The following is a 115,343-nucleotide window of genomic DNA, read 5'->3' as shown; positions in this document are numbered from 1 at the left end:
CTTTATGGATTAAGCCAGTTAGTTTCAGATAGTATGGGTATTTACACGCAACCTAACAAAGCTATTGTTGGTGCCAACGCCTTTGCACATAGTTCTGGAATTCATCAAGATGGGGTTATTAAAAACCGTGAAACTTACGAAATCATAGATCCTAAAGATGTAGGTGTAACCGAATCGGCCATTGTTTTAACAGCAAGAAGCGGACGTGCAGCCTTAGCTTACCGTGCTAAAAATGTAGGTTACGAATTAACAAAACTTCAGTTAGACGAGATTTATGCTAGCTTTTTAGAATTTGCCGATAAGAAAAAAGAAATCGACGACAACGATATTCATAAAATTATTGAAAGCAGCAAATTGTACAAAGAAATTATCTCGGCATAGTAATAGTTTAATTTAAAAAACTTAAATTTAAAGTAACTTTACTTTTATAAGTTTCTAAATTCTAACATATGAAGTTAAATATAGCCGTTTTACCAGGTGATGGCATTGGTCCAGAAGTTACAGCGCAAGCCGTTAAGGTTTTAAAGGCTATAGCCATAAACTTTAATCATGTTTTTACATTTTCTAACGCTGAAGTTGGTGCCGGCGCCATTGAAAAATTTGGCGATCCGTTGCCAGAATCAACAGTTGAAACTTGTAAAAATGCCGACGCTATTCTTTTTGGTGCTATTGGTAAAACCTCTTACGATTTAGATCCATATGCAAAAGTGAGACCCGAACAAGGTTTACTTCGCTTACGCAAAACGTTAGATTTACACACCAACATTCGTCCTGTTATTGCTTACGATGATTTATTAATTAAATCGTCGCTAAAAAAAACACAAATAAAAGATACCAATCTTGTTATTTACAGAGAACTTACAAGCGGTATTTACTTTGGCGATAAATTTTTAAGTGAAGACAATAACACAGCAAGTGATGTTTGTAAATACACTAGAAACGAAGTTGAACGTGTCGCGCACATGGCTTTTAAGGCTGCTCAAAGCAGAAAAAGAAAACTTACTTTAGTAGACAAAGCCAATGTTTTAGAAAGCTCAAGACTTTGGCGTCGTGTTGTGCAAGAACTTGCATCGCAATACCCAAATGTAGAAGTTACTTATACTTACGTAGATAATGCAGCCATGGAGCTTATTATAAACCCAAAACAATTTGATGTTATTTTAACCGAAAATATGTTTGGCGATATCCTATCGGAAGAAGCTAGCGTAATTGTTGGTTCTATTGGGTTATTAGCTTCTGCTTCGATTGGCGATAAACACGTTATGTTCGAGCCAATTCATGGTGCTTACACAAAAGCAACAAACAAAGGTATTGCGAACCCGATTGCCTCTATATTATCGGCCGCTATGTTATTAGAGCATTTTGGTTTAGATGATGAAGCAGCATTAGTAAGGGAAGCCGTAGATAAATCGTTAACGCTTCATATTACAACCCCAGATTTGAATAACAAGTACGATAACATTACCACCACCAAAGTTGGAGATTTTATTGAAGATTTTATCAATAATCCAGATGAAACCAACTTGAATTTTACCAACATTCATTTGGGGCAATCTACAATTATATAATTTTGTGTAGATAAAATTACGTAGGAAGCCTAAAAGACAAAAAAAGCACATTTTTTAATTAAAAATGTGCTTTTTTATTTCATGTACAATTTAAATAAATTACCAAATACCATTCCTAAATCAAGCACACTTTCTTATTAAAGTTTGTTATTTTTGAAGCTACACCTAAAAATTAAACATGGAAATACTCAGTATTGATATTGACAATTTGGAGACAACAGCTACTCTAATAAACGTTGACTTCAGCGGTTGTGCTGTACTTTACCAACAACATAGCGTTAAATTAATTGGTCGCTTCTAGCTCATTTAAATCTGCTCGTTTCCAAATCTCGTCATAGTTATTGTCGATGCCTTTAAGAAACAATAAATCTCCTTTTATCTCAAATTCAAAATTCCCTACACCCCTATAAGTCTGAAGATTAGGATGAGTATACAAAACATGTTCTGTATATATACTATCGTTTACTTCATAGGTTCCAACAAAATCTGTAATAGCTAACTTTTTATCTACCTCTAATTCCATGACGGTAAATACGCTATTGGTAATAATCTTGATTCGACTTTTATTTACCCCATAAACATTAGTAGACACTAAACTATCTCTACCGCATAAAAGCCATGCTCCTTCTAACTCAGATTTAGAAATGGTTGATTGCGCGCTAGAGTTAAGACCAAAAATAAGTGCAAATAATAGAACAGGAATGGAAAGAATGGTAAGTTTTTTCATTGCATTAGTTTTTAAATTGAACAAATCTTTAAAACACCATAATATTGAATAGTTTGATTGATTTAAACTTTGATTCTCTTCATAATCCTCAGATTCATCAAAATAATCAAACTCTAAAATTTTAGAAATTTTTTTAATTGTATATGCTCGTGGCTCAACCATTCCAGCCTCAATTCTCTGAATAGTTCGGACTGAAATGTTACATAGTTGGGCTACTTCCTGTTGCGTTAAACCTTTGGAAGTTCTAACTTCAATTAATTTCTTTCTAAAATTTTTATTCATATAGGAATTTTCATCTAATTTCAAATTTATCTAAAATACAACAAAAGAAAACACCTGTATTATGCACGACATTAACACGACATTTCAAATAAAAACCTATAAATCAATTGCTTACAAAAAAACTATTTAGGAAATTTAGCCGCAATTTTATCTAAACATAAATTGTGTATACTACCTACATGGGTATGTTTTTTAGAGGTATCTGGTGTGTAAGTACCGTCTTGAACTTCACCTCCAATTTTTTGGTAAGCCTCTCTAAAACTCATACCGCCAACAACTAAAGTATTGATATTATCTACCGTGAACAGGTATTTGTATTTATCGTCGTTTAAGTCGATATCTTTTACAATGATTTGCTGAATGGAATAATTAAAAATATCTAAAATACCTTTCAACTCTTCAAAAGCCGCAATCATATTTTCTTTTATCAATTGAAAATCTCTATGATAACCACTTGGTAAATTATTGGTAATTAAAACCATTTCACTTTGAAGCGCTTGTATTTTATTACACTTACCGCGAATCAACTCAAAAACATCCGGATTCTTTTTATGTGGCATTATACTACTTCCGGTAGTTAATTCATCAGGGAAAGAAATAAAGTTGAAATTCTGACTCATATACAAACACACATCCATAGCAAAACGCGCCAAGGTATTAGCCAAACTTCCCAAGGCCGTCGCAATGGTGCGTTCATTTTTTCCACGTCCCATTTGTGCAGCAACCACATTGTATTTTAAGGTTGAAAACTGCATTTCTTTCGTGGTTAATTCTCTATCAATAGGAAACGAGCTTCCGTAACCTGCCGCCGATCCTAACGGATTTTGATCCACGGTTTTTATCGCTGCATTTAGCAAGTACACGTCGTCAATCATTAATTCTGCATATGCCGAAAACCATAACCCGAATGACGATGGCATTGCCACTTGCAAGTGCGTGTAACCTGGTAGTAATTTTTCTTTGTAGTTCTCTGCCTGCGTTAAAAGTGTATCGAAAAGTGTTTTTGCTTTCGCCTTAATTTCAGCCAAATTATCTTTGTAATACAAATGGCAAGCCACTAAAACCTGATCGTTTCTAGAACGCGCCGTATGTATCTTTTTCCCAACTTCACCAAGCGTTTTAGTTAATTCGAATTCTATTTTTGAATGCACATCTTCAAACTGCTCATCAATTACAAAAGTCCCGTTTTCAATTTGCTTTTCAAGGGCTTTTAATCCGCCTAACAAATCAATTAATTCTGCGGCCGAAATAATGCCAATTTTTTGGAGCATCTTAGCATGCGCACGCGATGCAATAACATCGTATTTTGCAATGTGAATATCAATTTCGCGATCGTTACCAACCGTAAATTGTTCTATTTTTTTATCTATCGATATACCTTTATCCCACAACTTCATGTTCTTATTGTTTATTTGTTGATGCGCTGATTTGTTTAAACGATTACTCGATTCAACAAATCAACATATATTTTAATTCCTTCTTCAATTTCATTTAAATATATAAATTCATCGGCAGAATGCGAGCGTGTACTATCGCCAGGACCTAATTTTAAGCTCGAACAACTCAACACCGCTTGATCTGATAATGTTGGCGACCCATAGGTTTCTCTCCCCATAGCAATGCCTGCTTTTACCAAATCGTGATCTACTGGAATAGAGGACGAATTTAACCTTAAACTACGCGGTGTAATACTCGTTACGGGCGCTTCGTTTTGTAAAATTTCAGCAATTTCGGCATTGCTGTAAGCATCGTTTACGCGAACATCAATCACCAAATTTAAATCGGCTGGAACTGCGTTATGTTGCTTTCCTGCATTTATTTGACTCACCGTTAGTTTCACATCTCCTAAAGCTTCAGAGCCTTTTTCAAATTTATAATCTTTAAACCATTGTAAGGCTTCAATCGATTTATAAATAACATTATCGTCGTTTGGATGCGCCGCATGACTTGGTGTTCCTGTTAAAACCGCATCAAAAACTACGAGGCCTTTTTCAGCAACAGCTAAATTCATAAGAGTTGGTTCGCCCACAATAGCTACATCTACTTTAGGAATGACACTCAACATGCTATTAAGTCCATTTGGGCCGCTGCTTTCTTCTTCCGCGGAAGCGACAATAACCAAGTTATATTTTAAATGTTCTTGATTGTAAAAATAAGCAAAGGTTGCCAATAACGACACCAAACAACCTCCGGCATCGTTACTTCCCAAACCGTAAAGTTTCCCATCTTCTACAATGGCTTTAAATGGATCTTTGGTGTAGGCAGAATTTGGTTTAACCGTGTCGTGATGCGAATTAAGCAACAATGTTGGTTTACCTTCAGCAAAGTGTTTATTAACCGCCCAAACATTATTTTTGGTGCGTTTATAATCTATATTTTGATGTTTAAACCAAGCTTCAATATGTAACGCGGTTTCGTTTTCTTCGGAAGAAAATGATGGCGTTTCAATCAAGTTTTTTAGTAACTCGATAGCGTCTTTGGTTAACTGCTCAATCATATATATAGGGTTGAAAATTTTTGATTTGTGTTGGTAATAACCGAAGGATTACCAATAATAACTTTTGATACACCTTCTTGCAAGGCGTAATAACAATTCTCTAGTTTTGGTAACATACCACCCGCGAATTTACCTTGAATTTTTAGTGTTTCGTAAGTTCCTGAATCCATAAAATCGATCACAGAATTATCGTCATCAACATCTAAAAGCACCCCGTTTTTCTCGAAACAATAAACCAATTCGGTTTTGTAATGTTTTGATAGTGCAATGGCTAATTCTGATGCAATCGTATCGGCATTGGTGTTTAATAATTGTCCGTTTTGGTCATGCGAAATGGCGCAAAACACTGGTGTAATATCGTTATTGATTAGCACACGCATGGCTTTCGTGTTCACTTTTTTTACATCGCCCACAAAACCATAATCTATTTTTTTAACAGGGCGCTTTACTGAAACAATAGCGTTACCATCGGCTCCAGAAAAACCAACGGAATTACATTGATTGGCCTGCAATTTAGCGATGATATTTTTATTGATTTTACCTGCGTAAACCATAGAAATAATATCTAAAGTAGCTGCATCGGTAATACGGCGACCGTCTACCATATTTACGGGAATCTGCATATCTTGCGCTAATTTTGTCGCTATTTTTCCGCCACCATGAACCAATACTTTTGGACCTTTTAGCGCTGCAAATTGCGATAAAAATTTCTCTAATGCCGCATCATTATCTATTACGTTACCGCCTACTTTTACTATTTTAAGTGTTTCCATTTAAGCTGAACTTCTTTCAGTTTCTTCTATTTTGATTCTTATAATTCTATTGATCCTAAATCGACGTTTCGACTGCGCTCAACGTGACAATTCACGATAACAAAAACTATAAATTTTCTAATAATTTCTTAAGTGCTAATTGCGCTGCATAGGTTCTGTTATTAGCTTGCTGAATCACGATTGAGCTATCGCTATCTAAAACCGCATCTTCAACAATTACATTACGACGCACTGGTAAACAATGCATAAATTTAGCATCGCCTAATTTTTCTTTGGTAATCATCCAATTTGGGTCTTTATTTACCACTTTACCGTAGTCCTCATAAGAGCTCCAGTTTTTCACATACACAAAATCGGCGTCTTTAAAGGCTTCCTCTTGGTTGTGAATTATAGGCGTGTCTTTTGTAATTTCTGGACTTAAATTATAACCTTCTGGATTTGTAATTACAAAATCGACATCCATTTTTTGCATTGCTTGCGTAAAACTATTTGCTACCGCATGTGGCAATGCTTTTATGTGTGGCGCCCAACTTAATACCACTTTTGGTTTCTTCTTTTTAGAAAACTCAGAAATGGTTATCGCATCGGTTAAAGCTTGTAACGGATGCCCTGTGGCGCTTTCCATGTTTACAATGGGCACAGACGCGTATTTTTTAAAAGCTTCTAATACCTGTTCGCTTTCGTCTTTAGCTTTATCGGTTAAGGTCGGGAATGCTCTTACCGCAATAATGTCGCAGTATTGCGAGACTACTGCCGCGGCTTCTTTAATATGTTCGGCGGTGTTGCCGTTCATAACCGTACCATCTTCAAACTCTAAACCCCAAGCGTCACCAGAAACATTCATCACAATAGGATTCATTCCTAAATTTAAAGCGGCTTTTTGCGTACTCAAGCGCGTGCGCAAACTAGAATTAAAAAACAACAACCCTAAGGTTTTGTTTTTTCCTAAATCTATATGTTTTAACGGCATTAGCTTTAGTGCTTTGGCTTCTTCAATCCAAGAATCGATATTATCGATATCGTTTATTGATGTGTAATGTTTCATTTCTTTATTTTAAAACTAATTATCATTCGAGAAACGACTTCTTCTTTTAAATTAAAAGATTACTTCGCCATGACTCGTAATGACAGTATTATTTAAATTCTTCTATTTTACTTTGGTAAACGCCACCTTATTTTCAATAGCATTTTTTATAAAATTATCTTCTAAACCATTAACAATCCAGGTTTCAATTTTGGCACTTTTGGCAACCGAAGCAGCTTCTATTTTTGATTGCATACCACCGCTACCGTGTGACGATTTAGAATTAACAACTTCGTTTTTTAAAGCTTCAAAATCTTCAACCAAAGCAATGGTTTCTGGCGTTCCGTTTTCAATTGAAGCTTTGGTATAAATACCATTTGTATTTGTAGCAATTATAAACAAATCAGCTTCAATTAACGATGCTGTTAAAGCACCTAATTTATCGTTGTCGCCAAATTTAATTTCATCGGTTGCAACGGTATCATTCTCGTTAATTATAGGAATGTAATTATTGTTTACCAATACATTTATGGTGTTAACAATATTGACTTTGCTTTCTTCCTTTTCGAAATCGGAATAGGACAATAAACACTGCGACGTTAACAAACCATATTCTCTAAATATTTCTTGATAAATACGAATTAAATGCGGCTGCCCAATAGATGCCAAAGCTTGTTTTACAAAAACGTCTTCTTGTTTACTTTCTAATTTCACAAACTGTTTCGCGACAGCAATAGCGCCCGAACTCACAATTACAAACTCGTAATCGTTTTGAAGTTTCGCAATTTGATTCGCCAAATCTTCAATTTTACCTCGCGATAAATTATCGGTTTCTTTAGTAAGCGTGTTAGACCCTATTTTTAGTAAAATGCGTTTCTTTTTTCCCATTTTTAACTTCAACTGCGCTCAGTTTGACATACTTCGTGTTACAGTTACTTCTTTAATTTAACGTGTTTGTCCTGTGCCGTGTACGTACCATTTATTGGTTACTAAATGCTGTAACCCTATTGGTCCGCGTTGGTGTAATTTATCTGTACTAATCGCCAATTCGCCACCCAAACCTAATTGTCCGCCATCGGTAAAACGCGTCGAGGCGTTGTGATACACCGCGGCAGTATCAACGTTTTCCATAAAGGTTTTAGCTTCAGTTTCGTTTTTAGTAATGATAGATGAAGAATGCCCGCCAGAATATTTATTTATCATAGCAATGGTTGCTTCGTTGTTTGCAATTTCGCCAATTAAAATTTTATAATCTAGAAATTCCTCGTACCAAACAGCATCAGAAGTTATACTTTCTAAACCGTATGCTTTTGCCACTTCAGCATCTCCTAAAACCTCGATATTTGAATCTTTTAATTTTGAAATTAATTGAGATACAAATTCAGATTTATTCGGAAGATTTTTATCAATCAACACCTTATCAACCGCGTTACATGCCGAAATTTTAGATTTTCCGTTAAGGATCACATCAACCGCAATATCTAAATCGGCTTCCTTGTGCACATACACAAAATTATTACCACGACCACTAACAATAACAGGACAACGCGCGTGTTCTTTTGTAAATGCGATTAAGCGCTCGCCACCACGAGGTACAATTAAATCGAGTTGCTGAGTTGGATTTTCTAAAAACGCTTGGGTTTCGGTTCTGTTAAACTGAAGATACTCCACCCAATCGGTTGACGCTCCATTTTCCTTTAAAGCTTGATGCCATAATTCTACAATTTTCAGGTTGGAGCGTAACGATTCTTTACCGCCTTTTAGTAAAATTTTGTTCCCCGATTTAAATGCAATTCCAGCAGCTTCAACCGTTACATCCGGACGTGATTCGTAAATAATTAAAACCGTTCCAAACGATGCGGTTTTGTTATACACTTGCATGCCATTATCGTGCTTAAAGCTAAAACGCTCCACACCAACTGGGTCGTCTTGCGACGCTAAATGTGTCGCAGATTTAATCATTTCATCAACCTTAGCATCATTCACTTTTAAGCGATCGAACATCGAAATATCGTCGCCTTTATAAGCATCACAATCGGTTTTATTAATGTTAATAATTTCTTGCCTTTCTTCTTCTAAAAGTTCTGCCATTCTCAATAAAACAGCGTTTCTTTTTTCAATAGATAGTAAGGTATTCATTTGTTTTTTTCTTTTTATAGTTCGCCTTAGTGTACAATTTTTAAAACGGAATGACAATTAGGCATGTATAATGTTTTGTTAAACTTTAAAATATAGATTTAATTAAGATTACAATCTTTATTGTACATAATTACAATTTCTGATATAGCATTTTTTTCAATTTCACCATTCTTTAATTTTTCAATTAAACGTGGACATTCTTCAAATAAATGCCATTCATTCCCCCTAATCTTTCCTCCAATATTGTATGTAATATTATTCTTTTCTATGTAAAACACTTTACTTGCTCCGTAATGCGTATTGTACATTGGTGTACTGGTTGGGGTTGCATGCATATGCTGCATTGTTACAGCACCGGATTTTTCAACACAGAATAAATTAATTTCACCCAATTCTTCAATCCGCATCAACATAGAAATATCATTGACTGTTCTATATAAAAACTTTTCTTTTGTTTCTAAATTATCGTAACCAATAATATCTTTAGATTCGTAGGTTATTGCCTTATCATCAATAGTTTGCTTAAACTTTATACCTCCAAGAGTCTTAACTTTAATTAAACCTTCATGAGTAGTACTATCTTTCAAGCGAACCACTCCTTTTTCGTAAAGCGACCCTTTTTTCCAATTAGTCTGTGCGTAGTTTTGTGTAAAAAATAAACTTGTTATAATATAAAATAGTACTCTCATTTTTAAACTTTTAATTCAACACTGCTTTTAACGCTTTAAAAAAGACATCAATTTGCGCTTTGGATATGTTTAATGGTGGTAAAATTCTGAGTAATTTTTTATTTGAAGCACCTCCTGTAAATATATGATGTTCGTAAATTAATTTTTTTCTTAATTCACCTACTTCAAAATCGAATTCTAACCCCAACATTAAACCGCGACCTTTTATATTTTTTATCTGTGGAATGGTTTTAGCTTCCGAAATAAAATACTCAGAAACTTCATTTACATTATCGATTAACGCTTCGTCTTCAATGGTATTTAAAACAGATAAACCCGCAGCACATGCTAAATGATTTCCGCCAAAAGTTGTCCCGAGCATGCCATATTTGGCTTCGATATCTGGATGAATTAAAACACCCCCAATTGGAAAACCATTACCCATACCTTTAGCTATCGAGATGATATCTGGCGTCACATTATAATACTGAAACGCAAAGAATTTACCAGAACGCCCGTAACCAGATTGCACCTCATCGGCAATAAACATAGTATTATTGGCTTTACAAAGCGCGAATACTTGTTCGTAAAAATCTGCAGTGGCTTGATCCAAACCACCAACACCTTGAATAAACTCAATAATTACAGCACAAACATCGCCTTTTTCAAGTTCTGTTTTTACACCTAAAATATCGTTCAGTTCAAGAATAGTTACTTTTTGCTGCGCATTAATAGGCGCAATAATATTTTTATTATCGGTAGCTGCAACAGCCGCCGATGTACGTCCGTGAAATCCGTTTTTAAAGGCCACAACACGCTCTTTACCAGTTTTAAACGAAGCTAATTTTAAAGCGTTTTCGTTAGCTTCGGCACCAGAATTACATAAAAATAAGTTATAACCCTCACAGCCAGATAAGGCTTCAATTTTGTTAGCCAATTCAACTTGTAACGGATTTTGAATCGCGTTAGAGTAAAACCCAAGTTTATTAACCTGTTCTGTAATGGCTTTTGTATAATTTGGGTGTGCATGACCAATAGAAATTACTGCATGACCACCGTATAAATCTAAATATTCTGTTCCGTTATCGTCGTAAACATAAGCGCCTTTCCCAGACACTGGAGTAACATTGTATAGCGGATACACATCAAATAATGGCATTTTCTTGTTATTTTAGTTGATTGTTTTTTGTTGTTGGTTATCGGTTATAAACCAAAACCAATTAACTGTTTTTTAGATGATTAATTTTTTCGAAAGAGGCTACAATACCTTGTATTAAAGCCGAACTTAAACCTTGGTGTTCCATAGCATTTAAACCTTCGATTGTACAACCGCTTGGTGTGGTTACTCGGTCTATTTCTTGTTCTGGATGTTTCCCCGATTCCAACAATAAACTCGCCGAACCAAAACAAGTTTGCACTGCTAGTTCATGAGCTTCGTGAGCCTCAAAACCTAATTGAATAGCGCCTTGAGTAGTCGCGCGAATTAAACGCATCCAAAACGCAATACCACTCGCACAAATTACCGTTGCTGCTTGTATTTGCTCTTCTGGAATAACCATAGTGGCTCCTAATTGGTTAAAAATGGTTTTTGCTAAATCCATTTTACTTTCCCCTTTTTCGTTGGCCGCCAAACAGGTCATAGATTTTCCAATTGAAATCGCCGTATTTGGCATTACGCGAATAATGTTTTTATCTGCGCCAATTATATTTTCAATTCTAGCAATTTCAACTCCTGCCGCTACTGACATGATTACGTGATGCTTTTTTATTCCCGCTGCAACGCTATTTAAAACACCATCGATATGGCGTGGTTGCAACGCAAAAATTACAACATCGGAGTTTTTAACAGCTTCGGCATTATCGTTTGTGATTTTCACATATTCTTCGTTGCTAAAATCCTTTACCGCTGTCGTACTTCTATCACTTAAATACAACGACGTAAACGATTTATTCTTAATAAGTCCTTTTGCAATCGAACTCCCTAAATTTCCTGTTCCTATTATGGCTATTTTCATAATTCTATTATTTCATTTTATGGCGTTACCCACAAGGGGTCGCGCTTTTCGCTATATCTTTTTTATTGGTTCTCGATACATTTTGCTCATACTTCACAAAACACTCGAACTGACATAAAAAAGGATGCCGCTGCAATCGCTAACGCACTACTGTTATGAGATGCTGAAATACTGAAACAAGTTCAGCGCAAGCAAGTTCGGCATAACGTTACATCTAAAAATAAGTTCCTTTCAATCCTAATCCTGTAGTTTCCTCTAAACCGAACATTAAATTCATGTTTTGAATAGCTTGCCCTGAGGCTCCTTTCAATAAATTATCAATTATACTTGTGATAAGTAATTTACCTTCGTGTTTATGCAAATGAACTAAACATTTGTTGGTATTAACCACTTGTTTTAAATGCAAGAAGTCATCACTTACAAAAGTAAATTCTGCGCTGTCATAAAAATTGCTATACAAGCTTTTAGCATCTTCTACAGTACCTTCAAATTTGGTATATAGGGTTGCAAAAATACCTCTTGAAAAATTACCACGATTTGGCATAAAATTAATTTCGGAAGTAAAACTACTTTGCAATTGCTTCACCGATTGATTAATCTCACCTAAATGTTGATGTGTAAACGGTTTGTAATACGAAAAATTATTATCACGCCATGTATAATGTGTGGTTGCAGACAATGATGTTCCTGCGCCAGTAGCACCTGTTACAGCATTAATATGAATATCATCTTGTAGCAAATTAGTATCTGCAAGCGGCAATAACCCTAACTGAATCGCGGTAGCAAAACATCCTGGATTTGCAATATAATTGGCCGATTGAATATCGGTTTTATTCAATTCTGGCAAACCGTAAACAAAGTTTTTACCATCAAAAACCTTATCAGCTTCCAATCTAAAATCATTACCTAAATCGATAATTTTAGTGCCTTCAGAAAAGGTATGATTGGATAAAAACTTAACCGAATTACCATGGCCTAAACATAAAAATAACACATCTACATTTGGGTTAACTGTATCTGTAAACACACGATTTAAACTACCCACCAAATCTTGATGCACTTTGCTAATTTGATTACCAGCATTACTGGTACTGTAAACAAAATCTATCTCGGCTTCTGGGTGGTTTACCAATAATCGGATTAATTCTCCAGCAGTATAACCCGCACCACCTATAATTCCTACTTGTATTTTTTTCATTTTATTTCGATTATCAGCCCTGTCAGGTTTTAAATACCCGACAGGGCTCGTAAATACTACGAGTTTACCTGTTGGTATATTTTATTTTGATTGCCTACTATTTTTATGAACCCTTTAGCTTCATCTGCAGTCCACCCTGTGTTTTCTTCGCCGTAGCTACCAAATTTCGCACTCATTAAATCATGTTGTGATTTTATTCCATCTAGCGTAAAATGGTAAGGCTTTAATGTTACAGTAACATCTCCCGAAACTTTATCTTGACTACTTTGTAAAAAAGCTTCCATATCTCGCATTACAGGATCTAAATATTGGCCTTCGTGTAAATGCATACCATAAAAATTAGATAAGTAATCTTTGTGCTGTAATTGCCATTTTGTTAGTGTGTGCTTTTCTAATAAATGGTGTGCTTTTACAGTAATTAAAGCCGCAGCAGCTTCAAAACCAACACGTCCTTTTATACCAACAATAGTGTCGCCCACGTGAATATCTCTACCAATGGCGTATGCCGAAGCCATATCATTTAACTTTTCAATATTTACTTCAGGCGCGTTTGCTTCACCATTTAAGGCTATAAATTCACCTTTTTTAAATGTTAAAGTTACTTTTTCTTCTCCGTCTTTTTGTAGTTGCGACGGATATGCTTCACTAGGCAAAGGTTTTTCCGAAGTTAACGTTTCGGCACCACCAACACTAGTTCCCCAAAGTCCTTTATTAACCGAGTATTGTGCTTTTTCCCAAGACATATCAATACCATTGGCTTTTAAATATTCAATTTCTTCTTGTCTTGATAATTTTTTATCACGAATTGGTGTAATAATTTTAATACCTGGTGCTAAAGTTTGAAAAATCATATCGAAACGCACTTGGTCGTTTCCTGCGCCAGTACTACCATGCGCGATATATTCGGCATCGATACTTTTGGCATATTCTATAATTTCGATAGCTTGAACAATACGCTCTGCACTTACCGATAACGGATAAGTGTTATTTTTTAACACATTTCCAAATATTAAATACTTAACCACTTTATTATAAAAAGTTGGTACTGCATCGATATTTTTATACGTTGTAACTCCCATTTTATAGGCGTTAGCTTCAATATTTGAAACTTCTTCTTTTGTAAAACCTCCGGTATTTACACTTACCGCGTGCACTTCGTATTCTTTTGAAAGACTTACGGCACAATACGATGTATCTAAACCACCGCTATAGGCTATTACTAATTTTTTCATGTGTATATATTTATTGTGTTTTATTTGATATTTTAATAACGGAATGATTTTATGGTACTAAAAACTAATCTAGTAAAATTAAAAAGTTATTATTCGGGTAGTTTACTTTTTAAAATCTTGTTAAACTGACCAATTTTAGATTCGAAATAGGTATTTACATAATATTTATACTTTACCTCATCACGTAATTTACCTAGCTTTTCTAATACTTCAATAAGTACTGGCGATAACGCTTTTAATGTGATATATTTCATTCCTAAAAGCTCATTATTGTAGTGTACAGTAGCACCTTGAGCAATTGAAATAAGAAAGTTTTTATTGTAGTGCTTGGTTAATAAGTCCATTAACATTAAGCCTAAATTATGGCTACGGTATTGTTCGTGCACCCAAAGTGAAGATCTTTCGTAAACCGAAAATTTCCCCACAATATGCTTATGCGCAAAAATATGCCCATAAATTTCGCCATCTTTAACAATAAGATAGCAGCCGTTTTTTAAACGGTCGAGTAACATACCAACGTTTGCATGATACATTGCAGATTGACTTTTAGTTCGCTCTGAAATAACTTGCAATTGCCCATGCGTAAGCTCGTGCGTAAACACAACCTCTAAGCCTTGTAACATACAATAAGCTTGAGCTTGCTCGATAATTATATTCTTTTCAACGTCCAATACGGTTTCCATTTTCAACAATAATTAAACCTAGTGCAAAACATGCACATTAATGAAAATTAAAGCTTTTGACTTTTAAATTTTTACTCTAAATAATAACGAAAATTGAAAGCAACGGATGCTTTCTTAAACAGAATAGCCCACTAGGGGCGTGGTTGAGGAAAACGCACAACAGTTGCCCTAGTAATTTCTACTAGAACAGAAGAGATAAGAGATATGTTGTTTCCTGTTTTCACTGAATAACTATCTTTACTATTAACTCTAAATCGTCGGCGTGAGCCCCTTTCGTTAATATGAGTGGCAAATGTACGATTAATTATGAATTACACAACTTTCTAACTAATAATTACATACATTTATTTAAAACTTAAACCAGAATTAACAAATTAGTGGGTTTTGTTAATTCTGGTTGTGTATTCTACTATTTTAATCAAGCTGAAATTGCATTACAAAATATAATCTGTACTAATAAAGTTAGATGCTTTGGTATCTAACAATTCATTTAAAATAGCTTTATTATAAGCGTTGTCTTTTGAAGCTACAAAAGTTCTAATAGAAAACGAACGTAATGCATCATGCACACTTAAAGTTCCATAAGCTGAATCTTTACGACCTGTAAACGGATACACATCTGGACCACGTTGGCACGAACTGTTTAAATTCACACGACATACCAAATTAACCAAAGTATCAATTAACGGCGCTAAGGTATTTACATTTTTACCAAACAAACTTACCTGTTGCCCGTAATCGGATTCTGCCATATCATCTAAAGGTTCTTGTATATCTTTAAACGACATTACAGGAACTACAGGACCGAATTGCTCTTCTTTATATACACGCATGTCTTTGTTTACAGGATATAAAACAGCTGGAAAAATAAAATTATCGGTAGTTTCGCCGCCTTTTTCATTTAAAATAGAAGCGCCTTTTTCTTGCGCATCATCAATAAGCTCTTGAATATAGGCCGGCTTATCGCTTTCTGGTAACGGTGTGAGTTTTGCACCAGCTTCCCAAGGGTTTCCAAATTTTAATTGATCCACGGCATAAGAAAAACGCCTGTTAAACTCTTCAGCAACCGACTCATGAACATAAACCACTTTTAAAGCTGTACAACGTTGTCCGTTAAACGACAAAGTCCCTGCAATACACTCGTTAACCGCTAAATCTAAATCGGCATCGGGTAAAACTATAGCAGGATTTTTAGCTTCTAAACCTAAAACCATACGCAATCTGTTGCCTTTTGGGTGCGCCGACTGCAATGCATTGGCTGATTTGCTATTACCAATTAAAGCCAAAACATCAACTTTACCAGATTCCATAATTGGTGTTGCTAAAACGCGACCACGGCCATAAATGATGTTTACAACGCCTTTTGGAAAACTATTTTGAAAAGCTTCCAATAAAGGTGAAATAAGTAAAACACCGTGTTTTGCAGGCTTAAAAACCACTGTGTTCCCCATAATTAATGCAGGAATAAGTAGTGTAAAGGTTTCATTTAAAGGATAGTTATAAGGCCCTAAACACAACACAGTACCTAATGGTCCACGACGAATATGCGCATAAACACCACCATGCTTTTCAAATTTTGCTGAATCGCGGTCTAGTTGTTTATAATCTTCAATGGTATCGTAAATATAATCAACCGTTCTATCGAATTCTTTCTCTGAATCGGGCAAGGTTTTACCAATTTCCCACATAATGAGTTTAACCACCTCATCGCGCTTGGTTTTCATTTGTTCAACAAACTTTTCCATGCATTTTATACGGGCTTCAACTTTCATGGTTGGCCATAAACCTTGACCTTTATCAAACGCTCCTAAGGCAGAATCTAGCGCTTCTAAGGCTTCTGTTTTACCTAAGGTTGGAATACTTCCTAGAAGTGTTGGTTTATAATCTTCGGTAGACGAAATGGTTGAATACACCTCGCTAGTTTCACCATTCCAAGTTTTTAATTCGCCATTAACCAAATAACTTTTTTGATGTAATAAGGTTTTTATTTTATATGTTTCAGGTATTTCTACTGCTGTTAAATTCATATTTATTTTTTTAAATTTTGTAAACTAAGATACGCATTAAACAAAAATAACCCTCTTAAAACTAAAGGGTTATTTTGATTTATTCGATAAATTTAACAGAACAAAAACATTTGCTTAAAATTAAAAAAACGCAAACGTTTTCGGCTGAAACATTGTTACAATCTAATACTTAGTTTAAACCAAGAATTGAAACAAATCGGGTTTATTATTTAAATAATCGCCGTAAAAATTGCGCGCTTTCATTTTGGATATAAGTGGTTGCAAATCTTTAGATGATTTTAGCTGCACACCAACTACTGCCGAACCATTTTCGCGGTTTGTTTTTTTAGCATATTCAAAAAACGTAATATCATCATCTGGTCCTAAAATATCTACTACAAACTCACGTAAAGCACCAGCACGTTGTGGGAACTTTACAATAAAATAGTGCTTTAAATTTGCATAAAGCAATGCCCGTTCTTTAATTTCGGGTGTTCTCGTGATGTCGTTATTGCTTCCGCTAACAATGCAAACTACATTTTTCCCTTTAATATCCTCGTCGTAAAAATCGAGTGCTGCAATACTTAATGCTCCTGCTGGTTCAACCACAATAGCATCTTTATTATAAAGCTCTAAAATAGTTTCGCACACTTTGCCTTCAGGTACCGTAATCATGTCATGCAAATTTTCTTTACAAATTGCAAAGGTTAAATCGCCAACACGTTTTACTGCTGCGCCATCAATAAATTTATCGATGTGTTCTAACTCTGTATTTTTATTGTTTTTAATTGAAGTTAGCATTGATGGTGCACCTTCTGGCTCTACCCCAATAATTTTAGTATTTGGCGACAACGTTTTAAAAACAGAAGATAACCCTGAAGCCAAACCACCGCCTCCAACAGCAAGAAAAACATAATCGATAGGATCGCTAACTTGCTCTAAAATTTCTAAACCAATAGTGCCTTGTCCTTCTATTACTTTTGGATCGTTAAACGGATGTATAAACGTTTTATTTTTTTCTTTGCAATCTTTAACCGCTGCTGTATTGGCATCATCAAAAGTATCGCCTATAAGTTTTATTTCTATAAAATCTTCGCCAAACATTTTTACCTGCTCCACTTTTTGGTTTGGTGTTGGCGCTGGCATATAAATGGTTCCTTTTATTTTCAGCAATTTACATGATAAAGCTACACCTTGCGCATGGTTACCAGCACTGGCACAAACTACACCATTTTTAGATTCTTCACTGGTTAACGAACTTATTTTATTATAAGCCCCACGAATTTTATACGAGCGAACTTGTTGCAAATCTTCCCGCTTTAAAAGAATATTGGACTGGAATTCTTTAGAGTACCTTAAACTGGAATTTAAGGGCGTAATAGCTGCTACCTTTTTTATATTTTGAGCAGCTAATTTTATATTCTCTATACTCGGAATGTATGGGATTTCCTTACTCATACCTGTTTTTAATTTTGGATAAATCTAAACAATAATGATTTAAAAAAAGAAACCTCAAGAAGCATCTTGAGGTTTCAACAAATTATAATGTGTTTTTTAATTACACTATAGGTTTCATAGCCGTCATAGATGCTCTTAAGAATTCACCAATTTTTTCAACTGGATGCTCTCTTAACGCTTTGTTTACAGCAATTAACTTCGCGTTGTCCACACCTTTACCGTTATCTTTAGCATAAGCTTTACCAATAACATCGGTGTCGATTTTAGTCATGAAATCTGCTAATAATGGCTTACATGCATGATCGAATAAATAACATCCGTATTCTGCAGTATCAGAAATTACACTGTTCATTTCGTATAATTTACGTCTTGCAATTGTATTTGCAATAAGTGGTGTTTCGTGTAACGACTCGTAGTAAGCAGACTCGTCGATAATTCCTGAATCTGTCATCGCTTCAAAAGCTAACTCCACACCTGCTTTTACCATAGCTACCATTAACACACCATTATCGTAGTACTCTTGCTCTGTAATTTCAACATCTCCAGCTGGTGTTTTTTCGAAAGCTGTTTCGGCAGTTGCAGCACGCCATCCTAGTAATTTTTCATCACCATTAGCCCAATCTTCCATCATACCGCTAGAAAAACGTCCTTCCATAATATCATCCATATGCTTTTGGAATAACGGACGCATGATATCTTTTAACTCTTCAGCCAATTCAAAAGCTTTAATTTTTGCTGGGTTAGATAATCTATCCATCATGTTAGTAATACCACCGTATTTTAATCCTTCAGTAATAGTTTCCCAACCGTATTGGATTAGTTTTGAAGCATAACCCGCATCAATTCCTTTTTCAATCATTTTATCGAAACAAAGAATAGATCCTGTTTGTAATAAACCACATAAAATAGTTTGCTCACCCATTAAATCTGATTTCACCTCGGCAACAAAAGAAGATGCTAAAACACCTGCTCTATCTCCACCAGTTGCAGCTGCATACGCCTTAGCTTGAGCCCAACCTTTTCCTTCTGGATCGTTTTCTTCGTGTACCGCAATTAATGTTGGTACACCAAAGCCTCTTTTGTACTCCTCGCGAACCTCGGTACCAGGACATTTTGGTGCCACCATAATTACTGTTAAATCTTCACGTACTTGAGTACCTTCTTCAACTATATTAAAACCATGAGAATAGCTTAAAGTTGCACCTTTTTTCATTAAAGGCATAACCGCATTAACAACGCTAGTATGTTGTTTATCTGGTGTCAAGTTTAAAACTAAATCGGCAGTAGGGATTAACTCCTCGTAAGTACCCACGTTAAATCCGTTTTCTGTTGCATTTACATAAGACTGACGCTTTTCTGCAATAGCTTGAGGTCTTAAAGCATAAGAAATATCTAATCCAGAATCTCTCATGTTTAATCCTTGGTTAAGCCCTTGAGCACCACAACCTACAATTACTATTTTTTTTCCTTTTAATGCTTCTACACCATCAGAGAACTCCGAAGTTTCCATAAATCTACACTTCGATAATTGATCGATTTTATCTCTTAATGACAGTGTGTTAAAATAATTTCCCATTTTATTTTTCTAGTTGTTGTTTATTTATTAATTATTAAATGCTGCTAGCATTTCGGTTATTTTCATTTCATCTTTAGTTACTGCAATACGGCCAGAACGGACAAACTGCATAATACCAAATACATTTAAATCGCGACGTAAAGCTTCAATTTCATGACGTCTTCCAGATTTTTCCAAAACAAAAAATTCTTTGTTTACCGTTACAATTCTGGTATTGCTTTCTTTAATTATATTTTGAATTTGAGGTTCTTCAAATAATAATTCCGACTTAATTTTAAACATACAAGACTCGGTAAAAATGGTTTCATCTTCGGTATGATAGTATGCTTTAATAACCTCAATTTGCTTTTCGAATTGTCCAACAATTTTCTTTGCTTGAGATTCTGATATATTTACAACAATTACAAATCGGTTTACACCTTCAATTTCTGATTGCGATGTTGTTAAACTTTCAATATTTATGTGTCTGCGCTGAAAAATGGCAGAAACACGATTTAATAAACCGATGTTGTTTTCGGTATATATTGAAATAGTATATGATTTTTTTTCTTCACTCATTGTATAAAGATTTTTAGAAAAAAGATGTTAGAAAAGAGATAAATATGTTTCATATAACTCAAAGCTAACACTTCTTGGTTCTTTGTTCTATATAGTCTTTGTTCCTATTTTATTTAGCTTAAACGAACATCTGAAACTGATGCACCCGTTGGAATCATTGGGAATACGTTATCTTCTTTCTCCACACAAACCTCTAAGAAATATGAATTTTTAGAAGCAATCATTTCTTTAACCGCATCGGCCAATTCCTCGCGTTTTACTACTTTTTTAGCTTCAATATGATAACCTTTTGCTATGGTCACAAAATCTGGGTTTACCATTTCGGTTGAAGCATAACGTTTATCGAAAAACAATTGTTGCCACTGGCGTACCATTCCTAAAAACTCGTTGTTTAGTACCACTATTTTCACAGGTACTTGTTGCTGAAAAATGGTTCCTAATTCTTGAATATTCATTTGGTAACCACCGTCGCCAATTATAGCTACTACTTCGCGTTCTGGCGCAGCCATTTTAGCTCCAATAGCCGCTGGAAGTGCAAATCCCATAGTTCCTAATCCGCCGGAAGTAATATTACTTTTAGTCACATTAAAATCGGCATAACGACAAGCAATCATTTGGTGTTGTCCCACATCCGATACGATGGCCGCTTTACCTTCGGTTTCTATATTAATTTGCTTTAATACCTCGCCCATGGTTAAGCCTTCTTTTTCTGGATGAATATCGTGCTTTATTACTTGTTCAAATTCAACTTGGTACAAATCTTTAAATTCTTGTAACCAAGCTTCGTGTTTATTTTCGTTTAAAAGCGGTAATAATTGCGCTAAGCTATCTTTAGCATCACCAATTACAGCTATATCTGTTTTTACGTTTTTATCAATTTCGGCAGGATCGATATCGAAATGAACAATTTTAGCTTGTTTTGCATAAGTTGCTAAATTACCTGTTACACGATCGTCGAAACGCATACCAATTGCAATTAACACATCGCACTCGTTGGTTAATTTATTTGGCGCATAATTACCGTGCATACCAACCATACCAATATTTAAAGGATGTGATGTTGAGATTGCTGAAGCTCCTAAAATAGTCCAAGCCGCAGGTATTCCAGCTTTTTCCATAACTGCTTTTAACTCGTTTTCGGCTTCTCCCAAAATAACACCTTGCCCCCAAACAATCATTGGTTTTTTAGCACTGTTAATTAAATTGGCAGCCGCTGTTACAGCTTCCGGTTTTGTTTTTGGCACCGCATTATAACTACGAATACCTGTGCATTTTTTATATTGAAAATCAAGTTCTGATACTTGAGCATCTTTAGTAATATCGATTAAAACGGGCCCTGGACGTCCGCTTTTAGCAATATAGAATGCTTTCGCTAAAATTTCTGGTATTTCTGAAGCTTTAGTAATTTGGCAATTCCACTTTGTAACTGGTGTAGAAATACCAACAATATCGGTTTCTTGAAAAGCATCGCTACCTAATAAATGCGAAAACACTTGCCCAGTTATACAAACTAAAGGCGTAGAATCTATTTGCGCATCGGCAATACCTGTAATTAGGTTGGTTGCACCTGGACCTGATGTTGCCATAGCCACACCAACTTTACCAGAAATACGCGCATAACCTTGTGCTGCATGTGCTGCACCTTGTTCGTGGCGCGTTAATACGTGATGAATTTTCCCTTGATATTTATAAATTTCGTCGTAAACTGGCATAATTGCACCTCCAGGATATCCGTAAAGTACATCTACACCTTCTTCTATTAAGCATCGTATTACGGCTTCGCTTCCGGTGATGCGTTCTGTTGTTGCTGCCACTTTTTTATGTTGTTTAATTGTTTGTGTATCATCCATAACCTCAAATTTTTAATGAGACCCTTCGATTGCGCTTAGGGTGACACGAAATGACTTTTATGCATCTGTAACACAGCCTTTAGAAGCCGATGCTACCGATTTTGCGTATTTATATAAAATTCCTTTTTTATGTTTTAATTCTGGAGCTTGCCATTGTGCTTTTCTTTCAGCTAATTCTTCATCAGAAATTAGTAAGTTGATAGAATTATCTTCTGCACTAATTCTAATTTTATCTCCAGTTTTTACTAAACCTATTGTTCCGCCTGTTTGCGCTTCGGGTGTAATATGCCCAACTACAAAACCGTGCGTTCCGCCTGAGAATCGTCCGTCGGTAATTAACGCTACAGATTTTCCTAAACCAGCTCCCATAATTAACGATGTTGGCTTAAGCATTTCTGGCATACCCGGACCTCCTTTTGGCCCCACATAGCGGATAACGACGACGTCGCCTCGCTCTACTTCGCCATTAGAAATACCTGTATTTGCCGCTTGCTCACCATCGTAAACCACAGCTTTACCTTCAAATACTAAACCTTCTTTACCCGAAATTTTAGCCACAGCTCCTTCTCTTGCTAAGTTTCCGTAAAGTATCTGTAAGTTTCCAGATGATTTTAATGCCTTATCCGTTGGAAAAACCACGTCTTGTTCTTCAAATTCAATCGCTTCAACATCCGCTAAATTTTCAGCTAAAGTTTTTCCTGTTACCGTCATACAATCACCATGTAAATACCCTTTTTCTAAAAGATATTTCATAATTGCAGGTGTACCACCAACGCCATGAACATCTTCCATAAGGTATTTTCCACTCGGTTTTAAATCGGCGATTAACGGCGTTCTGTCGCTAACACGTTGAAAATCTTCTAAAGTAAAATCGATATCTGCTGCGTGTGCAATTGCTAAAAAGTGCAATACCGCATTGGTAGAACCACCTAAAGCATTTACTAATGCAATAGCATTTTCAATAGACTTTTTTGAAATAATATCTAACGGTTTTAAATCCAGCTCCAGTAAATTTTTGATTGCTCTAGCATGACGCTCGCTTTCAGATAATTTATTAGGGTTTTCGGCAGGAATTGATGAATTAAATGGTAGTGCAAACCCCATACACTCTATTGCAGAAGCCATAGTATTTGCGGTATACATACCACCACAAGCTCCTGCACCAGGAATTGCACGACGGATAATTTCTTTATACTCATCTTCATCTATCTCACCTGCTACTTTTTGCCCTAAAGCTTCAAAAGCCGATACAATGTTAAGTTTTCTGCCTTTATAATTTCCAGAAGCAATAGTACCACCGTACATCATTATAGATGGGCGATTTAATCGTAACATCGCAATTACCGCTCCAGGCATATTTTTATCACAACCAACAATAGAAATTAACCCATCGTAACTTTGCGCATTCATAACGGTTTCAATAGAATCGGCAATAATATCGCGAGAAGCTAATGAGTAATTCATACCCGAAGTTCCCATAGAAATACCATCGCTAACTCCAATAGTATTAAAACCTAAACCAACAAGGTTTGCTATTTTACATTCAATTTTAACCTCATCTTTTAATCGGTTTAAATGCATGTTACAAGGGTTACCATCGTAACCAGTACTCGCAATACCAACTTGAGCTTTACTCATGTCTTCATCGGTTAAACCAACGGCATATAACATAGCCTGCGATGCTGGTTGCGATACATCTTGCGTTAATCGTTTACTGTGCTTATTTAATTCTTTCATTATTGTTTACAGAAAATTTTATCTTTTATCTTAATTTCTTTGTAAATATTTAATTTTTAACTTCCTAATTTAAATTTTACTTAAAAAAAGACATAATAAGATTCGAAATTAGTTTTTTAAGCTGTTCTTACTATTTTTCTATCTTTTCTTAGTTTAAATCCACAACCCCAAATAATCATCTAAACAATTGTTTTACAGGTGTTTAAATGATTTTTTTTATGATGTTCAAAAACTTAAAAAAAACGCATAAAAAAACCTTCCGTTTCGGGAAGGCTTCATAAAAGTTTTATATTTAAAAATACCATTCCCTATCCTTGTGAAAAAATCACAACGACAATAATTGAAACGATATTTAAAATGTTATTTCTCATTTTTGATGTAACAAATATTTTTAAATTATTTTAAAGTTCCAATTTTTTCATAAAAAAAAGAAAAATGGTTTTGGTTCTCTTTTATTTTTATAATTTTGCGCCACAAATAACAGAGGAAAGATTTGACTGATTGCAACCTCTATTCTATTTGAACTTTTCAGAAAAAACAAAATGATACTGAAACAAGTTCTACACGAATAAAAAAATGCTAAAGGCAGTGTTAACTACCTTGACGTTTTCCGTCAAATCGATTTCTATTAAAATATATTTTATGGCTTATTTATTTACTTCGGAAAGTGTTTCTGAAGGCCACCCAGATAAGGTAGCAGACCAAATTAGTGATGCTTTAATTGATAATTTTTTAGCTTTTGATGTAGATTCGAAAGTAGCCTGTGAAACGTTAGTAACTACAGGGCAGGTAGTTCTTGCAGGCGAAGTACGCTCGAAAACCTATTTAGATGTTCAACAAATTGCCCGAGACACCATTAATAAGATTGGCTATACCAAAGGCGAGTATATGTTTGATGGTAATTCTTGTGGTGTTTTATCTGCCATTCACGAGCAATCTGATGAAATTAATCAAGGTGTAGATCGTGGTAGCAAAGAATTACAAGGTGCTGGCGACCAAGGTATGATGTTTGGTTATGCCACTAACGAAACCGAAAATTTCATGCCACTGGCTCTAGATTTATCGCACCGCATTTTAACCGAGCTTGCCGAATTACGAAGAGAAAACAAAGACATTACTTATTTAAGACCAGATAGTAAAAGTCAAGTAACTATTGAGTATAGCGACGATAACATTCCGCAACGTATTGATGCTATTGTAGTTTCTACGCAACACGACGAGTTTGATGAAGATGATGCAATGCTTGCAAAAATCAGAAGAGATATTATTGAAATTTTAATACCTCGTGTGGTTGCAAAACTACCAGAAGCCACTCAAGCTTTATTCAACAATGACATTACATATCATATTAATCCAACAGGGAAGTTTGTTATTGGTGGACCGCATGGCGATACTGGTTTAACTGGGCGTAAAATTATTGTTGACACTTATGGTGGTAAAGGCGCTCATGGTGGTGGTGCTTTTTCTGGAAAAGACCCAAGTAAAGTAGATCGCAGTGCAGCATACGCAACTCGCCATATTGCTAAAAATCTAGTTGCTGCTGGCGTAGCCGATGAAATTTTAGTACAAGTAAGTTATGCTATTGGCGTAGTTGAGCCTATGGGTATTTTTATTGATACTTACGGAACTTGCCCGTTTAACATGACCGATGGAGAAATCGCTAAAAAAGTTAGCGAAATTTTCGATATGCGCCCATTTGCAATTGAAGAGCGCTTAAAACTACGCTCACCAATGTATAGCGAAACCGCAGCATATGGCCACATGGGGCGCAAAAACGAAACAATAAGCAAGACTTTTTCGCAACCTAACGGTGAAAGCATTACGCTAGATGTAGAATTGTTTACTTGGGAAAAATTAGATTATGTAGACAAAGTAAAAGAAGCCTTCCAGCTTTAAGACACTAATTAAAAACAAAAAAAAAGCCGTTTATAATAAATTTTTAAACGGCTTTTTTTGTAATATTTTATTTATATTTAGAAAACCGAAACCAAGCTAAATATAAATGCAAAATAAAACATTACCAACAGAGCAACCGCCCGTTTTTGCTCTAGACAATTACCGAATATTATACGAGAATTCCCCCGATATGTTAGTATCGGTATGCGCATCAACAACAAAAATTTTAGAATGTAACAACACATTAGTTAAAACATTAAACACCACTAAAAATAATCTTATTGGAAAATCGATTTTTTCAATTTACCACCACGATTGTATTGAAACAGTTGAAGATGCCTTTAAAAATTTTATTGAAGATGGCTGCGTTAACAATTTAGAATTATTACTTAAAAATGAAACATCAATTTTACTAAAAGTTGAAGCCGTAAGAAACGTATACGGCGAAATAATTTATAGTAATTCGTGTTTAAGAGACATTTCGAATATTAAAGAACAGTTTACCACAACAAATCACACTAATAATCTCTTAGATGTCGACACTACAGACGACACTTTTAATAATACCACAAAGCGAATAGCGAACTCTTTAAAACTAATAAAAGACAGTGCAAGGACTTTAGGTAAGCACTCAAAAAGTAATAGTGAATACACCAAAACAATGCAAGATATTGAACACCGTATGGACACTATTTTAAAAAGTTTAAATGAGGGTTAATAAAGTTTTAATTCATTAAAATCTATTATAAAACAAAAAAGCCGAAACATATGTTTCGGCTTTTGTTGTACTGAAGGCGGGACTTGAACCCGCACGAACTAATGTTCATTGGATTTTAAGTCCAACGTGTCTACCAATTCCACCACTTCAGCATCGTGTATTATAATTACAAAAAGTAATCAAGAGCGAAAGACGGGATTTGAACCCGCGACCCTCACCTTGGCAAGGTGATGCTCTACCCCTGAGCTACTTTCGCAGTATTTTTATGAACGAGCAACCTCTCGGTTGCGGATGCAAATTTAAACCTTTTCTTTTAATTACAAAGCCTTTTTAAAAAAATTAATAAAAATAATTTTAAGCTTGTTTTTTCTTCACTAACATACGCTTAATTTCATTTAATTTCATAAGTGCTTCTACTGGTGTAAGCGTATCAATATCAGTACTTAAAATTTCTTCCTTTATATTTTCAAGTAATGGATCGTCTAAATTAAAAAAACTTAACTGCATATCGTTTTCTAAAGTTTTTACCTTATCGGTTAACTCATCACTAGAATGCGATTGCTCTAAACGGTTTAAAATTTTGTTAGCACGTTGTAAAACTAATTGAGGCATACCTGCCATTTTTGCCACGTGAATTCCAAAACTATGCGCACTTCCTCCTTTTACCAGTTTTCTTAAAAAAAGTACATTATCTTCAAGCTCTTTTACAGATACATTAAAGTTTTTAATACGCTCGAAAGTCTCGGTCATTTCATTTAACTCGTGGTAATGAGTTGCGAACAAAGTTTTTGGCTTAGCAGGATGCTGGTGCAAATATTCACTAATCGCCCAAGCAATTGAAATACCATCATAAGTACTGGTGCCACGACCTATTTCATCGAGCAACACCAAGCTTCTATCGCTTATATTGTTAAGTATAGATGCTGTTTCATTCATCTCGACCATAAAGGTAGATTCACCCATCGAAATATTATCGCTAGCTCCTACTCTCGTAAAAATTTTATCAACTAAACCTATTTTAGCTTCTTTTGCTGGCACAAAACTTCCTATTTGCGCTAATAAAACAATTAAAGCTGTTTGTCGCAGAATTGCCGATTTACCAGACATATTTGGTCCCGTAATCATTATAATTTGCTGCTCGGCTCTATCTAAATAAATATCATTTGCTATATAAGCTTCACCAAGCGGTAATTGTTTTTCAATAACAGGGTGACGGCCTTCTTTTATTACTAAATCGTAAGAATCATCAATATTTGGATACACATAGTTATTATCGCTCGCTAATTGTGCAAAACCACATAAGCAGTCTAACTGGCCAATTAAAAATGCATTTTGTTGCACCGATTTAATGTACAAATTCATCCAACTTACTAAATCGGCAAATAATTTTTGCTCGATGGCTAAAATTCGTTCTTCGGCACCTAAAATTTTGGTTTCGTATTCTTTTAACTCTTCCGTTATGTAACGCTCTGCACTTACCAAAGTTTGTTTGCGAATCCATTCGGCAGGCACTTTATCTTTATGCGTGTTTCTAACCTCAATATAATACCCAAACACATTGTTTGATGCTATTTTTAACGATGGAATACCTGTGCGTTCACTTTCACGCTCCAACATATTATCGAGATAGTCTTTACCCGATTTCGATAAGCCGCGAAGTTCATCTAACTCTTTCGAAAATCCTTCAGCAATGGTATTTCCTTTTAACACATTAACTGGCGCATCTTCATTTAAAGTTTGTTTTATTTTTTCGCGAAGCACATCGCAACCTTGCAACCTATCGCCAATAACTTGTAACGATTCGTTATTGCAATTTGTAGCAATCGATTTTATAGGAACAATCGATTCTAATGAATTTTTAAGCTGAATAACCTCTCGCGGATTAACCTTTCCTGTAGCGGTTTTCGAAATTAAGCGCTCCAAATCGCCAATGTGTTTTATGTGATTTTGTATTTTTTGAAGCGTGCCATTTTCAGTTTTTAAAAAATGAACCACTTCATGGCGTTGCTTAATTTTATCGCTACTTTTTAATGGCAAAGCCAACCAACGTTTTAGCATGCGCCCGCCCATAGGCGAAATCGTTTTATCTATAATGTTTAAAAGCGTTACCGCATTGTTGTTGGTAGAATGGTATAACTCTAAATTACGAATGGTAAACTTATCCATCCACACATAATCATCTTCGGCAATTCTAGCAATTGCAGTAATGTGTTTGAGTTTGTTATGTTGCGTTTCACCTAAATAATGTAAAATAGAACCCGATGCAATAATGCCTTCATGCAAATCTTCAACCCCAAAACCTTTTAATGTTTTTGTATTAAAATGCTTTATTAATGTTTCGTTAGCATAATCGGTTTGGTATACCCAATCTTCAAGATAAAACGTATGTAGATCGTCGCCAAAAGTGTCTTTAAAAGCTAATTTTTTTTGCTTAGATACGAGGACTTCACTCGGGTTGAAATTCTGAATTAGCTTATCGATATATTCGGCGTTTCCTTGCGAGGTTAAAAACTCACCCGTAGAAATATCTAAAAAAGCAATACCAATCGTTTTTTTATCGAAATAAACCGAACATAAAAAGTTATTACTTTTTGATGTTAACACCTCATCATTTAAAGCCACACCGGGAGTAACCAATTCGGTAACACCACGTTTTACAATGGTTTTTGTTTGTTTTGGATCTTCAAGTTGATCGCAAATTGCAACGCGCTCTCCGGCCTTTACCAACTTAGGCAAATAAGTGTTTAATGAATGATGCGGAAAGCCGGCCAATGCGGTTTCGTTTTCGCTACCAGCACCACGTTTGGTTAAAATAATACCTAAAATTCCTGCCGCTTTAACAGCATCGTCTCCAAAAGTTTCATAAAAATCGCCCACACGAAACAACAATAAAGCATCAGGATATTTTGCTTTAATAGCATTGTATTGTTTCATTAACGGTGTTTCTTTTTTTGCTTTTTTAGCCAATGGTAAGTGATTTTTAAATGTTATTTTTGCCCCGAAACACATCGAGATTGTAAGATTGCTAAAGTAGTGTATTTTCAGCGTTTTTTTTAAACTGAAAAACTATAATTATCTACAATTAAAAGAAGATTTCAACAACATAAAGTCAAGCGGATCACAGTCGAAGTGTTTTTTTAAAAATGACAGCAACCTTCGTTCTAGCACCGACAAAACAAAATTAAAATGCGTAAATTAAAAAATAGCGAATTAGATAGATTGAGTATTGAAGCTTTTAAAGAAGCTGAAAAAACACCACTAATTATTGTACTTGATAATATAAGAAGCTTGAATAATATTGGTTCGGTGTTTAGAACTAGTGATGCTTTTTTAGTTGAGAAAATTTATTTGTGCGGTATTACAGCCACTCCACCTCACAAAGATATTCATAAAACCGCTTTAGGTAGCACCGATACTGTAGATTGGGAATATGCTGAAAACACGCTAGACATTATAGAAAAACTTAAATCTGAAAATGTAAAGGTTTGTGCCATCGAACAAGCTGAAAACGCAACAATGTTAAACGATTTTGAGGTTGAAGCTGAAACTAAATATGCTCTAGTTTTTGGTAACGAAGTAAAAGGTGTGGCGCAAAATATTGTAAGCGAAAGTGATTTTGTTATAGAAATACCTCAATACGGCACCAAGCATTCTTTAAACATCTCAGTAAGTTGTGGTGTTGTGGTCTGGGATGTTTTTAGCAAACTCAATAGCATCAAATGAAAAAAATAAGCGCATTTTTAATTTCATTGCTATGCTTAACATCTTTTGGCCAACAAGATGAAACAAATAAAAATTTTAAGAAAGTTACTGAAACTGAAACTTATTCTACATTATATTCCGATGGAAAAAGGCGCATCTCAACTTCTGAAATAAACGAATACTACTATAACAAGCAAGGTAAAATAACGCAAAATATTCGTAAAACATTTTACAAAAACGAACCTTATGCAGCAACTAGAACCACTTACTTTTATAACGACAAAAACAAAATTGATTTTACGGAAACAACACTGCTAAAAGATTCGTTGAAATACAGAACAATATACACTTACCTAAATGGTGCAATTCAAAAAAAATCTACTACATACACCTCCAACAACAACCTTACTAATTATAGCGAGTCTTTTTATTACAACCAACAAAACGAACTCATAACATGTGATTTTTTATATTCAGTAATGGATTTATACACAGAAAACCGGAGTCGTAATTTAAAAGCCACTTATACTTACAACAAGAAAGGACAAATTATTGAATCGGACTGGACAAAATCGGACAGCACCTACAAATACAATAGAATTGTTCATTTTAGAAATCGTAAAGGATATAGAACAAAGGCCAAAGTTTTCAATAAAAACAATAAGCATTTAAAAACGGTAACTTTTAAATATGTTTTTGATGATAAAAACAATTGGATTATCATGAAACATTATGAGAAAAAACAGTTAACAAAAGCTATTTATCGTGAAATTGAATACTATGAGTAAATCCAAAAAACCATGGCCAACAAAAGAGGCCATGACTCAAATTTACGACTTGCACCTTTGGGGTGGCAACAACCATGATTTTTATTCGGGTGAAGGTTCTCACGATCCTGAAATTGTGAATCCTTATTTAGAAAAAATCATTGAGTTTTTAAAATCGTTTCAAGAACCATTAACGGTTTGCGATTTAGGTTGTGGCGATTTTAATATTGGTAAACATCTTTTCAAATACACTAAAAATTATACAGCTGTAGATATTGTGGAGACACTAATTACCCGCAACGCATCTACTTTTAAAGCTGAAAACCTAATTTTTTTATGTTTAGATATTGCGAAAGACAAACTTCCTCTTGCCGATTGTATAATTTTAAGACAAGTACTTCAACATCTATCTAACGCCGAAATAGCTGCTATTGTAAATAAATTACAACACTATAAATACGTTTTACTAACCGAACATATTCCTAACGGAGACTTTACCCCAAACATCGATATTATATCTGGTCAAGGAAACCGAACCAAAAAGCAAAGCGGTGTTAATCTTTTAAAAGCGCCCTTCAACTTAAAAGTAAAGCACACAACGCTTTTACATACTCATCAACTTCCAAATAATAAAGGACTAATTACGACTACACTATTTCAGGTATTTTAAAAGTCTGTTGTTTTCAAAATAAAACAGCGAACAAAACCATTGGTTTCGCTAAGGTAAAAGCCATATTTTTACAAGATAACAACCACACTAAACACATGAGATTTACCCTAATTACTTTGTTTCTAATCGTATTTTTTAGTTGCAAACAATCACCAAATATTGGCGCAAACCAGCAATTACTTAGCGATATACCCAAAAAAGAAGATGTTGGTCATTTAAATTTACCCGATTCTATTGCTGTTATAAATGCGCCTTTTAACATGCCTGTTTTTAAAAAGCCCGTATTTCCAGATGCAACAACGCACTTAAAAAAGCTGTTTAATGATAGTAAAAATGAACTAAAAACTAACATCATTCAACATGCTATCGATTCGCTTTCTGAAGCACACGGTGGCACCGTAATTATTCCAAAAGGTGAATGGCTTACAGGCAGAATCTCCTTAAAAAGCAATACTAATTTACATTTTGAAGATGGTGCTATTTTAAAATTTAGCACCGATGTAAAAGATTACCAACCTGCCGTTTTTAATCGCGTAGAAAGTCTGGAAGTCATGTCGTTAGGCGCCTGTATTTACGCCTTCAATCAAGAGAACATTGCCATTACAGGTAACGGAAAACTTATTGGACCGTACAACGGCGAAATAAAAGCACGTTCGTACATGCAACCTATCGAAACGCTTGTAGACCTAACCAAACCTCCGCACGAACGCATTCATAATGGATTGGAAGAAGATTGGATTTTCCCTCCTAAATTTATTGCGCCTACAAACTGCAAGAACGTCTATATTGAGGGTATTCAACTTGAAAACACAGCCTTTTGGAATATTGTTCCTACCTACTGCGACAACGTTATTATTCGTGGTGTTTATGTAAACTCGTATGGCATTCCGCGTGGTGACGGTATAGATGTGGAATCTTCAAAAAACGTACTCATAGAATATTGTACTTTGAATACAGGCGACGATTGTTTTACAATGAAATCCGGTCGTGGTGAAGACGGACTAAAAGTAAATAAAGCAACCGAAAACGTGATTGTTCGTTATTGCTTAGCACAAAAAGGTCATGGCGGCATTACTTGCGGAAGCGAAACGGCTGGTACGATTAAAAACCTCTATGTTCACGATTGCGTTTTTGAAGGCACTGTAGTTGGTATTCGATTTAAAACACGCAGACCACGAGGCGGTGGTGGCGAGCATTTATATTACAATCGCTTAAGAATGAATTTAGAAGCCACTTGCATAAAATGGGATATGTTAGGAACACCTGCCTACGTTGGCGAACTTGCCGAACGTTTACCAAAACGCGAGGTTAATAACTTAACACCATTTTACAGAGATATTTCTATCAGCAATATTATTATTGAAAACGGCACACATTTCTTGAAAGTTTACGGCATTCCAGAATCGCCACTAACCAATTTAAATATTAAAAACGTAGATGCCAATTGTAAAAATCTCGTGATTTTAAACGATGCAAAGCATGTTGATATTTCTAACGTGAGTATAAAAACATCCGATTCTGTAATTTCAGTTTTGGGTAGTAACCATATTGCTTTTAAGGACTCACATTTTAATCTGAATGGTGCTACTTTAAAAAAACCTGAAAGTGTTTTGTTTGAAAATTGTAAGGTTGAATAAAATATTTCCCGCTTACAGTCAGGTAGAACACAGTCGAAACCTCATTCAAATAATGATTAATCAAAAGAATGTTTAGTAGTTAAAAACAACTTCTGAAGCATCTCAAATTCTTAAACAACCGCAGCCGTATTCAATTCTTGCATAACCTCAGCGAATAATTGATACGATTTTATGCGCGCCTTACCGTCGTAAATATTAGTTACAGCAATTAACTCATCAACATTCGTTTCTTCTAAAAATGATTCAACTTTCTTTTTAACCGTAGCTTTACTGCCTACAAAAGTATATTTAAGCATTTTTTGAACTGCAGGATGCTGACATAGTTCTTTAAACTCATCTGTTATTTCAAAAGGCGGTTGCATATAGTCTCGTTTTCCGCTTAGCAAATTAATGATCATTTGATACAACGAGGTTGCAATAAATTCTGCTTCGGCATCGGTATCTGCGATAACCACATTAACACCAGCGAAAGTATATGGTTTTTCAAGTACTTCTGATGGACGAAATTCGCTACGGTAAATATCCAACGCTGTAAATAATTGCGGTGTTGCAAAATGACTTGCAAAAGCATAAGGCAATCCTTTTTTTGCTGCAAGATGCGCACTTTCTACGCTCGAGCCTAAAATATAAAGCGGCACATTGACACCTTCGGCAACTGTGGCTCTCACCTTTTCTGAAGCATTTTCTTCTGAAAAATAATTTTGTATCTCTTGTACATCGTTTGGAAAAGACATCGCCGCTTGATAAAAATCGGAACGGATGGCACTTGCCGTGTCTCTATCGGTTCCAGGTGCTCTTCCCAACCCTAAATCAATACGATTTGGGTGCAAAACTCCCAAAGTTCCAAATTGCTCTGCTACAATTAATGGCGAATGGTTTGGTAACATTATGCCGCCAGAACCAACTCGAATGCGCTCGGTACCTTCGGCTATTTTACCAATTAATATTGAAGTCGCGCTGCTACCAATAGCATCGGAATTATGATGTTCGGTGAGCCAAAACCGCTTATAACCAGACTTTTCGGCTGCTTGAGCCAACTTAAGTGAATGGTTAAACGTTTCTAACAAGCTTTGACCTTTCGATACAATAGCAAGCTCTAATATGGAATAAGCAACATGTTTTGTTTGCATAAAATCTATTTATATATTTAAAAGTATCGATGTATTTAAGTAAAAAAACTATAGATTTTCTAGTTTTTTCTTGTACAGATTCCAAACTTCATGGTTAATGGAGTAATTATAATTACGTCCCATTTTATGCTGAAAAATTAAATCGGCCTCAACTAACTTTTTAATGTGATGACTAATTGAAGGTTGCGCCAATGGTAACAACTCACATATTTGAGCACACTCCATTTTACCCTGATTTTGTTGCATGTACTGCAAAATCTTTAAACGATTTACATCGCTCAAGGCTTTCGATATTTTTTCAACTAGTTTTAAATCCATGTTTTAAAATACATTGATAAATGCAAATGTATAAATATTAAAGTAAAAATTTTGTTAAAATAAAATCTTGAAAAAGTATTAACATCTACTCCCCACAAACCTGCTCCAAAATCCAGATATAATCGGCTCTATTTTTAACAAAATCCCTATCGGAAACATCAATTATTTTTACGTTTAAACCCGATTGCGTTTTTAAAAACTCTAAATAACCTGAATTGATTTTTTCCAAATATTCGTCTGCTATATCTTGCTCGTATTTTCGTCCGCGTTTTTTAATATTTTGTTGTAAACGCTCGGTGTTTTGGTATAGATATACATACAATTCGGGTTTCGAAATGTCTTTATACATTAAATAAAACAACTTACGGTACAGCTTAAACTCATCGTTTTGTAATGTTATTTTCGAGAATATTAACGATTTAAACACATCGTAATCGCTTACTACAAAATCTTTAAACAAATCGAGTTGCTCTAAATCGTCACTAATTTGCTGATAACGGTCTGCGAGAAACGACATTTCTAAAGGAAAGGCATAACGTGAGGCATCTTTATAAAACTTTGGTAAAAACGGATTATCGGCAAAACGCTCTAATATTAATTTCGCATTAAAATCGTGCGCTATTTTGGTGGCTAAACTTGTTTTTCCGGCTCCAATATTACCTTCTATAGCGATGTAATTAAACTGCCCTAAATTGTAAGCTTTACTCGGGTTTTTAAGCCATACGTTTAAAGGTTCTAGCACCGATTTATCTTCACAAGCACTCAATAACTCTTCAACAGTACGATTAAAAACAGGATGATTTACCTTAGGTGCAATATCTGCCAAAGGTTGCAAAACAAACTTACGTTTGTGCATTTCTGGATGTGGCAATTGCAAGATTTTTGTTTCGATTATGGCATCTTCGGCAAACACAATATCTAAATCTATGGTTCGTGCCTCATAAGCATTTGTTTTTGTACGAACCCGACCCAATTCCGTTTCAATGTCTAATAAATTACGTAAAACCTTTGATGGTTTTAGCTCGCTTTCCAGAATTAAACAGCAGTTAAAAAAATCATCACTTACAAAACCAAGAGCTTCCGATTTATAGATTTTAGAAATCAACTTTACATTACCAATTTGGTTGTAAATAGCCTGTATAGCCGCTTGTAAATTTTTAAATTTATCGCCTTTATTACTACCAAGTGCAATGTAATATGTTGTGAGGTTATCCATAAGAGATGGCAAAATAACTAAATCAATTTTTATTCTTTTATATTTACATGAGTTAATTATTCACAATTATAAATGACAGACAAAAACAAACTCGCTGCACAACGTATTTACATCCTTTTAGGCGCTTTATTTATAACATCGTTAGTGGTTTCAAATCTTATTTTTCAAAAGTTTTTTTACTGGTATCCGTTTGATATTGAAATTTTTGGAAGCAAGCTTTTTGAGATTTCTGTTGGCATTTTACCTTACCCAATTACCTTTTTAATTACCGACTTAATAAGCGAAATTTATGGCAAAAAACGCGCTAACGATGTGGTTATTGCGGGTATATTTGCTTCAATATTTTCGCTTTTAATCATTTTTGTTTCTAGTGCCGTACCTGCTACGTCTTGGTCTGCGATAGATGATACTACGTTTAAGAATGTGTTTGGTAATTCGGCCATTGCTGTTTTTGCAAGTATGCTTACGTATTTGTTTGCACAGTTTGTCGATATTCAAATTTATCACTTCTGGAAACGATTAACTGAAGGTAAAAAATTGTGGTTGCGTAATAATTTTTCAACCTGGACCTCCCAGTTTGTCGATACTTTTACCATTGTATTTTTATTATGCTCGTTTGGTATTATTGAATGGGCTAACTTTAAAGGTTTACTGGTTAGTGGTTTCTTATTTAAGGTTATTGTTGCCGCTTGCGATACGCCATTTTTATATTTGGGTGTGTATTTGTTTAAAAAACGCTTCAATTTAAAAACAAACGATGAAATCAACTTGCTTTAAAAGCTTCAAACGCCCTAAAATATTAACAAAAAGATAAGATTCTGTTTTCATCTTTTAACAGCTTTTCAACGTATATTCATATAAATTTGCTTCCGCGAAAGCGAAACTTTTCAAATTCTATTTATGAAGAAATTTCTAAAAATTATTGGCATTACAATCTTAACTTTATTTGCCATTTTATTAATCATCCCTTTTGCCTTTCAAGGAAAAATAAACGACATCGTAAAACGCTTTATCAACCAAAATCTTAATGCTAAAGTTGAGTTTACCGACGTTAGTTTAAGTTTTATAAAAAACTTTCCGCAAGCTCATGTTAGTGTAGACGATTTGGTAATTACCAATTTTAAACCTTTTGAAGATGAAACCTTAGTATCGGCAAAACATATTGCTTTTACTATGGATATTAAAGAGTTACTAAAAAAAGCTAGTGACGACCCTTTGGTAGTGAATTCAATTGTAGTTAACGAAGCACTTTTAACACTTAAAACAGATAAGTTTGGCAATGCCAATTACGATATAACCAAAGAAACAGAAAACCAAGTAGAAGCAGATAACAATAGTAGTTTTACTTTCGATATTGAAGATTACAGCATAACCAACAGCGCAATTACTTATATTGATGAAGCAAGTGCTATGCAGCTATTTTTAACCGAATTAAACCATGAAGGCCATGGCACGTTTTCGGCCGAAACATCCGAATTAGACACACAAACGCAAACCAATGTAAGTTTTAGTTTAGATAGTACTATGTATTTAAACAATAACAGCATTAAACTCGACGCCATAATTGACTTAGATTTAGCCAACAGTAAATACACGTTTAAAGATAATAAAGGTTATATAAACCAGTTGCCTATTGAGTTTGATGGTTTTATACAGCTTCTTGAAGATGGTCAAGATATCGATATTACTTTCGAGAATCCAGAATCGGACTTTAAGAACTTTTTAGCATTAATTCCAGAAACCTATTCAAAAAGTATTGAAAATGTGCAAACTACTGGTAATTTTAAAGTAAAAGGTATTATTAAAGGCAAAGTTACCGATGAAACTATACCAACGCTCGATATTAGTTTGGCATCGAACAACGCCTCGTTTAAATATCCCGATTTACCTAAAAGCATCAACAATATTTACCTAAACACCGAAATTAAAAACACAACGGGTAATGTTGACGATACCTATGTTAACATTAATCAGTTAGATTTTAAAATTGATCAAGATGTGTTTAAAGCGTCGGCAACCTTAAAAAACATTACTCAAAACATGTTGGTTAACGCCTATATTAACGGTGTTTTAAATCTCGCAAACTTAACAAAAGCTTACCCAATTGATTTAGAAACCGCACTAACTGGCATTTTAAAAGCCAACATAAACACTGCTTTCGATATGGAAGCTATTGAAACCAATGCTTATTCTAGAATAAAAAATAGCGGTACAGCGAGTATAACAGATTTTGTTTTTTCTTCGGAAGACTTAAATAATCCACTTCATATAACCAACGCTTCAATGAGCTTAAAAGCCGATGATGTAACGCTGAATAATTTTGAAGCTAAAACAGGCGGAAGCGATATTAATGCCACCGGAACCATAAAGAATTTAATGGGCTTTTTACTTAGCGATAACACTTTAAAAGGCGACTTCTATTTAAAATCGAATACATTTAAAGTGCATGATTTTATGTCGACTGAAACTGAAGCTGAAACCCAAGAAAACACACCAACAACCACCGAAGCTTTAAAAATACCAGCGTTTTTAGAATGTATTATACACGCCAATGCCAATACCGTTGTGTATGATAATTTAAATTTAAAAAACCTTAGTGGAACCGTTTATATAAAAGACCAACAAGCCATTTTAGAAAATTTAAAATCATCAATTTTTGATGGGATATTGACGGTTTCGGGCGATGTTTCAACTAAAAACGACACTCCAACATTTAACGTGAAATTAGGCGCCGATGGTTTTGATATTGCACAATCGTTTAAAGATTTAGAGTTACTGCAAAGTATTGCGCCAATCGCGAAGTTTTTCCAAGGTAAAATAAATACAACTTTAAGCTTTTCGGGCGATTTAGACAACGAATTATCGCCAAACCTAAGCACCATTTCTGGTAATGCTTTAGCCGAACTTTTAACCACAAACATTGAAGAAAAAAACAGTCCGTTATTAAATAAGTTAGACGGCGCTTTAAATTTTGTAGACTTCAGTAAAATTAACTTAAAAGATTTAAAAACTAGCTTAAGTTTTGCCAATGGTAAAGTAAGTGTAAAACCCTTCAACATAAAATACGACGATATTAACATAAGCGTTTCGGGTGCACACGGTTTTGATCAAAGTTTAGAATACAGCGCCGTGTTAGATGTCCCTGCAAAATATTTAGGAAGCGATGTAAACCAATTAATTGGTAAAATAAATACCGACGAAGCCAATAATATTACAATTCCTGTTACGGCAAACATTGGCGGTAGTTTAACCAGCCCCAATGTAAAAACCGATTTAACAAGTGGCGTAAAAAACCTTACCGCACAACTTATTGAAATTGAAAAGCAAAAATTACTTAACCAAGGGAAAACCAAAGTTAAAGATATGCTTGGTGGTTTAATTGGAAACAATAACACCAAAACCGACTCCATTAAAAACGAGCAAAATAACACCGTAAAAAATGTACTAAAAGATTTAGTATCGGATAAAAAGACCACTACAGATTCTACCAAAACTAATTCAACCCAAGAAACGGTAAAAAATGTACTTGGTGGTTTGTTTAGCAAAACCAAAAAAACGGAAGAGCAGAAAAACTGAAAATCACTCAAAAAACTTAAAAAACAGTTAAATTTCAGCGATTTTTAACCCATTTTTAAACAAAAGCGTCCAAAAATTAGGTTTATTAGATTTTTTATCTATGTTATAGATTACAACGTTTTCAAAAAAAACACATCTATAATATATGAGACAATTAAAAATCACAAAACAAGTAACAAACCGTGAGTCTAAATCGCTAGATAAATATCTGCAAGACATTAGCAAAATATCGATGATAACTGCCGATGAGGAAGTAGAATTAGCACAGCGTATTAAACAAGGCGACCAACAAGCCTTAAACAAACTCACAACATCGAACTTACGTTTTGTGGTTTCGGTTGCTAAACAATATCAAAATCAAGGTTTAACACTACCCGATTTAATTAACGAAGGTAATGCTGGTTTGGTAAAAGCGGCCAAACGTTTTGATGAAACTAGAGGCTTTAAATTCATTTCTTATGCCGTTTGGTGGATTCGTCAAGCAATTTTACAAGCTTTAGCCGAACAATCTCGAATAGTTCGCTTACCTTTGAACAAAATTGGCTCAATTAACAAAATAAATAAAGCTTATTCGTTTTTAGAGCAAGAATACCAACGTGAACCTAATGCGCAAGAAATTGCAAACGAACTCGATTTAACTGTTAACGATGTAAAGCAGTCTATGAAAGTTTCGGGTAAACACGTATCGATGGATGCACCGTTTAAAGAAGGAGAAGCATCAAATTTATACGATGTTGTATCATCAAACGAATCGCCTAAACCAGATGATGGTTTAATAAAAGATTCTTTAAATACTGAAGTAAATCGCGCTTTAGATAGGCTTACCAGCAAGGAAGCCGAAGTTATTCGATATTATTACGGTATTAGCCAAAAACACCCCATGAGTTTACAAGAAATTGGTGATGCTTTTGGTTTAACACGAGAGCGTGTAAGACAAATAAAAGAAAAAGCGATTCGTAGGCTTAGGCACAACTCGAAAAGCAAAGTATTAAAAACCTATTTAGGATAGCCCTAAAATTTAAATACGTAATTAATTAAAACAACTATATGTTAAAAATCATTTTAAAAGAAGGAGAAAGCATTGAACGTGCTTTAAAACGTTACAAACGTAAGCACCGTAATGTAAAAGTGATGCAAAACTTACGCGACAAACAGTATTTTACTAAACCATCTGTTGAGCGTCGTCGTGAAATACAAAAAGCGTCGTACATTCAAGGTCTTAGAGATCAAGAAGATATTTAGTATCTAGTACTTTATAAAATATAAAACAGAGTATTATCGGAAATACATTGAACATTTCGATGATACTCTGTTTTATTTAGTTTTAAATCGTTTTCCTTTTAATTCACCGTTAAATCGACCACTAAACCTTCATTACTTCTAATATTAAAAACGGTATCATCTTCAAAAATTAAATACTGTCCTTTTATTCCTGAAAGCACACCTGTAAAGGTTTTACTTTTTAATAAATTTAAACTTTTTGGCTTTGTTGGATATTTTACAACTGGAAAATTTAAATTCGTTTCGGTGTTATTTTCAATAAAATAATCTTTAGCTTCCTCTGGAATAAAGGCTTTTAACTTATCGCGCCATGCCACTAAATTTTCATCTACTATATCATTTTTAAGCATGGTTCTCCAATTGGTTTTATCGCTAACATGATCTTTTAATGCCACTTCGGTTACTCCTGCTAAATAGCGGTTTGGCACTTCTACAATTTCAATAGCTTCATGCGCACCTTGGTCTATCCAACGTGTTGGCACTTGGCTTTTTCTAGTTACCCCAACTTTTACATTGCTAGAATTTGCCAAATACACAATATGTGGTTGTAATTGCACCTTCTTTTCGTATTCTAAATCACGGTCTTCTTTATCGAGATGCGCGGTGCTTAATTCGGGGCGCATAATCCAATCGGCGGCTTGCGGAATATCGAAAAAACAACTTTTACAAAAACCTTGTCGGTAAATAGGTTTATTTAAATTACAATTTAAACATTGATATTTAACAAATTGCAAGGTTATACTTTTATTAAGCAGCTGATTCATATTTATAAAGTCGTTTTCAAACACCAAATAATAATGTATTGGCTCTAAAAACTCCGTTTCCATTTTTGTTAATACGCCTTGGTAAGTCATAAAAAAAAATCTTATTTTTAGAGACTAAATATAATCTAAATATGCCAATAACCATAGTAAATTCAATTGCTTCATGGATTTTAAAAAAGCGTTTTCATCAAATTGAGCTATTTTTAAAATACCCTAACGAGGTTCAAAATGAGCTATTATTCAACCTTTTAGATTTTGCAAAACATACCGAATTAGGAAAAAAATACGACTTTGCTTCCATAAAAAACTATAAAACATTTTCCGAGCGGGTTCCTATTCAAAATTACGACGATTGGCAAGACATTATTCAACGTTCTCGCCAAGGTGAAAACAATTTATTTTGGCCAACACCTATAAAATGGTTTGCCAAATCGAGCGGTACCACGCGATCTAAAAGTAAATTTATTCCTGTAAGTGAAGAATCGCTAGAAGATTGCCACTACGCGGCCAGTAAAGATTTATTGTGCATGTATTTAAACAATAACGAAGATGCACAATTATTTAAAGGTAAAAGTTTACGTTTAGGCGGAAGCAAACAATTATATAAAGAAAAAGGCACTTCGTTTGGCGATTTATCGGCCATTTTAATTGATAATATGCCGTTTTGGGCAGAATTTAGCAGCACACCAAGCAATAAGGTTTCGTTAATGAGCGACTGGGAACACAAAATGCAAGCCATTGTAAACGAAACCATAAACGAAAATGTAACCAGTTTAGCTGGTGTACCATCATGGATGTTGGTATTACTAAACACCGTTTTAGAAACTACAGGAAAAGAAAATTTATTTGATGTTTGGCCAAATCTGGAAGTCTATTTTCACGGCGGTGTAAGCTTTACGCCTTATAAAGATCAATACAAAAAAATACTACCCAAATCTGGGTTTCGTTATTACGAAATTTACAATGCTTCTGAAGGCTTTTTTGCTATTCAAGATCAAAATAATTCAGACGAATTATTACTCATGCTCGACTATGGTGTATTTTACGAGTTTATCCCAATGGAAGTTTACGCGACGCCGCAAGAATATGCCATTCCACTAAGCGAAGTCGAACTAGGTAAAAATTACGCTATCATAATTACTACAAATGCCGGTTTATGGCGTTATAAAATTGGAGATACCGTTAGATTTACTTCGCTAAACCCGTATCGTATTAAAATCTCTGGTAGAACCAAGCATCATATAAATGTTTTTGGTGAAGAACTTATTATTGAAAATGCCGAAAATGCCATAAAACAAGTCTGCGCACAAACCCATTGTGATATTAAAGATTTTACTGCTGCTCCAATTTTTATGGAAGGCAAAGAAAAAGGAGCGCACGAATGGTTAATTGAGTTTAAAACACCCCCTAAAAACATGAGTGATTTTAATAAACTATTTGACGAGGCTTTAAAAACATTAAATTCCGATTATGAAGCTAAACGATTCAATAACATCACCTTAAACGAACCTAAAATAAATATTGCTCGCGAAAATTTATTTTATGATTGGCTAAAACAAAACAACAAATTGGGTGGCCAGCATAAAATTCCGCGTTTATCGAATTCTAGAAACTATCTAGAGGAATTGTTAAAAATGAACGATTAAAATTATCATAATATAATATTCTTTTGCATTGTCGATTTAAACCGTTATTGGTCTAAGAAATTATTTTAGTAAAGAGATTGCTACTATCTTTATTTCAATTAATTAACCAATCTCTCTCATTAAATGAAAACTAAATTTTACCTCGTAGTTTTCCTTATCACTAATATTGTTATTAGTCAACAAGGTCCGTCTAATTTAATTGCTGCAAATTTTAGCAACGACAACGCACATTTGTTCGAATTTACTAAAACTGTTTCTGCTGAAGAAATTGGAGCAAATGGATTTAAATTTGACGTTTTAGATGCTGGTGTAAACACTAAATATTCCGAACTTGGTTCTGGTTTTTTTAGAAACAAACTTATTTTAGTATCGTCGAAAAAAATTGGTGGTTTAGCTAAAATCGACCCTAATACAGGCGAAGCTTTTAAAGATTACTATTGCTTAAATATTGATAAAAATGGACAATTAAGTTCACCAATGCTTTTTTCTAGAATTTTAAACACTAGTGATAGCGAAGATCAATTAACTTTCTCGAAAGACCAAAATACCGTATATTATACAAGAAGTAGTAAAGCTCATTCTTTGGAATACAAACTTTACAAAGCAGTACTTGAAGCAGATTCTCACGGCAATTGGATAAATGAAGAATTACTTAGTATTAACAAAGAAAATGTTTCAATTGAAAACCCTTTTATTAATCCGGCTGGAGACAAATTATATTTCTCTGCTAATTTACCCGATGCTATTGGTGGTTTCGATTTATACGTTTCAAACATTAATGCCGATGGTACTTTAAGCACCCCTAAAAACTTAGGAAATACCGTAAACACCACTGAAAACGATAAATATCCTTCGCTTTCAATTGATGGTAAATACTTATATTTTTCGTCACAAGGCCATGAAAACATTGGAGGTTACGATTTATTTGTAAGCAAAATTTCAAAGCAAGGTTACAAAACACCTAGAAACTTAGGCAATACTATTAATACAGTTTACGACGAAGTAGCCTACTTTTTAGCTGCAAAAAACAAAGGCTATGTATCGTCTAACAGACAAAATGGTCGTGGTAGTTTCGATATTTATACAGCTATGAATAATGAAGTTATTCAAAACATTGAAGGCGAAGTACTAGATTTAGACACGCAAATAAAATTACCTAACACTTTAGTTATTTTAAAAGATGAAGATGGCGAGGAAATTGCCAGAACTATTACCGGTGAAGATGCAAAATATAGCTTTAACGTGATACCTTTTGAAAAATATGTACTTAGTACTCAAAAAGATGGTTTTAAAGATGCTACTGAAACGTTTACAGCATTTAAAGGCACCGAAGCTACGTACAACAAAAATTTAGAATTACACACCACCGAACCTGTAATTGCTAAAGTTGATGATGAATTACGTATTGTTTTAGAAAATATTTATTTCGATTTTAATAAGTACAGCGTTAAAGAAGAATCGACAATTTCTTTAAACAAAGTGGTAAAAGTTTTAAAAGAACACCCAACCATGAAGTTAGCTATTAATGCCCATACCGATAACAAAGGTAGAGATGCTTACAACTTAAACCTATCGGATAAGCGTGCAGCCTCTGCGGTTAAGTTTTTAGTTAAAAATGGTATTGCTAAAAGTAGGTTACAATCAAAAGGGTTTGGCGAATCGAAACCATTAATTGATTGTAAGAGCAATTGTTCTGATGAAGACTTACAAGCTAACAGACGCGTTGAGTTTGTTATATTAGAAGAATAAAAACTCGTAAAAAATAACCCATAAAAAAACCACGATATATAAAAAATATCGTGGTTTTTATTTTTATAAACTAGCTATTTTACGAAACAGCTTTTAACTTTTTTAAAGTAGTTTTGGTTAATTTTTCCTCGGCGTAAGCTTTAGTTACATTTAATTTTTTCTCGTTACTGCTTGGTAATTCAAACATCGCATCGGTTAAAATTTCTTCACAAAGCGAACGCAATCCACGAGCTCCTAACTTATACTCAATTGCTTTACCTACTATAAACTCTAGAGCACCATCGGTAATACTAAAGTCTATATCATCCATATCAAACAATTTTCTGTATTGTTTAATTAAAGCATTTTTAGGCTCGGTTAAAATTGCTCTAAGTGTATTGGCATCTAACGGATCCATGTAAGTTAATACAGGTAAACGCCCAATAATTTCTGGAATTAATCCAAAATCCTTTAAATCCTTTGGAATAATATACTGTAACAAATGGTTTTGATCGACAACATCATCAGACATCGAAGCACTATAACCAACCGCTTGCATATTTAATCGTTTAGAAATAACACGCTCTATACCATCAAAAGCACCACCAGCAATAAATAGAATATTTTCAGTATTTACTTCAATAAACTTTTGGTCCGGATGTTTACGTCCGCCTTTTGGTGGCACGTTAACAACGGTACCTTCTAAAAGTTTTAATAAGGCCTGTTGCACACCTTCACCCGAAACATCACGAGTTATTGAAGGGTTATCACTTTTACGAGCTATTTTATCAATTTCATCAATAAAAACAATTCCTTTTTCTGCCTTTTCCAGGTTATAATCGGCAGCTTGCAGTAATCTTGTTAAAATGCTTTCAACATCTTCACCAACATATCCCGCTTCGGTTAATACTGTAGCATCTACAATTGCTAAAGGCACATTTAACATTCTGGCAACTGTTTTAGCCATTAATGTTTTACCCGTACCTGTTTGCCCAACCATAATGATATTACTTTTTTGAATATCGATATCATCCTTAGTTGGCGTTTGTAACAAGCGCTTGTAGTGATTATAAACTGCTACTGACATCACCTTTTTGGTAACATCTTGACCAATAATATATTCGTCTAAAAAAGCCTTTATTTGCTGCGGTTTACGCAGTTTTAACTCGGCAGATAAATCGCTACTATCGCTTTGTTTCGACTCTTCTAAAACAATACCATGAGCTTGTTCTATACAACGGTCGCAAATATGCGCATCTAAACCTGCAATTAATAAGTTAGTTTCTGGCTTTTTACGACCACAAAATGAACATTCTAATTCTTCCTTTGCCATTAAATCAATTCTAATTATTACTGTAAATCATTGTAAATCAATATTAAATTTACAAATTTTTATTTTAATTACGGGCTAAAATCTCGTCAATCATACCGTATTCTTTAGCTTTATCGGCTTTCATCCAGTAATCTCTATCACTATCTTCGTAAATTTTGTCGTAATCTTGCCCCGAATGTTTACTAATAATTCTATAAAGTTCTTCTTTTAAAGTAAGAATCTCTTTAGCCGTAATTTCAATATCACTAGCCTGACCTTGCGCCCCACCTAATGGTTGGTGAATCATAACACGCGAATGTGTTAAACCGCTACGCTTACCTTTTGCTCCTGCACACAGTAAAACCGCACCCATTGATGCTGCCATTCCTGTACAAATAGTGGCCACATCTGGCTTAATAAATTGCATGGTATCGTAAATACCTAAACCAGCGTAAACGCTTCCTCCTGGAGAGTTAATATAAATTTGAATATCTTTATTTGCATCGGTGCTTTCTAAAAACAGTAACTGCGCTTGTACAATATTTGCAACTTGGTCGTTAATTCCTGTTCCTAAAAATATAATTCTATCCATCATTAAACGTGAAAACACATCGAAAACAGCAATATTCATTTGGCGCTCCTCAATAATGTTTGGTGTTAAATTGGTAGGATACATGCTACTTATAATTTTATTGTAGTACGTACTGCTTATGCCTTGGTCTTTTATCGCGAATTTTTCAAATTCTTTTGCGTAGTCCATATTTTAATTTGAAGTTTATTTTATAAAGATTTGATTTACAATAAAATACAAATAAATCTTAATAGGTTTGTAATAAAAAAGCGCTTAAATCAACAAGATTTAAGCGCTTAAAGATAAGCATTTAATTTTTTAATTACTTGTCGCCGTACACTTCTTTAACAAAGTTTTCGTAACTTAATTCTTTTACTTTAAGATTCGCTTTTTCTTTGTAAATAGCTAATAAACGCTGACTAATAATTTGTTCTGATATTCTGCGTGCCTCATCTTGGTTTGATAATACACGTGCAGCGATATCGTCTAATTCTTTATCTGAAGGATTCATTTGACCAAATTGAGCCATTTGTCCTTTAATCATATTACGAGCATGATCTTTAATATCATCCATAGTAATTTTAATATCGTTAGCTTCAATTAATTTACCTTCAATTAACTGGTAACGTAAGCTTTTTTCAGACTTTTCGTATTCTTCTTTTGCTTGTTCTGCATCCATTTCTGTTTCACCAGCAGTTTGCATCCACTTGGTTAAGAATTCAGCAGGTAAATCAAATTTAGTGTTTTCAACTAAATATTCTGTAACGTCGTTAAGCAACTTTTGATCGGCTTGTTGCACGAATTGTTTTTCGGCATCTTCCTTAATTTTTTCTTTTAACTCAGTAACCGATTTTACCGTGCCTTCACCAAATAATTTATCGAATAATTCTTGATCTAAATCGGCAAGCTCACGCTTATTAATTTCAGAAATCGTAAAGTTAACTTCAATATCTAAACCATGAACCTCATCGTGACCTAATTTTAAAGCATGCATTAACTCGTGCTCGTCGTCATAAAGTCCTTTAGTTTTTAAAGTAATAACATCACCTACTTTAGCACCAATAAATTGTTTTTCGGTACTTTTTCCTTTAAACTTATCTAAAGTTAAAGTGACTTTGTTATCAATTTCTTTTTCTTCGTTGGTGTAATTTCCAGTAACTTCGCTGTCTTTTTCAACAGTATCTTGAGAAACTAATTTACCGTATTGTTTTTGTATACGCTCTACTTGCTCGTCAATCATTTTATCGTCGGCAACAATGTTGTATTGCGTGATGGCTTTTTTACCTTTTAATTCTACCTCGAATTCTGGCGCTAAACCTAATTCAAATTCAAACGAAAATTTATCGGCGTCCCAATCAATATCATCTTGAGGTTTTGGTAGAGGTTGCCCAAGAACATCTAGTTTTTCTTCGGTTAAATACTTGTTTAAAGCATCTTGTAAAAGCTTATTTACTTCATCAACCAAAACGGCTTTACCGTATTGTTTCTTCACCATTCCCATTGGCACATGCCCTTTTCTAAAACCAGGAATGTTAGCTGTCTTTCTGTAATCTGTTAAGATTTTCTCTACTTTATCGCTATAATCTTCTTTAGCGATATCTACTTTTACTACAGCATTTAATGCATCAACGTTTTCTCTTGTAATATTCATTGTAACTCTATATACCTTAAAAGGTGTTTAACAATTTAATTTGGCATTACAGCCTTATTTATTAAATTTTCGCTTTCGCGGAAACAACTTTAATCGAAATTAAAATTGGGATGCAAAAGTAAGCTATTTTTACATCCCAACAAAGTTTTTAATCGGTTGATTTATAGACTACTTTTTATCTTCTTTTAATGTAGATTGAATAATAGATTGCAAAATAGATAATAAGATGCTAAAAAGTATGGCAGTCCAGATACTATTAACCGAAAACCCATCAATTAAATTATCAGCCAACAGAATTATTAACGCATTAATTACAAGCAAAAATAAGCCCAACGTTAGTATGGTAATTGGCAAGGTGAAAATAACCAAAATAGGCTTTACAAATAAGTTTAGAATTGAAAGTACTACAGCTACAATAATTGCCGTAACGTAGCTACTTACATAAACGCCGCTTAAAACATGTGCTAAAGCAAATACTATAATGGCGTTTAAAAGAAGTCGAATTATTAGTTTCATATAAATATTTTTATGAAATGTAATAAAACCTAATTTAAAAAGCTCATAACGGAATCATAAAAATCATCAGGGTTTTCGGCATGCAACCAATGGCCTGCATTAGAAATTGTTATAATATCAGCTTTTGGAAAATGGCGTTTTATAATACTTTCGTCTCCAACACCAATATATTCTGAACGATCGCCACGTAAAAACAAGGTATCTTTATCAAAGGTGTTCTGCGTTGGTAACGCTTCGCCTACCTCGGCAACTTCGTTGTGAAGCACTTCTAAATTTATGCGTAAACCAAAAGTATCCTTATTTACACGGTAAATATTTTTAAGTAAAAATTGTCGTGTTCCAAAATCTGAAATGTATTCTCCTAAAGCTTTATCGGCGGCTCCTCTACTTTTTATAGTGGTGAAATCGAGTGCGCTCAATCCGTTTAAAATAGCATCGTGATGCACAGGGTAAAAGCGTGGAGATATATCGGCAACCAATAATTTCGACACATATTCTGGATACATTGTAGCAAACAACATCGCTGTTTTACCACCCATAGAATGCCCCAAAAGCACAATATCTTTAAAATTATGATGGTCGCAATAGTTTTTTAAATCTTCAGCTAAAACTTCATAATTAAAGGTATCGCTCCAAAAGCTTCTGCCGTGGTTGCGTTGGTCGACCAAATGGACTTGGTAACCTTGTTCGCTAAATTTACTTCCTAAGGTTTTCCAGTTATCACTCATACCCAAAAAACCATGAAGAATTATAAATGGCTTTCCTTCTCCTAATATGTTTGAATGTAGTATCATTATTGATTTTGAATTCGGATTTCTGAATTATGATTTGAGTTTACTAAGATACATTTGAATCACATTCTCGACACCCAAATACAAACTTTCTGCAATTAGTGCGTGCCCAATAGATACTTCTAATAAATTAGGAATGTTATTCTTGAAAAACTCAATATTATCTAGCGATAAATCATGGCCTGCATTAATACCTAAACCCAATTCGTTGGCTAATTCGGCACTTTCTGCATAAGGGTTTATAGCCGCTTTATTTCCTAAGCTATATTGGTGTGCGTAACCTTCGGTGTACAATTCTATTCTATCAGTTCCTGTGGCTTTTGCTCCTTCAATTTGTTTTAAATCGGGATCTACAAAAATGGAAGTTCTAATATCCTTTTGCTGAAATTCCTTAATCACATCAACTAAAAAATCTTTGTGTTTAATAGTATCCCAACCCGCATTGCTTGTAATAGCATCAACGGCATCGGGCACTAAAGTTACTTGAGTAGGTTTAACCTCAAGCACTAAATTCATAAACGATTCTATTGGGTTGCCTTCAATATTATATTCGGTATAAACTTCGGGTTTTAAATCGCGTGCATCTTGGTAACGAATATGGCGTTCGTCAGGTCTGGGGTGAATGGTTATTCCTTCGGCTCCAAAACGTTGGGCGTCTTTAGCAAAAGTTACCACATTAGGTACATCGCCACCTCGCGAGTTTCTTAAGGTTGCAATCTTATTTATATTTACGCTTAACTTTGTCATTAAATCTAATTTACAAAGCAAAAATACAAAGTAGAACAGGCATACATAGTATTTTTTTGATTAATTTGCAGGTAAATAATAGCGCTATGAAACTTTCAGAATTTATATTAAACGACATAAAACCGCTAAATAGCAAAAGTAAAATTAGCGATATGCAACAACTGTTTAACCAATTAACACTTACCCATATCCCAATTACAGACGACAACGATGCTTATTTAGGATGTTTCTCTGAAACTGACGCACATTGTTTTGATAACGAAAAGCAACTCGATGATTACAAATATGCGATTGAAGATTTTTATGTTCGTAACACCACATTATTAATTGATGTTTTAGAGGCTTTCTCTATAAACTCAACCAACATTATGCCTGTTTTAAGCGAAAAAAACGACTATTTAGGCTATTACGAACTCAACGATATTATTAACTTATTTGGCGACTCACCATTTTTTGCCGAACCAGGCGGCGTATTAGTGGTAGAAAAAGGTATTAACGACTATTCATTTAGCGAAATTAGTCAGATTGTAGAATCGAACGACGGCAAATTGTTAGGGGCTTTTTTATCTAAAATGAATTCCGATTTGGTGCAAATTACCTTAAAAATAGGAAATATAGGACTTAACGATATTATTCAAACCTTTCGTCGTTATAGTTATAATATTGTATCGAACCACGAAGAAGACAGCTACGTTGCTAATTTAAAAGAACGAAGCGATTACTTAAACCGTTATTTAAACATTTAATTTATGAAAGTTGCCGTTTTTGGACGCTATTACAACAAAACAACAAGCAAATCGGTTGAAACATTATTTAATTATTTGTTTAGACAAGATATTGAAGCCTACATTGAAGACGAATTTTATAACTTAATAAACAATGAAGCGCATAATATTAAAGGTTTTGAAACTTTTAATAAATTCGACCACTTAGATAAATCGTTCGATTTACTCGTTAGTGTTGGTGGCGATGGTACTATTTTACGCGCCATTACTTATGTAAAAGATATCGATATTCCTATTATTGGCATAAACACAGGCCGTTTAGGTTTTTTAGCAACCATTCATGTGGAAGCTATCGAGCAAGCTTTTCAAAATATAATTGACGGCAAATACAAAATTTCGGAACGCAGTTTATTAGAAGTTGAAACCTCACCAACAAACGCCGATGTTAAAGATTTATACTTCGCCTTAAACGAGGTTACCGTAAGCCGAAAAAATACCACCTCGATGATTACGGTTGAAACGCATTTAGATGGTGAATATTTAACTTCATATTGGAGCGACGGCTTAATCGTTTCAACCCCAACAGGATCTACCGGTTACTCCTTAAGTTGTGGCGGACCTGTTATTACACCTGGCGCATACAGTTTTGTACTAACACCTATTGCACCACATAATTTAAGTGCGCGCCCGTTGGTAATCCCCGATTCTACCGAAATACAATTAAAAGTAGACGGTAGAGAGCAACAACATTTAATTTCGCTCGATTCGCGAATTGCAACACTTGACAACGGCACCATCATAAAAATTAAAAAAGCCGATTTTACCATTAAAATGATTGATTTGTTTAACGAAAGCTTTTTAGACACACTTAGAAAAAAACTACTTTGGGGTGAAGACAACCGAAACCAAAAGCAATAATTCAATAGAAAATCTGTTTTAAACTCATACTAATGGGCTCATATTATTGTAGGCTCATCATATTTATTATATTTGCAAACTTTTGAATGTTTATGAGGCGATTTATTCTATTGACATTAAGTATTTTAAGCATACATTTCTCTCACTCTCAAATAAACGAAATTGGTGTTTTTGGTGGTGGCAGTAATTTAATTGGCGATGTAGGTGCTACCCAATATATTGCACCAAACGCACCTGCACTTGGTCTTTTGTACAAATGGAATGCGAGTTCCAGACATTCTTGGAGGGTTTCTGTGATATATTCCGATTTAAAAGCCTCCGATAACAAATCCGATGACCCGCGACGCATCCAACGAGATTATAATTTAAACACAAATTTACTTGAGTTTTCGGCAGGTATGGAGTTTACCTTTACCGATTTCAACCTGCATTCTGGCGACAAATTAGCGACACCATATTTATTTGCAGGATTAAGTGTGGCTAATCACAATAACTACTATTACCTAAATGGCGAACAAACTACCGAAGACACTAAAAGTTGGGCTTACGGAATACCTATGGCAATAGGGTTTAAAACAAATTTTTTAGGTAATTTTATCCTCGGTTTAGAAATTGGTGCGCGCTATACTTTTTCTGATGAAATTGATGGTAATATTCCAGACAACAAATTCAGACAAAATTATAGTTTTGGAAATATAAACAATAACGATTGGTATGTATTTACAGGTTTTACACTAACTTACACCTTTGGAGAAAACCCATGTTATTGTATTGATTAAAAATGGATTTAAAAGACAACATACAACTTAACCGACTGCCAAAACACATTGCCATTATTATGGATGGCAACGGGCGTTGGGCAAAACAACAAGGCATGATTCGTGCCTTTGGACATGAAAATGGTACAAAATCGGTAAGACAAACGGTTGAAGCTTGCGCCGAATTAGGGGTAGAAAACCTAACCCTTTATGCCTTTTCTACCGAAAACTGGAATCGCCCAAAATTAGAAGTACAAACACTAATGAAACTTTTGGTGTCCTCACTAAAAAAAGAAATTTCTACACTTCAAGATAACAACATAAAACTCGCAGCCATAGGTAACTTAAATACGCTCCCAAAAAAAGTACATAGTGAGCTAATGGATGTTATTAACAAAACTGCGAATAATTCAAGAATGACGCTTACACTTGCGTTAAGCTACGGTTCTAGAGAAGAATTGCTAAACACTGTTAAAGAAATTAGCATTAAAGTTAAAAATAATATAATTTCGCCGGAAAATATTGAAGAATCAATTATAAATGAGCATCTTTACACGCAAAATTTACCAGACGTGGACTTGCTTATTAGAACTAGCGGAGAACAACGTATTAGTAATTTTTTGCTTTGGCAAATCGCCTATGCCGAATTATATTTTACAAAAATATTGTGGCCAGATTTTACAAAGCAACATTTGTATGAAGCTATTATTGAATATCAAAAAAGAGAACGACGATTTGGGAAAACAAGTGAACAACTTAGCTAACACGCTAACTTTAAAACCGCGTTTAAAGTATACTTTAGCATTACTTTTTTTAATTACCAGCATAAGCATTAAAGCACAAACCTATAACCAAGGTAGCAAATATACCTTAGGTGAAATTAGTGTTTCTGGTAACACTTCTTTTAACGACCAAACCATTATTTCGTATTCTGGTTTAAGAAAAGGCAAAGAAATAACCATTCCTGGTGAAGAAATTGCCAATGCCATTAAAAAACTTTGGAACTCTAAATTGTTTAGCGACATAGAAGTTTACGTTACCCGCACCGAAGGCGATGTGGCTTATTTAGAAATTAAACTTAGTGATTTACCTCAGCTTAATCTTCTTAAAATTAACGGGATTAAAAAAGGAAAACAAGAAAGTATTATTAAAGATACAAAGCTTAATAAAGGTGTAAAAGTTACCGAAAACCTTATTACTACGACTAAAAACTTCCTTGAAAAGAAATATAAAAAAGATGGCTTTTTAAACACCAAAGTACACATTAACACCATCGAGGTTAAAGATTCTATTCCTACAGCTCGAGTAAATATGGTACTTAATGTAGATAAAGGTGAAAAGGTAAAAATTAAAGACATCGAGTTTTCAGGAAATAATATTTTAAGCGATAAAAAGCTTAGACAAGCCATGAAAGGCACTAAAAAAATTAACCGTTTACGTATTTACAAACGTTCAAAATTTATCGATTCGGCTTATCAAGCCGATTTAGGCAATATTGTGAATAAATACAAAGAAAACGGTTATCGCGATGCGCGTATAATTTCTGATAGCGTTATTGTTAACGACGATAAAACCATCACCTTAAAAATTGCTGTAAACGAAGGGGAACTTTACACCTTTGGCGACATTACATTTATTGGTAACACTGTTTACTCTAACGAATATTTAAGTCGTGTATTACGTATTAATAAAGGCGACACTTATAACGGTGTTGAATTACAAAAACGAATTGCCGACGATACTAAACCCGATGGTTTCGACATTACAAACCAATACCAAAATAATGGGTATTTATTCTCAACCATAAACCCTGTTGAAGTTAGTGCCGATAATAATGTTATTGATATTGAAGTTAGAATTTCTGAAGGAAAACCAGCTTATTTCAACAAAGTATCGGTGGTTGGAAACGATAAAACAAACGACCACGTAGTATATCGTGAAATACGTACACGCCCTGGGCAGTTGTACAGTAAAGCCAATGTGGTTCGTACTGTTCGTGAACTTGGGCAATTAGGCTTTTTCGACGCCCAAGAAATTACACCAAACTTTAACAACCCAAATCCTAACGAAGGTACTATCGATATGGAATATTCGGTTAAAGAAACTGGATCAAGCCAAATTGAGCTTCAAGGTGGTTACGGTGGCGGTGGCTTTATTGGTACTTTAGGTTTATCATTTAATAACTTTTCAATAAAAGATATTTTCAAAAAAGACGCCTACAAACCTATACCTATGGGCGATGGACAAAAATTAGCCTTACGTTTACAAGCAAGCCGTTTTTTCCAAACCTATAGTTTCTCTTTCTCTGAGCCTTGGTTAGGTGGCAAACGCCCTGTGCAGTTTTCAACTTCTATATCTCATACTAAACAGTTTGCATATAACTATCAAACTGGTAATGCAGATAAAAATCAAAGCTTCAATATAACTGGAATAACTTTAGGTTTAGCCAAACGTTTAACTGTACCAGACGATTATTTTACACTATCGCAAGCCATTAGTTTTCAACGTTACGATTTAAACAATTACAATATAAGTAGACTATTTACTTTTGGTGATGGTTACTCAAATAACTTATCATACACTATTGGTTTAAGTCGTAATAACACCAGTGTAGACCCAATTTACCCAACTGGCGGTTCTAAATTTGGCGTTACTGCTAAACTTACATTACCATATTCATTATTTAACACTGTAGATTACAAAGCGCTTAAAGAGGAATACGACGAACTTGATTTAACAGACAGCAACGACTATGCCCGTGCTGGAGAAATAGACCAAGAACGTTTTAAATGGTTGGAGTTTTATAAAGTTAACTTTAAAGGCGAATGGTACACTCAAGTTGCTAAAGATTTAGTATTACGTCCATTAGTTGAATTTGGCTTTTTAGGTGCTTACAACCAAGATAGAGGTGTTATTCCTTTTGAACGTTACTTTTTAGGTGGCGATGGTTTAGCCAACTATAGTCTAGATGGCCGTGAGGTAATACAATTACGTGGTTACCCTAACCAATCGCTAACACCACTAGATGAATCTACAGGACAAGCTTCAAACGATGGTGGTACCATTTATAATAAGTTTTCTTTAGAACTTCGTTATCCTGTAACCCTAAAAGCATCGGCTAAAATTTATGCCTTAGGTTTCTTAGAAGGTGGTGTATCGTATAACGATTTTAGAGATTACAACCCATTTAACATAAAACGTTCGGCTGGTTTAGGTGTTCGTATTTTTATGCCAGCATTTGGTTTATTAGGTATCGATTTTGGTCACGGATTCGATCCGCTACCTGGGCAAACTGTTAAAAACGGATGGGAAACTCACTTCATAATCGGGCAGCAATTTTAATTAAAAAATAATTTTGGCACGATATTTTCTAATAACACTTTGATGTTTTGCATGATAATTAAAATTTTTAAAGTTAAAATTCGTTAATTTTGAAAACCTGTTTAATTACGACAGAAAAAATTTACTGTCATGTTTAAAATTATGAGTTCAGAAATTAAAAAATATAAACCCATGCAAAACAAAGTTCTTTTTTTATTGACATTAGTTTTTACAATTAGTCTATCATCATTTGCACAGCGCGGTTTAAAAATAGCTTATATTGATACCGAATATATTTTAGAGAACGTTCCCGAATATCAAGAAGCATCAACACAACTTAATAGTAAAGCTGAAAAATGGAAAAACGAAATCCATGAAAAGCTTACCGCAATTGAGCAAAAACGAAAAGACTTGAGCAACGAAAAGGCACTTTTAACTAAAGAGCTAATTAATGAGCGCGAAGAGGATATTTTGTTTGAAGAGCAAGAAATTTTAGATTATCAACAAAAACGCTTTGGTCCCAATGGCGATTTGTTTATTCAGCAAAAGCAATTAATGCAGCCTATTCAAGATCAAATTTTTGCCGCAGTACAAGACATGTCTGAAGCGCGAAACTACGATTTAGTTTTAGATAAAGCAGAAGTGAATATGCTATACTCTAATAAAGCTTACGATATTAGCGAACAAGTTTTACGAAGCATTACAAGAACAGCAAAACGAAACCAAGCCCAAACTAAAGCAGAAAAAAAAGCAGCTAAAGCGGAAGAAGTGGTTCCTGAAGAAATAAATACAGATTTAGAAGCCAGACAAAAAGCTTTAGAAGAAAAAAGAGCCGCCCGAGAAAGCGCCATTGAAAAAGCAAGACAAGAAAAATTGGCTGCTCGTGAAGCTAAAGTAAAAGCGGCAGAAGAACGCCGACAAAAAATATTGGAAGAACGCGAAAAAGCGCGACAAGCAAAATTAGAAGGAAGAACCGAAACCGAAGAGACTGGCGAAAAAACTAGTGAAACAACCGCTAAAACTGAAACAGGCAAAACAGAAGCTACTAAGACGGAAGAACCCAAAACTAGAGAGCAACTAATTGAAGAAAACAGACAACGCAAATTAGCCGAAAGAGCTGCTAGAAAAAAAGAATTAGAAGAAAAAAAGAAAAAAATACTAGAAGAAAGACAAAAAGCTAAAGATAGCTTAAACAACAATTAATAATTTATAACACACAATTAATACATTTTAAAATGAAACACTTAAAAACTATTTTATTAGCAACAGCATTATGCATTGGTACTATTAGCTTTACACAAGCACAAAGTAAAGTTGCTCATATAAACACTCAAGAATTAATTGCTGCAATGCCAGAAGCTAAAGCAGCGCAAGCAGAGCTTGAAACATTAGGTAAAACTTACCAAACCGATATTCAAGCCTCTATTACAGAATACCAAAACACGGTAAAACAATACGAAGCTGAAGCTAGCACAAAAACCGATGAAGAAAACCAAAAACGCGGTTTAGAATTACAAGAAAAACAACAACGTATTGCACAATTTAGAGCAGATGCACAAAAGCACATTGCAGAAAAAGAAGCTGAATTATTTAAGCCTATTCAAGAAAAAGCAATGAATGCTATTAACGAAGTTGCCAAAGCACAAGGTTACGACTACGTTTTAGATAGAGCGACTTTAATTGTTGCTGAAGGAAAAGATATTTTAGTAGATGTAAAGAAAAAATTAGGAATTTAATTTACCTATTTTAATAAATTAAAAGACTGTCTCGAGAACTTAATTTTGAGACAGTCTTTTTTATTTTTGCTAAACTATGCAAACAAACGCTATTGGTATTTTTGATTCTGGGGTTGGTGGCACTTCTATTTGGAAGGAAATAAACACGCTTTTACCTTACGAAAATACAATCTACTTAGCTGATAGCAGAAATGCACCTTATGGCCCAAAAGGAAAAGAGGCCATAACAGAATTAAGCATAAAAAACACCGAGTACTTACTTACTCAAAACTGCAAACTTATAGTTGTTGCTTGTAATACGGCAACCACCAATGCTATCGATTTTTTACGTGCAAATTATAATATTCCGTTTATAGGAATAGAACCCGCCATTAAACCTGCGGCATTACAAACCCAAACGAACACTATTGGTATTTTAGCTACACGTGGCACGCTGAGTAGTGCATTATTCTCGAAAACCTCAACATTGTTTGCGAGTAATATAAAAGTTATTGAACAACATGGCGATGGGATTGTAGAACTTATTGAAAGTGGTAAACTATTCTCGGATGAAATGACCAAGCTTTTAAAACAGTATTTACAACCTATGATTGATGCGAATATTGATTATTTGGTATTAGGTTGTACGCATTACCCGTATTTGATGCCTTTGCTGATAAAACTATTACCCCAACATGTAAAAATCATAGATTCTGGAGCTGCTGTTGCGCGACAAACAAAATCTGTTTTAGAACAACACAATTTACTTAATACATCGCTTGTGAAAGGTGAAAACACATTCTTTACTAATAGTAATACCGAAGTTATGCAAAGCCTAATTGGAACTGATTATACGGTTGAGTATTTGAATTTTTGATTGATTAACAAACTATTTTCTTACCATAATCCATTTTACTTCTGAAGTATCTTTTAAGTCCGAACTTGTACAACTACCACCCTCACAAAAACCTAATTTCCATCCCGATTTTAACGCTATAAAATGGCCATAGCCACGTTCAGTTTGTATTTGTACAATATCATTTTGAAGAATATCTAAGCGTTTGGTTCCAACATAATAGCCTTCTGGTGTTCTAAATTTTTTATCCTTAGTTGAAACAAACGAAACGCCAGTACTTTCCTTTTCAACAAATTTGAATTTAATTCCGTTAATCGTAACACATTTCGATGCTTCTATACTTGAAGCACTCGTCATTACAGCTTCATTTTCACATTTGGAATATTCAGACAAACTACGAATCTGCTCTAAGATAGTTTCAATTTCACTTCCGTATTCAGTTTTTTTATTACATGAAAACATCAACAAAATCAAAAAACAAATTATAAAATAACGCCTTTTTAAAAACATAGCTTTTGTTTTAACCCTCCTTAAACCAACCGGAATATTTAATATAGTTATTCGCAATTCTATCGATTTGACCAGAAATTAATTCTGGGCTAACATCCTTTATTTTTTTTGCTGGAACACCTACGTAAATACTTCCCGATTCTACTCTGGTGTTTTGCGTTAAAACAGCGCCCGCAGCAATTATGCTGTTGCTTTCTATAACGCAATCGTCCATAATAATGCTACCCATGCCTACCAAAACGTTATCGTGAATGGTGCAACCGTGCACAATGGCATTATGACCAATAGATACGTTATTACCAATAGTTGTTGGCGCCGTTTGATAGGTTGCATGAATAACCGCTCCGTCTTGCACATTAACCTTATTACCCATTTTTATGTAATGTACATCGCCACGAATTACGGCATTAAACCAAATACTACATTGGTTGCCTGCGGTAACATCGCCAACAATGGTAGCGTTTTCGGCTATATAACAATCGTCTGGTAGCTGTGGGTGTTTTCCGTTTACTGGTTTTATTATTGGCATATTAAATTGATTAATTTCTATTGATTATTAGGTTTCCGTCATTGCGATCCCGAAACTTCGGGAGAAGCAATCTGCTTTATATTTGACAGATTACTTCAGTCATACTTCCTTCGTAATGACAAGTTAATTGAAATACGATAACAATTCTGATTTTTTTGATGCCGAAACCATAATTTCTTTACCGTTACTTAGCACCACGCTTCCGCCCTTACCTTTTACGTATTTTACCACCTCGTTTACATTAACTAAGTACGACTTATGCACCCTCGCAAAGTTGGTAGTGGTTAAAATTTCTTCGAAATACTTTAGTGTTTTGCTTACTATTTTCTTCTTATTATTTTTTAAATAGAGTTCGGTGTAATTATCATCGGCTTTACAAAATAGAATATCTGAGGTTTCTAAAACTTCAAAACCGTCTAATTGCGGAATGGTTATTTTACCACTAACCGTGTTGGTATTTGGCACCAAAACTTGATTTTGTAAGGCGTCTTCTTTGGTTTTTATTTCGGTAACATAATCTACGGCCTTTATAAGCTCATCGATAGAAATGGGCTTCATTAAATAATAACTCGCGTGGGCATTTAGCGCATCGATAGCATAGTGATTGTATGCCGTAACAAATATGGTTTCAAAACTGGCATCGCCTACTTTATCGAGTAAATCGAAGGCATTACCATAAGGCATTTCTACATCTAGAAAAACCACATCCAGATCGTTTTTTCTTATTAAAACTAAAGCTTCGTCTATATTTGCCGCTTCGCCAATTACAGTTACGTTTGGGCAATATTTGGCTAAATAGTTTTTTAAAATGTCTCTACTGGTTTCTTCGTCTTCTACAATTATGGCGGTTAGTTTCATTATTTTTTAGTTTGAGATTTCTCGACAGATTCTGTACTGAGTCCAGACAAAATGCTCGAAGTGCCACTTACAAGCCTTTTGTCTGTGTTCTTTTTTAATCCTTTTTTAGCGTTACAACTACTTGAGTGCCGGTATCGTCTTCCTCCTGAAAATCGGTAATAAACACATCAACTTTGTCTTTGTACATGGTATTTAAAATAGCCACACGCTTTTTTATGTTACCCATGCCTTTTGAGTTTTGTTTCTTTTGATTTTCGGTTTTTAATGCTTTCGATTTTGTTCTTCCTATACCATCATCGGCTATTGTAATAGTTATTTCATCTGGGTTACTTTGCGCAATTTCAATACTTAAAAAACCTTTTGTTTTCTTGTATCGTAACCCATGCCAAACGGCATTTTCTATGTATGGTTGCAACAACATTGGCGGTATTACGAAATCTTGCAGGTTGATGTTTTCATCGACAGCAATGGTGTAATCGAACTTATCTTTAAATCGAAAATGCTCAAGTTTTGTGTACAGTTGAAGCAATTGAATTTCCTTTTCCAACGGAATAAAATCTTCTTCACTATTTTCTAAAACGGCACGCATGAGCTTGGAAAAATCGGTTAAATATTTGTTCGCTGTGCGTTCATCGTTTGAAGCAATAAAACTATTTACAGAGTTTAAAGCATTAAAAATAAAGTGCGGATTCATTTGACTTCGCAAACTCTTTAAGGCCAATAAGTTGTTAGCCAATCGCTGTTGTTTGATATATTTAAACATTAAAAATGCCAGAATTAAGAGCAACAATACACCTCCGATTAAACTATAAATGATGAGTTTTTGCCGCTTGGTTTGCTCGCTAGAAAGTTGGTACTGACTTTCGTTTAAAGCACGATCGCTTTCCAAACTAAGAATTCTATTTTGCTTATTTGCAATATCGCGACTAAACTTAGCGGCTTGCGCAATCTCTTGTTCTTTTTGCGCGTATAGTTTATCGACCAACTCGACGTAAGTTTGGTATGTGGTTAGGGCTTTACTAAACTCGCCGGCATCACGATACACTTCAGATAAACGTCTTGTAGCATCCTTTTGCACAATTAAATCGGCGTTACTATCGGCTTCGGTTATACTTTTTTGATAGTATGGTATGGCGTTGTTATAATCTTTTTGCGCCGCATAAGCATTGGCTATTTTGTAGTTTTGCTTTTGAGGTGTTAACGCACTGGAATTATCAACCGAATCGAACTTTACCGATTGCAAGGTGTTTAATGCCTTTTTACGAAGCTCAATTTCATCTGAAAAATTACTGTTTTCATTTTCAAAATCCGCAACCTTTATTTGTTCTTCTACAGCGCGTTTTTGGTTTTCGGTATTTGCCAAAGACATCGAAGTTTTAAAGAAACCTTTAGCCCTTTGCGGTTCGCCCTTTGCATTGTAGGTTTGTCCTATTTTGGAGTTTAAATCGGTTATTTTAGGCGTAATTAAATGCTGTTGTGCCACCTCTAAACCGTTTTGATAATTGCTTACGGCTTCGTTGTGCTTTTGTGTTGCAAAATAAACATCGCCCACGCCCTCGTAAAGCTCTACAAGTTGCCAATTAGACAATGTTTTTTTTGAAATGCTATTGTAAGTCTCTAAACTTTCCTGGTAATTTTTATTTAGCCTGTAAGCCTTTGCCAATTTTAATTTTGTAGTGTTTGCGGTATTACTTTGCAGACTAATACGATAGTTCGTTACTGCCAAATCGTACTGTTTCCAGTGCATATAAATATCGCCTAAAACTTCGTAAGCTTCACTATTCTGTTTTACAGAACTCCCTTTAGCCAAAGCATCTCCAGCAAATTCAATACTTTTTTTAGCATCTTTTTTTAGGTAAGTTTCGGCAGAATCTATTAAGTTATTAAACGTTTCAGTTCCGGCTATTGACCGCGATATTTTTTTTAATTTGGTTTCTTCTGCTTCGGTGTTAGGCTCAACTTTAACCTTAATACGTTCATTGCTCTGTATGGTATAAAAAACGGTTTCAAAATCTTTATGCCTAATGGTTAATTGGTCGCCTTTACGAGCTTCAATTCTAAACTCACCAAACACATCGGTTGTTGTATAAGATCCACCGTTCACCTCAATATTCACGTTTTGTATCGCCTTGTTCGTATCAGATTCAATAACCGAACCACGAACCGTAAATTTTGGCGCTTCGCTATTTATAACACTTTCGTTCTGTGCAACGGCAATCGCTCCAAACCACAAAAAGAATATCCAAATATGTTTAATAAGTTTTTGCATTTCATTTTAAACAACTGCTAAACTTACGCACTTTACTTGGCATTTTAAAACGGTTACTTTTAAAAATAAGTGGTTTTTTAGTTAAAAATGATGGCTTCACGCATTTATTAGCATCGTTTACTCATTAAAAAGAACGCTTTACGCATTGTAGATTTTTTAAGGTGTTTGTTTGGGGTAGTTTTATGCAAGAATAGACATCATAAAACAATTAAAAAACGAAAGAAAATGAAATCATTAATTAAAACACTTGCATTAAGCGTTGCTTTAATAGCCTTTACAGCTTGCAATGCTAAAACGAAATCGCCTCGATTGGTTGTAAATCCAACCAAAACACAACCGACACCGAACAAACAGTACATTAAAGTCGCTTTACTTTTAGATACTAGCAATAGCATGGACGGACTTATAGACCAAGCTAAAGCGCAACTCTGGGATATTGTTAACGAACTATCTTATGCCAAATGTGGCACAAACAAACCCAACTTGCAAATTGCACTTTACGAATATGGAAACGATAATTTGAATGGCGCCGAGGGTTACATCAGACAAATTTTAGCCTTTAGTGAAGATTTAGATGATATTTCGAAAGAACTTTTCTCATTAACCACAAATGGTGGCAATGAGTATTGCGGACAAGTTATTCAAACGTCATTAAATCAATTAAATTGGGGTAAAAATGCCGATGATTTAAAACTGATTTTCATTGCCGGCAACGAACCCTTTACTCAAGGAAGCGTGAGCTATAAATATGCCGCAACCAACGCTAACGAAAAAGATGTCACCATAAACACCATTTTTTGTGGCGATTACAAACAAGGTATTTCCGGGTACTGGCGTGAAGGTGCACAATTAACCAATGGCGATTACATGGCCATTAACCAGAATCGTAAAACGGTTCACATAGTATCGCCTTACGATGATGATATTTTAATTTTAAATGAAAAATTAAATAAAACATACATTATTTACGGCGACAAAGGCAGACAAAAATTAGCATTACAAGCCGAACAAGATCACAATGCCATTTCTTACAGTAAAGCAAACGCAGTTAAACGAACCGTTAGCAAAAGCTCGCATTTATATAAAAATTCGACTTGGGATTTGGTTGATGCTATTGAAGAAAATGAAGTCGCTGTAACAGACATAAAAGAAAACGCTCTACCCAGTGAATTAAAAGGTAAAAGTGACGCCGAAATAAAAGCTTACATTACTAAAAAAAGTAAAGAACGCGAAGCGATACAAAACGAAATTCAAGAGCTCAATAAAAAACGTACCGAATATGTTTTAAAACAACAAAAAGAAAAAACAAATGGCTTAGAGAATGCCATGATAAAAGCCATTAAAGATCAAGCGAAAAAGAAAAAGTATAGTTGGAACTAAAACCTAGATGTAACAATAAAGAGATCGTCTAAAAAGTGTAAAATCTGTCATTCTGAATTTATTTCAGAATCTTAACAATTGATTTTCAAAACACATTAGAATCTGAAACAAGGTCAGATTGACAAATATGTGGCTTTTTAAACGACCTCTTTTTGTTTTATACTATATCATTTTAATTAACCGCAGGACAATTACATTCGTATCTCGCACGACGACAATTAAAGTTAAACCCAATAGTTATTTGATGAAAGCCACCATTGGTAAAAACAACATCATCAATTTGATGAGAATAGTTATAGGCAAACATTAAATTATTGTAGTTTATACCCAATATTGGTGTAATTTGGTTTAATGTTTGGCTATCAATACTGTTACCATCGTTTACGTATTCAGCACCATCAAAACTTTTTCGGTACGATAAACCTGCCCAAATTCTACCAAAATCCATAGTTTTGTATGCTTTGGCATTCAAATCTATAGCGGCTTCTTGAGTTAACTCGCGTAATTGAAACATAATGGACGGCTCAAAACTCCACGAGCTTCCGTATTTATTAAACACATAACCCGTAGAAAATAAATAACGACGCATATTACTTGTTATAGACAAATCATTATTTACACCAGAATTTTCTAATACATTTTTAACAGTTCCATGTAAATAAAAATCTAAATAATGATATGAAAATCCAAAATCGATATTAAAATTCGTAGCACTTTCTACACCACCACTAACAATAGGATCTGGTCCATCAAACAAAAAACTAGTTTCATCTAGCTGATATTGAATAAAACCAGCACTTAATCCAAAAGAAAGCATATTTAAATCTACTTCGCTTCTAGAAAACATTAAATGATGTGCATAAGTAAAATAAGCTCCTTTTTGTGAATGATAACCATTTTCATCGGCAAAAACAATACCACCAATTCCTGATTGCGAATCACCTATTCTACTATTCGCACTAAGCGTTAGTAACTTAGGTGCATTTTCGTGCCCAAACCACTGTTGGCGGCCAGTTAAACGCACTTTAGCACAGTTAGCTGCACCTGCCATTGATGGGTGAATTAAGTAGTAGTTATCGGTTAAATAATCGGTATATATTGGTAAGCCTTCCTGCGCTGATGCCAAAAATGACATCAAAACAAAAAGTATTACCGTTAACGTATTTTTTTTAGCCATAGATAAAACCAAGTAGGTTAGTATTTTATAAACGTTTGTATTGTAAAAAAATTACGTTCAAAAAATACAAATTTTAATTGGTAATTTCTATTATTTAACACAAGGAACAAACACGAAATATTTAGGCAAGAAAATGTTTCTTTTAGTATTTTTGTAAAAAATTAGTTGAAATGAACACTTTTAAGGTTTCTGTGCAAGAAACAACAAACAATGCCATAGTAAAATTCGAATTAAATCAATTTGTAACTAAAAATCAAAGTTTCGAATTTAACAATATAGACGATGCTAAGCCTTCACCATTAGCACAACAACTCTTTTACTTGCCTTTTGTTAAGAAGGTTTATATATCGAGTAATTTTATTGCGGTAGAGCGCTATAACATTGTAGAATGGAGCGATGTACAAGATGAAGTTGCCCAACAAATTGAAGCTTTTTTAAACAATGGCGGTGTTATAATTGAAGATACGGCCGAAAGCAAAAAAGTGCCTGTTACGGTTTATGCAGAAAGTACACCAAACCCAAGTGTTATGAAGTTTGTGGCTAACAAAAAATTAGTTACTGCTTTATTTGAATTTACCTCGATTGAAGAAGCTAAATTATCGCCTCTAGCAACAGAATTGTTCCATTTTCCGTTTGTAAAAAGTGTGTTTTTTGATGAAAACTACGTTTCTGTTACCAAATTCGATATTACCGAATGGCAAGATATTACACTTGAACTTCGTGAATTTATAAGAACGTATATTGAAAACGGAAAAGATATTGTTTTACCCGAAGCGGCAGAAACTCTAAAAAAATCTACCGAGCAATTAGACCATCAATTTGAAGGTTTAGATGATGTTTCAAAACAAATTGTAAATATCCTTGAAGAATACGTAAAACCAGCTGTAGCAAGCGATGGTGGCAATATTCAGTTTATTGGTTACGACGAAAACACTAAAAATGTAAGTGTGATGCTTCAAGGTGCTTGTAGTGGTTGCCCATCATCAACATTCACTTTAAAAAACGGTATCGAAAACATGTTAAAAGAAATGTTACCAGGTAAAGTTTCGATGGTTGAAGCTATAAATGGATAAAATTTTTATTTTTTCTTGTGACTTTTTTCTGCATTTCGTTTCTAATTTAATGAAGAACAAAAACAATCATTAATTAAAAACAAATATTATGGCAGTATTAAAAGTTATTGAAGTACTATCAAACTCAGAGAAAAGTTGGGAAGATGCTACTAAAAAAGCAGTAAAAGAAGCCTCAAAAAGCTTAAAAAATATTCGTTCGGTTTACGTACAAGATCAAAGTGCAAGCGTAAAAGATGGTGAAGTAACAGAGTTTAGAGTCAATCTAAAAATTACTTTCGAAATCGAATAATTCCCCAAAAAACACCATATCTATATATATTTAAAAGCACTCTTTGGAGTGCTTTTTCTGTGTTATAATGTTTATTTTTGAAGTTATGAAAAGCCTACTTCAAATTTTATGTATAACTACTTTAATGGCTTGTTCATCAAAATCATCAAAAAACATGTCTCAGCCATTCACCAATAATTTAATACACGAAACCAGTCCGTATTTATTACAGCACGCTCACAATCCAGTTGATTGGAATCCCTGGAACGATAAGGTTTTAAAACAAGCTAAAACCGAAAACAAACTGTTACTTATTAGCGTGGGCTATGCGGCTTGTCATTGGTGCCATGTTATGGAGCACGAAAGTTTTGAAGATACTTTGGTGGCGCAAACCATGAATAAACACTACATAAACATAAAAGTTGACCGCGAAGAGCGCCCCGATGTAGACCAAGTTTATATGAATGCCGTACAACTTATGACCGGGCAAGGTGGCTGGCCGCTTAACATTGTAGCACTACCCGACGGCCGCCCAATTTGGGGCGGTACGTACTTTAAAAAAGAGCAATGGATTAACGCTTTAAATCAAATTGCAGAATTGTACCAAAATAACCCTGAAAAACTATACGAATATGCTACAAAACTCGAGCAAGGCATCAAAACTATGGATGCTGTAGTTTTAAATAATAACGCCCCTATTTTTAAACAAGAGTTTATTAAAACGGCTGTTTCAAACTGGCAAAATAACTTCGATAAACATTACGGTGGCACCAATCGTGCTCCAAAGTTTATGCTGCCTAACAACTACCAATTTTTGCTGCGATATGCTTACCAAACCAACAACACCGATGTATTAGATTTTGTAAATCTAACCCTTACAAAAATGGCTTATGGTGGCCTTTACGATCATATTGGCGGTGGTTTTTCGCGTTACTCGGTCGATATAAAATGGCATGTTCCTCATTTTGAGAAAATGTTATACGACAATGCCCAATTGGTTAGTTTGTATGCCGATGCCTATCAGCTCACCAAAAAAGAGCTTTACAAACAAGTTATTATTGAAACCCTTGATTTTGTAAAACAAGAAATGACCACCAAAACTGGCGCGTTTTATTCCTCGCTCGATGCCGATAGTTTAAACCATAAAAACGAATTAGAAGAAGGTGCTTTTTATGTTTGGACTAAAAATGAATTACAATCGCTTTTAAAAGACGATTTCAACCTCTTTTCGGCTTATTACAATATAAACGATTACGGATTTTGGGAACATCATAATTATGTATTAATTAGAAACGAATCCGACGAAAGCTTTTCAGAAAAACACCAAATTTCTATTGAAGATTTAAAAACTAAAAAATCCCAATGGAAGCAAACCCTTAACACCATAAGAAACCAGCGCCCAAAACCACGATTAGACGATAAAACCTTAACCTCATGGAATGCTTTAATGCTTACAGCCTATGTTAATGCTTATCGTGTTTTGGGTGATGATGATTATCTCGCTTCCGCGGAAAAAAACGCGAACTTTATAATTAACAATCAATTACAAGAAGATGGTGCTTTATTCCACAATTACAAAAATGGCAGGAGCTCAATAAACGGGTTTTTAGAAGATTATGCCACAACTATTGAAGCCTTTTTGAAGCTATACGAAGTAACAGGAAACCAACGTTGGTTAAACACCTCGAGAGATCTTGCTAATTATTGCTTCGATTACTTTTTTGATACGGCTAGCAACATGTTCTTTTTCACCTCAAATAAAGACACCGATTTGGTATCACGAAGTATTGAGTATCGCGATAATGTTATAGCTGCAAGCAACTCTATAATGGCTAAAAACCTCTTTAAATTATCGCACTATTTCGATAATGTCTATTATTACAACACAGCGACAACCATGTTAAATAATGTGGTTCCCGAAATGCAAAATTATCCGTCTGGATATTCTAACTGGCTCTCTTTAATGCTTAATTACACTAATCCGTATTACGAGGTAGCCATTGTTGGCGACAAGGCTAAAGAAAAACTAAAAGCGCTCAATGAAACTTACATGCCTAATAAATTGATTGCAATTTCAGAGCAAGAAAGCGAACTTTCTTTATTAAAAAACCGATTTACTCCTGAAAAAACCTTAATTTATGTGTGCGTAAACAATAGCTGTAAACTACCCGTAACTGAAACTAACGAGGCATTAAAACTTATTGAAAAATGACAATTTTCACTATAATTCTACTCTCAATTGTAGCTTTAGAACACTTCTATTTTTTAGTATTAGAAATGTTTTTATGGACCAAACCAAAAGGCATGAAAACTTTTGGGCTAAAATCGGAAGCCTTTGCTAACGATACTAAAGTGCTTGCTGCAAACCAAGGCTTGTATAACGGCTTTTTAGCTGCTGGCATCTTATTTTCAATTTTTAAAAACGATAATTGTGTTGCTATATTTTTTACATGTTGCGTAATTATTGCCGGTGCGTATGGCGCCTATTCTACTAAAAAGATAAAATTATTTTATGTACAATCGGTTCCTGCAATTCTTGCGCTAGTTAGTTTACTTTTTTAAAATAAACTTTAATTTTTTGTGACTATCAAAAAATTTTGTGTCGTAAATAACAGAAAGAAACATTAACAATAATTTCATCTAAAAACCGATGAAAACGATTACAATAATTATAAATTTAAACACTAACAAACAATAAATAATTATGGATTTAACAAACATTGACACAGAAAAATGGATGGACTTAATTTTAGATTACGGTCTTAAAATTGTTGGCGCCCTTGCCATTTGGATAATTGGATCGTGGGTTATAAAAAAATTAATGAAAGGCATTAAAAAAGTAATGCTAAAACAAGAATACGACGAAAGTTTGCAAAAGTTTTTATTAAACCTTGTGGGCTGGATTTTAAAAATTGTTTTAATAATTGTTGCACTTGGCACTTTAGGCGTTGAAACAACTTCGTTTGCTGCTATTTTAGCTGCTGCTGGTTTGGCAATAGGTATGGCACTACAAGGTTCGCTTGGTAACTTTGCTGGTGGTGTTTTACTTATGATTTTTAAACCTATAAGAGTTGGCGATTTAATTGAAGCCCAAGGTGAGATTGGTGTGGTTAAAGAAATTGAAATTTTCACAACCAAACTTACAGGACTTTCAAATAGAGAAATTATTATCCCTAATGCAGCTTTATCTAATGGGAATATTATTAATTACACTACCGAAGGTACGCGTCGTGTAGATTTAGTTTTTGGAGTAAGCTATGATGCTGATATTAAACAAACTAAAGAAGTTATTATGAATGTATTAACCTCCCATCCTAAAGTTTTAAAAGATCCTGCACCTGCTGTAACAGTTTTAGAACTTGCCGATAGTTCGGTTAATTTTGCAACTAGACCTTGGTGTAAAAGTGAAGACTATTGGACCGTTTATTTTGATGTAACTGAAAATGTAAAATTAGCTCTTGATGCTGCTGGTATTGAAATTCCTTACCCACACAGTGTTGAAATACACAAAGACGCTTAAACATTAAGTTTTGAAATATTTTAGACCTGTCAAGTTTTTAAAACCTGACAGGTCTTTTTTTATGTTCGCGAGTTACTTCTTCGATTTTAAAGCGACAAAATCTTTTAAATAATACGGTTCAAAATAAGCGACATCTTCAACAGCATTAGCTTCATATTTTTTGTAAGCTAAACAACTCATTTCGTTGGCAGAAGGTAATTTACCTTCAATAAAAACGGCATTTTCGTGCGGAATTAATGTTTTAGTTTTGTCAACACCGTTACCAATAAAATGTACTTTACCTTGTTTTAAATCTTCCGCGAAAGCGTTATCGTCTAAAATTTGAGCTTGGGTTTCTCTAACTTGATTAAAATTGGCATCAAATATCGCCGAATACACTTCCATACGTCTTGCATCTAACATAGCAACAATTACCCCTTCATTAGCTTTAACTTGATGCGCTAAAGCCGTTAAGGTTGGCACCGAAATTAATGGAATATTTAAGGCAAAACAAAGCCCTTTTGCGGCCGATACACCAATACGCAAACCTGTGTAAGATCCAGGTCCTTTACTTACGGCAATGGCGCTTAAATCTTGCTGTGTTAATTTGGCCTGTTTTAAAACGTCATCAATATAAACATGCAGGCGTTCGGCGTGCGAGTAACCTTTATCGTTATCTTCAATTAAGGCAATAGTTTCTCCGTTTTTTGATACCGAAACCGAGCAATTTGTAGTCGCGGTTTCTATATTAAGGATATATGTAGTCATATTAAAAAAAATTCCCGCCAAAGCGGGAATTATATTAGTAAAAATTCACAATGCTTAGATTGCAAAATTACATATTAATTTGTTAAGGATTTACCCATATAAAAATCTAATACTTTTGTTTTAAACACAAAATCGTATTTAGCATTTATTAACGAAGCTTGTGCATTTATAAGTTGTACGCGAGCCTGCTCTAAATCGAAAGCCGTCATCGCTCCAAAATCGAAACGTTCTTTGGAGTTATTGAACGCTAATTCTTGAGATGCTAACGACTTTTTAGCGGCTTGATACGCTTTAAAAGCAGCTTGAGCATCGGTAAACGCACTTTGTATATTAGATTCTAAATTTAATTTTTGTTGCTGTAAATTCAGCAAACTATTTTGTTCTTGAATCTCTGCTTTTGCAACCGATGTTTTATTTTGAAACCTCGTAAAAATTGGAATATTTAGGTTTAAGTTAAAACTGTGTCCTTTATTATCGTTTATTTGTTGAAAAAAGGAATTACTGGAAATTAAATTAGAAAAGTTTGCTCCAGAATTGAATCCATAACCAAAGGTTAAACTAGGCAAATAGCCACTTTTAGCTATTTTTGTTCCTAACTGCGCATTTTCAATATTTTTTTCGGCTACTTTTATTTCGTTACGATTTTCCATAGCATAATTCAATACCGGTTCAACGTTCGAATAAAGTAACGCTTCAGAAGGATTATCAATTTCTACTTCTTCAATGCTAAATCCTTGAAATGGCACTTGTAATAATTGCGATAAGTTTAACAAGGCTAAATTCACACTATTTTCGGCTAAAGTTACTTGCTGCTCATCTCGACTTAAAGTCGCCTCGGCATCATAAATATTTGCTTTTGGTTGTACACCTGCATCAACTAAATCTTGAATTTGATTAAGTTGCTTTTTGCTAAATTCAAATTGTGCTTGCGCCGTTTCTAAATTTTCTTTGTTAAATAATACATTTAAGTAGGCGTTTGCCACATTAAGCGAAATATCGTCCTTTATTCTATTCAACTCCAAATTATTAGTTTCTTTTGTGAGTTTAGATTGTTGATATAAATACGTATTTCTAAACCCATTAAAAACCGTTTGTGACACACTAAAACCAACGTTTGTTGAGTGAAATGTACGATCGACAAACTGCCCAGGATAAATTTCAGATTGTCCTAAACTCATCGATTGAGAAACACCAGCGCCTAATGATGGTAAAAACTGCCCTCTGGAAGATTTAATATCTTGTTCGTTAGTTAAAATTGTGTTTTGCGCCTGTTTTATTGAAATATTATTTTCAATGGCATGCATTACACAAGCTTCTAGTGTCCATGTTTTTTGCTGAGCATAACCACCAGAGACAACAAATAACAGTAAACACGCTATAAAAATGTTTTTCATATTAGTTGTTTTCTTCATCTTCATTATCTTTTGATGCTTTGTTCCATACTTTAATTTTGTCACCCTCTTTTACGCCTTCAAGAATTTCAACGTTAATTCCATCAGACAATCCTAACTCCACATTTTCTTTGCGGTATTTCCCTTCTTCTTCAAGAATTTCAACAAAAGGTTTTTCGGTAATTCTATTGTATTGTAATAAGGCTTCACGAATAGCAAAAACGCTATCCTTTGCTTCAATATCTATTTCGGCATTGGCACTATAACCCGCGCGAATATTTGTTAACGAATCTAGTTTAACATCGGCTTTTATAGTAAATTGAACTGCACCGTTTTCTTCAATACCTTTTGGTGCTAAAAAGGTTAAAATAGCAGGAAACTCTTTATCGTTTATGGCTCCTAAAACCACTTTAATTTCTTTGCCTTCTTTAAGTTTTCCTATTTCGGCTTCATCTACTTTTCCTTCAAAAATCATTAAACTCATATCGGCAATTGTAGCAATGGTTGTACCCGCATTAAAGTTGTTACTTTCAATAACCTGATCACCTTCACGCACTGGAATTTCTAAAATGGTACCCGGAATTTGTGCAATAATATTAGTATTTGCCGAATTACCTCCAGATAAGGATCCTTGTTTTATTATTTGATAATCGTTTTGAGCTTGCGCTAAAGTTTCTTTCGCTTGATTGAAAGATAACTCGCTATTTTCGAAATCTTGTTGCGAAATAACACCTTTATCGAACAACGATTTGTTTCTATTGTAAAGCGTTTTTGCGTTATTGAATGATAATTGCGCTGTTTTTATACGGCTACTTGCACTTACTAAACTTTGCTCGTTTGGCACGACTCTAATTTTAGCAATAAGATCACCTTTTTTAACAATGTCACCTTCTTCTACCATAATCTCGTCTACAATACCAGAAATTTGAGGCTTTAATTCTACTTCTTCCTCTGGATTTAGCTTTCCTGTTGCTACAGCTTTTGTATTTATTGAAGTATAGAAGGGTTCTTCTACTTTAAAATCTTCAATAGCTTTTGAATTGGCATCTTTAAAGTATTTTAATACAAATACTAATAGTACTAAAACTACGATTCCTAAAATAATTTTTACTGTTTTATTCATTTTTTTGATTGTTTATTCTTCTCTTAATGCTTCTATTGGTTTTATACTTGTGGCCTTAAATGCTGGAATTAATCCAATTAAAGACCCCAATGCTACTAATATTAATAAGGCTACAAATACAACCGAAATTGATACGGATGCGTTTACTATGGCTGCTTCTGGCCCTTGACCAAAAAGATAATCCATAATTATTAAAATCAATCCGCCGGTTACAATGCCTAAAACACCTGCTACTAGTGTTAAAAACACGGCTTCAACTACAATTTGTCGCTTTATTTCGTAAGGTGTTGCCCCTAAAGCTCGCCTAACGCCTATTTCTTTGGTGCGTTCTTTTACGGTAATGAGTAAAATATTACCAATGGCAAATACACCAGCTATTAAAGTTGCAATACCAACAAACCAGGTTAAAAACTGCATACCGACTAAAAATCCAGTCATTTTTTTAAACTCGTTACCTAAGTTAAAACTGCCAAAAGCACGTTGGTCGTCTGGGTGAATATTATTTAAGTTTCTTAATAAAAGTTTAGCGTCGGCTTCAATTTGTTTAATATCGAATTGTGGCCGACCTGTAATCATCATCCAACCAATTTTATCACCTCTATTATAAATTTGCTGAAAGGTTGTAAACGGAATATGCATATCGGTTCGAGGTCCCATATTAATGTTTCCAACCTCAAAAAGACCAATAACTTTAAAGTTTATTCCGTTAATTTCAACATATTCGCCAATAGCTTTTTCATCTTTTTCGAATAATTGCTGATAAGCGTCTTCGGACATTACCACAACTTTCTTTCTGTCGTCAATATCATTTTGATTAATAAAACGCCCATGAATAAGTTTCTTTTTTTGAAGCTGATCGAGTAATGGATAATCGCCCGCCATTTGAAAACTACCCGTTAAAAAATTTCGAGTAGCACTTATACTTCTTTGGTTTCGTGGCAATACAAACTCGACACCTTCTACATTGGCTTCAATATTTTTAGCATCAGATAAACTTAAACTTACCTGTCTACCCTCTTGAAAGCCTCTAAATGCTTTACTGGTACTTTGCCCCCAGACAAATACGGTGTTTGTTGCAAAATCGCCAAATAAACGGTTAAAAGCATTTTCTAATCCTCGAGCAGAACCTAATAAACCTATGAGTAGTAAAATGCCCCACCAAACGCCAACCATGGTAAGTATAGATCGTAGTTTGTTTTTTCCCAAACTATCGAAAATCTCTTGCCAAGTATCTCTTTCTAATAAAAATTTAAGCATGATTAATCGTTTCTAAGTGCTACAATGGGTTTAATTTGTGATGCCTTTTTAGCTGGTAAATATCCTGCAATGGTTCCGGCAACAATTAGCGTTATAGTGGCACCAAATACTAAACTGGTACTTACACCTGGGTCTTTTATAAAATAGGTTTCTAGCGACGGACCAACTAACTCTAAAACGCCAACTCCAGCCAATAAACCTATATAACCTGCAATGGCTGTTATTATAACAGACTCTATTAAAATAATAGATACGATAGATCTTGGTGATGCCCCAAGGGCTTTACGAATACCAATTTCTTTGGTACGCTCTTTTACTATAAAAATCATAATATTACTTATACCAACAATACCCGCGATAAGTGTACCTAAACCAATTATTAAAATAATTACGGTTAAACTAGAGGTCATAATATCGACTTGTTTTGTGCCTTGAGCCATATTCCATATTCTAATAGCACGTTGATCGGTATTAGCTACAGAAAATCGATCCTTTAATTTAGCCAGCATTTTATTACCAAAGGCTAAGGCTTCATCGGAACTCATTTCTGGATTGTAAGTAAGATTTATTTCATCGATATAATTATTGTTACCATAAATGTTTTGTGCGGTGGTAATAGGCATATAAATGCGGCGCTCTTCGTAATCGCCACCTTCATCTTCAAAAACACCAACAATTTTATACTGAATACCACTAAGATTAATATACTTTCCTAATGCGGTGGTTTTTTTATATAAATCCTCTTCAACTAAACGCCCTACAACCACCACTTTACTTAAATTTTTAATATCATTAAAATTGATATAGCGCCCTTCTTTTACAATGGTGCGCTCTAAAAACTGATGATCGGGATGTACGGCACGCACATCGTAAGTATTTTGTTCTCCTTTATATGATGCATTTAAGCTTTTGTAAACACGTGCAGTTAAATATTCAATGTCGTCGTTATACTCTTCTTTTACAAAATTGTAGTCTTTATTTTCAAACTGAATTTTTCGTCCGGCTTGAAAACCTTTATGTGCTTTTGAAGTGAAACCAGACCTAATAAAAATTGAGTTATTAGCATCATCAACAAATTGATCGTTAAAAGTATTTTGCAAACCATTTGCAATACCAAAAAGAATGGCAAACAATAAAATGGCAAAGGCCACCGTAAACCCAGAGAGTACACTTCGGGTACGATTCATGTTTATACTTTGAAAAATTTCGCGCCAAAGATCTAAATCAAACATACTGTTCTGCTCTTACTTGGGTTACTTTTTTATCTTCCATAATAACACCATCGCGTAGGCGCACTATACGCTTGCACATGTTTGCAATATCTTCTTCGTGAGTTACCATTAATATGGTTTTACCTTCGTCGTTAAGACTTTGGATAAAAGCCATAATTTCGTGAGACGTTTTGGTATCGAGAGCCCCAGTTGGCTCATCGGCAAGTAATAATTTGGGATTTGCAGCTAAGGCTCGTGCTATGGCCACACGTTGTTTTTGCCCTCCAGAAAGTTCTTTAGGTAAATGATCGGCCCAATCTAACAAACCAACCTTTTCTAAATGAAACTTTGCTTTCTCAATACGTTCTTTACGTTTTATACCTTGATAATAAAGCGGTAATGCCACGTTTTCGATAGCATTTTTATAATTGATTAAGTTGAAGGATTGAAAAATGAATCCTAAGAATTTATTCCTGTAAACGGCTGCTTTTTTTTCGGTAAGGTTTTTAATAGGTAAGCCATCGAGAATATAATCTCCAGTATCAGCTTCATCTAACATACCTATTATATTTAAAAGGGTTGACTTTCCTGAACCCGAAGATCCCATAATAGCGACCATTTCGCCTTCATCAACCGATAAATCGATTCCTTTTAAAACATGTAAACTTGAATCTCCTATGGGATAGGATTTGTGAAGCTGGTTAATTTTTAACATTTCTGTTTTTTTGATTGATTAGTTGACTTGTTAAAAGTCTTTCTTCTTAGACTATCAATACAAAGAAATGTTACATAAATATTAGAAAAAAAATTTTATTACTTTTTTAACGTGCTATATTTCTTATAAATAAAGAAAATTAATCCTCCAACGAGTAAGTAAGGGATTGCCATTAAATACACAATACCATCGTTAATAGCTTCGGCTGCTGTTTGGCTTTCTTCACTTTCTAAAACCGCTCTACACATAGCACATTGCGCATTTCCTTCTAATAAAAGAAAAATAGAAAATAAAAAAAACAGCAATTTATGCTTCATCCTATAGCGCGGTTTAAAGTTTATAATAAAAATACTGTTTAATTATAATAAGGCGCAATCATTACATAAACAATTACTCCAGTAATAGCCACATACAACCATAATGGAAAAGTAATTTTTGCTATTCTTTTATGCAACTCAAAGTTATTAGTTATAGCACGTGCATAGGTTATTAGCACAAATGGAATAACTACAACCGATAAAATAATGTGACTGATTAAAATAATATAGTAAACAACTGCATAATCGCCTAAATACTTTGTTGAGTCGCTCGTCATATGATACAATACATACATTACCAAAAACAATACCGATAATAAAATAGCAAACTTATTTAGTCTTTCGTGCGCTTTTACATTTCCATTCTTAATTTGAATAAATGCTAAAACCAATACCAAAGCAGTTAATGCATTAATTATAGCATAAACGGGAGGTAAAAATATGGGTAACTCAATATCTAACTTTATTCCAAATAGCAAAGCCACTACAATTGGAATAACTACCGATAACACAACGATGAGTTTGTTATACTTTTTTTCGTTCCCTAAGTTTTTATCTGTATTCATATTATTCTTTTAATAATTTGGCTATATCTTCTTTTAAAATACTAATTTCTTGTTGCACACCATCGTCATCAACTTGCTCTTCTTCAGAAATAATGCCTTTATAATATATAATTGGATTTCCATTTTCGTCTGCTCTAGAACGAATAAATCCGTTTTTATCTATCAATGCAAAGTTTCCAGAATGCTCAAAACCACCTAAAACATCTTCATTTTGTGCCGCGTAAATAAAAAATCCGATGTTCGCTAATTCATAAATGGCATCTTTATCTCCAGTTAATAAATTCCAATTTGGATTTGTAATTCCGTAATTATCGGCATATTGTTTTAAAACTTCTGGTGTATCATAATCAGGATTTATGGTGAACGATGCCACACCAAAATTTTCAAAATCTTTGAAGGTATTTTGAATTTGTACCAAGTTAGCATTCATTCTTGGACAAATAGTTGGGCAGGTTGTAAAAAAGAATTCAACCACATAAACCTTTCCTAAATAATCTTTATTAGTAACTAATTTACCATCTTGATTTGTAAAACTAAATGCTGGTACTTTACGTTTTTCGCCATTATTATCAATAAAAAGTAAATTAGAAGGTTGCCCTTTTTTATTGGCAAAATCGCTACGGCTTTCGTTTCTTGTAACATCGCCATTGGTTACACGATCTACAATTTTAGGTATAAATAAAATACCAAAAATCAAAATAATAAAGGCAATACCAATGTATGAATAATTAGTTTTCTTCATGGTTACTTTTTAAGTCGTTGGCGCGTCGGGTATCGGTATTTTCAAATTCACCTTTTCGTTTTTGGCGGTATTCGGTAAATAACACACGTAAATCGTCGCTCATTTTGTTTTTTATTTCGGCTACTTCAATGCAATCGTAACCGTTTAAGCCATAAACAGGCTTATTTTTTTCCTTTTCTTTATCTTCTCTATCATCAAATCGACCACGTTGATTTAAATCTTTATCAACCACAAAAACTTTTTGGGTGTATAAATCTTCAGCTAAAGGCTGGTTGGTTTTTAAACTATTATAAACTCGTTTTATATGACCCGGTGAAGCAAAAGCAAAATGCCAATACTCCAAACTTTCATACGAGCTTATTTCCTTTTTAATGGTTTCTACTGAAGCTTCTGTACCTAATGGTAAAAGCATCACAATTTGAAACTTTTTAAAGCCTTTAAACTTATCGTAAACCAACTCTTTTAAGTTTGATGCTGCTATGGTATGCTCAATTGGATTTGCTCCTAAAAACCCCAACACCGTAATGTGCTCTTTTAACTGAATAGGCTCGTTACTATTTGAGGTAAATCCATTTAAATCTTCAACATTTTCTTTAATCACTTCTAGCGGTGTATAGTTGTGTGTTGCAGGATACAACAACAATAAAAACGCTACTGGCAAAAAGAACAATACGACTAAAACAAAATATGTGCTTGCTTTTTTCTTACTCATAAAACAGGTACAAAAAACGTTTTGCAAAAATAAAAAAAGGCGGTTTAAAAACCGCCTTAATATCTATATTTAACTGATTTTTATAAACTAAAAATCACGTTTTATAAATCCTTCGTCATAAACTCTAAATACGTATCCGCCTTCTTGTAACAAAATAAATACTAAATAAAGTATTAAGAAAACACCTGTCCAAACTACAGCGCGTCTTAATCCTTTAGTTTCGTCGCGTAAGTGCATAAAATCCCAAGCAATATAATATGCTTTTACAATGGTTAAAATGATGAAAATCCAGTTAAGTAATTTCATCCCTAAAAACTTAGCCATTAAACCTTCTGGTTTGTAAATACCTAAAACAACTTCGATTGCAGTTATAAAAGATAAAAATGCTAAAACACCCCAGATTTTTTGCTTGTTAGACTTAAACTTCCAAAGTCCTCTAAAAATTTCTAATTTATGTTCGTGTGCCATGTTATGTTTCTTTTAGCCCTTGGCGTTGCCGCTTTAGGCGCAATATTATTTTATTAAACTAAGTAGAAGAATGTGAATACGAATACCCAAACTAAATCTACAAAGTGCCAGTATAAACCAACTTTTTCAACCATTTCGTAGCTTTTACGTCTTTCGTAAGTACCAATTACCACATTAAAGAAAATAATGATATTGATAACGACACCTGAAAATACGTGGAAACCGTGAAATCCTGTAATAAAGAAAAAGAAATCGGCAAATAATGGTGAACCGTATTCGTTTACATGAAGGTTTGCTCCTTCAACAACTGCTTTACCATTCGCTTTTAAAACCTCTAAAGATTCAGCTCTCGACAACACGGTTTTCTCACCTTCTTCGGTTAACAATTGAGTTCTTACTAAAATATTGTCGTGCGACTCTAAACCGTGAATTACCTCTTCAACAGTATAGGTTGGTAAAGTACCTTCGTTAACAAACCACAATCCGTTTTTACGTTCATGTTCTGTTCTATCTCTATGTCCTGCTACAACAAAATCACTCAAGGCAACACGATGCCCTTCGGTATCAACAAACTGTAAAATGTTTCCTCCTTTTGTTTGTACAGCACCAAAATCACCTTTAATAAAAGTAGCCCATTCCCAAGCTTGAGACCCTACGAAAATTAAACCACCAATAATGGTTAAAAACATATAAATGGTAACTTTAGCTTTATTTAAATGATGACCGGCATCAACAGCTAATACCATGGTAACCGACGACATAATTAGGATGAACGTCATAAAGGCTACATAAATCATTGGTAATTCTTGGCCGTGTAAAAACGGAACGTGAGTAAACACCTCGTCCGCAATTGGCCATGCATCAATAAATTTAAATCTTGAAAATCCGTAGGCTGCTAAAAACCCAGAGAAAGTTAAGGCATCTGAAAGGATGAAAAACCACATCATCATCTTTCCGTAACTAGCTTTAAGTGGTTCGTTTCCGCCGATCCACGTTTTGCCTTCTGCTACTGCTGTACTCATAAATTTTGGTTATTGTTTATAAAAGTTGCACAAAAATAGGTATTTTATTTATGTAATAAAACATCAAAGTGCAAATTATACCCACTTTAAATAAAAGTTGATTTTTAATATTTTTATTAGCCTACAAAATAAAGAAACAAAAACAAATACACCCAAAGTATATCTATAAAATGCCAAAAGGTTGCTGCTAAATCGAAGCCTAATTTGTTATTAGCATTATATTTATTTCTTAAGTGATTATAAATCACCACTAACAAACAAATTAACCCAACTACCACGTGTAAAATATGCACTACTGCAATTAAATAAATATAGGACATGGTTACATTACTAGTTGGCCCTGTAAAGTTATAACCAAGGTTAATTATTTCTTGAAAACCTTGAAATTGATTAAAAATAAATACAACTCCTAAAATTAAAGTGATTACCAACCAGATGGTGGTTAAACTTTTATTGTCTTTTTTTAGTGCGTTTTTTGCTAGTAAAAAAGTAATACTACTAATTACAATTACAACCGTGCTAATAATAAAAGCGTTTGGCAACTGGAAATCTTTAAGCCAATCGGGGCGCGAACTACTTACCACGAAAGCACTGGTCCAACCAGCAAACGACATAATAAGTGAAATAATGCCAAACCAAAGCATCATTTTTTTGGCTCTAATATTTTTTTCTTGGGGTGTACCTTGGGTTAAATCCATGAATTTAATGTAAAAATTTATCGACTACATATACAATTTGCACTAGCGAAATATACGATACACTCACTAACATAAGTTGCTTTGCAGCCTTCTCGGTCATTAATCTAAACAATCTTATAGCATAATACAACATCCATAAACCTAATGCGAATACCAAAACAGTTGCTATAATTGAAAGTTGTAATCGTCCTGTAAAACCAAAAACGGGAATTATGGATACCATGATAGTCCAAATAGTGTACATAATGGTTTGTACTGCGGTGCCTTTATCTTGTTTTCCTGTTGGTAGCATAAAAAATCCGCCTTTTTTATAATCGTCGAACAAAAACCAACCAATCGCCCAAAAGTGAGGGAATTGCCAAAAGAATTGTAAGGCGAAAAGTGTTCCTGGTTCAATACCAAAATCGTCGGTTGCCGCAACCCAACCCAACATAAACGGAATAGCTCCAGGAATGGCGCCAACAAAAACAGCTAATGGCGTTTTGGTTTTTAAAGGCGTATAAACACAAGTGTATAAAAAAATAGAAATGGCACCAAACATCGCCGTTTGCTTGTTTATGGTGTATAAAATGATGATTCCTAATAGCGTAAAAACACAAGCGATAACAAATGCGGTTGAAACTGACATACGACCTGCAGGAATGGGGCGATTTTTAGTACGACTCATTAAAGCATCTAAATCTTTTTCGATAATTTGATTAAATGCGTTTGAAGCGCCTACCATAAAATAACCGCCTAAAGCCAATAAAACTAAGGTTTTTACTTCTACAATTTCAACACCTAATAAATATCCAGCTACCGACGAGAATACCACACTTAATGCCAATCGCATTTTTGTGATTTCTTTAAAATCTGAAATTACAGAAGGTGCTGTTACTGATGGATTTGTTTTGCTCAATTGCGTTTAGGCTTCGCCCGTTTTGTTTTGCGAGTGCAAAGATACGCCTTAAAAGAATTTTGAGCAATGTTTTATTTAATAATCAAAATACCAATTAAACAAATCGGTACGTAAACCAAAATTAAACCAAACCGTGTTGCTTTTATAAACTGTTTCGGTTGTAGCATCTGGATTAAAATTACGCACTGTAATATCGGTAAACAGTTTTAAATTACTCGATGGATTTACAACGTAACCCGCCTGTAAATTCCCGTAAAAACTATTTGTAGCAATGCCTTGCCCAACTTTAACCCCTGTGTTTATTGGTCGGTCATTATAATTTCTATAAATATCGCCACCATAACTAAAATTGTCGGTATCAGTATTATAATCAAAACCACGTTTACCGAAAATAAATTTTGCATTAGCATACCAACGGTTGTGGAAATAATATCCCATAAGTACCAATTCGCTAAAATTAGCACTCCATAAATGCGCCATCGATTGGTTATTGTGCCCGTAATTTGTTGCAATTGTACTATGTGAATACGTGTAAGGACGCACGCGATTATATTCCATTTGCAGCATTAAATTATCAACGTTAAAGGCGTTGTAGTATTTAACCCCTAATTGGTAACCAAATTTATTTTTCCAGCTTTTATTTCCTGCTTTTACATCGCTAAGCGAAAACTCATCTAAAATAAACTGGCTGTATAAATTAATATTATTGTTCCATTTGTATTTTGCTGAAGTTCCCATAATGGCATTTCCAGCATCTTGCCCAGTTTCAAACTCTATGGCGCGATAAAAAATAATAGGATTTAAATAATTAACATCAAAATTTCGATTGGCAGTTTTAGCCCAAATTACCGATTCAAAAAATCCAACATTTAATCGCTTAGTGACATTCCAACTTAAAAAATGGGTTGCCATGTATTTGGTTAAAAAAGCGTCATCGGTTGTTACTTCAGGGCGTACATCTTTTAACCACATCCAAGTATTGGTATATTTAATTTTCCAGAATTTAGTATTTAGTTTTAAAAATGGGTGCGGACTCGCCACATCACTTAAAAACAACGACCTGTAACCATCGCCAATAAAGTTTTTACCATGACCAAATTGAATATTTACAAAATCGGCTGGGGCATACGACAAATAAGCCTCTGCCACTGGGTAATCATAAGAATCGGTTTTAAAAGCTTTAGCAATACCACGACCAGGAATAATTGCTGGATCTGGCCCAAAACCACGCAAACTTTCGGCATACTCGTTAAAATATTGTGCAAAACGACCTTGACTCTCGAAAACCGATGTGTAAAAATTAAAGTTTTTCCCCAATCCGCCTTTTACCAATAATCCTCGTGTATTGTTGTAGGTTGAACTAAAATCAGCTTCGGTATCTTTACCAACTTCAAAATCGAAAATTGGATCGATAGTAAACCAATAGTTTTTACCTTGTAATTGCACCAAATGTTCGTTCCAAAGTTTTTTCCCGAACCATGTTTTTCTTTCTTGAAGCAACTTATCTTTTTCAGCTTTAAAATCGTAATACTTTGAAACCTCTGAGTGCACAAAAGGTTTTGAAGCGGTATGACTATTGATACCAACAACATTTATGGCTCTCTCGAACCTGGCATAATCACTATGTGTAAATTGTATGTTTAACTGGCTTGAAAAGGCATTGTCGTTATAACTGGTTATACTATTATTTACATCGTCGTATTCCGTTTGGTAAGCTTCTTCTAACTTTTTAATCTCGCTTGTTACCTCTGCACTATTTGCTGGCGCATTATTAAAATCGGATAATGGAATTTTAATAGGAAGCGCATATTGTTTAAAGGTTTTTCGGCCATTATAACTTGCTGGTTCAATTTTTGGAAACAGCTTAAAAACACGTTCGGCTTCTTCTTTTAATTCTTTATAAACCGCATTAACATAAATAAGTTTAAATGTCCCCAAGGTATCAACTTCAAAAATCACCGAAACATCCCCTTTATATTCATCTTTTATAACAATATCTGGTGTTTTAAATTCCGATTTTATTATTTGATACACCTTATTGGTAAAACATAGCTTTAAAGAATCGGCAGGAACATCTTTACAGCTAGGAAAAATAGGTTGTTTTTCGGAAGCATTGATAGTTTGCGAAAAGCTGTTAAATTGAGTAAAAAGTAGAAGAAGGACAATGAATTGCTTCATTTTAATTAGTTAAAGTTTAATTAATAGCGAAAGATACTATAATTTTTACATAAGCCACATGGTAATACTATTTTAGTTAAAAGGCTAAAACAAAAAACCGCTATCTGATTTAGATAACGGTTTTGATTTTGTAAAAGTATATAACTACTGTACTTGAAATACAATAGGCAAGGTATAAACCACACCAACATTTTTATCGTTTTGTTTTCCTGGTGTCATTTCTGGAATAAGATTTATTACGCGTTCGGCTTCACTACCTAATCGCTTATGTGGCGCACGGGTTTTAATGTTTGTTATATGTCCCGTTTTATCGATTGTAAATTGGGTTTGAATCACTTGTTTTCCACTTAAGCCTAAATCGGAAGCTAAATCGGCATCAAATTTACGTTGTACTAGTTTTGCAATTTTCTTTTCCATGCATTTTTTTCGGCCTTGGTTGGTTACTTCACCTTCGCAACCTGGAAAAATAGGAACGTTTTGAATAAAGTTTACAGGAATGGGCGTATCATCAATTATTTCCTCTAATACGATATCACTAGGATCGATTGGCTCATCGCTAGTTGTAAATTCTTCAGCGGTAATCACATCTTCAAATTCTTCTTTTACAAAGTCATTTTCCACTTCCTCGTAATCCTCAATAAAAAGAGTTTGCTGCTTGGTTTGAGGTTTTGTTTCGGCTTGCGGTGTTTGGTACACTTTAAAATTTTCGATGGCAATTTCGGTGTAATCGTCCGGTAGTAATAGATCGCCTACTTGAGGTGTTTCCGTTTTAAAATTCATCTCTAGTAAACCAAAGGAAGCGAGCAAACACACAATTAAACCAATTTGAAAATACAAGGTTGTGTTTTTTTGTAAATTTGCATAATGCTTTTGCGGTTTTTTTGTGCTTTGTCCGTTTTGGCGAGTGGACTCTGGCACATTTTTAAAATTTTTCATAATAAATTATAAGTTAAAATGTTAATATTATGATAAAGCCTCAATAAGCATACCAAAAAAGAAAACCCGCTACATTTCTGTAACGGGTTTTTATTTTTAGTTTCCGAATGCCATCGGAAAAAAATAATTTAATCTTGAACTTGGAAAATAATTGGTAACGAATATGGAACGTTTACTGGTTTTCCACGTTGTTTACCTGGTTGCATTTTAGGTAATAAGCCAATTACACGCTTAGCTTCTTTTTCTAAACCTGGGTGTGGCGCTCTTGCACGAACTCCAGAGATGTTTCCTGTTTTGTCTATTTTAAAGATTACGTTAATACGTTGTCTTCCAGATAAACCTAAATCTCCAGCTAAATCTGTATTAAACTTTTTGTTTACAAACTGTGATATTTTTTTAGACATACAAGCTCTTTTCGCGTTGTTTGTTTTCTCTTTTTCACAACCTGGGAAAACTGGTACGTTTTCAATTACTGAGAATGGTACATCAATATCTTCTTCTACTTCTACTACTTCCACTTCCTCAACCTCAACAATTTCTGTTTCTTGGTCTACCTCAGTAGATTCGATTACAGTTTCTTCAACCTCTACCTCATCTTCAACAATCTCGATAACTTCTGGGGCTGCTGGTGGTGGCGGTGGCGGTGGCGGGGTTTGTATTTGTTGTGTTAATGGAATTTCTTCTTCAAACTCTTCCTCCATGTTAACCATACCTATATCGATATCGTTTTTTTCGTATGTTTTGTAGTTTATTGCGTAGTTTGTTAAGAATAGCATTAAAGCTAAACCAATAGCAAAATAAAGCGAACTATTACGTGCTACATTTGCTTTAGGATTTTTTTTAGGTTCCATTTTATTTAATTGTTTTTCAAGATTGGTAAAATAACTATTTATTTATTAAAAATGCAACAGTTTATTTGTTTTTAACTCGTAACTTATTGTAAAAACTTAATACTAAGGTTGCAAGTAAAGCGCCAAAAGTATTTGCAACAACATCAAAAACATCTAAGGATCTTGTTGTTGTTAGGGTATCTTGTAATACTTCAATAATCATGCCAAATACAAACGCAATTATAAAAGCATACAACATGCCTTTTTTTGGGCTAAATTTTAGGGTATAAACTAAAGAGAAGTACCATAAGCCCATTAACAATGCATAGGTTACAAAGTGAAATATTTTATCGGCGAACGATATATCAACTTCTGGCAATTCGCTTACATTTATTAAGCAAGCTACCGCTATAGCTATGGTATAAATTATGGTTACTACTAATAGCCCTTTTTTAAGCACTTATTAAAGCTTTATAATCATCAGCTGTAAGCAAACCTTCTACTTGAGACAAATTAGAGCATTTTACTTTTATCATCCAGCCATCGCCGTAAGGATCGGTATTTACTTTTTCTGGCTCGTCTTCAAGGGTTTCATTAAACTCAATAATTTCACCAGAAAGCGGTAAAAATAAATCTGAAACGGTTTTTACAGCTTCAACAGTACCAAAAACTTCATCAGCTTCAAGGGTTTCGTCTAAAGTTTCAACTTCAACATAAACAATATCACCTAATTCGCCTTGGGCAAAATCGGTAATACCAATAATTGCGATGTCATCTTCAATTTTAACCCACTCGTGGTCTTTGGTGTACTTTAAATCTGCTGGAATATTCATGTTCTGTATTTAAGTTTGTTTCGGCAAATGTATTTATTCAAACTTAAAATTGAAACCTTTTAATTGTTAATTTCCAAAATTATATCGTAAGGTTAGGCCTGAACGAATACTTGTTTGCGGAAATGCGGTTGAAATAGCGTAATCGGAAAACGTATAATCGAAATAAAAGATACCTGTTAAGTTTTTACTAAAGGCATAATCGGCGCTATATTTTACACCCCAAATGGTTTGCCCAGAAGTAATTTGATTATTATCTAAATCGAGATAACGAATAATGGTTTTATTATCGCGAACAGACACATCGGCCTTCATATTTAAATCGCTCACAATACGCTTTTGAGGACCTGCTAATTTAGAATTTATACGCAAATCTTTAATTCGATATCCTAAGCCAATAGTGTATTCGTTACCTTGAATTTCGGTTACCAAATTATTATCGAAACTCAATGAGATTAATCGGTCTTTGGCTATTTCTGCTAAAATTTTAACCGAACTCTTCATCTCGAAATCCAATCGCATTAACGGACTAAACGATTCACTTAAATTGATATTACTAAATAAAGTCTCGTTTTTAAAGTTGCCTGATTGATCTTTAGCTTCATCTGGTTGATCGACATACGGTGTACCTGGTATGGGTTGCTCGTTATCATCAACATTTAAATTCAAATTTAAATTAGTATTGAATTGATTGATGGTATAAGTAGAACGATAACCATGCGTTAAAGAGAAACGTTTGAAGCGCTTTTTAAACCAGTTAAACTTCATAAAACCAGTATACTTTAAATCCCAGTTTGGCAATGGCACATCTCTAAACGCACTTGTTTTTACGTCGTTTGCATCTTGCCCGGAATAGGCTGCTAAAAATGCTGGCAACAATACTTTTTGATTGTTTTTACCAAAACCTAACGGATAGCCATCTTCATCTCTTTCGAAACTTGAACCACCGTAAAATGCTTCGGCTAAACGATTAGCTATTTTTAAACGATTCGTTCTAAAATCACTAAATGCTTCACTAATATTTTCATCACTCTTACTAAATGCAGTTTTTATTAAAAGCGTTGAAATATTGTAATTTCCAAAAGTATTTGGAGTTAACGAGTTGTATTCACCATTATTAACATTGTAATTTTCAGTATAATTTTCGTAGTAAGCGCGGTTACCAACAATATCAATTTTTAAATCTCTTACAGGTTCTAAGTTTGCCGAGTAATCAATCTGCTTTTGTTGCGTGGTGGTATATTGTTCATTAAACTCTGGATATAATGTCAACCAACCTTTTTTAGCGGCTTGATATCGTATATCGCTTTGGCTACCAAAAGTAAATCCTGTTGATGGCTTTAACGTACCAATAAACCCTGGTGTTTGTGTGTAACCTGGCAAATAAGTACCACTATTTTCGTTATAATTAAAAGTAAGGCGTTTTACACTTGTTAAAATATCGATACCTGCATTTATTAATTTTCGAGCCGTTTTATTTTGTTTTTTAGGTGCTGGTGCCTTACGATTATTCGCTCCTGGAGGCCCTCCTGGTGTTGTGGTTCTGGCCCGAACTGTTCTAATTGGTTTTTTAACCAAACCTACGTACTTGTAAAAGCGATTCATATCTAGCGTAGTCACTAAATTATGAACACTTGAATTTTGCACCGAATTTCCTAAATCGAAAACCCCAGAAAGTGTGTTTTCCGGATCGTTAGGATCGGTGTAATCCAATTCTAATTCGCCGTATAAATCTGATCCTTTTTGCCATAAAAATGTTCCGGTATATTGATAAGTAGCATCAATAAAACTAAACGTTGGTATTTTGTTTAAAGGTAGTTGATAAGTTAAACCTAAGGTTTGGGTTTGCCTATTTGGATCGCCCACATCTAAAATACCATCCCAAACATCAAGCGATTCGTCTTGTATGCCTTCTGAATAATCTCCTTTATAATAATTTCTAACAATATTATTATTGGCTGCCGAAAAGTTAAACTGTAATGATTTTGTTAAGTTGTAGTTGATGTTATACTGAAAATCGAAAGTGTAATTACGCTGTAGCAATTGTTCTACAGAAATATCATCGTCTGATAAATCGATAGCTCTAAAACGTTGGCTATTAAATTGCCTGTTAATATCGCTACTAACCGTAAAACTTGAAGGCAATAAATTGAAATTAAACTCCTTTAAAAACTTCCAATATTTTCCTGTAAACAAAGAATCGTTCTTTATAAAAGGCTCAACAGTTAACTGATTAAAATTATGCGCATAGTTAGCGCCTAGCCTAACCGTTTTATTTACGGCATTTTCAATTTCGAAATCACGGTGTTCAACCTTGTTGTAAGAATAATTTAAAGTTACGTTTTCAACATCGTAAAAACGGGCTTTCTTGTCGCTTGTTCTATTCTTTTTAACTCCGATAAAATTGATGCTTTTACGCTTGGTATAATCTTCAGAATTTTGAAGAATTTCTTCTCTATCCGATTCTGTTTCGGCAGCATCTAAACGCGATTGCAAGGTTAAATCTTCGTAAAACGCATCGTATTTTGGTGTAATTAATTGTTCGCTTTGCGCATAATTAAATGGTAATTGCACACCCCATTTTTTTGGTAATAGTTGCCCTATATTTACATTGGTAACTAAATCGTATTGCACCACATCTTCTAAAGCACGTTCGGATGGTCCTTGCTCTAAAGCACCAAAACCAGAAGTACTTTGGCTACCAGTAGCACTAATGGTTGCAAAATCGGCAATATTACTATCCATACTTACAACAGCAGCCCAACCACCTTCGTTATCCATATCGGATAATCGTAATTCGTTATACCAAAGTTCGGCACAAACATTATTGCTATTCGATCTATTTTTAACACCAACCATTAACGTACGCACATCGCCAAAGTTTGGATTACCTTTAATACCTACACGATGTTGACCAAGCGTATAACCATCAAACGGATCGCTTGCTAAAACAATATCACCATTTACTACATCATAAAAAGTAGCATCTTCATTATTTAAAGAAGCATCAAAAATACCTTGAGCTTTAACTTTTCCTAAAATCTCGATAGGTAAATTTATTTCGTTATTGGTTGGCCAAAGTCCGTCACGTGTGGTATTAGTCGATATTTCTAAAGGAATTTCAATTTGATAATAATTATCGGTTAAATCGTTACCCATTCTAATAAAACCAACTAAATCATCGTCGTTTAAAGTACTAGAACCATCATCGCTATTTTCAGCATGCATAAACATTCTAATACGCTTATATTGGCGCATATCGACGTTAATATTTTTATACACCGCTCTAGAATCTTCACTCTCTAAATTACACACTTTTAGCACTAACGATTGCTCATTTTGGTTTACAACCGTATTGTTATTGAATAACTGTTCTGGCTCAATACCTGGTGGGCGTTGGTAACTACCTTCGTTTTCGAGCGTACCAATAACACCAACAGAAAAATCGGTTTGTGGATCGTTTGGATCTGGATCGTCTTTATCTAAAGCTTGGGTGTATCGTCTCCAATCGCTTCGTACCAAATCGAGCGTACCGAAACGGAATATGGTGGTTTCGGTAAATTCTTTTAGAAATAGCCTGGTAAAACGCACCGATCTTAAATCGGTAATACCACCAACTGCTCGCGCTAAATCGCCTTGTACCGGAATTCTAAATTGATACCAACGCACATTTACTCTTTCGCCATTTGGTAAAGTTCGCGGTCTGCTTTTAAAATCTCGTAAATATTCTTTTAATGGATTTGAATTAGGAAGATTTTCAAACTCAACTTCAGATTCTGGTAAATTCTGTCTTGTAATATCAAGTTCATATTCGTAATAACTATCAATGGTATTCATGGTGTTATCACGGTTAATATCCTCAACATCTGGTTGTGTATTGGCTCCTCGATTGGTATCGCTAAACGTATCTGGCGTATTACCTTCTACACCATTGTATTTTTTGTAACGCTCAAAAATATCACCTTCGGCATTTAAAAAATAAGTATAATTATCGTTTGATGGATCTTCTAATGTTCTATATTCTGCCGCTAGGTTTTCTCTAGTAGCGAAACGTCGTTCAGCGTCATCGCTATAACCATCGTAACCAACATCTTGATTAGCGCGTTCTTCGCCAGTGGTATCGAACGCATAAACCAAACTTTGATTTTGTGGCACAACACTTCCCCAATCGGTAGCTTGCTGCTCTAAAATGGTAATATCGCCATCTTCTGGCAAGCCATTTTCGTAAAGTTTACGCCCATCTTTTAAAATATCTTCAGAAATATTACCCAAGTTTAAAACCAACTTTCCTCCAGGATTTGTTGGGTTATCTTGAAACGGATCTTGTATCCAAAAATCGATATACTCGACGTTTTGTTGCTCAAAATCTGTTGATGTAATTTGACGGGTTATACCTGCCCAAGAATTTTGCGGGTCATTAAGCGTACCACTTGAAGCTTCAGGATCGAAATTGTAAGGCCCACGCTCTTCTGGGTAGTAGGCTAAATCGAGAGTAAATAACACCGAATTTTGTCCTTGAACCAAATCGACCTCGGGAAATAATTCATTTATAAATACACGACTGGTGTATAAATTAGACATGTCTTCATCTGTAATTTCGTCTGGCCTTTGATTGCTGTAAAAAATAGGATCGATGGTATACCAGTTTAACATGGCACGATTGTAACCACTTTCAATCCCATTGGCATATTCATTATCAACTTCACCGTCACCATCTAAATCGGCTGGTCTACTTGATAAATACCATGATTGTTGCGAGGTTAAATCGATACTGTTTTGAGTACCCTCAAAATCGTCGATATATGAAGTTGGTTCACCATTAAAATCGGTTCCTTTTGGTGCTCCTGGTAGTAAATAAGCTAATTCACCGCGAAGGGACACGTTAGATTCTACATCAGTATCGATATTTGGTAATTTGTTTACCATACGTGTTAAAAATGGCACTTTAGCTGCGTAATTACCATTAAAACCAAAAATAGTGTTGTTAATAGATTCTGTACCGTAGTTTGCCTTCTGCGTTATTGGGCGTTCGTTAAGATTTAAAAATGTTGCTCCTAACACAAAGTTTTCATTAAACTTATGCTCAACATTTACGCCTGCAAAACGTCTGGTTTGTTGCCCAAAAACAGCATTATTTTCGGTTGATACTTCAATAGGAGTTCCTGAAGCTTTTAAAGCTTCATCTAAAATGTAAACTTGTCCTAAATCGTAATCTACTGTATAATCAATACCTTCAACCAACACACGACCACCTGCGGTAACACGCACCGAACCACGCGGTACATTAAACGAACCTATTGAAATACCATCGCCTCCTCCCGAAGAACTATAACGTCCTTTTAACTTAAATTTATTTTTTTCAACGGCCTCTAAAGCGGCAGTTTTAGTGCTGGAATAAAGCACATCATAAACATATTTTTGCTGGTTTTCGTTATATGAAGTAGGATTATCATAGCTATTACCTCCACCTAAAACATTGTATAAATATTCTCCAAATGGTTCGGCACTGGTAAACACAATTTTTCCGTTTTGAGGAATTACTGTTATTCCAGATACATAATCGAAGAAACCATCTCCTTTGGCCTGCGGGTCGTTATTAAAATTAAGCTTATCTAAATTAAAAACTCGTAATAATGGTACGTTTTGAATTAAATCGTCTTCGTTTGTAGAAGGCGTAACTGGGTTTCCGTTTATATCTAAATCGAAGCTGCCATTAACAGGCGTAATGTAGTTTAATGGTGAAGCTTCGTTATAAAAAATGTTTAATCTAAAATCATCTTTACTTAAATTATACGCTCCAGTATCGTAGATGTTTTTCATCATTAAATCCCAAACTGGTTGCGTTACATTAGTAACACTACTTTTAAGCATTTTTACAACTAAAGTGGAATTAACTACCGAAGTTACCACTCCATCGTCGTTGGTTTCAACATTGGTAGCTTCAATACCATCGTTTGCAAATTCACCTACTTGATACACCTTTCCGCCTAAAGTATATTGAAAGGCCACGGCTAAAACCTCATCGTTTGTTAAACGCTGATTTAAGGAAATATATCCCAAATCTTCATTTAATGTATATTCTTGCCCGTTGGTTAATTTTCTAGCGTTTTCAATTTTAGCATAATCGGAACCTTCTTTAGCAACCGATGAAAACACTCCAAAACCTTGTTGTGCTGTGGCGATATCGCGAATTTGATCAGTTAAAATAGAACCCGAACCAATTACTGTTGGATCGAAATCGTTATTGGAGTTATCGGGTACCGCATTGGGTTTGTTAATAAAGCCGGCGTATCCATTGGCTTGCGGATCTAACAAAATATTATCGGCATCGGGACTACCTGGAGTATAAACCGATTCACCTAAATCTTGTAAGGCCACAATGTTTCTAACATTATCGGTTTGGTTACTACGGTTGGTTATCCAAACTTCAATACGCGTAATTTGCAAGCCTTTATTATTTATAAACGGATAATTAGCAAGTGCTGCATCGTAGGTATCTCTAAAATGTTGCGCTAAGAAGAAGTGTCGGTTTTCATCGTATTCTCTAATAAAAAACTCAAACTCTTCTACCGTTCCTCCACCTTGTGCTATAACCGTATTTGATTGCGATTTTTGCTCGGAAAACACGCCTGTAATAGTTGTTTTACCAAACTGCAATTGTGCCTTTACCCCAAATAAACTTTGCGCTCCCGTAATTAGCGAGCTATTTAAGGGCATGCTCACATTACCAACTTCAATTTTTTGTAAAATATCGTCTTCTGTTGGCGTGTATTCTAACTTAAACAGCTGTTGAAAATCGAAGGTAGATTGGGTATCGTAATTCGCCGTTACTTGCAAACGCGTACCAACTTTACCTAATAAACTTAAACTGATTCGTTGATCGAAATCGAAGGTGAAATTACTGCGGTTTCTTGGTGAAAATGTTGGATTATCTTGCTTTGAAAACAGGATACCTAAATCCATTTCTACACTACCCGTTGGCACTAACTCTATAACATTGCTCCCAAAAATGGTTTCGAAAAGTCCTGAATTTACATAAAACTCAGGTAGTAGATTTTTTTTCGCATCTTCGCTACCTTCCTTTTTACCATCGAAAGCATCAATTTTTTCTTTGTAATAATTCCGAATGTTTTCTTTTGCAACTAAATCGAAATATTCTGAAGGTGTTAAAATTATAGGATATTTAAGATTGTAATCCCCAATAGTTTCGGTATAAATATAACGATTAGTTACCGGATCGTAAGTGTATTTAGACTCTACAGTGTCGAGTATTGGCGTTTTTAGTTTCCCTAAACTAAACCCTGTTTGTGTAGAATCTTGTGGTGTTTGCGACCAAGTTACAACCGAATAAAAAAGTACAATAGCAAATACAAGGTATTGCTTTGGTAATTGGAGTAGATTTGGTCTGGTTATCTTCAAAATTAGTTATAAATTTTTGAGCGCTTCCTTAATAATAGTTTCTACGTTAGCTTCAGGTTGGGCTGCAACAATTTTATTAACCACACGTTCCGCCTGTTTTTTGGCGTAACCCAACACTTCTAAAGCAGATAACGCTTCATCTTTGTTGGTATTGTCTTTTGCTGTTGAAACTTCATCAATATCGTAAATCTTTAAAACTTTATCTTTTAAATCGATAATAACACGTTGCGCGGTTTTTGCTCCAATACCTTTAATAGATTGAATTAAAGCCACATCTTCGCTGGCAATACCTTCACGTACTTGTTTTGGTGTTAACGACGACAACATGGTACGCGCCGTACTCGCCCCAATACCGCTAACAGAAAGCAATAACCTAAATATTTCGCGTTCGGCTAAGGACGAAAACCCATAAAGCGTATGCGCATCTTCTTTAACTTGAAGATGCGTAAACAGCTTTAAATTTTCTATATCTGGTATTTGGGAAAACGTGTGCAACGATATGTGCAGCATATAACCAACACCGTTACAATCTATAACAACATGCGTTGGATTTTTTTCAACCAGTTTCCCCTGAATGTGCGTTATCATGTATTACAACTATTAATCCGTCAAATGTAATAAAATTATTGTATTTTAAAGGATTACTGTTCCAGTTGCTCTAATTCCCATTTTGCTTTATGTTGTGCATCAATAACCGCAATAGCCGTCATATTTACAATTTCATCTACGCTTGCTCCTAACTGTAAAATATGAACAGGTTTACGCATACCCATCATAATTGGCCCAATAGATTCGGCATCGTTTAACTCTTTTAACAATTTATAGGTGATGTTTGCCGCATCTAGATTAGGAAAAATAAGTGCATTTACTTTTTTACCAACTAATTTTGAAAACGGAAATTTTTCACGAAGCATGGTATCGTTTAAGGCAAAATCGGTTTGTAATTCACCATCAACATCTAAATCTGGATTGGCACGATGTAAATAAGAAACCGCCTCGGTTACTTTTGAAGCTCTTGGATTGTTTGAAGATCCAAAGTTTGAATACGACACCATAGCCATTACCGGATTTAAACCAAACATTGAAATAACTTTGGACGTCATTTGCGCAATTTTAGCTAAACTTTTAGCATCTGGATCGATATTTATTGAGGTATCGCTTAAAAATAATGGTCCACGCTTGGTCATCATTAAATTGGTTGTTGCCACTCTTGAAATACCATCGGCTTTACCAATAAGCTCTAACATAGGCTTTACAACCGTTGGATAATTTCTGGAATAGCCCGAAATTAAAGCATCGGCATCACCTTCGTTAACCATCATTGCCGCAAAATAATTACGCTCTCGCATTAAACGTTGCGCCGAATAATAAGTTACGCCTTTACGTTTACGTTGTTCCCAATATACTTTTGCGTATTTATTTTTCCTGTCGTTTTCTTCTTCAGTTTTTGGATCGATAATTAAAATATCGGCATCAAACTCAATCTCTGCCATTAACTCTTCAATGGTTTCTTTTCGTCCTAAAAGAATTGGAATAGCAATACCTTCTTCATATACAATTTGCGCAGCTTTAAGCACATCTAAATGATCTGCTTCTGCAAAAACAACACGTTTAGGATCTAATTTGGCACGATTTAATAATAATCGAACCAATTTATTATCGGAACCTAAACGCTCTAATAACGAATCGGTGTATTTTTCCCAATCGGTAATAGGTTTTTTAGCCACACCACTTTCAATAGCTGCTTTGGCTACTGCTGGTGGTACTTCGGCAATTAAACGCGGATCGAATGGCTTTGGAATAATATAATCTTTACCAAAGGTTAATCGGGTTTCGCCATACGCAATATTTACTTGTTCTGGCACTGGCTCTTTTGCTAATCGTGCTAAAGCTTTAACAGCTGCCATTTTCATAGCTTCGTTAATTCCTGTGGCACGAACATCGAGCGCCCCACGGAAAATAAATGGAAAACCTAACACATTATTAACTTGGTTAGGATGGTCGCTTCGGCCTGTAGCCATAATAATATCGTCGCGCGTATCGATAGCTAATTGGTATGCAATCTCGGGATCGGGATTCGCCATAGCAAAAACAATTGGATCTTTTGCCATAGAAAGCAACATCTCTGGCGATACAATATTTGCCATAGATAAACCAATAAACACATCGGAATCTTTCATAGCTTCTTCCAGCGTGTCAATTTTTCTATCTGTAGCGAATTCAGCTTTTTCAGGCGTAAGGTTATCGCGATCTTTACGAATTACACCTTTACTATCAAGCATCACCATGTTTTCTAGCTTAGCGCCACATGCCTGATACAAACGCGAACAAGAAATAGCCGCTGCACCAGCACCGCTAATTACAATTTTCGCGTCTTCAATTTTTCTACCAGTAAGCTCGATAGCATTTAATAAGGCTGCCGCCGAAATTATAGCAGTACCATGTTGATCGTCGTGCATTACAGGAATACTAAGTTCTTCCTTTAAGCGACGTTCTATTTCGAAAGCACCTGGTGCTTTAATATCTTCTAAATTTATACCACCAAAAGTTGGTGCTATATTTTTTACGGTTGCAATAAACTCGTCAATATTTTCGGTATCAACCTCGATATCAAACACATCAATATCGGCAAATATTTTAAATAATAAACCTTTACCTTCCATTACTGGTTTTGAAGCTTCAGGACCAATATTTCCTAAACCTAAAACCGCAGTACCGTTTGATATTACCGCAACTAAATTACCTTTTGATGTATATTTATAAGCCGCTTCTTTATCCTTTTCAATTTCAAGACAAGGCACAGCCACTCCTGGCGAATATGCTAATGATAAATCGCGTTGGGTTGCATATTTTTTAGTGGGAACAATTTTTATTTTACCTGGCGTTGGTTTTGCGTGATAAATAAGGGCTTCACGTCTTTTACTTTCTTCGCTCATAATACTTAGTTAATGGATTTTCGCTTTTGCAAAAACAATATTTAAAAGGCCTTACAAAACTAAAACAAAGGACTTTTCTTAAACGAACAAAGATAAAAAACCAATTTAATGGATGTATGTAATTTTTGGGTTTTTTATGGTACTTTTTTAGCTGAAATTTTGCGTTTATTTTTATATAAAAAACTTTTTATTCGTTTTAATTCACACAAAAATTAACAACAATTACTCTACTTTTTTAATGTAAAATTAAATGATGCACCTTTACCTACTACCGATGATACACCTATTTCGCCACCAAGTTTTTTTACAAGCTTTTTTACGGTAGCTAAACCAATGCCGTTTCCTGTACGACCAAATTTGTCGTACTTGTTAAGCTTATGAAATAGCTGAAAAATTTTTTCTTGATGCTCTGGCGCAATCCCAGGACCATTATCAGATACGGCGAACTTATAAAAACCATCTGCATCGCTTAAATCTATATTAATTTCAATACAATCTTTATCGTTATACTTAATAGCATTTGCAATTAGGTTTATTAAAATTTGGTGGATTGCTGTTTTATTAATGTTTAATTCTTGAATTTCTGAATTAAACTGAATCGCGACATTATCATCTACTTTAAAGAGATTCTGAATGTCCTTTTTTAAATCTTGAAACCTTAGGTTTGATTTTTTCTCAACCAGCACACTTTCACTTTTGCTGTAATCGAGTAAGCCTTCAACTAATCCGGTTAAATTCTCTGAAGATTTTATTATTAAATTTAAAATTTCTAAGCCTTCGGCATCGATTTTACCTTTATAGTCTTGAATAAAAATTTGAGCTAAGCTAGAAATGTTTAATAATGGCGATTTTAAATCGTGTGCCGCTAAATATGCAAACTTTTCTAATGCTTTATTTTTATCGTTTAAATCGTTTAATGAGGTCTGTAAATTCGCATTAGCTTTTCGTAGTTCGAGTAATTTTATTACTTGATTAGATAAAGCTTTTAAAGTTTCTAACTGTTCGTTGGTAAGCTGATGTGGTTTATTATCTATAACACATAAGGTTCCTAAAGGCATCCCTTTATTGGTTGTAAGCGGAATACCAGCGTAAAACACAACATGCGGATCGCCAGTAACTAATGGATTATCATGAAATCGTTCGTCTTCTCTAGAATCGTTAATTACAAATGGCTGGTTTGGTGTATTAATGGCATGAGCACAAAATGCAAATTCCTTTGGAGTTTCTGTAACATTTAAACCATGGTGTGATTTAAACCATTGACGCCTATCATCAATTAAGCTTACTAAGGCTATTGGAACACCACAAATTTCGGCAGCAATTTTAGTTATATTGTCATAATCGGCCTCTGGTAAACTATCTAAAATATTAAACGACTTTAAAAGTTCCAGCCGTTCGCCTTCGTTTTCGGGTTCTTTTGGTGCAATCATAGAGTGAGAAAATTACTCTACCAAAGTACACAAATAAATACACATACCCAATTAAAACCTAACAATTAAGAACCTACCTATTTTTCATGAAAAATATTAAAATTCACCGCTTTTAAATCGGCAATGAGTTGTACCGACTCACCTAAATTACTCCAAGTAATATCAATTTTATGTGTTGCAGACGGATTTATTTTTACACTACCAGAAAAAGCTTTACTTGTGTTACGCAAACGCATTAACTCTAATTGTTTCAAAACCACATCTTGTTTTAAACCAGACTCAATTTCTTCTAGCGACAATGTAGTACGGTTAATTTCTTTATGACCACCACTTCCAGCGTTATCGACAGCTTCATAATCGTTTTTCCCAGCAAATAAATCGAGATACCATACTTGAGGAATTCCAGGAATAAACATTTGAATAGCTCTTGCCAACAACAGCTTTTTTTCATCTTCACCTAATGCACTAAAAAATGTGGCATTAACCTGATAATAAGATATTTTTTTACCATCGGGACCGTAAATATTTTTTACACGACCACCACGACTCATCACGGTTTCCATAATGGCATCAATCTCGCTATCATTTAAAAGACCTTCGTTGTACACACCATCAATTTCCTTACCTTTTAAATCGAGCACCGGAATACCATCGTGACACCCCAACATATTTACGGTATTATAACCTTTTGCAACAATCTCGTTAATCCATTTATACAAGGCTTTATTGCTTGCCGTTTCCAATGTATGAATCATTAATCCGGGTAAGAAAAAATCGTAAATTTGATAGCCTTCTTTGGCCACCTCATCATGCAGATTTACACCATATTCGGCATGTATTTCTGGCAACAACTTTAAATTATTTTTATCGGCAATTTGTTTTATGCGCTCCAAATATTGCCAAGTTCCTGGTTTATTAAAAAAGTTAGTTTCTCCTACTTCTTTATGCAAATAAGCAAAAGCATCTAACCTTAATATTTTACAACCGTAGTGTTTTAACTTAGCTAAAGTTTCTTCGTAAAATTCCCAGACCAATTCCGATTTGGCATTTACATCCATTTGCCCTAAATAACTACGTTCTTTAGTTTCTGGATCTTCTATTATTTGTTGATAAAACGTGTTCCAATAAGGTTGTTCGCTACCATCAGAGAACGGCACTTTTAAAATTGGCAAACCTGATTTTCTCATAAAAAGTTTATCGAGATATTCAGGATTTGGTTTTATAACACCGTCGCTATTTAATTCGCCATAACCTTCCCAAAACGTATTCCAGTTTATAAAAAAATCTTTGTATTTAGAAGCATTACCATGTGCTAATAAATCTTTGAATTGCGGTGAAGCTACAGACAAATGATTTAGAACAATATCGAATTTAAGCATGATATCGAGTGCTTCTAAATCTTTTAAATCGGCTTCTGAAACCAAGTCTTTGTTAATATTATAATCGATTATTGAAAAACCCCGATCTAAATCGCTATTAAAAAAAGTTGGCAACACATAAAACAATGAAAAGACGTCTTTAAATTCTGGTTTTTTAAGCATTGAAATAATATCGCTTAAATTTTCACCAATACTATCTGGGTAAGCGTTAAGCATAACGCCATTAGGAATAGAATTTTTAGTTGAGCTCATAATGATTATATATTGAGGCTATTTTATAAAAGTTTTGAAACTATATTAATATTATCGGGCAATCTCCCTACATTTTGAAGTTTTAGCGCTGCCAATTTTAACGCAACTTCTAAACATTCGGTCACAGGTTTTTCATTGATATATGCAAACAAAAATCCCGACCAAAAAGCATCACCAGCACCTGTTGCATCCATCACCTTTTCAATTTTTATAGCAGGCATTTTTATGAGTTCCTTTCCTTTTTGCGACAAGACAACACCTTTGCTTCCTAGGGTTAAACATACCGTATCGACACCTTGATTATGAAAAAACTCAAAAATTTCTTCATAAGGCAACTCTTTTTCAAAAAGTCGCAGCATATCGTCTTCGCTAACTTTTACCAAAGGATTGAATTTACAATAGGCTTTTATTACCGATAAAGCTTCATCTCTACTTTCCCAAAGTTTTCTAGCATAGTTTACATCAATACTAAGTTTACACCCTAAATTATAAGCTTCTTCTGCTTTTTTAATGATGGTGTCTTGCGCTGGTTTTTTACTTAGCGCAAAACAAGTTGTATGATATATTTTTGTTTTTTGAAGCGTTTCTGAAGTTATTTGATCTTCTGTTATTTTATAATCGGTATCTCTAAATGGCAAGAAATCTGGCGTACCTTCCGATCGGGATACAAAAATAACACTCGTCGCATTTCTTCCCAATTGTTTAATAAAATCAATATTAACACCAACTTCATTTAATCGCTTAAAAATATACTCACCAAATCCATCTTGACCAACCGTAGCCACTAAAGCGGCATTTAAACCCAATCGCGCCATATTCATAGCAACATTAGTTGGTGATCCGCCAAGGTATCGATGATAGTCTCTAGTTTCGTTTATTAAAACACCAGGTTGATGCCCAATAAAATCGACCAAAACTTCGCCAACACACAAAATATCTATATTATTATTTTCCATTGAAAATTATATCTGTAAAATTCTGTTTATCTAATTTTAACCTACCTTTTTACTTTTTATAAAAAGCGTACACAAAGCACTTATTACAAGCAATACTCCAGCAAAAGTTATTGCATTTCGAGGGTCATTATTCAAGAAGTTTTTAAGAATAAAGCCGAAAGAAAGCGTTTGAAGAATCATTGGTATTACAATCATCATATTTATAATACCCATGTAAACACCATATCGCTCTTTTGGAATATCTGCAACTACCATTAAGTAAGGAATCCCCATCATACTTGCCCAACCAATACCAAAACCAGTAATGGCAAAAAACAGTAGGTTTTTGTTTTCTATGTGCGGAAAGGCTAAAAACCCTAACGCGGCAATAATTAAACAAAAAGCATGTACTTTTTTAGCACTAAACTTTTTTGCGAAACCAACCAATGCAAAAGCCACTAAAAAAGTAACTACGTTATACCAACCATTTACTAAACCTGTCCATCCTACAGCTTCACTATAAGCTTCGGTGTTTTCTGGAGTTGCCTTCCAAACTGAAAGCGCCACACTTTTTGATGAATTTTGCCAATAACAAAACAACGCATACCACTGAAACAAATACACTAAAGCCAATTGCCACATTACTTTAGGCATATCTTTTATAGCCGAAAATATTTCTAGAATTGGCTCGAAAACAGACTTTTTTTCCCTGATTTTCACTAGTTCTTCTTCAGTTGGCGGAATTTCTTTGGTTTTACTTATACTCCATAAAATAGAAGCTATAGAACAAAACGCTCCCAAGAAAAAAGATGCATACACCCAAGTTGGCAATGATCCCGTTTTACCAATAAATATTAATGGAAAAACAAACAGCGACACATTGGCTAAAACCTGCCCCAAACCTGTAAAAAAACTTTGCATTTGAAACCCAAGCGGTTGTTGTGTTTCATCTAAATTATCGGCTATTAATGCTCTGTAAGGCTCCATAGCAGTATTATTTCCTGCGTCTAAAATCCATAACAAACCAGCAGCCATCCATAACGAACTACTATACGGAAAGGCCAACAATGTTAAACTACATAAAATGGCTCCTATTAAAAAAAATGGTTTTCTACGCCCAAATTTAGGACTCCAAGTTTTATCGCTTAAGGCACCAATTAATGGCTGTACTACCAAGCCCGTAACAGGACCTGCCAAATGCAAAATTGGAATTTGATCTGGACTCGCTCCTAAAAAATCATAAATGGGTGTAACCGCACTTTGTTGCAAACCAAAACTATATTGAATGCCAAAAAAACCAACATTCATGTTTAATATTTGCCAAAACGATAATTTTGGTTTTACTAGTTTCATTTTGTTTTGTTTTTAGAAATTAGTTGCTTTAAAAATCCTTCAAAATTTGCTACATCATTCATTATTAGCTGTCCTTGTAAATCTACAACAGGTAACGATAATTCATCTACAGGCAATCCTGCTTTTTCCATTTTTAAAAGCATTTCGCGCTGCATTGTTATATTTACATCGACATCAAAATACCGAAACTCAACATTATTTTTCTTTAAAAATGCTTTGGTATCTACGCAATAATGACAACTATCGCTTCCATACACAATTATTTTGTTGTATTTAGCTTTTGCTAATTGATTGTTATTGACCTGTGCAGATGATGACATGCACGAAAACAGTCCGATAAAAAACACTTTAAAAATAAATTGCATAATGTTGTTATTTAGTTAGAAAAAAAAGAGCTGAAAACAATTTAAGTTAAATTAATTTCCAGCTCCAAACAATCACTAAAAATCAAACCACTTTTTAGAATTTATACTGAAGTGATAAGGTTGTTGAACGTCCGCTAATAGAACGTGCTCTTACTAAACGTGCATCTCCAAATGCTCCATCTCCATTACCTTCAACTTCTGTAATACCTACGGTATCGAATAAGTTATTTACGCTTAACACTAAGGATAAGCCTTTAGTTAAACCAGCTCTACCAATTAAATTGAAGTATGCATAACCTGGCATAACTAAATCGTTATCATCTTGAGCATATGATTTTGTTGTACCTAAAACACTTAATGCTACACTGTGCTGACTCTCTTCGCCAAAGTTATAAGCTGGTGATAAGTTATACACTAAATCGGCTTGTCTTCTTGGAGTATTTCCTTTGTTATCGCCACCATCAATTTCTGCTTTAGTCCAAGTAAATGACCCATTAAATGATAAGTTATCTGTAAATGCTAAAGCGGTTTCAGCTTCAACACCCATAGCCTTAAAAGGATTTCCTACCGAACGGTTTAACTCGTTACTTAAACCTTCATCGGTATTACTTCTAAAAGCAGTAACGTTAACCACGCCATTGTTTAATCTTTTCTTGAAACCAACTTCTAATTGAGAAACTTCGTCAAACTGTACATCTGCTTTTCCATTAAGACCATAGTTATTTCTATCGGCTGCTCTACCAGAAGCACCAGAACTATATCTACCAAACACAGCCATATCGTTATTAAACTTATAATTAAGACCTAAAGAGTACGATACAAAATTGTAGCTATCATCAATTACCTGTCCTGCATTTCCAGTAATTACTGGCACCACTTGCTCAATACCTTCAATAGTTCCGTTACCATCATAATCATAATTTCCTTGACTTGTTGGTCCTGCTTGAATGTTTCCGTTTACATTTACATTTTCGAAACGTACACTACCATCAAAATTTAACTTTTCGGTGATGTCTGCATCTACACCAACATAAGGAGAGTTTACATTATGTACTGTGTTGTATTTACGCTGACAACAGTTACCCCAAATTGGCGTACCATAAGAGAATTGTCCGTTTCTTGAAAAGCCATCAAAATCGGCTAATCGTGCATCACCACCACCTTTAACTTCTGATAAGAATGAACTCCATTGCCATCCTATTTTAGTGTTTTGAGTTGCTGTAAATAAACCAGCTGTAACACCTACATTATCACCAATTTTCTTAGTTACTTTAACATCGCCAAAGAAGTTACTTAAATCATCTACAGTAACATCAAACATGTGAATTACTTGTGCTAATCCGTTTGATGGATTAAACGCTTCTCTGTCACCATCGGCATACACTAAGTTACCAGTTGCTCCAACCGCATCTCTAGCTAAAGTTTCCATTTCTGAAACGGTACCAACAGCCGCTGTAAAAGGAGATACCCACTCACCACTGTTATTAGAATATCTTGCTTTACCCATTAACTTCCAATCGTTTGGTAAGCTAAAAGAGAATTCTGCACCTAAAGCCTTAGACACTGGATTGTTTCCGTTGCGCACATCGTTTACATGATTTTCGCCACTAAATGGTGATGTTCCTGCACTTTGTTGTAAATGTGTCGAGTGTACTGCATCTGATGTTATATCGAAACCAGGTAAGTTAGAAAATGTAGGATCGTCGTTACTACCCTCTAACAACATTGGCATTGGTAAATACATTACCGATTTGTCGTTTAATAATTTTACATAAGCACGTACATAACCGCTTTCAAATCGCTTTGTTAAGTTCGCTTTAAACTGGCCACCTTTATTACCTTGGTATCCAATTTCTCTTGGGCCTTCACCTGCTCTAACAAATCCTCCAATATGATAAGATAAACCGTTACCAAGTGGCGTACCATATTCGAAATCTAATCGGCTTGTTTGGTAATCTAACCCAAAGGTTGTTCCTACCGAACCACCTTCTGTAGCTCCAGTTTTACTAATCATGTTAATAATACCTGCTGGACCATTTGAGGTTTGCGTAGATGCCGAACCACCACGAATAGCTTCAACTCTACCTATGTTTGTATCAATTCTTAAAAAGTTATCGGCATTACCAAAAGAGGTATCTCCAAATAAGTTTAATGGCAAACCATCTTCTTGAATTTGAAAATAACGCGAACCACCTGAAGAAATAGGCACACCACGCACATTAAAGTTGGCATTACCTTCACCGCCCGACGATTCTGCACGAATACCAGGCACATTTCTAAAAAGTTCTCCAGCACTTCTTGGTGAAGCTTGCTCTATTAGCTCTACATCCATTGAAGAAACCGATACACTCGATTCAATTTTAGATTTAGGATTTACAACACCTGTTACTACCACTTGGTCTAAAGATTGGGCATCTTCAGCCATAATTATATTAACAGTTACATCAGCACCACTAACGGTTACAGTTTTTGAAAAAGACGCATACCCAATAAATGTGGCAGATACGGTATAGGTTCCATCTTCTAAACCAGAAACGGTATAGTTTCCATCAAAATCGGTTACCGAACCTTTTGAGGTTCCTTCTAAAATTACATTAACTCCAGGAATTGGCACTCCTGCTTCATCCTTTACGTTTCCGGAAATTGATTGCGCCATTACACTACCAATCGATAACAGCATAGCAAACAATAAAATTCCTTTTAGTTTAAATGTTCTCATTCTTTAGTTTTTAATTATTCAATAATTTATTAAGCTTGTTTTTAACAAATTTACATTTTAACAACTCTTAAAATATCATTTTAACAATCGAAAACGTTTTCGAAATTACCGAAAACGTTTTCGATTGTTAAAATAAATAGTATATTTATCTAAATTAGCAACAAAACTATACATGAAACAAGCCACCTTAAAAGACATTGCAGAACAATTAAATCTTTCCATCACCACAGTCTCAAAAGCTTTAAAAGGTTATCCGGATGTAAGTAAAAAAACCAGAGCCATGGTAAAAGAACTGGCAACTACTTTAAACTATAAACCCAACGCTTTTGCTGTTAATTTACGAACAAAAGAATCGAAAACCATAGGTTTAATCATTCCTGTCATTGTACATCACTTTTTCTCGAATGTTATTCGTGGTATTGTCGCACAGGCCGAAAAAAAAGGGTATTTGGTTATTATTTTACAATCTAACGAATCGTACGAACTCGAAAAAAAGCAACTCGATTTATTAATGAGTCAGCGGGTTGATGGCATTATAATTTCGCTCGCTAACGGAACCGCAGATTTTAAACACCTAAACACTATTATTGCGCAAAATAAACCTTTAGTAATGTTCGATAAAATTGCCAAAGTGGTTCAATGCTCCAAAGTAATTATAGACGACAGAAAAGCGGCTTATATGGCGACGCAACATTTAATTGATACGGGTTGTAAACGCATTGCCCATTTTAGAGGTGCGCTTTTACCGCAAAACTCAATTGATAGATTTTTAGGTTATAAAAAGGCTTTAATTGATAATGGATTTCCTTACGATCCGTCGTTAGTTTACATTTGCGAATGTGGTGATATGAGTTTTGAAGAAGGCCAAAAAAACGCCAAACAACTTTTAGAAGACCATAATGATGTTGACGGCATTTTTATTAATACCGATTTAGTGGCTATTGGAGCCATGACAGAATTTAGCAAACAAGGTGTAAAAATACCAGAAGATATTAGCATTGTAGGTTTTAGTAACTGGTTTATGTCCTCTGTTATTTCCCCAGGTCTAACTACTATAGATCAACCTGGTTATGACATGGGTAAAAGTGCTTTTAAGCAACTTTTTAAAGAAATTAAAGCTAAAAAGAAAAACAAACCATTTACACCAAAAACGGTAACGTTAGAAACAGCTCTTGTAAAACGAGATTCCACGAAATAAAGTCTAAAAAAACTCTCAAAACACTAATAACAAAAACAAAACTCATTCTCAAAACCATATTTTCAATGTAAATTTAATGTTAACAAATTGTAAATTTAAAGTAAATTTTTGTACATTTACTTTAAAATGAGGCCTATGAAAACAAATTCGTTACATAAAATTAGAAAAGAAATGGCTTTTAAATATTGGTGTTTAACCATAAAATTTAAAATTTATATTTTAAAATATAAACACGCTTTAGAGATTCCTTACAGATAATTTAAATCGTGAACTGTAAGTTTGAAAGTTAATTTATAATTGAGATTTAAGATTTTAAAAACTTTATATTTCGCGTTAAGCCTGCGTATTTGGTTCGCTTAACAGCGGAATTTTTAAAGACTTTTCTAAACGTATCTTCGGTTATTTCTTCCCAATCCTTTTTGCTCATTAAAAGCAATTCTGGATGCGGATTAAACAAAGGTTCGTTATGCGATTTTGAGAAGCGATTCCATGGACAAACATCTTGACATACATCGCAACCAAACATCCAATCGTCAAATTTTCCTTTAAATTCTGATGGAATATTGTCCTTTAATTCAATTGTAAAATACGAAATACATTTACTACCATCTACTACGTAAGGCTCAACAATGGCTTGAGTTGGGCAAGCATCGATGCAAGCTGTACACGTACCACAATGGTCGGTAGTTATTGTGTCGTATTCTAATTCTAAATCAATTATTAATTCAGCAATAAAAAAAAACGAACCTACTTTTTGCGATAGCAAATTACTGTTTTTTCCAATCCAGCCTAAACCCGATTTGGCTGCCCATGTTTTATCGAGCACTGGTGCAGAATCTACAAAAGCACGACCGTGTACCTCACCTATTTCCTCTTGAATATAATGTAAAAGTGATTTTAACTTGTCTTTTATTACAAAATGATAATCGGTGCCATAAGCGTATTTCGATAGCTTAAAGGAATCGCTGTTTTGTGTTTCTGAAGGATAATAATTCAATAGAAGCGACACCACGCTTTTGGAATCTTCAACCAGTTTTGTAGGATCTAAACGTTTATCAAAATGGTTTTCCATGTAACGCATTTCGCCGTTCATGTTTTGCTTTAACCATTTTTCTAATCGAGGCGCTTCTTCTTCTAAAAATTGGGCTTTACTAATACCACAAGACATAAAACCGAGACGTTTGGCTTCGGTTTTTATGAGTTGTGAATATTTTGATTGGAGATTCATAAATTATGAGATTCTGAAACAAGTTCAGAATGACACTTGGTGTTAAAACAACCCGCCTTGAATGTTTCCTTTAATTTTACCTAAATGTTTATAAGCTTGCTCGGTAACTTCACGACCTCGCGGCGTGCGCATAATAAATCCTTGTTGTATTAAAAAGGGTTCGTAAACCTCTTCAATAGTTTCAGCACTTTCACTTACTGCAGTTGCCAAAGTAGTTATACCAACCGGACCGCCTTTAAATTTATCGATAATGGTGGTTAGTATTTTATTATCCATTTCATCTAAACCATGCGCATCAACATTTAAGGCCTGCAAAGCAAATTTGGCTATTTTAATATCAATAGCACCATTACCTTTTATTTGCGCAAAATCGCGCACACGTCGTAATAAGGCGTTCGCTATTCTTGGTGTTCCACGGCTTCGTCCTGCAATTTCAATTGCCGCTTCCATAGAAATTGGCACATTTAATATACTTGCACTACGTTGTACAATTGTGGTTAGTAAATCGGTTTTATAATATTGTAATCGGCTTTGTATACCAAATCGGGCACGCATTGGCGAGGTTAGCAAACCAGATCGAGTAGTTGCACCAACTAAAGTAAACGGATTTAAATTGATTTGTACGGTTCTGGCATTAGGGCCAGTTTCAATCATAATATCAATTTTATAATCTTCCATGGCCGAGTACAAATATTCTTCAACTATGGGACTTAAACGGTGTATTTCATCAATAAACAACACATCTCGTTCCTCTAAATTGGTGAGCAAACCTGCTAAATCTCCAGGTTTGTCTAACACGGGACCAGATGTAACTTTTATACCTACGTTTAGCTCGTTGGCCAAAATATGTGCTAAAGTAGTTTTACCTAAACCTGGAGGCCCATGAAACAAGGTATGATCGAGTGCTTCACCTCGTAAATTTGCCGCCTGCACAAATACTTGTAAATTTTCCAACACTTGGTCTTGCCCTGTAAAATCGTTAAAGGCTAGCGGACGTAATTTTTTTTCAACGTCTATTTCTTCTGGAGAAAAGTTTTGGTTTGTTGGGTCTAGGTTTTCGTTCATAAAATTACCGTGTAAACTAGAACTTTGTTAGTAATAAGATTTCTCGTCGCTTATACTGCGATCTGTTGAAATGACAAGAAGTTCAATAGTTAAACAAATATAAACAAAAAGCCCTTCAATCTCGACAGCTATCGAGAAGAAAGGCTTAATGCTCTTGCTAAAATAAAGCTATTTAAAAGTTTAGGTTATTTTAAAATTGTAAACTCACAACGACGGTTTTCATCGTATTCATCATCGGTACAAATACCTTCTTTTACACATTTATTAAGCGGTTGGGTTTCGCCGTAGCCAATACTTTTTAATCGGTTACGCTCAATACCTTGGCTTACTAAATATTCTAATGTAGAAGCAGCACGACGTTTCGATAAGTTTAAGTTGTATTCATCTGGTCCACGAACATCGGTATGTGCAGAAACTTCAATCTCCATGGTTGGATATTTTTTCATAATATCTACTAACACGTTTAATACTTGTGCTGCATCTTCACGGATATCCCATTTATCGAAATCGAAATAAATTTCTTCTAACTCAACTTGAACACCTCTTGTTTTTTCTTTAATTCGAGCTTCTGCATCGGCAAAAGATTCTAAATTCAAGTAAATATTGTGTTGTACTTTCCCTTTGCTATCGGTTGAAAACTCAACATCTTGAGGAATATATGCTTTTCTGGTACCTCGAATTTTGTATTTTTTATTGGGTTCGATTTTAAAAATATAATAAGCATCGTCGCCAACAATAGCATCTTGAATTACTGTATCGGACTCGTCGAATAACGTAACTAGTGATCCTGTTAATAATTCACTACTATTTTTATCTTGTACAATACCTTCAACTTGATAAATTGTTAACGGATTTACCTCGCGTGCAAAACCAAACATTCTATCGAAACCAGTGCGGTTTGATGATACATAACCCATGTTATCCTTTTCGCGAACAACATACGCAAAATCGTCTAAATTACTGTTTATTGAGCTTCCTAGGTTAACTGGCTTATCGAAATCGCCATTTACCATGTTACTTCTAAACACATCTAAACCACCATAACCTTCGTGACCAATAGATGAAAAATACAACACATTAAATTCGCTTAAAAATGGAAATTGTTCGCGGTGTACCGTATTAATTGTAGGTCCTAAATTTATTGGTTCACCATAAGTACCATCGTCGTTAATGGCCACTTTGTAAATATCGAAACTTCCTAAAGTCCCTGGCATATCACTGGCAAAATATAAGGTTTTATCATCTTTACTTAAAGCCGGATGCTCGGTACTGTAAGTATCTGCAGTAAATGGTAGCGCGGTAACGTTTGTCCAGTTACCATCAACCAATTCGGCTTTATAAATTTTAATATGGGCAATTTTTACATCGCCAGTTCTAGTTCTAACCGCATTGGTTCTGTTAAAATACATGGTTTTACCATCTTGGGTAAAAACGGCATTACTTTCGTGCGAACTGGTGTTAATCGCTTCAGAAAATGGCTTGATATCAATAAGTTTATTATCGTCTGATAATTTGCCATTATACAAATCTAAATACGGTAAGTTATTCCATGCATAAGCTGGATTATCGGTATTTCTTGCCGAAGCAAAAGCCACTTGATCATCTCCATAAAATGTTAAACCAAAATCGCTACTAGAACCTTCGTTAACAATTTGTTTTAAATTAAAAGTATGCGGTGTTGTTTTTTCCAAAGATTGAATAAAGGCATTTGTATTTACAGGCTTTCTGTAATACATGCTTAAATGTTTATCGGCATCTTTATAATTTTTCACACCTTTTAAGGCTTGCCCATATCGAAAATGATAATCGATATCGATAGAATCGCCATACTCTAAAAATAGTTCTCTATATGTTTTTACAGCCTTTTGAAGACTGCTGTTGTAATAATAACTATCGGCCAAATTTTGAAGCATACCTTGAGTACGCTCTTTGGTTTCGTATAATTCGGCAGCATCAGTAAACGCACGTAATTCAAAAAGTTTATCGGCGCGTTTTGTATTTCCTTTTTGTGCAAAAGCCATTCCACTAACTAATAAAAGGCTTGCAAATATGTAAATGTTTTTTTTCATGTTTTTCCTATTATTAAAATTAGAAGAATCTTGGTGAACGATCGTATCCGCCTTTAAATCCGAATAAATCAACATCGAATAAAACCATAATTTCGTGCGATCCTGAATTAAACTCGCCTAAGTTTGACGTTGAATAATCGTAGGCATAACCAATACGAAGTTCTGGCGTAACTCTAAAGCTAACTAACCCGCTAACGGCATCACCTAAACGGTAACCTATACCAGCTTCAAGCTTTTCATGAATTAAAACATTTGCAGTAACATCGATAGCTAACGGTGCACCTTTTACACCTCTTGCCATAAATGCAGGTTTTAATTTTAAATCACGATTTAAATCGAAAACGTAACCTCCAGTAAAGAAATAATGCACATTCTCTACACCAGTTGCTTTTATCCCATTTTCATTTTCAAGATGTTTGGTAGCAAATAAGTTTGGGGCAGATAAGCCTAAATAATAATTATCGCCAAAAAAGAAGGCTCCAACACCTAGGTTTGGAAAAGCTTTACTTATATTTTCATCGAAAGCCATATCGGTACTGGGATTACCCGATTGAAGCTCGAAATCACTAAAATTAGTATCGAAAAGCGTTACTCCTGCTTTTAAACCAAAAGATATCTTACTTTCGAAACCTACTGGTAATACATAGGCAAAATCGGCATAAATATTATTTTCGTTAACAACGTCGCCAATATTGTCGTTTGTAAACGAAATACCCATTTCAATTTTTTCGTTTATTGGTGTATGAGCAAAAAAGGTTCCAGTTTTTGGAGCTCCTTCCATACCAACCCATTGTGTACGGTATAAACCACCAAGGTTTAAAATACCTTCATCTGCCGTAGCATACGCAGGGTTAATTACACTCATATTATACATGTATTGTGTAAACTGCGGGTCTTGTTGCGCGTTACTTTGCAATGACAAGAACGTCAAACTTAACAAAGCAACTATTTTATGATATATATTTAAATGTTTCATCTGTTCTAAATTTTTGCTTTATCTATAATTATCTGCTTAAGTATAAGCGTCCTTGTTGCGGATCGTGTTCGCCATCGTTATATTTAAAAATATAGAAGTATACACCTACGGGCAAATCGCCTTTTACAGCTACTCGCGATTGGTTTGCAGTACCATCAAATCTTGGGGTACTAGCATTACCTTTGTAAACAACATTTCCGTTACGGTTATAAATTTCTATTTCGAAATTTGGATATAAAATGGCTAAATTATCTACATCGTATGTATCGTTTGTACCATCGCCATTGGGAGAGAATCCGTCTGGTAATTTAATTTTACCACATGCTGTAGTATTTGGCGATACTGCTAAACGCATACTACTTTCACAACCCGTATTTAAATCGACTAAAGCAGCGTAATAAGTTGAATTATTAATTGCTGTACTACTCGATAAGATAGAACCTCCTGTTTCTGCATCGTACCAAACAACATCATATATACTGGCGTTGTAGGTTAAATTATCTGACAAGGTGCTAATAGTTGGTCCATCGTTTAAACAATATTCTACATTAGAGTCGGTTAAACTAGGGGTTTCTGCATCGTTAATTGTAACGGTTAACTGAACCGCTTGAGCAGAAGCACAACCTGTACTGTTAGTTTGCGTTGCGTAATAATCGCCATCAGCTAAAGCTTCTGTACCTGTTAAAGGCATCGTTAAAGCTGCATCTTCATACCATTGAATGGTTCCTATTGAAGTGATAAAATCGTCTAAATTCGACACCACTGGAGCATCAACTGCACAAAATTCTGGTGTATTATTTGATGTTGTTGGCGTTGGTGTTTCGTTTACCGTAACCGTAATACTTGCTTGAGCATCGTTAGCACAAGGTGATGTTGCAGATACGGTGTATGTATAAACATCGGCAGTATCGACTGCTGGATCGAATACACCAGTGCCGCTTGTTAAGGCTGGCATCCAAGTTCCACCGCTTTGGGCATCGGATCCTAATAAATCAAATAAATCTATAGAAGCTCCAGATGTACATAATGTAATAGAATCATCGGAACCAGCATTTGGCGCCATAGTTACCGATACATCAATACTACTTGATGCCGTACCACACACATTTGACAAAGAGTAAGTATAGGTTCCAGGAGCATCTACTAAAGGATCGAATACACCAGTACCACTAGTTAATGCTGGCATCCACATACCTCCTGAATCTGGCGATCCACCTAAGGCTGTAAATAAATCAACCGTTCCATTATTACTACATAAATCTAAAGGTGCACCATCAGAACCTGCATTTAAAGGCTCTTCTACGGTAACTTGAATAGTTATACTATCGCTTGAACATGGTGCTGTGGCTGCTACTGTATAGGTAAACTCGTAAATTCCTCCAGCAATTCCCGAGGCATCAAAAGTACTTCCTGAAAGTGAGCCAACATTGTCGTCGTTACTCCAAGTTCCTCCAGTATCTTGCGATCCATCTAAACCTGTAAATAAATCGATACTTGAGTTATTATTACATGAAATAATTGCTGAAGTACTAAAATCTCCTGCATTTGGCGAATTGTAAATAGTAACTGTAACAGCAGTTCTCGTTGCCGATTCGCAACCTGAAGTTGGATCGGTTTGTGAGGCATAATAGGTTTGTCCGCTAGTTAAACTTGCATCAGTACTTAGGGCAGTTCCACCAGTATCGGCAATATACCACTGTGTACCATCACCTGTTGCCACTAAATCGGCTACGGTTGCACTATCACAAAAGGCTTGTGTTGCATTTGCAGTTGGCGCAGCAGTTTCACTAATTACAATACTAACGGTAACATTAACATCGTCACAGCTTCCTATCGCATCTACATCGAATGTAAAATTATAAGTACCTACACCTAACGCATCTAAAGCTACTGAGTTTCCTGTTAGTGCTCCAGAAGTATCGTCGTCGTTCCATGTACCTAATTGGTCTTCATCTTCTAATAAATCAAAAAGATCGAAAGTTTGTCCTGATGTAATAGCCGCTAAACATAGTTGAGCAGGTGCATTGGCTGTTCCAGATTCTGGAGCTTCAACTATGGCGATAGTTACTGTGCTGCTATCGGTACAAGAAAATGAATTTGTTACTGTGTATGTAAAGTTGTAAGTGCCAATACTTAATGCGGTTAAATCTAAATCGTCACCGCTTAAGGCTCCCGAAGCATTATCGTCGCTCCATGTTCCTCCTGCATCTTCACCTGATAATTGATCTAATAAATTTAATGGTGAATTTGATGCTAATTCATTCTCACAAAATGTTCCCGGAGTTGGGGTTCCAGCGTTTGGTAAAGGATTAATTACTATACTTACCGTTACGTTTACATCGTCGCAACTTCCAATGGCATCTACATCGAATGTAAAATTATATGTTGCTGGTGATAAACTTGATAAATCTACGGTATCTCCTGTTAAAGCACCCGAAGCATCATCATCGCTCCATGTACCCGCTTGGTCTTCGCCTTCTAATAAATCGAATAAATTATAAGTTGATGGCGCCGTACCTTCACAAAATTCTACTGGCGTATTAGCCGTTCCAGATTCTGGGGCTTCAACTATGGCGATAGTTACTGTGCTGCTATCGGTACAAGAAAATGAATTTGTTACTGTGTATGTAAAGTTGTAAGTGCCAATACTTAATGCGGTTAAATCTAAATCGTCACCGCTTAAGGCTCCCGAAGCATTATCGTCGCTCCATGTTCCTCCTGCATCTTCACCTGATAATTGATCTAATAAATTTAATGGTGAATTTGATGCTAATTCATTCTCACAAAATGTTCCCGGAGTTGGGGTTCCAGCGTTTGGTAAAGGATTAATTACTATACTTACCGTTACGTTTACATCGTCGCAACTTCCAATG

General features: G+C 34.6%; 98 protein-coding genes and 2 tRNA genes (1 of these 100 running past the window's edge). 30 read left to right on the top strand and 70 right to left on the bottom strand.

Going from position 1 to position 115,343, the window contains the following annotated elements:
- A protein-coding gene (locus tag PK35_RS09950; protein ID WP_082048570.1) for a 2-isopropylmalate synthase crosses the window boundary here: on the top strand, positions 1 to 381 show its end. 795 nt of this gene lie to the left of the window's left edge; 381 of the gene's 1,176 nt are visible here — the last part of the coding sequence; its start codon lies off the left edge, out of view; it ends in the stop codon at positions 379 to 381.
- 68 nt (positions 382 to 449) lie between these two features.
- Positions 450 to 1,568 (top strand): 3-isopropylmalate dehydrogenase, encoded by a 1,119-nt coding sequence (leuB, locus tag PK35_RS09945; RefSeq protein ID WP_044626566.1) that lies wholly within the window; start codon positions 450 to 452, stop codon positions 1,566 to 1,568.
- Between the two features lie 283 nt (positions 1,569 to 1,851).
- Here the strand turns inward: leuB and PK35_RS17180 are convergent, their stop codons facing one another.
- The 19 genes from PK35_RS17180 to ilvD all read right to left on the bottom strand — a co-directional run bounded on the left by PK35_RS17180 (position 1,852) and on the right by ilvD (position 23,991).
- A complete protein-coding gene (locus PK35_RS17180; protein ID WP_052825969.1) occupies positions 1,852 to 2,577 on the bottom strand; it encodes a helix-turn-helix domain-containing protein in 726 nt (241 codons plus the stop codon).
- Positions 2,578 to 2,699: 122 nt separating this feature from the next.
- Positions 2,700 to 3,974, bottom strand: coding sequence for an argininosuccinate lyase (gene argH / locus PK35_RS09935; protein ID WP_044626565.1), 1,275 nt, complete (start codon positions 3,972 to 3,974; stop codon positions 2,700 to 2,702).
- 35 nt (positions 3,975 to 4,009) lie between these two features.
- Positions 4,010 to 5,074, bottom strand: coding sequence for a M20 family metallo-hydrolase (locus PK35_RS09930; RefSeq protein WP_044626564.1), 1,065 nt, complete (start codon positions 5,072 to 5,074; stop codon positions 4,010 to 4,012).
- A complete protein-coding gene (gene argB, locus PK35_RS09925; protein ID WP_044626563.1) occupies positions 5,071 to 5,847 on the bottom strand; it encodes an acetylglutamate kinase in 777 nt (258 codons plus the stop codon). Before argB ends, PK35_RS09930 begins: the two co-directional genes overlap by 4 nt.
- Positions 5,848 to 5,953: 106 nt before the next feature.
- Positions 5,954 to 6,892, bottom strand: a complete 939-nt coding sequence (locus PK35_RS09920; protein WP_044626562.1) for an N-acetylornithine carbamoyltransferase — start codon at positions 6,890 to 6,892, stop codon at positions 5,954 to 5,956.
- 102 nt (positions 6,893 to 6,994) lie between these two features.
- Positions 6,995 to 7,759: a glutamate 5-kinase gene (proB, locus tag PK35_RS09915; RefSeq protein ID WP_044626561.1), complete on the bottom strand. Its 765-nt coding sequence runs from the start codon at positions 7,757 to 7,759 to the stop codon at positions 6,995 to 6,997.
- A gap of 57 nt (positions 7,760 to 7,816) precedes the next feature.
- The gene (locus PK35_RS09910) at positions 7,817 to 9,028 is read right to left on the bottom strand and encodes a glutamate-5-semialdehyde dehydrogenase (protein WP_262509289.1); all 1,212 of its coding nucleotides are present in this window, start codon (positions 9,026 to 9,028) and stop codon (positions 7,817 to 7,819) included.
- An 80-nt stretch (positions 9,029 to 9,108) separates the two neighbouring features.
- Positions 9,109 to 9,699, bottom strand: a complete 591-nt coding sequence (locus PK35_RS09905; RefSeq protein WP_044626559.1) for a hypothetical protein — start codon at positions 9,697 to 9,699, stop codon at positions 9,109 to 9,111.
- A 10-nt stretch (positions 9,700 to 9,709) separates the two neighbouring features.
- Positions 9,710 to 10,837 carry an aspartate aminotransferase family protein gene (locus PK35_RS09900; protein WP_044626558.1) on the bottom strand — a complete coding sequence of 376 codons (1,128 nt, stop codon included), beginning with the start codon at positions 10,835 to 10,837 and terminating at the stop codon, positions 9,710 to 9,712.
- Between the two features lie 61 nt (positions 10,838 to 10,898).
- On the bottom strand, positions 10,899 to 11,693 hold the full coding sequence (gene proC, locus PK35_RS09895) for a pyrroline-5-carboxylate reductase (protein WP_044626557.1): 795 nt from the start codon (positions 11,691 to 11,693) through the stop codon (positions 10,899 to 10,901).
- 214 nt (positions 11,694 to 11,907) lie between these two features.
- The gene (gene argC / locus PK35_RS09890) at positions 11,908 to 12,891 is read right to left on the bottom strand and encodes an N-acetyl-gamma-glutamyl-phosphate reductase (protein ID WP_044626556.1); all 984 of its coding nucleotides are present in this window, start codon (positions 12,889 to 12,891) and stop codon (positions 11,908 to 11,910) included.
- Between the two features lie 56 nt (positions 12,892 to 12,947).
- A complete protein-coding gene (locus PK35_RS09885; RefSeq protein WP_044626555.1) occupies positions 12,948 to 14,123 on the bottom strand; it encodes an argininosuccinate synthase in 1,176 nt (391 codons plus the stop codon).
- Between the two features lie 89 nt (positions 14,124 to 14,212).
- A complete protein-coding gene (locus PK35_RS09880; RefSeq protein WP_044626554.1) occupies positions 14,213 to 14,806 on the bottom strand; it encodes a GNAT family N-acetyltransferase in 594 nt (197 codons plus the stop codon).
- Positions 14,807 to 15,240: 434 nt separating this feature from the next.
- Positions 15,241 to 16,833, bottom strand: a complete 1,593-nt coding sequence (locus PK35_RS09875; protein WP_044626553.1) for an NADP-dependent glyceraldehyde-3-phosphate dehydrogenase — start codon at positions 16,831 to 16,833, stop codon at positions 15,241 to 15,243.
- Positions 16,834 to 17,007: 174 nt separating this feature from the next.
- Complete coding sequence (ilvA, locus tag PK35_RS09870) at positions 17,008 to 18,270, bottom strand: threonine ammonia-lyase IlvA (protein WP_044626552.1); 1,263 nt, start codon at positions 18,268 to 18,270, stop codon at positions 17,008 to 17,010.
- A gap of 100 nt (positions 18,271 to 18,370) precedes the next feature.
- Positions 18,371 to 19,846: a ketol-acid reductoisomerase gene (gene ilvC / locus PK35_RS09865; RefSeq protein ID WP_044626551.1), complete on the bottom strand. Its 1,476-nt coding sequence runs from the start codon at positions 19,844 to 19,846 to the stop codon at positions 18,371 to 18,373.
- A 27-nt stretch (positions 19,847 to 19,873) separates the two neighbouring features.
- The gene (gene ilvN / locus PK35_RS09860) at positions 19,874 to 20,404 is read right to left on the bottom strand and encodes an acetolactate synthase small subunit (protein WP_044626550.1); all 531 of its coding nucleotides are present in this window, start codon (positions 20,402 to 20,404) and stop codon (positions 19,874 to 19,876) included.
- 113 nt (positions 20,405 to 20,517) lie between these two features.
- Positions 20,518 to 22,254, bottom strand: a complete 1,737-nt coding sequence (gene ilvB / locus PK35_RS09855) for a biosynthetic-type acetolactate synthase large subunit (protein ID WP_044626549.1) — start codon at positions 22,252 to 22,254, stop codon at positions 20,518 to 20,520.
- Between the two features lie 57 nt (positions 22,255 to 22,311).
- Entirely contained in the window at positions 22,312 to 23,991 is a 1,680-nt protein-coding gene (gene ilvD / locus PK35_RS09850) for a dihydroxy-acid dehydratase (RefSeq protein WP_044626548.1), read from the bottom strand.
- Positions 23,992 to 24,633: 642 nt separating this feature from the next.
- Between ilvD and metK the strand changes: the two genes are divergently transcribed.
- A complete protein-coding gene (gene metK, locus PK35_RS09845; protein WP_044626547.1) occupies positions 24,634 to 25,887 on the top strand; it encodes a methionine adenosyltransferase in 1,254 nt (417 codons plus the stop codon).
- Positions 25,888 to 25,993: 106 nt separating this feature from the next.
- Positions 25,994 to 26,605 (top strand): PAS domain-containing protein, encoded by a 612-nt coding sequence (locus PK35_RS09840; protein WP_044626546.1) that lies wholly within the window; start codon positions 25,994 to 25,996, stop codon positions 26,603 to 26,605.
- Between the two features lie 68 nt (positions 26,606 to 26,673).
- Here PK35_RS09840 and PK35_RS09835 read toward each other — a convergent pair.
- From PK35_RS09835 to mutS, 3 genes are all read right to left on the bottom strand, one after another.
- Positions 26,674 to 26,757, bottom strand: a tRNA-Leu gene (locus tag PK35_RS09835).
- Between the two features lie 32 nt (positions 26,758 to 26,789).
- Positions 26,790 to 26,861 (bottom strand) — tRNA-Gly (locus tag PK35_RS09830).
- A gap of 98 nt (positions 26,862 to 26,959) precedes the next feature.
- On the bottom strand, positions 26,960 to 29,572 hold the full coding sequence (gene mutS, locus PK35_RS09825; RefSeq protein WP_044626675.1) for a DNA mismatch repair protein MutS: 2,613 nt from the start codon (positions 29,570 to 29,572) through the stop codon (positions 26,960 to 26,962).
- 219 nt (positions 29,573 to 29,791) lie between these two features.
- On the opposite strand from mutS, the gene PK35_RS09820 reads away from it, so the two are divergent.
- The 4 genes from PK35_RS09820 (at position 29,792) to PK35_RS09805 (ending at position 33,381) form a co-directional block, all read left to right on the top strand.
- Positions 29,792 to 30,328 carry an RNA methyltransferase gene (locus tag PK35_RS09820; protein ID WP_044626545.1) on the top strand — a complete coding sequence of 179 codons (537 nt, stop codon included), beginning with the start codon at positions 29,792 to 29,794 and terminating at the stop codon, positions 30,326 to 30,328.
- The gene (locus PK35_RS09815) at positions 30,325 to 31,095 is read left to right on the top strand and encodes a hypothetical protein (RefSeq protein ID WP_044626544.1); all 771 of its coding nucleotides are present in this window, start codon (positions 30,325 to 30,327) and stop codon (positions 31,093 to 31,095) included. Before PK35_RS09820 ends, PK35_RS09815 begins: the two co-directional genes overlap by 4 nt.
- Positions 31,088 to 31,744, top strand: a complete 657-nt coding sequence (locus PK35_RS09810) for a class I SAM-dependent methyltransferase (RefSeq protein ID WP_044626543.1) — start codon at positions 31,088 to 31,090, stop codon at positions 31,742 to 31,744. The genes PK35_RS09815 and PK35_RS09810 overlap by 8 nt, the downstream gene beginning before the upstream one ends.
- A gap of 95 nt (positions 31,745 to 31,839) precedes the next feature.
- Positions 31,840 to 33,381, top strand: a complete 1,542-nt coding sequence (locus tag PK35_RS09805; protein WP_044626542.1) for a glycoside hydrolase family 28 protein — start codon at positions 31,840 to 31,842, stop codon at positions 33,379 to 33,381.
- Positions 33,382 to 33,491: 110 nt separating this feature from the next.
- On the opposite strand, the gene PK35_RS09800 is transcribed toward PK35_RS09805, so the two are convergent.
- The 3 genes from PK35_RS09800 to folK all read right to left on the bottom strand — a co-directional run bounded on the left by PK35_RS09800 (position 33,492) and on the right by folK (position 36,045).
- Complete coding sequence (locus PK35_RS09800) at positions 33,492 to 34,511, bottom strand: LLM class flavin-dependent oxidoreductase (protein ID WP_044626541.1); 1,020 nt, start codon at positions 34,509 to 34,511, stop codon at positions 33,492 to 33,494.
- A gap of 48 nt (positions 34,512 to 34,559) precedes the next feature.
- A complete protein-coding gene (locus PK35_RS09795; protein ID WP_044626540.1) occupies positions 34,560 to 34,829 on the bottom strand; it encodes an ArsR/SmtB family transcription factor in 270 nt (89 codons plus the stop codon).
- An 85-nt stretch (positions 34,830 to 34,914) separates the two neighbouring features.
- Positions 34,915 to 36,045: a 2-amino-4-hydroxy-6-hydroxymethyldihydropteridine diphosphokinase gene (folK, locus tag PK35_RS09790; RefSeq protein WP_044626539.1), complete on the bottom strand. Its 1,131-nt coding sequence runs from the start codon at positions 36,043 to 36,045 to the stop codon at positions 34,915 to 34,917.
- A 72-nt stretch (positions 36,046 to 36,117) separates the two neighbouring features.
- Between folK and PK35_RS09785 the strand changes: the two genes are divergently transcribed.
- The 4 genes from PK35_RS09785 (at position 36,118) to rpsU (ending at position 40,863) form a co-directional block, all read left to right on the top strand.
- Positions 36,118 to 36,822 carry a queuosine precursor transporter gene (locus tag PK35_RS09785; protein WP_044626538.1) on the top strand — a complete coding sequence of 235 codons (705 nt, stop codon included), beginning with the start codon at positions 36,118 to 36,120 and terminating at the stop codon, positions 36,820 to 36,822.
- Between the two features lie 123 nt (positions 36,823 to 36,945).
- A complete protein-coding gene (locus PK35_RS09780; RefSeq protein WP_044626537.1) occupies positions 36,946 to 39,621 on the top strand; it encodes an AsmA-like C-terminal region-containing protein in 2,676 nt (891 codons plus the stop codon).
- Between the two features lie 145 nt (positions 39,622 to 39,766).
- A complete protein-coding gene (locus PK35_RS09775; protein ID WP_044626536.1) occupies positions 39,767 to 40,630 on the top strand; it encodes a sigma-70 family RNA polymerase sigma factor in 864 nt (287 codons plus the stop codon).
- Positions 40,631 to 40,668: 38 nt separating this feature from the next.
- Positions 40,669 to 40,863, top strand: coding sequence for a 30S ribosomal protein S21 (gene rpsU / locus PK35_RS09770; protein WP_044626535.1), 195 nt, complete (start codon positions 40,669 to 40,671; stop codon positions 40,861 to 40,863).
- 98 nt (positions 40,864 to 40,961) lie between these two features.
- Here the strand turns inward: rpsU and PK35_RS09765 are convergent, their stop codons facing one another.
- Positions 40,962 to 41,756 (bottom strand): DUF2797 domain-containing protein, encoded by a 795-nt coding sequence (locus tag PK35_RS09765; RefSeq protein WP_044626534.1) that lies wholly within the window; start codon positions 41,754 to 41,756, stop codon positions 40,962 to 40,964.
- A gap of 41 nt (positions 41,757 to 41,797) precedes the next feature.
- Here PK35_RS09765 and PK35_RS09760 point away from each other — a divergent pair, with 41 nt between their 5' ends.
- Together PK35_RS09760 and PK35_RS09755 are read left to right on the top strand one after the other, a co-directional pair.
- Entirely contained in the window at positions 41,798 to 43,312 is a 1,515-nt protein-coding gene (locus tag PK35_RS09760; RefSeq protein WP_044626533.1) for a GH3 auxin-responsive promoter family protein, read from the top strand.
- A gap of 123 nt (positions 43,313 to 43,435) precedes the next feature.
- Positions 43,436 to 45,061 carry an OmpA family protein gene (locus PK35_RS09755; protein WP_044626532.1) on the top strand — a complete coding sequence of 542 codons (1,626 nt, stop codon included), beginning with the start codon at positions 43,436 to 43,438 and terminating at the stop codon, positions 45,059 to 45,061.
- Positions 45,062 to 45,140: 79 nt separating this feature from the next.
- Here PK35_RS09755 and clpX read toward each other — a convergent pair whose 3' ends face one another.
- The 6 genes from clpX to PK35_RS09725 all read right to left on the bottom strand — a co-directional run bounded on the left by clpX (position 45,141) and on the right by PK35_RS09725 (position 50,628).
- The gene (gene clpX, locus PK35_RS09750) at positions 45,141 to 46,373 is read right to left on the bottom strand and encodes an ATP-dependent Clp protease ATP-binding subunit ClpX (RefSeq protein ID WP_044626531.1); all 1,233 of its coding nucleotides are present in this window, start codon (positions 46,371 to 46,373) and stop codon (positions 45,141 to 45,143) included.
- A gap of 64 nt (positions 46,374 to 46,437) precedes the next feature.
- The gene (gene clpP, locus PK35_RS09745) at positions 46,438 to 47,112 is read right to left on the bottom strand and encodes an ATP-dependent Clp endopeptidase proteolytic subunit ClpP (RefSeq protein WP_044626530.1); all 675 of its coding nucleotides are present in this window, start codon (positions 47,110 to 47,112) and stop codon (positions 46,438 to 46,440) included.
- Between the two features lie 133 nt (positions 47,113 to 47,245).
- Positions 47,246 to 48,574 (bottom strand): trigger factor, encoded by a 1,329-nt coding sequence (gene tig / locus PK35_RS09740; protein ID WP_044626529.1) that lies wholly within the window; start codon positions 48,572 to 48,574, stop codon positions 47,246 to 47,248.
- A 168-nt stretch (positions 48,575 to 48,742) separates the two neighbouring features.
- Entirely contained in the window at positions 48,743 to 49,090 is a 348-nt protein-coding gene (locus PK35_RS09735) for a phage holin family protein (RefSeq protein WP_044626528.1), read from the bottom strand.
- Positions 49,091 to 49,119: 29 nt separating this feature from the next.
- On the bottom strand, positions 49,120 to 49,884 hold the full coding sequence (locus PK35_RS09730) for an alpha/beta fold hydrolase (RefSeq protein WP_044626527.1): 765 nt from the start codon (positions 49,882 to 49,884) through the stop codon (positions 49,120 to 49,122).
- Positions 49,885 to 49,911: 27 nt separating this feature from the next.
- Complete coding sequence (locus tag PK35_RS09725; protein ID WP_044626526.1) at positions 49,912 to 50,628, bottom strand: pyridoxine 5'-phosphate synthase; 717 nt, start codon at positions 50,626 to 50,628, stop codon at positions 49,912 to 49,914.
- A gap of 86 nt (positions 50,629 to 50,714) precedes the next feature.
- Here PK35_RS09725 and PK35_RS09720 point away from each other — a divergent pair, with 86 nt between their 5' ends.
- The 8 genes from PK35_RS09720 (at position 50,715) to murI (ending at position 58,942) form a co-directional block, all read left to right on the top strand.
- Positions 50,715 to 51,374 carry a CBS domain-containing protein gene (locus tag PK35_RS09720; protein ID WP_044626525.1) on the top strand — a complete coding sequence of 220 codons (660 nt, stop codon included), beginning with the start codon at positions 50,715 to 50,717 and terminating at the stop codon, positions 51,372 to 51,374.
- A gap of 3 nt (positions 51,375 to 51,377) precedes the next feature.
- Positions 51,378 to 52,271, top strand: a complete 894-nt coding sequence (locus PK35_RS09715) for an NAD kinase (protein ID WP_044626524.1) — start codon at positions 51,378 to 51,380, stop codon at positions 52,269 to 52,271.
- 92 nt (positions 52,272 to 52,363) lie between these two features.
- Entirely contained in the window at positions 52,364 to 53,050 is a 687-nt protein-coding gene (gene porG, locus PK35_RS09710) for a type IX secretion system protein PorG (RefSeq protein WP_044626523.1), read from the top strand.
- A gap of 2 nt (positions 53,051 to 53,052) precedes the next feature.
- A complete protein-coding gene (locus PK35_RS09705; protein ID WP_044626522.1) occupies positions 53,053 to 53,793 on the top strand; it encodes an isoprenyl transferase in 741 nt (246 codons plus the stop codon).
- Entirely contained in the window at positions 53,726 to 56,371 is a 2,646-nt protein-coding gene (locus tag PK35_RS09700) for a BamA/OMP85 family outer membrane protein (RefSeq protein ID WP_082048569.1), read from the top strand. The genes PK35_RS09705 and PK35_RS09700 overlap by 68 nt, the downstream gene beginning before the upstream one ends.
- Positions 56,372 to 56,512: 141 nt before the next feature.
- The gene (locus PK35_RS09695; protein ID WP_238320904.1) at positions 56,513 to 57,553 is read left to right on the top strand and encodes an OmpH family outer membrane protein; all 1,041 of its coding nucleotides are present in this window, start codon (positions 56,513 to 56,515) and stop codon (positions 57,551 to 57,553) included.
- A 32-nt stretch (positions 57,554 to 57,585) separates the two neighbouring features.
- Positions 57,586 to 58,086, top strand: coding sequence for an OmpH/Skp family outer membrane protein (locus PK35_RS09690; RefSeq protein ID WP_044626521.1), 501 nt, complete (start codon positions 57,586 to 57,588; stop codon positions 58,084 to 58,086).
- A 76-nt stretch (positions 58,087 to 58,162) separates the two neighbouring features.
- Complete coding sequence (murI, locus tag PK35_RS09685; RefSeq protein WP_044626520.1) at positions 58,163 to 58,942, top strand: glutamate racemase; 780 nt, start codon at positions 58,163 to 58,165, stop codon at positions 58,940 to 58,942.
- A gap of 12 nt (positions 58,943 to 58,954) precedes the next feature.
- Here the strand turns inward: murI and PK35_RS09680 are convergent, their stop codons facing one another.
- From PK35_RS09680 to PK35_RS09665, 4 genes are all read right to left on the bottom strand, one after another.
- On the bottom strand, positions 58,955 to 59,431 hold the full coding sequence (locus PK35_RS09680) for a hypothetical protein (RefSeq protein WP_131474407.1): 477 nt from the start codon (positions 59,429 to 59,431) through the stop codon (positions 58,955 to 58,957).
- Between the two features lie 10 nt (positions 59,432 to 59,441).
- Positions 59,442 to 59,960 (bottom strand): gamma carbonic anhydrase family protein, encoded by a 519-nt coding sequence (locus tag PK35_RS09675; RefSeq protein WP_044626518.1) that lies wholly within the window; start codon positions 59,958 to 59,960, stop codon positions 59,442 to 59,444.
- Between the two features lie 123 nt (positions 59,961 to 60,083).
- Positions 60,084 to 60,818: a LytR/AlgR family response regulator transcription factor gene (locus PK35_RS09670; RefSeq protein WP_044626517.1), complete on the bottom strand. Its 735-nt coding sequence runs from the start codon at positions 60,816 to 60,818 to the stop codon at positions 60,084 to 60,086.
- A 94-nt stretch (positions 60,819 to 60,912) separates the two neighbouring features.
- Positions 60,913 to 63,087, bottom strand: coding sequence for a tetratricopeptide repeat-containing sensor histidine kinase (locus PK35_RS09665; RefSeq protein ID WP_044626516.1), 2,175 nt, complete (start codon positions 63,085 to 63,087; stop codon positions 60,913 to 60,915).
- Positions 63,088 to 63,312: 225 nt separating this feature from the next.
- Between PK35_RS09665 and PK35_RS09660 the strand changes: the two genes are divergently transcribed.
- Entirely contained in the window at positions 63,313 to 64,467 is a 1,155-nt protein-coding gene (locus PK35_RS09660) for a vWA domain-containing protein (RefSeq protein ID WP_044626515.1), read from the top strand.
- Positions 64,468 to 64,639: 172 nt separating this feature from the next.
- On the opposite strand, the gene PK35_RS09655 is transcribed toward PK35_RS09660, so the two are convergent.
- Positions 64,640 to 65,644 (bottom strand): PorP/SprF family type IX secretion system membrane protein, encoded by a 1,005-nt coding sequence (locus tag PK35_RS09655; protein ID WP_044626514.1) that lies wholly within the window; start codon positions 65,642 to 65,644, stop codon positions 64,640 to 64,642.
- A gap of 170 nt (positions 65,645 to 65,814) precedes the next feature.
- On the opposite strand from PK35_RS09655, the gene PK35_RS09650 reads away from it, so the two are divergent.
- The 5 genes from PK35_RS09650 to PK35_RS09630 all read left to right on the top strand — a co-directional run bounded on the left by PK35_RS09650 (position 65,815) and on the right by PK35_RS09630 (position 70,505).
- Positions 65,815 to 66,717 (top strand): NifU family protein, encoded by a 903-nt coding sequence (locus PK35_RS09650; RefSeq protein WP_044626513.1) that lies wholly within the window; start codon positions 65,815 to 65,817, stop codon positions 66,715 to 66,717.
- Positions 66,718 to 66,805: 88 nt separating this feature from the next.
- Positions 66,806 to 67,006, top strand: a complete 201-nt coding sequence (locus PK35_RS09645) for a dodecin family protein (protein WP_044626512.1) — start codon at positions 66,806 to 66,808, stop codon at positions 67,004 to 67,006.
- 154 nt (positions 67,007 to 67,160) lie between these two features.
- The gene (locus PK35_RS09640; RefSeq protein WP_044626672.1) at positions 67,161 to 69,197 is read left to right on the top strand and encodes a thioredoxin domain-containing protein; all 2,037 of its coding nucleotides are present in this window, start codon (positions 67,161 to 67,163) and stop codon (positions 69,195 to 69,197) included.
- Complete coding sequence (locus tag PK35_RS09635; protein WP_044626511.1) at positions 69,194 to 69,547, top strand: DUF1304 domain-containing protein; 354 nt, start codon at positions 69,194 to 69,196, stop codon at positions 69,545 to 69,547. The genes PK35_RS09640 and PK35_RS09635 overlap by 4 nt, the downstream gene beginning before the upstream one ends.
- 142 nt (positions 69,548 to 69,689) lie before the next feature.
- Positions 69,690 to 70,505: a mechanosensitive ion channel family protein gene (locus PK35_RS09630; protein ID WP_044626510.1), complete on the top strand. Its 816-nt coding sequence runs from the start codon at positions 69,690 to 69,692 to the stop codon at positions 70,503 to 70,505.
- Positions 70,506 to 70,577: 72 nt separating this feature from the next.
- Here the strand turns inward: PK35_RS09630 and tsaB are convergent, their stop codons facing one another.
- The 28 genes from tsaB to PK35_RS09490 form a co-directional block, all read right to left on the bottom strand.
- Positions 70,578 to 71,252, bottom strand: a complete 675-nt coding sequence (gene tsaB / locus PK35_RS09625; protein WP_044626509.1) for a tRNA (adenosine(37)-N6)-threonylcarbamoyltransferase complex dimerization subunit type 1 TsaB — start codon at positions 71,250 to 71,252, stop codon at positions 70,578 to 70,580.
- 74 nt (positions 71,253 to 71,326) lie between these two features.
- Positions 71,327 to 72,664, bottom strand: a complete 1,338-nt coding sequence (locus tag PK35_RS09620; protein WP_052825966.1) for a TolC family protein — start codon at positions 72,662 to 72,664, stop codon at positions 71,327 to 71,329.
- Complete coding sequence (locus PK35_RS09615) at positions 72,648 to 73,766, bottom strand: efflux RND transporter periplasmic adaptor subunit (protein WP_044626508.1); 1,119 nt, start codon at positions 73,764 to 73,766, stop codon at positions 72,648 to 72,650. Before PK35_RS09615 ends, PK35_RS09620 begins: the two co-directional genes overlap by 17 nt.
- A 12-nt stretch (positions 73,767 to 73,778) precedes the next feature.
- The gene (locus PK35_RS09610) at positions 73,779 to 75,023 is read right to left on the bottom strand and encodes an ABC transporter permease (RefSeq protein ID WP_044626507.1); all 1,245 of its coding nucleotides are present in this window, start codon (positions 75,021 to 75,023) and stop codon (positions 73,779 to 73,781) included.
- 2 nt (positions 75,024 to 75,025) lie between these two features.
- Positions 75,026 to 76,255, bottom strand: a complete 1,230-nt coding sequence (locus tag PK35_RS09605) for an ABC transporter permease (protein ID WP_044626506.1) — start codon at positions 76,253 to 76,255, stop codon at positions 75,026 to 75,028.
- Positions 76,248 to 76,949, bottom strand: a complete 702-nt coding sequence (locus PK35_RS09600; protein ID WP_044626505.1) for an ABC transporter ATP-binding protein — start codon at positions 76,947 to 76,949, stop codon at positions 76,248 to 76,250. The genes PK35_RS09605 and PK35_RS09600 overlap by 8 nt, the downstream gene beginning before the upstream one ends.
- Before the next feature lie 98 nt (positions 76,950 to 77,047).
- Positions 77,048 to 77,266: a membrane protein gene (locus PK35_RS09595; RefSeq protein WP_044626504.1), complete on the bottom strand. Its 219-nt coding sequence runs from the start codon at positions 77,264 to 77,266 to the stop codon at positions 77,048 to 77,050.
- Between the two features lie 38 nt (positions 77,267 to 77,304).
- Entirely contained in the window at positions 77,305 to 77,832 is a 528-nt protein-coding gene (locus PK35_RS09590) for a DUF420 domain-containing protein (protein ID WP_044626503.1), read from the bottom strand.
- 1 nt (position 77,833) lies between these two features.
- The gene (locus PK35_RS09585; protein WP_044626502.1) at positions 77,834 to 78,574 is read right to left on the bottom strand and encodes an SCO family protein; all 741 of its coding nucleotides are present in this window, start codon (positions 78,572 to 78,574) and stop codon (positions 77,834 to 77,836) included.
- The gene (locus PK35_RS09580; RefSeq protein ID WP_044626501.1) at positions 78,561 to 79,286 is read right to left on the bottom strand and encodes a hypothetical protein; all 726 of its coding nucleotides are present in this window, start codon (positions 79,284 to 79,286) and stop codon (positions 78,561 to 78,563) included. The genes PK35_RS09585 and PK35_RS09580 overlap by 14 nt, the downstream gene beginning before the upstream one ends.
- An 87-nt stretch (positions 79,287 to 79,373) precedes the next feature.
- Positions 79,374 to 79,754, bottom strand: a complete 381-nt coding sequence (locus PK35_RS09575) for a cytochrome C oxidase subunit IV family protein (RefSeq protein WP_044626500.1) — start codon at positions 79,752 to 79,754, stop codon at positions 79,374 to 79,376.
- A 53-nt stretch (positions 79,755 to 79,807) separates the two neighbouring features.
- Positions 79,808 to 80,776 carry a cytochrome c oxidase subunit 3 gene (locus PK35_RS09570; protein ID WP_044626499.1) on the bottom strand — a complete coding sequence of 323 codons (969 nt, stop codon included), beginning with the start codon at positions 80,774 to 80,776 and terminating at the stop codon, positions 79,808 to 79,810.
- Between the two features lie 116 nt (positions 80,777 to 80,892).
- The gene (locus tag PK35_RS09565; protein ID WP_044626498.1) at positions 80,893 to 81,474 is read right to left on the bottom strand and encodes a cytochrome c oxidase subunit 3; all 582 of its coding nucleotides are present in this window, start codon (positions 81,472 to 81,474) and stop codon (positions 80,893 to 80,895) included.
- 4 nt (positions 81,475 to 81,478) lie between these two features.
- Positions 81,479 to 82,372 carry a heme o synthase gene (cyoE, locus tag PK35_RS09560; protein WP_044626497.1) on the bottom strand — a complete coding sequence of 298 codons (894 nt, stop codon included), beginning with the start codon at positions 82,370 to 82,372 and terminating at the stop codon, positions 81,479 to 81,481.
- Between the two features lie 75 nt (positions 82,373 to 82,447).
- Positions 82,448 to 84,550 carry a gliding motility protein RemB gene (locus PK35_RS09555; RefSeq protein WP_044626496.1) on the bottom strand — a complete coding sequence of 701 codons (2,103 nt, stop codon included), beginning with the start codon at positions 84,548 to 84,550 and terminating at the stop codon, positions 82,448 to 82,450.
- Between the two features lie 144 nt (positions 84,551 to 84,694).
- A complete protein-coding gene (locus tag PK35_RS09550; protein ID WP_044626495.1) occupies positions 84,695 to 85,486 on the bottom strand; it encodes an energy transducer TonB in 792 nt (263 codons plus the stop codon).
- Positions 85,487 to 85,614: 128 nt separating this feature from the next.
- Positions 85,615 to 86,337, bottom strand: coding sequence for an energy transducer TonB (locus PK35_RS09545; RefSeq protein ID WP_044626494.1), 723 nt, complete (start codon positions 86,335 to 86,337; stop codon positions 85,615 to 85,617).
- A gap of 61 nt (positions 86,338 to 86,398) precedes the next feature.
- A complete protein-coding gene (locus PK35_RS09540) occupies positions 86,399 to 86,776 on the bottom strand; it encodes a VanZ family protein (protein WP_052825964.1) in 378 nt (125 codons plus the stop codon).
- Entirely contained in the window at positions 86,769 to 87,149 is a 381-nt protein-coding gene (gcvH, locus tag PK35_RS09535; RefSeq protein ID WP_044626493.1) for a glycine cleavage system protein GcvH, read from the bottom strand. Before gcvH ends, PK35_RS09540 begins: the two co-directional genes overlap by 8 nt.
- A gap of 66 nt (positions 87,150 to 87,215) precedes the next feature.
- A complete protein-coding gene (gene sov / locus PK35_RS09530; RefSeq protein ID WP_117624667.1) occupies positions 87,216 to 94,565 on the bottom strand; it encodes a T9SS outer membrane translocon Sov/SprA in 7,350 nt (2,449 codons plus the stop codon).
- 6 nt (positions 94,566 to 94,571) lie between these two features.
- On the bottom strand, positions 94,572 to 95,153 hold the full coding sequence (gene ruvA, locus PK35_RS09525; RefSeq protein WP_044626492.1) for a Holliday junction branch migration protein RuvA: 582 nt from the start codon (positions 95,151 to 95,153) through the stop codon (positions 94,572 to 94,574).
- A gap of 53 nt (positions 95,154 to 95,206) precedes the next feature.
- The gene (locus PK35_RS09520; RefSeq protein ID WP_044626491.1) at positions 95,207 to 97,501 is read right to left on the bottom strand and encodes an NADP-dependent malic enzyme; all 2,295 of its coding nucleotides are present in this window, start codon (positions 97,499 to 97,501) and stop codon (positions 95,207 to 95,209) included.
- Between the two features lie 227 nt (positions 97,502 to 97,728).
- Positions 97,729 to 98,931 carry a sensor histidine kinase gene (locus PK35_RS09515; protein WP_044626490.1) on the bottom strand — a complete coding sequence of 401 codons (1,203 nt, stop codon included), beginning with the start codon at positions 98,929 to 98,931 and terminating at the stop codon, positions 97,729 to 97,731.
- 77 nt (positions 98,932 to 99,008) lie between these two features.
- Positions 99,009 to 100,562, bottom strand: coding sequence for a sucrose phosphorylase (gene gtfA, locus PK35_RS09510; RefSeq protein WP_044626489.1), 1,554 nt, complete (start codon positions 100,560 to 100,562; stop codon positions 99,009 to 99,011).
- A 23-nt stretch (positions 100,563 to 100,585) separates the two neighbouring features.
- The gene (locus PK35_RS09505; protein WP_044626488.1) at positions 100,586 to 101,518 is read right to left on the bottom strand and encodes a carbohydrate kinase family protein; all 933 of its coding nucleotides are present in this window, start codon (positions 101,516 to 101,518) and stop codon (positions 100,586 to 100,588) included.
- 36 nt (positions 101,519 to 101,554) lie between these two features.
- Complete coding sequence (locus tag PK35_RS09500; protein WP_044626487.1) at positions 101,555 to 102,850, bottom strand: MFS transporter; 1,296 nt, start codon at positions 102,848 to 102,850, stop codon at positions 101,555 to 101,557.
- Positions 102,847 to 103,215, bottom strand: coding sequence for a glutaredoxin family protein (locus PK35_RS09495; RefSeq protein ID WP_082048567.1), 369 nt, complete (start codon positions 103,213 to 103,215; stop codon positions 102,847 to 102,849). The genes PK35_RS09500 and PK35_RS09495 overlap by 4 nt, the downstream gene beginning before the upstream one ends.
- Positions 103,216 to 103,309: 94 nt before the next feature.
- Positions 103,310 to 105,934 (bottom strand): TonB-dependent receptor, encoded by a 2,625-nt coding sequence (locus PK35_RS09490; RefSeq protein ID WP_044626485.1) that lies wholly within the window; start codon positions 105,932 to 105,934, stop codon positions 103,310 to 103,312.
- A gap of 172 nt (positions 105,935 to 106,106) precedes the next feature.
- Here PK35_RS09490 and PK35_RS09485 point away from each other — a divergent pair, with 172 nt between their 5' ends.
- Together PK35_RS09485 and PK35_RS17960 are read left to right on the top strand one after the other, a co-directional pair.
- On the top strand, positions 106,107 to 107,132 hold the full coding sequence (locus tag PK35_RS09485; RefSeq protein ID WP_044626484.1) for a LacI family DNA-binding transcriptional regulator: 1,026 nt from the start codon (positions 106,107 to 106,109) through the stop codon (positions 107,130 to 107,132).
- 135 nt (positions 107,133 to 107,267) lie between these two features.
- A complete protein-coding gene (locus tag PK35_RS17960) occupies positions 107,268 to 107,390 on the top strand; it encodes a hypothetical protein (protein WP_262509288.1) in 123 nt (40 codons plus the stop codon).
- A 46-nt stretch (positions 107,391 to 107,436) separates the two neighbouring features.
- On the opposite strand, the gene queG is transcribed toward PK35_RS17960, so the two are convergent.
- From queG to PK35_RS09460, 5 genes are all read right to left on the bottom strand, one after another.
- A complete protein-coding gene (gene queG / locus PK35_RS09480; protein WP_044626483.1) occupies positions 107,437 to 108,360 on the bottom strand; it encodes a tRNA epoxyqueuosine(34) reductase QueG in 924 nt (307 codons plus the stop codon).
- Between the two features lie 42 nt (positions 108,361 to 108,402).
- Positions 108,403 to 109,425, bottom strand: a complete 1,023-nt coding sequence (gene ruvB / locus PK35_RS09475; RefSeq protein ID WP_044626482.1) for a Holliday junction branch migration DNA helicase RuvB — start codon at positions 109,423 to 109,425, stop codon at positions 108,403 to 108,405.
- Positions 109,426 to 109,610: 185 nt separating this feature from the next.
- On the bottom strand, positions 109,611 to 111,494 hold the full coding sequence (locus tag PK35_RS09470) for an OmpA family protein (RefSeq protein ID WP_044626481.1): 1,884 nt from the start codon (positions 111,492 to 111,494) through the stop codon (positions 109,611 to 109,613).
- A gap of 19 nt (positions 111,495 to 111,513) precedes the next feature.
- Entirely contained in the window at positions 111,514 to 112,470 is a 957-nt protein-coding gene (locus PK35_RS09465) for a PorP/SprF family type IX secretion system membrane protein (protein WP_044626480.1), read from the bottom strand.
- A 28-nt stretch (positions 112,471 to 112,498) separates the two neighbouring features.
- Positions 112,499 to 115,343, bottom strand: a 2,845-nt coding sequence (locus PK35_RS09460; protein ID WP_044626479.1) for a gliding motility-associated C-terminal domain-containing protein, incomplete at its 5' end; no start/stop codon positions are given.

It is taken from the genome of Neotamlana nanhaiensis (assembly GCF_000943555.1).
In the GTDB taxonomy this organism is placed as follows: domain Bacteria; phylum Bacteroidota; class Bacteroidia; order Flavobacteriales; family Flavobacteriaceae; genus Neotamlana; species Neotamlana nanhaiensis.
Note: the sequence above shows the minus strand (reverse complement) of the source record. Positions and strands in the feature narration are given on the sequence as shown.

Coding starts and splice junctions, on each gene's coding strand:
- leuB (WP_044626566.1), top strand. CDS start 450: ATGAAGTTAAATATAGCCGTTTTACCAGGTGATGGCATTGGTCCAGAA.
- PK35_RS17180 (WP_052825969.1), bottom strand. CDS start 2,577: ATGAATAAAAATTTTAGAAAGAAATTAATTGAAGTTAGAACTTCCAAA.
- argH (WP_044626565.1), bottom strand. CDS start 3,974: ATGAAGTTGTGGGATAAAGGTATATCGATAGATAAAAAAATAGAACAA.
- PK35_RS09930 (WP_044626564.1), bottom strand. CDS start 5,074: ATGATTGAGCAGTTAACCAAAGACGCTATCGAGTTACTAAAAAACTTG.
- argB (WP_044626563.1), bottom strand. CDS start 5,847: ATGGAAACACTTAAAATAGTAAAAGTAGGCGGTAACGTAATAGATAAT.
- PK35_RS09920 (WP_044626562.1), bottom strand. CDS start 6,892: ATGAAACATTACACATCAATAAACGATATCGATAATATCGATTCTTGG.
- proB (WP_044626561.1), bottom strand. CDS start 7,759: ATGGGAAAAAAGAAACGCATTTTACTAAAAATAGGGTCTAACACGCTT.
- PK35_RS09905 (WP_044626559.1), bottom strand. CDS start 9,699: ATGAGAGTACTATTTTATATTATAACAAGTTTATTTTTTACACAAAAC.
- PK35_RS09900 (WP_044626558.1), bottom strand. CDS start 10,837: ATGCCATTATTTGATGTGTATCCGCTATACAATGTTACTCCAGTGTCT.
- proC (WP_044626557.1), bottom strand. CDS start 11,693: ATGAAAATAGCCATAATAGGAACAGGAAATTTAGGGAGTTCGATTGCA.
- argC (WP_044626556.1), bottom strand. CDS start 12,891: ATGAAAAAAATACAAGTAGGAATTATAGGTGGTGCGGGTTATACTGCT.
- PK35_RS09885 (WP_044626555.1), bottom strand. CDS start 14,123: ATGAAAAAATTAGTAATAGCCTATAGCGGTGGTTTAGATACATCGTAT.
- PK35_RS09880 (WP_044626554.1), bottom strand. CDS start 14,806: ATGGAAACCGTATTGGACGTTGAAAAGAATATAATTATCGAGCAAGCT.
- PK35_RS09875 (WP_044626553.1), bottom strand. CDS start 16,833: ATGAATTTAACAGCAGTAGAAATACCTGAAACATATAAAATAAAAACC.
- ilvA (WP_044626552.1), bottom strand. CDS start 18,270: ATGAGTAAGGAAATCCCATACATTCCGAGTATAGAGAATATAAAATTA.
- ilvC (WP_044626551.1), bottom strand. CDS start 19,846: ATGGGAAATTATTTTAACACACTGTCATTAAGAGATAAAATCGATCAA.
- ilvN (WP_044626550.1), bottom strand. CDS start 20,404: ATGAGTGAAGAAAAAAAATCATATACTATTTCAATATATACCGAAAAC.
- ilvB (WP_044626549.1), bottom strand. CDS start 22,254: ATGGATGATACACAAACAATTAAACAACATAAAAAAGTGGCAGCAACA.
- ilvD (WP_044626548.1), bottom strand. CDS start 23,991: ATGAAAGAATTAAATAAGCACAGTAAACGATTAACGCAAGATGTATCG.
- metK (WP_044626547.1), top strand. CDS start 24,634: ATGGCTTATTTATTTACTTCGGAAAGTGTTTCTGAAGGCCACCCAGAT.
- PK35_RS09840 (WP_044626546.1), top strand. CDS start 25,994: ATGCAAAATAAAACATTACCAACAGAGCAACCGCCCGTTTTTGCTCTA.
- PK35_RS09820 (WP_044626545.1), top strand. CDS start 29,792: ATGCGTAAATTAAAAAATAGCGAATTAGATAGATTGAGTATTGAAGCT.
- PK35_RS09815 (WP_044626544.1), top strand. CDS start 30,325: ATGAAAAAAATAAGCGCATTTTTAATTTCATTGCTATGCTTAACATCT.
- PK35_RS09810 (WP_044626543.1), top strand. CDS start 31,088: ATGAGTAAATCCAAAAAACCATGGCCAACAAAAGAGGCCATGACTCAA.
- PK35_RS09805 (WP_044626542.1), top strand. CDS start 31,840: ATGAGATTTACCCTAATTACTTTGTTTCTAATCGTATTTTTTAGTTGC.
- PK35_RS09800 (WP_044626541.1), bottom strand. CDS start 34,511: ATGCAAACAAAACATGTTGCTTATTCCATATTAGAGCTTGCTATTGTA.
- PK35_RS09795 (WP_044626540.1), bottom strand. CDS start 34,829: ATGGATTTAAAACTAGTTGAAAAAATATCGAAAGCCTTGAGCGATGTA.
- folK (WP_044626539.1), bottom strand. CDS start 36,045: ATGGATAACCTCACAACATATTACATTGCACTTGGTAGTAATAAAGGC.
- PK35_RS09785 (WP_044626538.1), top strand. CDS start 36,118: ATGACAGACAAAAACAAACTCGCTGCACAACGTATTTACATCCTTTTA.
- PK35_RS09780 (WP_044626537.1), top strand. CDS start 36,946: ATGAAGAAATTTCTAAAAATTATTGGCATTACAATCTTAACTTTATTT.
- PK35_RS09775 (WP_044626536.1), top strand. CDS start 39,767: ATGAGACAATTAAAAATCACAAAACAAGTAACAAACCGTGAGTCTAAA.
- rpsU (WP_044626535.1), top strand. CDS start 40,669: ATGTTAAAAATCATTTTAAAAGAAGGAGAAAGCATTGAACGTGCTTTA.
- PK35_RS09765 (WP_044626534.1), bottom strand. CDS start 41,756: ATGACTTACCAAGGCGTATTAACAAAAATGGAAACGGAGTTTTTAGAG.
- PK35_RS09760 (WP_044626533.1), top strand. CDS start 41,798: ATGCCAATAACCATAGTAAATTCAATTGCTTCATGGATTTTAAAAAAG.
- PK35_RS09755 (WP_044626532.1), top strand. CDS start 43,436: ATGAAAACTAAATTTTACCTCGTAGTTTTCCTTATCACTAATATTGTT.
- clpX (WP_044626531.1), bottom strand. CDS start 46,373: ATGGCAAAGGAAGAATTAGAATGTTCATTTTGTGGTCGTAAAAAGCCA.
- clpP (WP_044626530.1), bottom strand. CDS start 47,112: ATGGACTACGCAAAAGAATTTGAAAAATTCGCGATAAAAGACCAAGGC.
- tig (WP_044626529.1), bottom strand. CDS start 48,574: ATGAATATTACAAGAGAAAACGTTGATGCATTAAATGCTGTAGTAAAA.
- PK35_RS09735 (WP_044626528.1), bottom strand. CDS start 49,090: ATGAAACTAATAATTCGACTTCTTTTAAACGCCATTATAGTATTTGCT.
- PK35_RS09730 (WP_044626527.1), bottom strand. CDS start 49,884: ATGATACTACATTCAAACATATTAGGAGAAGGAAAGCCATTTATAATT.
- PK35_RS09725 (WP_044626526.1), bottom strand. CDS start 50,628: ATGACAAAGTTAAGCGTAAATATAAATAAGATTGCAACCTTAAGAAAC.
- PK35_RS09720 (WP_044626525.1), top strand. CDS start 50,715: ATGAAACTTTCAGAATTTATATTAAACGACATAAAACCGCTAAATAGC.
- PK35_RS09715 (WP_044626524.1), top strand. CDS start 51,378: ATGAAAGTTGCCGTTTTTGGACGCTATTACAACAAAACAACAAGCAAA.
- porG (WP_044626523.1), top strand. CDS start 52,364: ATGAGGCGATTTATTCTATTGACATTAAGTATTTTAAGCATACATTTC.
- PK35_RS09705 (WP_044626522.1), top strand. CDS start 53,053: ATGGATTTAAAAGACAACATACAACTTAACCGACTGCCAAAACACATT.
- PK35_RS09700 (WP_082048569.1), top strand. CDS start 53,726: ATGAAGCTATTATTGAATATCAAAAAAGAGAACGACGATTTGGGAAAA.
- PK35_RS09695 (WP_238320904.1), top strand. CDS start 56,513: ATGAGTTCAGAAATTAAAAAATATAAACCCATGCAAAACAAAGTTCTT.
- PK35_RS09690 (WP_044626521.1), top strand. CDS start 57,586: ATGAAACACTTAAAAACTATTTTATTAGCAACAGCATTATGCATTGGT.
- murI (WP_044626520.1), top strand. CDS start 58,163: ATGCAAACAAACGCTATTGGTATTTTTGATTCTGGGGTTGGTGGCACT.
- PK35_RS09680 (WP_131474407.1), bottom strand. CDS start 59,431: ATGTTTTTAAAAAGGCGTTATTTTATAATTTGTTTTTTGATTTTGTTG.
- PK35_RS09675 (WP_044626518.1), bottom strand. CDS start 59,960: ATGCCAATAATAAAACCAGTAAACGGAAAACACCCACAGCTACCAGAC.
- PK35_RS09670 (WP_044626517.1), bottom strand. CDS start 60,818: ATGAAACTAACCGCCATAATTGTAGAAGACGAAGAAACCAGTAGAGAC.
- PK35_RS09665 (WP_044626516.1), bottom strand. CDS start 63,087: ATGCAAAAACTTATTAAACATATTTGGATATTCTTTTTGTGGTTTGGA.
- PK35_RS09660 (WP_044626515.1), top strand. CDS start 63,313: ATGAAATCATTAATTAAAACACTTGCATTAAGCGTTGCTTTAATAGCC.
- PK35_RS09655 (WP_044626514.1), bottom strand. CDS start 65,644: ATGGCTAAAAAAAATACGTTAACGGTAATACTTTTTGTTTTGATGTCA.
- PK35_RS09650 (WP_044626513.1), top strand. CDS start 65,815: ATGAACACTTTTAAGGTTTCTGTGCAAGAAACAACAAACAATGCCATA.
- PK35_RS09645 (WP_044626512.1), top strand. CDS start 66,806: ATGGCAGTATTAAAAGTTATTGAAGTACTATCAAACTCAGAGAAAAGT.
- PK35_RS09640 (WP_044626672.1), top strand. CDS start 67,161: ATGTCTCAGCCATTCACCAATAATTTAATACACGAAACCAGTCCGTAT.
- PK35_RS09635 (WP_044626511.1), top strand. CDS start 69,194: ATGACAATTTTCACTATAATTCTACTCTCAATTGTAGCTTTAGAACAC.
- PK35_RS09630 (WP_044626510.1), top strand. CDS start 69,690: ATGGATTTAACAAACATTGACACAGAAAAATGGATGGACTTAATTTTA.
- tsaB (WP_044626509.1), bottom strand. CDS start 71,252: ATGACTACATATATCCTTAATATAGAAACCGCGACTACAAATTGCTCG.
- PK35_RS09620 (WP_052825966.1), bottom strand. CDS start 72,664: ATGAAGAAAACAACTAATATGAAAAACATTTTTATAGCGTGTTTACTG.
- PK35_RS09615 (WP_044626508.1), bottom strand. CDS start 73,766: ATGAATAAAACAGTAAAAATTATTTTAGGAATCGTAGTTTTAGTACTA.
- PK35_RS09610 (WP_044626507.1), bottom strand. CDS start 75,023: ATGCTTAAATTTTTATTAGAAAGAGATACTTGGCAAGAGATTTTCGAT.
- PK35_RS09605 (WP_044626506.1), bottom strand. CDS start 76,255: ATGTTTGATTTAGATCTTTGGCGCGAAATTTTTCAAAGTATAAACATG.
- PK35_RS09600 (WP_044626505.1), bottom strand. CDS start 76,949: ATGTTAAAAATTAACCAGCTTCACAAATCCTATCCCATAGGAGATTCA.
- PK35_RS09595 (WP_044626504.1), bottom strand. CDS start 77,266: ATGAAGCATAAATTGCTGTTTTTTTTATTTTCTATTTTTCTTTTATTA.
- PK35_RS09590 (WP_044626503.1), bottom strand. CDS start 77,832: ATGAATACAGATAAAAACTTAGGGAACGAAAAAAAGTATAACAAACTC.
- PK35_RS09585 (WP_044626502.1), bottom strand. CDS start 78,574: ATGAAGAAAACTAATTATTCATACATTGGTATTGCCTTTATTATTTTG.
- PK35_RS09580 (WP_044626501.1), bottom strand. CDS start 79,286: ATGAGTAAGAAAAAAGCAAGCACATATTTTGTTTTAGTCGTATTGTTC.
- PK35_RS09575 (WP_044626500.1), bottom strand. CDS start 79,754: ATGGCACACGAACATAAATTAGAAATTTTTAGAGGACTTTGGAAGTTT.
- PK35_RS09570 (WP_044626499.1), bottom strand. CDS start 80,776: ATGAGTACAGCAGTAGCAGAAGGCAAAACGTGGATCGGCGGAAACGAA.
- PK35_RS09565 (WP_044626498.1), bottom strand. CDS start 81,474: ATGGATTTAACCCAAGGTACACCCCAAGAAAAAAATATTAGAGCCAAA.
- PK35_RS09555 (WP_044626496.1), bottom strand. CDS start 84,550: ATGAAGCAATTCATTGTCCTTCTTCTACTTTTTACTCAATTTAACAGC.
- PK35_RS09550 (WP_044626495.1), bottom strand. CDS start 85,486: ATGAAAAATTTTAAAAATGTGCCAGAGTCCACTCGCCAAAACGGACAA.
- PK35_RS09545 (WP_044626494.1), bottom strand. CDS start 86,337: ATGGAACCTAAAAAAAATCCTAAAGCAAATGTAGCACGTAATAGTTCG.
- gcvH (WP_044626493.1), bottom strand. CDS start 87,149: ATGAATATTCCAGCAGATTTAAAGTACACCAAAGACCACGAGTGGGTT.
- ruvA (WP_044626492.1), bottom strand. CDS start 95,153: ATGATAACGCACATTCAGGGGAAACTGGTTGAAAAAAATCCAACGCAT.
- PK35_RS09520 (WP_044626491.1), bottom strand. CDS start 97,501: ATGAGCGAAGAAAGTAAAAGACGTGAAGCCCTTATTTATCACGCAAAA.
- PK35_RS09515 (WP_044626490.1), bottom strand. CDS start 98,931: ATGATTGCACCAAAAGAACCCGAAAACGAAGGCGAACGGCTGGAACTT.
- gtfA (WP_044626489.1), bottom strand. CDS start 100,562: ATGAGCTCAACTAAAAATTCTATTCCTAATGGCGTTATGCTTAACGCT.
- PK35_RS09505 (WP_044626488.1), bottom strand. CDS start 101,518: ATGGAAAATAATAATATAGATATTTTGTGTGTTGGCGAAGTTTTGGTC.
- PK35_RS09500 (WP_044626487.1), bottom strand. CDS start 102,850: ATGAAACTAGTAAAACCAAAATTATCGTTTTGGCAAATATTAAACATG.
- PK35_RS09495 (WP_082048567.1), bottom strand. CDS start 103,215: ATGCAATTTATTTTTAAAGTGTTTTTTATCGGACTGTTTTCGTGCATG.
- PK35_RS09490 (WP_044626485.1), bottom strand. CDS start 105,934: ATGAGAACATTTAAACTAAAAGGAATTTTATTGTTTGCTATGCTGTTA.
- PK35_RS09485 (WP_044626484.1), top strand. CDS start 106,107: ATGAAACAAGCCACCTTAAAAGACATTGCAGAACAATTAAATCTTTCC.
- PK35_RS17960 (WP_262509288.1), top strand. CDS start 107,268: ATGAAAACAAATTCGTTACATAAAATTAGAAAAGAAATGGCTTTTAAA.
- queG (WP_044626483.1), bottom strand. CDS start 108,360: ATGAATCTCCAATCAAAATATTCACAACTCATAAAAACCGAAGCCAAA.
- ruvB (WP_044626482.1), bottom strand. CDS start 109,425: ATGAACGAAAACCTAGACCCAACAAACCAAAACTTTTCTCCAGAAGAA.
- PK35_RS09470 (WP_044626481.1), bottom strand. CDS start 111,494: ATGAAAAAAAACATTTACATATTTGCAAGCCTTTTATTAGTTAGTGGA.
- PK35_RS09465 (WP_044626480.1), bottom strand. CDS start 112,470: ATGAAACATTTAAATATATATCATAAAATAGTTGCTTTGTTAAGTTTG.